Here is a 112,190-nt window from a genome sequence, read left to right on the forward strand (position 1 = left end):
TCGCCGCCGAGCTGCAGAAGCGCTCCAATGGAAGGAGCATCTACGTCCTGGACGAGCCGACCACGGGATTGCACTTCGAGGACATCCGCAAGCTCCTGCTCGTGCTGCAGAGCCTCGTGGAGAAGGGGAACACGGTCATCACGATCGAGCACAACCTCGACGTGATCAAAAGCGCGGACTGGGTCATCGACCTCGGGCCGGAGGGGGGCTCCGGCGGCGGCATGGTCATCGCGGAGGGGACGCCGGAAAAGGTCGCCCGGTCCACGGACAGCCACACGGGGCGCTTCCTGGCCGAGCTCCTGGCCCCCGCCGGACGCTAGCCGGGACCGGCGTCGTATGCCGTGTCCGGCATGGACCACCGGACCGCGGGCCCATCCATGGCAGAATGACCCGGTGATGATTCCCGCCCGCGCCGTGCTCTTCGACCTCGACGGCACGCTCGTCGACCCGGCCGGTGCCATCACCGGCGGCATCCTCCACGCCCTGAGGCGCAACGGGATCGCCGACCCGGGGCGCGAGCGACTCGACGCGATGGTCGGCCCGCCGCTGGCCGAGAGCCTGCTGGCCCTGCCCGGCATGACTGACGCCCTGCTCCCCGAGGTCATCGCGGACTACCGCGCCGAGTACGCCGCCCGGGGCATGGCGGCGAGCCGCGTCTACCCGGGACTGCGCGGACTCCTGTCCCGTCTCCGCGCCGAGGGGACGGCGCTGGCCGTGGCCACGTCCAAGCCCGAGCCGATCGCCCTGCGCCTGCTCGAGGTCCAGGGCCTGCTCGACGCCGTCGACTCCGTCCACGGGACGGACCTCGAGGAGACATCCCACGCCGGGCACGGCAAGGCGCCCCTCGTGGCCGCGGCCCTGCAGACGCTCGGGGCCGATCCCGCGCACGCCGTCATGGTGGGGGACCGGAGCTTCGACGTCGAGGGCGCCCATGCCAACGGCATCCCCTGCATCGGCGTCTCGTGGGGCTTCGCCCTGGACGGCGAGCTCGCGGAGGCCGGAGCCGACGCCGTCGCCGACGACACCGACGGGCTCGCCGGGCTCCTCGCGGACCTGGGGCCGTGGGCCGGGGCGGGCAGCGCGCCCGGGAGCGCCACCGGCACGGACGGCGGTGCCTCCTAGATGGCCGTGTACGACGGCGTCCGCGCGGGCTTCCGCGGGGTCATCAACGCCACCTGCCGCCCGACCGTGACGGGACTCGAGCACATCCCCGCCGAGGGGCCGTTCATCGTGGCGGCCAACCACTTGTCCTTCCTCGACAGCATCATCATCCAGGCGCTCATGCCCCGGCCGGTCGCGTTCTTCGCCAAGGCCGAGTACTTCACGACCCCGGGGCTCAAGGGCCGGGCCATGAAGGCGTTCTTCGAGTCCGTCGGGTCCATCCCTGTCCAGCGCGGCGAACAGGCGGCGTCCGTCGCCGCACTGGACTCGCTCGTGGAGATCCTCTCCGCCGACGGCGGGGTCGGCATCTACCCCGAGGGCACGCGCTCGCGCGACGGGCGGCTCTACCGCGGGCGGACCGGCGTCGGCTGGCTGGCCCTGTCGACGGGGGCCCCCGTCGTCCCCGTGGGCCTGATCGGCACCGAGCGGCTACAGCCGCCGGACAAGAACCGGATCGTCCCGCGCCACTTCACCCTGAGCGTCGGCGAGCCGCTGCGCTTCGAACACACCGGGCCCAAGCACCCCCTGCCCGCGCGCCGCCAGGCCACGGACCGGATCGTGGACGCCATCGCCGCGCTGACCGGCCAGGAGCGCTGCGACGGCTACAACCAGGCTCCCGCGGCGGAGTAGCGTAGGGGCATGGCCGATCCCAGCAGCTACCGGCCGCGCACGGGGGACATCCCCACGGCGCCGGGCGTGTACCGCTTCCGCGACCCCCGCGGCCGCGTGGTCTACGTCGGCAAGGCCAAGAGCCTGCGCCAGCGGCTCGTCTCCTACTTCGCCCATCCCGCGGGACTCACTCCGAAGACCCACGCCATGGTGCACACCGCCTCAAGCGTGGAGTGGACCGTGGTCGGCAGCGAGCTCGAGGCGCTGCAGCTCGAGTACACCTGGATCAAGGAGTTCTCGCCCCGGTTCAACATCATGTTCCGGGACGACAAGTCCTACCCGTACCTCGCGGTGACGCTGGGGGAGAAGTTCCCCCGGGCGCAGGTCATGCGCGGAGACCGCCGCAAGGACGTCAAGTACTTCGGGCCCTTCTATCCCGCCAAGGCGATCCGCGAGACGCTCGATACGCTGCTGCGGGTCTTCCCCGTCCGGACGTGCAGCCCCGGGGTCCTCAAGCGGGCCCAGCAGTCGGGCCGGCCGTGCCTGCTCGGCTACATCGACAAGTGCGCCGCACCGTGCGTGGGCCGCATCAGCCCCGAGGACCACCGGGCCCTGGCGGAGGACCTGTGCCGGTTCATGGGCGGCGAGGGCACGCGTTTCATCCGCGACCTGGAGCGGGACATGGCCGCGGCGGTCGGGGCCCTCGAGTACGAGCGCGCCGCGATGCTGCGGGACGACATCGCCGCGCTCAAGCGCGTCTTCGAGCGCAACGCCGTCGTCTTGTCCGAGGACACCGACGCCGACGTCTTCGCCGTCGCCGAGGACGAGCTCGAGGCGGCGGTCCAGGTCTTCCACGTCCGGAACGGGCGCATCCGGGGCCAGCGCGGCTGGGTCGTGGAGAAGGTGGAGGACACGACGCCGGAGGACTTCGTCGAGCACCTGCTGCAGCAGGTCTACGGAGAGGACCGGGGCGGCGACCGGCTGCCGCGGGAGGTCCTCGTCCCCGTCCTGCCCGAGGACCCGGAGCGGGTCGCGGCCTGGCTGCGCGGCCTGCGCGGCGCGGTCGTCGGCCTGCGGGTGCCGCGCCGCGGCGAGAAGGCCGCGCTCCTGGACACGGTCCGGGAGAACGCCGAGCAGGCGCTGCGCCTGCACAAGTCACGGCGGGCCGGTGACATCAGCACCCGCAGCGCCGCCCTCCAGGAGCTGCAGGAGGCCCTGGGCCTGGCGGTCCCGCTCCTGCGGATCGAGTGCTACGACATCTCGCACGTCCAGGGAACCAACGTCGTGGCCTCGATGGTCGTCGTGGAGGACGGGCTGCCGAAGAAGTCGGACTACCGCAAGTTCGCCATCACGGGCGACGCGGCCCGGGACGACACCGCATCGATGTTCGACGTCATCACCCGCCGCTTCCGCCACTACCTCGAGGACCAGCAGTCGCTCGTCCCGGCCGTCAGCGGGGAGATCGACGCCGCCGCGGAGGGCCGGCGGACGCCGCGCCGCTTCGCGTACCCGCCCTCGCTCGTGGTGGTCGACGGCGGACCGCCCCAGGTCGACGCGGCCGTGCGGGCGCTCGAAGCCCTGGGAATCGACGACATCCCCGTCGTCGGGCTCGCCAAGCGCCTGGAGGAGCTGTGGCTCCCCGACGACGAGTTCCCCGTCGTGCTGCCGCGCGCCTCGGACGGGCTGTACCTGCTCCAGCGGATCCGCGACGAGGCCCACCGCTTCGCGATCACCTTCCACCGCCAGAAGCGCTCCGCCTCGATGACGGCCTCGCTCCTGGACCAGGTCCCCGGCCTCGGACCGGCGAAGCGTCAGGCCCTCCTGAAGCACTTCGGCTCGCTCAAGAAGATGCGCGCCGCGGCGGAGGAGGACTTCCTCGCGGTGCCCGGGATCGGGCCCGCACTCGCCCGGAACCTTGCCACCGCCCTCGCCGTTCCGTCCCAGGACTCCGGTCCGGAGGAGACGGACGCGGGGGACGGCGCGCAGCGGGTCAACACGGCCACGGGGGAGCTGCTCGACTGAACCGCCCACGGCGGGCGGCGCGGCCCCGGGCGTGACAGACTAGGACGCATGAGCAGCGAGTTGGCACCAGTGAAGCCCGCGGAATCGGAACTCCTCATCGTCACCGGCATGTCGGGGGCGGGGCGGACCACGGCGGCGCACGCGCTCGAGGACCACGGGTGGTACGTCGTCGAGAACCTGCCGCCGCAGCTGCTCGGCACCCTGACCGAGCTCGTGGCGCGGATGCCCGGTTCGATCCCGAAGCTCGCCGTCGTCATGGACGTGCGCAGCAAGTCCCTCTTCCCGGAGCTCCGGGACAACCTGGCGCAGTTGCGCGCTGCCGGGATCCAGTACCGCGTGCTCTTCCTCGACGCGAGCGACGACCTCCTCGTCCGCCGCTTCGAGCAGGGCCGCCGTCCCCACCCCCTCCAGGGCGACGGCCGGATCCTCGACGGCATCGCCGCGGAGCGCGAGGTCCTCCGCGAGCTCAAGGACCGCGCCGAGCTCGTCGTCGACACGACGCCGATGAACGTCCACGCCCTCGCGACCGCGATCACCGAGCTGTTCTCGGAGTCCGGACCCGTGGTGCTGCGGCTCAACGTCATGAGCTTCGGCTTCAAGTACGGGCTGCCCTCCGACGCCAACTACGTCGCCGACGTGCGCTTCATCCCCAACCCGCATTGGGTCCCGGAACTGCGGCCCCACACGGGCCAGGAAGCCGTGGTCCGCGACTACGTGCTCGCGGCCCAGGGCGCCTCGGAGTTCATCGAGCGCTACCTCTCCGCGCTCGAGCCGGTGCTCGAGGGGTACCGCCGCGAGAACAAGCACTATGGCACCATCGCGATCGGATGCACGGGGGGCAAGCACCGCTCCGTCGCCGTCAGCGAGGAGATCGCCCGGCGCCTGGGACAGCTGCCCGGCATCACCGTGACCGTCAACCACCGCGACCTGGGCCGGGAGTAGCGATGACGTTCCTCACGGGGCAGCTGCCCCTCGTCCCGCCCCGCAACCAGCAGGGGGCGGAGGCCGCCGTGCGCGTCGCGGCGCTCGGCGGCGGCCACGGCCTCTCGGCCTCCCTCGCCGCGCTGCGCCGCCTCGCGACCGAGCTGACCGCGATCGTCACGGTCGCGGACGACGGCGGATCCTCCGGCCGCCTGCGCGGCGAGTTGGACGTGCTGCCGCCGGGGGACCTGCGGATGGCCCTCGCCGCGCTGTGCGACGACACCGACTGGGGCAGGACCTGGCGCGACGTCATGCAGCACCGCTTCACGTCCCGGGAGGGCTCGGCCGCGTCCCTCGACGGGCACGCGCTCGGCAACCTCCTGATCGTCACGCTGTGGGAACTGCTCGGGGACACGGTGGCCGGCCTGCGCTGGGCCGGCGCCCTGCTGGGGGCCCGCGGACAGGTGCTTCCCATGAGCACCGTGCCGTTGACCATCTCGGGCGAGGTCCTCTCGACGGGCGACGGGGACTCGCTCGTCCGCCGGCGGATCGTCGGCCAGGCCAAGCTGGCCGCCGCCGGGCACTCGAGCATGGTCTCCAACGTCGAGCTCGCCCCCGAGGACGCCCCCGCCTGCCCCGAGGCCCTCGAGGCCATCGAGCTGGCGGACTGGGTCGTGCTCGGGCCGGGATCCTGGTACACCTCGGTCCTGCCGCACCTCCTCCTGCCCCAGATGCGCCAGGCCCTCGAATCGACTCCGGCACGGCGCCTGCTGACCATGAACCTCGCCACACGCACGCAGGAGACCGCGGGCATGTCGGCGGCCGACCACTTGCGGGTCGTCTCCCGCTACGCCCCGGAGCTGCGCATCGACGCAGTGGTCGCCGACCCGTCGTCGATCGAGGACGTCGGGGCCTTCGAGGAGGCGGCCCGGCGGCTCGGGGCGCGGTGCTTCTTCGGTAGAGTGGCCCAGGGGCCGGGCAGCTCCGTCCACGAGCCTCTGCGGCTCGCGACCGCCTACCAGGACGTCTTCACGTCCTTCGGGCCCCACCACAACGGCAGTGAGGAAAACGAGAGATGGCACTGACAGCCTCGGTCAAGGAGGAGCTGTCCCGTCTGGAGGTCAAGAAGTCCTCGGAGCGGAAGGCGGAGGTCTCCGCGACCTTGCGCTTCGCGGGCGGGCTCCACATCATTTCCGGCCGGATCGTGATCGAGGCCGAGGTCGACCTCGCCGCGACAGCGCGGCGGCTGCGGCAGGCGATCGCCGAGGTCTACGGCCATTCCTCGGAGATCATCGTCGTCTCCGGGGGCGCCCTCCGGCGCGGCAACCGCTACGTCGTCCGCGTGGTCCGCGAGGGCGAGTCCCTCGCCCGGCAGACCGGCCTGCTCGACGGCCGCGGCCGCCCGGTCCGCGGGCTGCCCTCGGTCATCGTCAACGGTTCGACGGCGGACGCCGAGGCCGTCTGGCGCGGCGCCTTCCTCGCGCACGGCTCGCTCACCGAGCCGGGCCGCTCCTCCGCCCTCGAGGTCACGTGTCCGGGGCCGGAGGCAGCGCTCGCGCTCGTCGGCGCGGCCCGCCGTCTCGGCATCACGGCCAAGGCGCGCGAGGTGCGCGGCGTCGACCGCGTCGTGATCCGCGATGGCGACAGCATCGCCGTCCTCCTGACCCGCATGGGGGCGCACGACGCCCTCATGGTGTGGGAGGAGCGCAGGATGCGCAAGGAGGTCCGCGCGACCGCCAACCGATTGGCGAACTTCGACGACGCCAACCTCCGCCGCTCCGCGCAGGCCGCCGTCGCCGCCGGCGCCCGGGTCGAGCGCGCCCTGGAGATCCTGGGCGACGACGTCCCCGACCACCTCCAGTACGCCGGAGCGCTCCGCGTGGCGCACAAGCAGGCGAGCCTCGACGAGCTCGGCCGGCTCGCCGATCCGCCGATGACCAAGGACGCGATCGCCGGCCGGATCCGCCGGCTCCTGGCCATGGCGGACAAGCGGGCCGCCGAGCTGGGAATACCCGGCACCGAGGACAGCGTTACGGCTGACATGCTGGACAACTAGGCGCGCGGCGCTGGATGACGGGCGCCCGGGCACGGAAACCGGCAAAGCACTAGTGTTGACCCTGGACCGCCCGGCGCCCCGCGCCGCCGCGTCCAGGAAGAGTTTCCGCCGCCGAGAGGCGCGGGAAGCACGACCAGGAAGGCACTCCGAGCGGAGTGCACGACGAATGGAGGAACACATGTCCAAGTACACCCTCCCGGAGCTGTCGTACGACTACGCAGCGCTGGAGCCGCACATTTCCGCACGGATCATGGAGCTGCACCACAGCAAGCACCACGCCACCTACGTCGCCGGCGCCAACACCGCCCTCGAGCAGCTGGCCGAGGCCCGCGAGAAGGGCGAGTTCGGCAACATCCCGAAGCTGTCCAAGGACCTGGCCTTCCACCTCGGTGGCCACACCAACCACTCGATCTTCTGGGAGAACCTCTCTCCCGAGGGCGGCGACAAGCCGGAAGGCGAGCTGGCCGCGGCGATCGACGACGCGTTCGGCTCCTTCGACGCCTTCCGTGCGCACTTCACCAACGCGGCGCTGAGCCTGCAGGGCTCGGGCTGGGCGCTCCTGTCCTTCGAGGGCCTCGGCGGCAACCTCGTCATCGAGCAGCTCTACGACCAGCAGGGCAACGTCCCGGTCGGCACGACCCCGCTGCTCATGCTCGACATGTGGGAGCACGCCTTCTACCTCGACTACGTCAACGTCAAGGCCGACTACGTCAAGGCGTTCTGGAACATCGTGAACTGGGCGGATGTCGCCCGCCGCTTCGAGGCCGCCCGCGCCGGCGCCTCGGCCCTGATCGTTCCCGGCAAGTAGCCGTCGGCCGTCACAAGACGGCCATCAGGCAGTAACTCATGTCACATCAACGCGTCACATGACGTAGGATGTTGGCAACGGAATCCACGGGCCCCGCGCCCGGCCATCCCCGGACCGGGAGCCCGTGGATTCCGGCCAGCAGCACGCTGGCGGCACAACGGAGTGTCCTCTTTTTTGAACAGGCCACTCCGCGGTGCACCTCCCTTTCCGGGGTCCGCGGTGGGCACCATTCCGGCAAGGAGAATCATCAAGTGACTACCCGTGTAGGCATCAACGGCTTCGGACGTATCGGACGCAACTTCCTGCGGGCCGCCCTCGCCCAGGACACCACCCTGGAGATCGTCGCCGTCAACGACCTCGGCAAGATCAACGACCTCGCCAACCTGCTCAAGTTCGACTCCGTCCTGGGCCGCTTCCCCGAAGAGGTCTCCGTGGACGGCGCCTACCTCGTCGTCGGCGAACGCCGCATCAAGGTCCTGTCCCAGAAGGACCCGGCCAACCTCGGCTGGGGCGAGCTCGGCGTCGACGTCGTGATCGAGTCGACCGGCTTCTTCACGAAGGCCGAGGACGCCGAGAAGCACCTGCAGGCGGGTGCCAAGAAGGTCGTCATCTCCGCCCCGGCGAAGCACGAGGACATCACGATCGTCATGGGCGTGAACCACGAGAAGTACGATCCGGCGACGCACCACATCATCTCCAACGCCTCGTGCACCACCAATTGCCTCGGCCCCGTGGCGAAGGTCCTCAACGACCAGTTCGGGATCGTCGACGGCCTGATGACCACCATCCACGCCTACACGGCGGACCAGAACCTCCAGGACGCCCCGCACAGCGACCCGCGCCGTGCCCGCGCCGCGGCCCTGAACATGGTGCCGACCTCCACCGGCGCCGCCAAGGCGATCGGCCTCGTCCTGCCGGAGCTCAAGGGCAAGCTCGACGGCTACGCCATGCGCGTCCCGGTTCCCACCGGCTCCGCGACCGACCTGACGGTCACCCTGGCCCGCGAGGCCACGGTCGAGGAGATCAACGCCGCCTTCAAGAAGGCCTCCGAGGAGGGCCCGCTCAAGGGACTGCTGAAGTACTCGGAGGACCCGCTCGTCTCCACCGACATCACGACCGATCCGGCCTCGGCGATCTTCGATGCGCCGCTGACCAAGGTCATCGGCAGCACCGTCAAGGTCCTGGCCTGGTACGACAACGAGTGGGGCTACAGCTCCCGCCTCGTCGACCTGGCGCAGTATGTCGGCGGGAAGCTCGGCTAGCACCGGGGATTCGGTTAGCCTGAAGCCATGACTTCCCACACTCTCGACGAGCTCATCGCCGATGGTGTCCGCGGGCGGCACGTTCTGGTCCGGAGCGACCTGAACGTGCCGCTCGACGGTTCCACCGTCACCGACGACGGCCGCGTCCGCGCGTCGCTTCCCGTCCTGTCCACCCTCGTCGACGCGGGTGCCCGCGTCGTCGTCATGGCCCACCTCGGACGCCCGAAGGGCGCCCCGGATCCGGCCTACTCGATCGCACCGGCCGCGGACCGGCTCCGCGAGCTCGCGGACTTCCCGGTCCAGACGGCGGCCGACGTCGTCGGCGAGGACGCCCGTGCCCGTGCCGCCGCCCTGGAGGACGGCTCCGTCCTGGTCCTCGAGAACGTCCGCTTCGATCCCCGCGAGACGAGCAAGGACGACGCAGAGCGCGCCGCCTTCGCGGCCGAGCTCAAGTCGCTGACGGGCGAGGGCGGGGCGTACGTCGACGACGCGTTCGGCGCCGTGCACCGCAAGCACGCGTCCGTCTACGACATCGCCGCCGTGCTGCCCGCCTACCAGGGCGAGCTGGTCCGCACCGAGGTCGAGGTCCTGAAGACCCTCACCGAGGCGCCCAAGCGGCCCTACGTCGTCGTCCTCGGCGGATCCAAGGTCTCCGACAAGCTCGCGGTCATCGACAACCTCCTGGGCCGCGCCGACCACCTGCTCATCGGCGGGGGCATGGCCTTCACCTTCCTCAAGGCCCAGGGCCACGAGGTCGGCAAGAGCCTGCTCGAGGAGGACCAGCTCGACACCGTGCGCGGCTACCTCTCGCGAGCGCAGGAGCTCGGTTGCGACATCATCCTGCCCACCGACATCGTCGTGGCGGACAGGTTCGGCGCGGACGCCGAGCACGAGGTCCTTCCGGCCACCGCCCTCGAGTCCGGACGCTTCGGCGCCGGCGGGCTCGGCCTCGACATCGGGCCGGCCTCCGCCGAGCAGTTCGGCAGCTACATCCGCTCCGCCAACACGGTCTTCTGGAACGGCCCCATGGGCGTGTTCGAGATCGAGGCGTTCGCGGGAGGCACGCGGGGCGTCGCCCAGGCCCTCGCCGACTCCGAGGCGTTCAGCGTCGTTGGCGGCGGCGACTCCGCGGCCGCCGTGCGCACGCTGGGTTTCCACGAGGACGACTTCGGCCACATCTCCACGGGCGGCGGCGCGAGCCTCGAGTACCTCGAAGGCAAGGAACTGCCCGGACTGACCGCTTTGGAAGGCAAGTAGACATGACCTCGAGCACCAACGGCGCCTTCGACCGGCGCCCGCTGATCGCCGGCAACTGGAAGATGAACATGGACCACGTCCAGGGCATCACCCTCCTGCAGAAGCTGGCCTGGACGCTGGACGACGCCAAGCACGACTTCGACCGCGTCGAGGTCTCCGTCTTCCCGCCGTTCACCGACCTGCGCGGCGTACAGACCCTTGTCGCGGGCGACGACCTGCCGGTCGTCTACGGTGGCCAGGACCTCTCGCCGCACGACTCCGGCGCGTACACGGGCGACGTCTCCGGCCAGTTCCTGGCCAAGCTGGGCTGCCGGTACGTCCTCGTCGGCCACAGCGAGCGGCGCACGATCCACGGCGAGTCCGACGAGCTGCTGCGCAGCAAGGTCGGGGCCGCGCTGCGGCACGGCCTCGCGCCCGTGCTGTGCGTCGGCGAGGGCCTCGAGGTCCGCCGCGCCGGAACGCACGTCGAGCACACGCTCGCCCAGGTGCGCGCCGCGCTGGAGGGCTTCGACGCCGCCCAGCTCAAGGACCTCGTCATCGCCTACGAGCCCGTCTGGGCCATCGGCACGGGCGAGGTCGCGGGCCCGGAGGACGCCCAGGAGATGTGCGCCGCCCTGCGCGCGGAACTCGCCGGACTGTTCGGCGAGGAGACGGCCGGGGCCACGCGCCTGCTCTACGGGGGATCGGTCAAGGCCGCCAACGCCGCGGCCATCCTGCGTGGACGCGACGTCGACGGGCTGCTCGTCGGCGGTGCCAGCCTGGACCCGGCGGAATTTGCTAACATTGTCAGGTTCGAGCACCACCTGGTGACCGACTAGCCGGCGGTGCCGGACTTGACCGAAAGGCCGTAGTGGAAGCACTCAAGATCGTCCTGCAGGTGCTGCTTGGCATCACCAGCCTCCTGCTTGCCCTCCTGATCCTCCTGCACAAGGGTCGCGGCGGCGGCATGTCCGACATGTTCGGCGGCGGCGTCACCACGAACCTGGGGTCCTCCGGGGTGGCCGAGCGCAACCTGAACCGGCTCACCGTCGTCATGGGGCTCGTCTGGGGCGCCGTGATCATCGCGCTCGGACTCATCATGCGCTTCTCGCTGGAGTCCTGACAGGACCCGGCCGACCACGAGGAAGGGCCGCGCACCCCGCAGGGGGAGCGCGGCCCTTCTGGCGTGCGGCCCTTGTCCTGCCTGGCGCGCCGGCCGGGACGGGAGTCGCCGGGAACGGGCCGGGGACCCCGGCCGGTGGGGCCGGGGTGCCCGGGCGCGCTCAGCGGTCGCTGGCCGTGACGCTGCGCAGGTTCGTCTTGAAGAGCCCCTCGCGGACGACCTCGCCGAAGACCTCGTCGGGGTCCAGCCGGCGCAGCTCCTCGGCGAGGCACTCGGACAGTGGCCGGCGCGGCAGCGAGATCCGCTGCACCTGCTGGCCCGGCTGGTAGAGCTCGGCCACGTGGTCGTGCGGGCGCGTCAGCACCACGTCGCCGTCGAGGCGCGTGAAGCGCACGCTGCGCAGCCCCGTGGCCTCCGGCGCGGAGGCGATGGTCACCGGGATCCCGAGGGCCAGGGTGAGCCACGCCGCGAGGAGGACCGTGCTGGGGGAGTCGGCCGCGCCCTTGACCGTGATCGAGGTCAGCTCCGCGGGATCGAGCTGGTCCAGGACCGCGGCGAGCTGCGCGCGCCACAGCGTCAGGCGCGTCCACGCGAGGTCGGTGTCCCCGGCCACGTAGCCCTCCGAGATCGTGAAGAGCGCCTGCCGTGGATCGGCCTCGCTCCCGGAGTCGGTGATGCGGCGGTGGGCGATCCGGCCGATGTCCGTGCCCGAGGCCTTGGCGGGCACGCCGTGCGGCCACCAGGCCACGATCGGGGCGTCCGGGAGCAGGAGCCCGGCGACGAGCGACTCGTCGGCGGTGGCGATCTCGCCCTCGCCGTAGAGGACGACGACCTCCGAAGCGCCCGCGTCCCCGCCGACGCGCAGCTGGGCGTTCAGGACGGTCGGGGCCCCGGGATCGCCCTCGACGGCGACGATGATGCGGCAGGGGTGTTCGCGGCTCGCGAGGTTGGCCGCCTCGATGGCCTCCTCCTCGAATCCGGCGCGGGTGACGACGACGAGCGTGAGCACCCGGCTGAGCGCCACGACCCCCTCGGCCTCGCGCAGGTTGACGAGCTTCTTGGCCACCTTGGAGGTGGTGGTGTCCGGCAGGTCGACGATCATGGGCGCCGCCACGTCCTTCCATCACGCGCGAGTAGTTCATCCGCCGACGGCGGGCCCCAGCTTCCCGGGGCGTACGGTTCGGGTTGCTCGTCGAGCGCCGCCCAGTGCTCCTCGAAGGGGTCGAGGATCTTCCAGGAGAGCTCGACCTCCTCGTGGCGGGGGAAGAGCGGCGGCTCGCCGAGCAGGACGTCCAGGATCAGCCGCTCGTAGGCCTCGGGGCTCGACTCGGTGAAGGAGTGGCCGTAGCCGAAGTCCATCGTGACGTCGCGGATCTCCATCTGCGTCCCCGGCACCTTGGAACCGAAGCGGATGGTCGCGCCCTCGTCCGGCTGGACGCGGATGACGACGGCGTTCTGGCCGAAGTCGTCGTCGGAGTGGTCCCGGAAGAGCAGGTTCGGCGCGCGCTTGAAGACCACGGCGATCTCGGTGACCCGGCGTCCCAGGCGTTTGCCCGCGCGCAGGTAGAACGGCACGCCGGCCCAGCGGCGCGTGTTGATGTCGAGCCGGATCGCAGCGTAGGTCTCCGTCCGGGAGGCGGGATTGAAGCCCTCCTCGTCGAGGAAGCCCGTGACCTGCTCCCCGCCCTGCCAGCCGCCCGTGTACTGTCCGCGGGCCGAGTGCGTGGAGAGGTCCTCCGGCAGGCGCACCGCGGCGAGCACCTTCTCCTTCTCGGCGCGCAGGTGGTCGGCGTCGAAGGAAATGGGCTCCTCCATGGCCGTGAGGGCCAGGAGCTGGAGCAGGTGGTTCTGGATCACGTCGCGGGCCGCGCCGACGCCGTCGTAGTACCCGGCCCGGCCGCCGATGCCGATGTCCTCGGCCATGGTGATCTGCACGTGGTCCACGTAGTTGGCGTTCCACAGCGGCTCGAACAACTGGTTCGCGAAGCGCAGCGCCAGGAGGTTCTGCACTGTCTCCTTGCCGAGGTAGTGGTCGATCCGGAACACGGCGTCCGGCGGGAAGACCGATTCGACGATCGCGTTGAGCTCGCGCGCGGAGGCCAGGTCGTGGCCGAACGGCTTCTCGATGACGACGCGCCGCCACGGTGCGCCGTCACCCGCGCCCTCCTGGCCGCGCTCGGCGAGCCCGTGGCGCGAGAGCTGCTCGCACACCTGCTCGAACGAGTTCGGGGGGATGGAGAGGTAGAAGGCGTGGTTGCCGCGCGTGCCCCGGGAGCGCTCGAGCTCGTCGAGGGTCTCGCGCAGCCGGATGAACGCCTCGTCGTCGTCGAAGCCGCCCGTGATGAAGCGGAATCCGCCGGCGAGCTGCTCCCACACCGTCTCGTTGAAGGGCGTGCGCGCGCTCGCGCGCACCCACTCCCTGACCTCGGCGACGAACTCGTCGGCCGACCATCCGCGGCGGCCGAAGCCGACGACGGCGAAGCTCGGCGGGAGCAGGCCGCGGTTGGCGAGGTCGTAGACGGCGGGCATGAGCTTCTTGCGGGCGAGGTCGCCCGTGACGCCGAAGAACACGAGCGCGGAGGGCCCGGCGATCCGGCTGAGCCGGCGGTCGCGCCGGTCACGCAGGGGATTGCGTGCGGAGTCGTTCATGTGCTGCTTTCCATGGGGACGCCCGGGCGCGGAGGCGCCTGGGCGTCGGACGGGCCCGGCTAGCGGGACGAGGGGGCGAGGGCGGCGACGGCCGCGAGCAGCTGCGCCGTCCCGGCCTCGCGGTCGGTGAGGTGCAGCCGCAGAACCGGCCGGCCGAGGTCGGCGAGGACCTGGGCGTCACCGGCGGCCTGCGCCGCGATGAGCTCCCCGAAGGTGAACGGGCGTTCCGGGATGGACAGGTCGACGTCGGAGTCCGCCGTGATCTGCAGGTAGGCGCCCTGGCGCGGACCGCCCTTGTGGTACTGGCCCGTCGAGTGCAGGAAGCGCGGTCCCCAGCCGAACGTCGTCGGGCGCCCCGAGGCGGCGGCGAGGCCGTGGCGCGCGGCGGCGAGGCCGGACAGGCCGATCCGGTCCAGGTAGGCCTGGACCGAGAGGTAGCCGTCGGCGGGCAGCGCCGCCAGGAGCCGCTCCAGCGCGCCGGCCAGCCCGGACACGCCGTCGAGCAGCCCGTCCGTGGCCCGCAGCTCGATGGCGGCGTCGACGAGGGCGGCCGGAGCCGCCTCCGGCGTCGCGTCGAGCAGGCCGCGGGCGGCCGTTTTGGCCGCCTCGACGTCCGGCTGGTCGAAGGGGTTGATCCCCAGCAGCCGGCCGGCGACCACCGTCGCGTACTCCCACAGGAGCAGCTGGCTTCCGAGGGAGCCCGAGAGCCGGACCTCGTCGCCCAGGGGCGCGGCGTCGTCGTCGGAATCCGCCGTCAACCGGACCACGAGCACGTCCGCCGCCTGCTCCACGAGCTCGGGCGCACCCGACTCGACGACGACCGGGAGCACCCCGGTGCCGAGCTTGCCGGTGGACTCGGCGATCAGCTGCTCCGCCCAATCGGCGAAGCCGGGGATCCCGGAGCCCTCGTCGGTGAAGACGATCTTGTCCCGCAGCGGCGTGGTGCCGCCGAGGGCGGCACCGAGCGCCAGGCCGATGTTGTCCTCGTCGTCGTCCGCGAGGAACTCCGCCGCCTCCTCGGCCTCGTCCAGGAGCGCCGCGATGTCCACGCCGGCGAGGCCGGTCGGCACGAGCCCGAAGGCGGTGAGCGCCGAGTAGCGCCCGCCGACGTTCGGATCGGCGTTGAAGACGGCGCGGTAGCCGGCCGCCCGGGAGGTCCCGTCGAGGGGCGAGCCAGGATCGGTGACGACGACGATGCGGCGCGCCGCGTCGAGGCCGGCGTCGGTGAACGCCTGCTCGAACACGCGGCGCTGCGAGTCCGTCTCCACGGTGGAGCCGGACTTCGAGGAGACCACGAGGACGGTCTGCGCGATCCGCTCGGCGAGGGCACGGCCGACCATTTCCGGATCGGTGCTGTCCAGGACCGTCAGCTCGACGCCCGCGGTCGCCGCGATGACCTCCGGCGCGAGCGAGGAGCCGCCCATGCCGGCGAGCACGACGCGGTCCACGCCCTCGGCGCGCAGCTCGTCCCGCAGCGCGGTGATCTGCTCCACGAGCGGCCGCGAGGTCTCGGCGAGCTCGACCCAGCCGAGCCGGATCGAGGCCTCGGCCTCGGCCTCGGGGCCCCACAGGGTCGCGTCCTTGGCCGCGATCCGGGAGGCGACGCGGTCGGCGACGAGCGCCGGGACGTGGCGTTCGATGGCCTCGAGGGCGGCGCCGGAGGCCTGGAAGCCGAGGGTGCTCATGCCTGGGCCTTCGCGGTCGCCGCGTCGAGCGCCGACTGCACGTCCTGGAGCAGCTCGGCCCAGGCGGCCTCGAACTTCTGCACGCCCTCGGCCTCGAGGAGGCCTACGACGTCGTTGTAGTCGATGCCCTGGGCGGCGAGGGCATCGAGCACGGCGTTGGCCTCGGAGTACGTGCCGGTGACCGTGTCTCCCGAGACCTGGCCGTGGTCGGCCGTCGCCTCGAGGGTCTTCTCCGGCATCGTGTTCACGACGCCCGGGGCGACGAGACCGGTGACGTAGAGGGTGTCCGGGTAGGCCGGGTCCTTGACGCCGGTCGAGGCCCAGAGCGGGCGCTGGGGGCGAGCTCCCGCGGCCGCCAGGACGTTCCAGCGCTCGGAGCTGAAGAGCTCCTCGTAGACCTGGTAGGCCAGGCGGGCGTTGGCCAGTCCGGCCTTGCCCTTGAGCTCCAGGGCGGTCGCGGTGCCGAGGGCGTCGAGGCGCTTGTCGATCTCCGCGTCGACGCGGGAGACGAAGAAGGAGGCGACGGAGTGGATGCGGGCCAGGTCGTGACCGTTCTCGCGGGCCTGCTCGAGGCCGGACATGAACGCGTTGATCACGGCGCGGTAGCGCTCAAGCGAGAAGATCAGCGTCACGTTCACGCTGATGCCCTCAGCGAGGGTCGCCGTGATGGCCTCGAGGCCCTCGAGGGTCGCCGGGATCTTGATGTGCAGGTTGTCCCGGCCCACCTTGGCGTGGAGCTTCTTGGCCTCGGCGGCGGTGGCGGCGGTGTCGGCGGCCAGCCGCGGGTCGACCTCGAGCGAGACGCGGCCGTCGACGCCGTGGCTCGCGGTGGCGACGGGGGCGAAGAGGTCGCACGCACGGGCGACGTCGGTCGTGGTGATCTCGAAGACGGCCGTCTCCACGTCGGCACCGGCGGCCGCGAGCTCGGAGACCTGCTCGGCGTACGCGGCGTCGCCACCGGCGAGGGCCGCGGCGAAGATCGACGGGTTGGTGGTCACGCCGACGACGTTCTTGGACTCGATCAGGGTGCGCAGCGAGCCGGACTCGAGGCGCTCGCGCGAGAGGTCGTCGAGCCAGATGGAGACGCCCGCGTCGGACAGCGCCTGGGTGTTCGGGTTGCTCATGGAGTGGATCCTTCCAGAAAGGGGAACGTGGTGTGTGAGACGATGCCGGCCGGCCACCCGGGGCCGGGTGGCCGGCCGGCCCGTGGTCAGCGTGCGGCGGCGAGCGAGTCGCGGGCCGCGGCCGCGACGGCCTCGGCGGTGATGCCGAACTCGGTGTAGAGGCGCTGGTAGTCCGCGGAGGCTCCGAAGTGGTCCAGGGAGACGATCCGGCCGGCGTCGCCGACCAGTTCGCGCCAGCCCTGGGCGACGCCCGCCTCGACGGAGACGCGGGCCTTGACGGAGGCCGGCAGGACCTCCTCCTGGTAGGCGGCGTCCTGCGCGTGGAACCACTCGAGGCACGGGATGGACACAACGCGGGCGGCGACGCCCTCGGCGGCCAGCGCCTCGCGGGCGGCCACGGCGAGCTGGACCTCGGAGCCGGTGCCGAGCAGGAGCACGTCGGGGGTCGTCTCCCGGCCCTCGGCGTCCAGGGCCTCGGCCAGGACGTAGGCGCCGCGGGCGGTTCCGGAGACGTCCTTGAAGCCCGGGGCGGTGCGGTCGAACACGGGCAGGTTCTGCCGCGTCAGGACCAGGCCGGCCGGGTTGGCCGTGTTCTCCAGGACCGTCTTCCAGGCCCATGCGGTCTCGTTGGCGTCGGCCGGGCGGACGACGTCGAGGTTCGGGATCGCGCGCAGCGAGGCGAGCTGCTCGACCGGCTGGTGGGTCGGGCCGTCCTCGCCGAGGCCGATCGAGTCGTGGGTCCAGACGTAGATCGACGGGATGCCCATGAGCGCCGAGAGTCGGATCGCGGGGCGCTGGTAGTCGGAGAAGATCAGGAACGTCCCGGAGAACGCGCGGGTCTTCGAGGACAGCACGATCCCGTTCACGATCGACGCGGCGGCGTGCTCGCGGATGCCGAAGTGCAGGACGCGCCCGTACGGGTTGCCGCTCCAGGAGTCCGTCGAGTGCTCGGCGGGGATGAAGGACGCGGCGGATTCGATCGTCGTGTTGTTCGAGCCGGCGAGGTCGGCGGAGCCGCCCCAGAGCTCGGGCAGCACGGACTCGATGGCGTTGATGACCTTGCCGGAGGCGGACCGCGTCGCAACGTCCTTGCCCGGTTCGAAGACGGGCAGCGTGGACTCCCAGCCCTCCGGGAGGCGGCGGTCCTCGATGCGCTCCAGGAGGGCGGCGCCCTCGGGGTTGGCGGCCGACCAGGAGGCGAAGCCCTCTTCCCACTCGGCGCGCGTCGCACGGCCGCGGTCGACGACCTGGCGTGCGTGGGCCAGGACGTCGTCCTCGATGGCGAAGCTCTGTTCGGGATCGAAGCCCAGGACGGACTTGAGTCCCGCGAGCTCCTCGGCGCCGAGCTTGGAGCCGTGGATGCCGCCGGTGTTCTGCTTCTTCGGCGAGGGATAGCCGATGATCGTGCGCAGGGAGATGATCGACGGGCGGCCGGTCTCGGCCTTGGCGGCCCGCAGGGCCGCGTCGAGGGCGTGGACGTCCTCCACGTACTCGCCGCTTGCGGTCCAGTCCACGCGCTGGGTGTGCCAGCCGTAGGCCTCGTAGCGCTTGAGCACGTCCTCGGTGAAGGCCACGTCGGTGTCGTCCTCGATGGAGATGTGGTTCTCGTCGTAGACCACCACGAGGTTGCCCAGCTGCTGGTGGCCCGCGAGGGACGAGGCCTCCGAGGTGACGCCTTCCTGGAGGTCGCCGTCGGAGGCGATGACCCACACGGTGTGGTCGAACGGGCTCGTACCGGGCGCCGCCTCCGGATCCAGGAGGCCGCGCATGCGCCGCTGGGAGTAGGCGAAGCCGACGGCCGAGGCGAGGCCCTGGCCGAGCGGGCCCGTGGTGATCTCCACGCCGGCCGTGTGGCCGTACTCCGGGTGGCCCGGGGTCTTCGCGCCCCATGTGCGCAGCGCGGCGATGTCCTCCATCTCGAGGCCGTAGCCGGAGAGGAACAGCTGCAGGTACAGGGTCAGGGAGGTGTGCCCGGGGGAGAGGACGAACCGGTCGCGGCCGACCCACTCGGGATCGGACGGGTCGTGGCGCAGGTGGTTCTGGAAGATCAGGTACGCCGCGGGCGCCAGGCTCATCGCCGTTCCCGGATGTCCGCTGCCGACCTTCTCGACCGCATCGGCGGCGAGGACGCGGATGGTGTCCACCGCCCGCGCGTCGAGCTTCGTCCATGACAATTCGAGAACTTCTGACTGTGGCGCCACGATGGGTCCCTCTCTGTGGTCTGGCGTGGGAAAGCGCCGGGCCGACCCAGGGCGCACTGTGGCAGCCCTCGTACCGTGCTGGCGGCTTCTTCGGCTCCGACGCGTCCTCTCCACCCTACCGCCACTGTGACGCAGTCGTCCTGCTTGGGGCGCCATATTTCGCCGCCTGCCGGAGCGGCGCGGCGCGGTCCCGCTCCGGCAGGCGGGGCGGAGGGTGGTCCCGATGCGCCCACCCGGGGCGGACACGCCCATTTCTACGTCCTGTAAAAGGGTATGATGGCTGTGTCTGTCCATTTCCCGCGTAGAACTGAGTGGCATGTCCGTGAACACCCTCCCCACCGATGCCGCGCCCGTGGGGCGCGCATCCCGCCAACCCGGTGAGGCACTCGGTGCCTTTGCCCGGCGGAAGGCGGCGGCGTATCTCGCGCTGACCAAGCCGCGCGTGGTGGAGCTGCTGCTCGTGACGACGCTGCCGACGATGATCTTCGCCCACCGCGGCTTCCCCGATCTGCTCCTGATCGTCGCGACCATGCTGGGCGGCGCCATGGCGGCCGGAGCGTCGGGCGCCTTCAACTGCTACATCGACCGCGACATGGACCGCGTCATGAACCGCACCAAGGGACGCCCCCTCGTTACGGGGGACGTCACCCCGCGTGAGGCCCTCGTGTTCTCCTGGATCCTCGCCGTCGCCTCGATCGCCGTCCTCTGGGCGGGCGCGAACCTGTTGACGGCCGTCCTCGGCCTCGCCGCGATCCTCCTCTACGTGGTCTTCTACACCTTGATCCTCAAGCGCCGCACGGCCCAGAACATCATCTGGGGCGGCATCGCCGGGTGCATGCCCGTGCTCATCGCGTGGGCCGCCGTCACCAACACGGTCGAGTGGCCCGCCGTGATCCTGTTCCTCATCATCTTCCTCTGGACGCCACCGCATTACTGGCCCCTGTCCATGAAGTACTCCGACGACTACAACGCGGCGAACGTGCCGATGCTCGGGGCCATCGCCGGAGCCCGGACCGTCTCCGTGCAGGTCGTGCTCTACGCGTGGGCGACCGTCGTCTGCTCGCTCCTCCTGACCCCGCTGGGCTACGCCGGCATCGTGTACACCGTCCTGTCGGCCGTGGCCGGCGGCTGGTTCATCTACGAGTGCCACGTGCTCTACCGGGAGGCCCGGCGCGACCACGAGCCGGCGGCGATGAACAAGAAGGCCATGAAGGTCTTCCACATCTCCATCACGTACCTGACGATCGTGTTCGTCGCGCTGGCCGTGGATCCCTTCGTCGGCCAGCCCCTCTTCGGCTGAGCCGCCGCGGCGTGACCCGCCGCGCCACGGACAACGCCCCCGACCGCTTCGGTCGGGGGCGTTGTGCGTTCTTCTCGTGGCGCTCGGCCTGCCCGGTCCTGCGCAGCCGGCGATCGCCGCACGGGGCGGCCGCCCGGGTGGAACCGGGGGCCCGTCGTGCGGGCTGCCTACAGCGGGAAGCGTCCCGTGGACCGGTCCCAGACGTTGGCCGCGGCGGCCGTGAGGAGCGCGGACCCGATCATGTGGAGCAGGACGAGCCCGATCGGCAGGCCCGTGAAGTGCTGCCAGTAGCCGATGCCGGCCTGCAGGGCGATCGCGACGAGGAGCAGTACGACGGCGCGGCGGAGGGCGCGCTGGGCGGGCATCCGGGCGAGCAGGACGAGCGCGAGCAGCGTCGCGCCGACCAGGAGGTACACGGGCGCGACGTGGATCCGGGTCACGAGGTCGGCGTTGAAGTCGTGCCGAGGGGCGTTGGCATCGCCGGCGTGGGGCCCCGTTCCGGTGACGATCGTGCCGAGGACGACGGCGGCCGCCGCCGAGGCGGCGATCGTCCAGCCGAGGGCGCGCAGGGTCCCGGGCAGGGGGACGACGGCGATGGCCGGCTCGCCGCGCAGGAGCCGGCCGGTCCGGTTCACGAGGAGCGTCGCTGTCGCCACGAGGGCGGCCGAGGCCAGGAAGTGCAGGCTGACGACCCAGGGGTTCAGTTGCGTCCAGACGGTGATCCCGCCGATGAGTGCCTGGACGGGGATGACGCAGAGCAGCGCGACGGCGAGGCCGAAGACGGTCCGGTGCTCGCGGCGCATGCGCCACACGGCGAGGATCATCGAGACGGCGATGGCGGTGAGCAGGAAGGTCAGGGTCCGGTTGCCGAACTCGATCAGGCCGTGGATCCCCATTTCGGGGGTGGGGGTCATGGATCCCGGCACGCAATTGGGCCACTCGGAGCAGCCCAGGCCGGACTTGGTCAGGCGCACGGCGCCGCCCGTGACGATGATGCCGATCTGCGAGGCCAGCGAGGCGATCGCGAGCGCGTGGACTCCCCGCCCGACCGTGGTCGGCAGCCGGTCGGTCCAGCGGGCGGCGGCGGTTCTCATGCCATGACTCCGTTCTGCGGCACGTCGGCCGCCTGGTGTGGGGGCGTGGCGGGCCCGGTCCCGCCGGTGGCGCGGCTCAGTTCCACTTGAACCACTTGGTGGCCGCGAAGCCGGCGACGACCGTCCAGGCGCCGAGCGCCAGCAGCTGCCCGGCCGGGAACGCGCCGTCGACGAGCGCGGCCCGGAGCCCGTCGCCGAGGGCCGCCGAGGGAAGGAGCTGCACGAGGGGCTCGAGGAGGCCGGGCATCCGGCTTCCGGGGATGAGGACGCCTCCGCCGGCGGCGAGCAGGATCCAGACGAGGTTGGTGATGGCGAGGGTCGCCTCGGCGCGGACAGTTCCGGCGATGAGCAGGCCGAGCGAGGTGAACGTGGCGGCGCCAAGCAGCAGGAGCAGGACGCCGGTGCCGATCCCGCCCACGGCGGGGCGCCAGCCCATCAACGCCGCAGTCCCGCCGACGACGACGATCTGGATGGCCAGGACGGCCGCCACGGCGAGGGCCTTGCCGAAGACGAGGCCGCCGCGGCCGAGCGGTGTCGTGGACAGGAAGCGCAGGACGCCGTAGCGGCGGTCGAAGCCCGTGGCGATGCCCTGGCCCGTGAAGGCGGTGGACATGACGCACAGGGCCAGCACGCCCGGCGCGGCGACGTCGATGCGGCGCTCCGCCAGCCCGTCGAGGACGCTGAGGAACTCGAGGGCCACGAGCGCGAGGAGCGGCAGGACGACGGCGAGGACGAGCTGTTCCCCGTTGCGCATCATCATGGACGTCTCGTAGCCGCCGTGGCGGAGGATGCGGCGCCACGCGGGCGCGGCGTTGCCGCCGTGCGCGGGGGCCTCGAGGGCGGGCTCTCGCGTGCTAGTCATCTGCCGCTCCGTTCTGGGCGATCTCGAGGAAGACGTCCTCGAGGCTGCGGGGCTCCATGCTGATGCCCGAGGGGAGCACGCCGTGCTCCTCCCACCAGCGGGCGAGCGCCGTGAGCGCGGCCGGCCCGGCGATCCCCGTGGCCCGGTAGTGGCCCGGCGACTCCTCGGTGAGGCGGACGCCCGCCGGGAGCCGGGCCGCGTCGAGGGCGAGCCCGGGCGCGGCCGTGAAGGACAGGGCCCGCGTCGCCTTGCCCGCGGCGGTCCGGGCGGTCAGCTCGTCCACCGTTCCCTCGGCGACGTTGCGTCCCGCGGCGATGATGTAGACGTAGTCGGAGAGGCGCTGGGCGTCCTCCATGAGGTGGGTCGTCAGCACGATCGCGAGGCCCTGGCCGCGCAGCTCCTCGATCAGCGCGAACACGGTGCGCCGCGACTGCGGATCCAGGCCAGCGCTCGGCTCGTCGAGGAAGAGCACCTCGGGGCGGCCGGCGAGAGCGGCGGCGAGCGCGACGCGCTGCCGCTGACCCCCGGAGAGCCGCCGGATCGTGGTGTGGGCGAACTCGTCGATCCCGAGGCGGGCGCAGAGGGCCGCGAGGTCCGCGGGCCGCTCGTACATCCCCGCGACGTGGCGCAGCAGCTGGCGCGGCGTGGCCGACTGCGGAAGTCCGCCGTCCTGCAGCATCACGCCGACGCGCGAGCGCAGGGCGCTCGAGGCCGACGCCGGATCGGCCCCGAGCAGGCGTACGCTCCCGGCGTCGGGCTGCAGGAGGCCCTGGGCGCAGGCGAGGGTCGTCGACTTGCCGGCGCCGTTGGCGCCGAGGATCGTGGTGACGGCCCCGGGACGGGCTTGGAGGTTGATGCCGTGCAGGACGCGGACCCTGCGCCCGTCGAGGGCTGCCACGGGGCCGAAGTCCTTGCGGAGGTCCTCGACGACGAGACTGGGAGCGGAAGTGGGCACCCGAGCATTCTACGCCACGTAGAGCGTGCGCCCCTGGCCGTGGGGCCCGGTGACGTGCATCGCGGGGGTGCGTGGAGTAAGGCACGCCTTGCTGGTCGCGGGGATATTATTAGCGCATGATTGTGTTGTGTATTCTTCACAGTCGATGCCCTCGGGCGTGCCCGCAGAGGACCGTCGGTCCCCGGCCGCGCCGGAGACGGAGGAGCGGACCCGGGACCGGGTCCTGTCGGCCGTGCTCCAGGAGGGGCCGGTCAGCGCCGCGGAGCTCGGCGAGCAGCTGGGCTTCACGCCGGCCGCCATGCGCCGCCATCTTGACGCGCTGAGCCGGCAGGGCCTCGTCGAGGTCAAGCTCGTCGCCAACCACCCCGCCGGAGCGGGCCGCCCCGCGCGGCGCTACGTGCTGAGCCACCGCGGCCAGACGAAGCTCGGCAACGATTACCTGGATATCGCGACCGAGGCCCTGGTGGAACTGGCCCGGGCCGCTGGCGACGAGGCCGTCCACGCCTTCGCCGCGAAGCGCTTCGCCGCCATGGAGGAGCGCTACCGTCCCCTCGTGGAGGCTGCCGGGGAGGACCTCGCGGCACGCGCGGTGGCCCTGTCCGACGCCCTGACGGCGGACGGCTTCGTCGGCTCGACGCGCGAGGTCGGCATGAACCAGCCGCGGGCCGCGATGGCCGCGGTGCAGCTCTGCCAGGGGCACTGCCCCATCCAGGACCTCGCCCGGGAGTTCCCGGTGTTCTGTGAGGAAGAGACCCAGGTGTTTTCCCGCCTCCTCGGCGTCGACGTGCGGCGGCTGTCCACGTTGGCCGGTGGCGGGCATGTGTGTACGACCCACGTTCCCGTGGGCCGGCAGAAGACTCCTCAGCCAGCTGAGAAGCGAACTCGAATCAAGATCACTAGGCAGGAGAGGCCGCGATGACGGATCAGATTGCACAGGAGACCGCCGACCCCGGCGTGATCGCCGAGATCCTGGAGAAGAATCCGGAGCTCCACGGGATCGGCAACTACGAGTACGGGTGGTCGGACAAGAACGACGCCGGTGCCAACGCCCGCCGCGGCCTGAACGAAGAGGTCGTGCGGGACATCTCGTCGAAGAAGGACGAGCCCGAGTGGATGCTCGACCTCCGGCTCAAGGGCCTGAAGTACTTCGACCGCAAGCCGATGCCCACGTGGGGCGCGGACCTGAGCGGGATCGACTTCGACAACATCAAGTACTTCGTGCGTTCCACGGAGAAGCAGGCCACGAGCTGGGAGGACCTGCCCGAGGACATCAAGAACACCTACGACAAGCTGGGCATCCCCGAGGCGGAGAAGCAGCGCCTGGTCTCGGGTGTGGCCGCCCAGTACGAGTCCGAGGTGGTCTACCACCAGCTCCGCGAGGACCTCGAGAAGCAGGGCGTGATCTTCCTCGACACCGACACCGGTCTCAAGGAGCACGAGGACATCTTCAAGGAGTACTTCGGCTCGGTCATCCCGGTCGGCGACAACAAGTTCGCCTCGCTGAACACCTCCGTGTGGTCCGGCGGCTCGTTCGTCTACGTGCCCAAGGGCGTCCACGTCGAGATCCCGCTCCAGGCCTACTTCCGCATTAACACGGAGAACATGGGCCAGTTCGAGCGCACCCTCATCATCGCCGACGAGGGTTCCTACGTTCACTACATCGAGGGCTGCACGGCTCCGATCTACCAGTCTGACTCGCTGCACTCCGCGGTCGTGGAGATCATCGTCAAGAAGAACGCCCGCGTGCGCTACACGACCATCCAGAACTGGTCCAACAACGTCTACAACCTCGTCACCAAGCGCGCGGTGTGCGAGGAGGGCGCGACGATGGAGTGGATCGATGGAAACATCGGCTCCAAGGTCACCATGAAGTACCCGGCCGTCTACCTCGTCGGCGAGCACGCCAAGGGCGAGACGCTCTCCATCGCCTTCGCGGGCGAGGGCCAGCACCAGGACACCGGGTCCAAGATGGTCCACATCGCCCCGAACACGTCCTCCGCGATCGTCGCGAAGTCGGTCGCCCGCAACGGCGGACGCTCCGCCTACCGCGGCCTCGTGCAGGTGCGCGAGGGGGCCAAGGGCGTGAAGAACTCGGTCGTCTGCGACGCCCTGCTCGTGGACACCATCAGCCGCTCGGACACCTACCCCTACATCGACGTCCGCGAGGACGACGTGCAGATGGGCCACGAGGCCACCGTCTCGCGCGTCTCCGAGGAGCAGTTGTTCTACCTCATGTCCCGCGGGCTCGCTGAGGACGAGGCCATGGCCATGATCGTGCGCGGCTTCGTGGAGCCGATCGCCCGCGAGCTGCCGATGGAGTACGCCCTCGAGCTGAACCGCCTTATCGAACTGCAGATGGAAGGATCCGTCGGTTAACCATGACTGAAACCGCAACCACCACCGAGAAGGCGCGCATCGGGGCCCCGTCGATCGACGGCATGACCGAGGAAGGCGAGGTCCTGGTCGCCGATAAGGTCGTCGGAGCCCACTCCCACGGCGGCGGCAGCGAGACGCAGATCATGCACTCGCGCGCCGAGCGTCCCACGAGCCACGACGTCGCCGACTTCGCCGTGCCGAACGGCCGCGAAGAGGAATGGCGCTTCAGCCCCGTCAAGGCCCTGCGCGGCCTGTTCGCCGACGACGCGGGCGAGGCCGGCGCCGTCGAGCTCTCCGTCACGGCCCCCGAAGGCGCCGTCAGCGGCGTCCTGCGCGCCGGCGAGGCACCGCGCGGCACCGTCCTGGTGCCGGCCGACCGCGCCGCCGTCGTCGCCTCCGCCAACGCCGCCGAGGCCGTCCACGTCCGGATCCCCGCCGGCTCCGCACCCGAGGGGCCCGTCGTGGTCGACATCGCCGGGCGCGCCGGCGGCAGCCGTGCCAACTCCCACCTCGTGATCGAGGCGGAGGAGGACTCCCGTGCCGTCGTCGTCATCGAGCACACGGGCGCGGCCGACTTCAACGGCAACGTCGAGATCCTCGTGGGCGACCGCGCCGAGCTGGTCGTCGTGACCGTGCAGCGCTGGGACGACGAGGCCGTCCACACCGGGCAGCACGACGCCGTCGTGGGCCACGGGGCGTCCTTCAAGCACATCGCGGTCACGTTCGGCGGGCGGATCGTGCGCCTGAACGCCAACGTGCGCTTCGCCGGCGAGCAGGCGACGGCCGATCTGTTCGGCATGTACTTCGCCGACGCCGGCCAGCACCTCGAGCACCGTTCCTTCGTGGACCACAACACCCCGCGCAACACGTCCAACGTGCTCTACAAGGGCGCGCTGCAGGGCGCGGGGGCCCGGACCGTGTGGGTCGGCGACGTCCTGATCCGCAAGGAGGCCGTCGGCACCGATTCCTACGAGGCCAACCGCAACCTGGTCCTCACCGACGGCGCGCGCGCCGACTCGGTGCCGAACCTGGAGATCGAGACGGGCCTCATCGAGGGCGCGGGCCACGCATCGACGACGGGCCGCTTCGACGACGAGCACCTCTTCTACCTCATGGCCCGCGGCATCGACGAGAAGACCGCCCGCCGGCTCGTGGTGCGCGGCTTCCTCAACGAGATCGTCCAGCAGATCCCCTCCGAGGAGCTGCAGGCCCGCCTCACCGACGACATCGAGGCCGAGCTCGCGGCCTCCGCCAACTGACTTCACGGTTCGAAAGGAACACCATTGTCTACCCTGGAAATCAAGGACCTGCACGTCTCCATCGAGACCGAGCAGGGCGAGAAGGAAATCCTCAAGGGCGTCTCCCTGGTCATCAACACCGGTGAGACCCACGCCATCATGGGACCGAACGGCTCCGGCAAGTCGACCCTGGCCGCCACGATCGCCGGGCACCCGCGGTACACCGTGACGTCCGGCAGCATCACGCTGGACGGCGAGGACGTCCTGGAGATGAGCGTCGACGAGCGCGCCCGCGCCGGCCTCTTCCTGGCGATGCAGTATCCGGTCGAGGTGCCCGGCGTGACCATGACGAACTTCCTGCGCACCGCGAAGACCGCGATCGACGGCGAGGCCCCGAGCCTGCGCCACTGGACCAAGGACGTCAAGGCGGCCATGGCCCACCTGAAGATCGACGCCGACTTCGCCAACCGCAACGTCAACGAGGGATTCTCCGGCGGCGAGAAGAAGCGCGTCGAGATCCTCCAGCTCGAGCTCTTCAAGCCGAAGTTCGCCGTGCTGGACGAGACCGATTCGGGCCTGGACGTCGACGCCCTCAAGGTCGTCTCCGAGGGCGTGAACCGCGCGCAGCAGGAGAACGAGATGGGCACCCTGCTGATCACCCACTACACGCGGATCCTGCGCTACATCAAGCCGGACCACGTGCACGTGTTCGTGGACGGCCGGATCGCCGAGCAGGGCGGGCCCGAGCTCGCCGACCGCCTCGAGGAAGAGGGCTACGACCGCTTCCTCGCCGTCGGGGCCTGATCCGATGACCGCGGACAGCGACCAGGTGCAGGGCTCGGCGCAGACGCCGCTCGAGGACGTCGAGGAGGCGCTCAAGGACGTCATCGACCCCGAGCTGGGCGTGAACGTCGTCGACCTCGGCCTGCTGTACGGGCTCAAGTACGCCGAGGACGGCGCGCTGCTGATCGACATGACGCTCACGACGGCGGCGTGCCCGCTGACGGACGTGCTCGAGGAGCAGGTCGCCAGCGCGCTCGACAACGTCGTGGACGAGCACCGGCTGAACTGGGTCTGGATGCCGCCGTGGGGGCCCGAGCGGATCACCGACGACGGACGCGACCAGATGCGGGCCCTCGGCTTCAACATCTAGGGTCCGGACGTCCCGCGTGGCCCTTGGCAGGGCCCGTTGCGGCGCCGGCCGCGAACACCCCTCCGCCGCACGGCGGAGGGGTGTTCGCGTTCCGCGCGGCGGGGACCTCAGGCGCCCGGGGCGTCGAGGTCCGCGGCGTCGAGGGTGTTGCACTGGTTGATGTCCCCCGTGCGGTAGCCCTGCAGGAACCACGCCTGCCGTTGGGCGCTCGAGCCGTGGGTCCAGCCCTCGGGGTTCACGCGGCCGGTCGCCGCCTCCTGGATGCGGTCGTCTCCGACGGCGGACGCCGCCGAGAGCGCGGAGCGGAGGTCGGCCTCGGTGAAGGGCTCGAGGAACAGCTCACCGTCCTCGTTGGCGGTCTGCGAGGCGTGCGCGGCCCAGAGCCCGGCGAAGCAGTCCGCCTGGAGCTCGACCCGGACGGGCCCCGACTCGGGTCCCGTGCCGCCCTCCTGCGAGTGGCGGAGCGTGCCGATGTGGTTCTGCACGTGGTGGCCGTACTCGTGCGCCACGACGTACTCCTCGGCGAGGGCGCCGCCGTCGGCGCCGAAGCGCGTCGAGAGCTCGGAGAAGAAGCCCGTGTCGAAGTAGGCGACCTGGTCCGCGGGGCAGTAGAACGGTCCGACGGCGCTCGTGGCCCGTCCGCAGCGCGTGTCCACGACGTCGGCGAAGATCTCCACGCCGGGCAGCTCGAGCTCCTCGCCGTAGCGCCGCAGGTAGGGGACCCAGAACGCGTCCAGGCTCTGCGTCGTGGCGACGATCCGGCAATCGGCGCGGGCATCGGCGTCGGAGCCCGTGCGGCATTGGTCCACGAGCCTTTCGCCATCCTGCGCCTGGCCCTGCTGCGGCGGGGCGTCGCCCCCGAGCCCGAGCTGGTCGAGGAACGCCGGATCGACGTTGAACAGGGCCGCGATCAGGAGGACCAGCAGTCCGCCGCCGCCCACGGCCACCTTGGTCCCGGTCCGGCGGCCCCGCGTGTCGCGGACCCGGCTGGAGTCGATCCGCGTGTCGTCGTTGAAGCTCATGGAGCGAGGATACTCCCGGACGCCACGGCCCGGTGACGTGGCCGCGGCCGCGGCGGCCCGGTGCTGTGGCCCCGCTCACGGCGGACGGGTCCCGCGGCGCCTGTAGAATGGACAGTTGCGCTGTCCGCGCCTTCAACCCTGGAAGGGGCCGCTTGTGATTTCCGTTGCCGACCTGGAGCTCCGTGCCGGTGCACGCCTGCTCATGGAGGGCGTCTCCTTCCGGATCGACCAGGGGGACAAGATCGGCCTGGTCGGCCGCAACGGCGCCGGCAAGACCACCATGACCCGGGTCCTGGCGGGGGAGTCCGAGCCGACCGGGGGCACCGTGACGCGCACCGGGTCGATCGGCTACCTGCCGCAGGACCCGCGCACCCCGGACATGGGCCAGCTCGCCCGCGACCGGATCCTCTCCGCCCGCGGGCTCGACGACATCGTCACCCGGCTGAAGAAGTGCCAGGAGGAGATGGGCAGCGAGGACGACGCCGTCCGCGCCAAGGCGATGAACCGCTACGACCGGCTCGACGCCGAGTTCATGTCCCGTGGCGGCTACGCGGCGGAGGCGGAGGCCGCGGCCATCTGCAACAACCTCGCGCTGCCCGAGCGGCTGCTGAACCAGACCCTCGACACGCTTTCCGGCGGCCAGCGCCGCCGTGTGGAGCTCGCCCGCATCCTCTACGCGGATGCCGAGACGCTGCTCCTCGACGAGCCCACCAACCACCTCGACGCCGACTCGATCGCCTGGCTGAGGGAGTTCCTGCGCAACCACCAGGGCGGCCTCATGGTCATCTCCCACGACACCGGGCTGCTCGAGGCCACCGTCAACAAGGTCATCCACCTGGACGCGAACCGGGCGACCATGGACCTCTACAACCTCGGCTGGAAGCGCTACCTCGAGCAGCGCGAGACGGACGAGCGCTCGCGCCGGCGCGAGCGGGCCAACACGGAGAAGAAGGCCAACACCCTGCTGGCGCAGGCCAACAAGATGAAGGCCCGCGCCTCCGGGGCCTCCGCGGCGCAGAGCATGCTCAAGCGCGTCGACCGCCTCATGGGCGGTCTCGAGGACGTCCGCGTGCAGGACCGCGTGGCGGCGCTGCGCTTCCCGGACCCCGCACCGTGCGGAAAGACGCCGATCACGGCCCGCAACCTCAGCAAGTCCTACGGCTCGCTCGAGATCTTCATGGACGTGGACCTCGCGATCGACCGCGGTTCCAAGGTCGTGATCCTGGGCCTGAACGGCGCGGGCAAGACGACCCTGCTGCGGATGCTGGCGGGCGTCGGCGAGCCGGACACGGGCGAGGTCGTCGCGGGCCACGGGCTCAAGATCGGCTACTACGCCCAGGAGCACGAGACCCTGGACCACGAGCGCACGGTCCTCGAGAACATGCGTTCGGCCGCGCCCACCCACCTCGGCGACGCCGAGGTGCGCGGGATCCTCGGCTCGTTCATGTTCAGCGGCGACGACGTCGACAAGCCGGCCGGGGTGCTCTCCGGCGGCGAGAAGACGCGCCTCGCGCTCGCCACGATCGTGGCCTCGAGCGCCAACGTCCTGCTCCTCGACGAGCCCACGAACAACCTCGACCCGGCCAGCCGCGCGGAGATCCTCAACGCGCTCAGCACCTACCCCGGCGCCGTCGTGATGGTCAGCCACGACGAGGGCGCCGTGGCGGCGCTGAATCCCGAGCGTGTCGTGCTGCTGCCCGACGGCGACGAGGACCTCTGGAGCGACGACTACCTCGAGCTCGTCACCCTGGCCTGACCACTCCGGCCGGATCGGGCCCGTTCCGCCCGGTTCCGGTCCGGGCCGTGCCGGGCAGGTCCAGCCCCGGGCCGCAGGGCCGGCGCCGGCCGCGCGCCGCTAGCGTCCCCGGGACTCGAGGGCGTCGAGGTACGCGTCCTCGAGCTCCTCGTCCGTCGGGGCGCCGTCGCGCCGGCGTCGCACCTTGGCCCGCGGGGCCCGGTACGCCGAGTGCATGACCTCGAGCCCCGCCGCCTCGGCCTCCTCGGCGGCCTCCCGGTCCTCGCGGTTGATGCGGGCCTGCTGCCGGGCGGCCCAGCCGAGGGCCACGAAGCCGAGGACGCCGAAGGCGAACCACTGCAGCGAGTAGGACAAGTGGTTGCCCTCGTCGAGCTCCGGCCGGGCGATCGGCTCGGGCGACGCGGCGGGGGCGGGCGACTCCGCGGCCATGAGGCCGTAGGCCCCGGGCTTGACCGGGTAGCCGAGGATCTGTCCGATGCGCGGCAGCTCGATCGAGGCGACCTGGCCCTCGGGCGCCTCACGGCCCAGTGACGGCTCGCCGATCCGCATCCGGACGACGATCTCCACCTCGCCTTCGGGGGGAGCGGGCACGGCATCGGGCCGCCCGGGGTTCTCGTTGCCGATCGGCAGCCAGCCGCGGTCGACGACGACGACATCGCCGTCGACGGTACGGAACGGGACGAGGACCTCGTAACCCGGCGCGCCGTTGCGCGGCCGGTTGCGCACGATCAGCGTGTCCTCGGCGAGGTAGCTGCCGCGCATCTGGACGGGACGCCACTCGCCGTCCTGGGCGAGGGAGTCGAAGTCGTCCGCCAACGTGGCGTAGGGGGCCGGCGCGGCGTCGTAGTTCTCGGCGACGATCCGGTTGCCGGCCCGCGCCTCGTCGAGCCGGTTCATCTGCCACTGGCCGAGCCCGGCGCAGGCGGCGGCGAAGACGCAGACCATCAGGAGCCAGCCGAACCAGCGGGTGCTGGCGAGGAAGCGGTACACGGTTCAGGCCTCCCGGGGCGGGTCGTCGAGGTCGAAGGGCAGGGTCTGCTTCAGGAGGCCCCGCGTGGCGAGGTAGTCCTCGAGCCAGCCGCGGTGCCCCTCGCACGCGAGCCAGACCTTGCGCCGTTCGGGGGAGTGCAGCCGCGGGTTGTTCCAGAGCAGGCTCCAGGCCGCGTCGTCGCGGCAGCCCTTGCGCGAACAGCGCGGCACGGAGGGTCCCTCGGCTCCGGCGAGCTGGTCGAAGAGGCTCATGCGGCCCCGTCCGCCGGGCGCGCGCGGGGCGGGTCCTCGGCGAGCTCCCCTTCGAGGACGACGCCGGGGCCGTCGCCTTCCCCGGCCGCGCCGCCGCCGGGGGTGCCGGGGTCCCCGGATCCCGGACGGGGCGTCCCGTCCGCTCCGTCGTTTTCCGGCGTGGCACCCGGGGCGCCGCCGTGTGCTTGGCCGGGCCCCGGCGTCGTGCTCCCCGGCCCGAGGGCGGTCAGGGGAGCGGAGTCGAGCAGTACGGTGCTGGCCGGCTGACGCGAGCGGTCGGTGCCGCCGTTGGCGATCACGACGGCGAACCAGGGCAGGAAGATCGCGCCCGCGAGGAAGGCCCACTGCAGCCAGCCGTGGGTGAAGAAGGCCGCGATGAAGCAGGCCAGGCGGATGCCCATCGACACCGAGTACTTGACCATGCGCGCGTGCATCTCCTCCGAGTGCGACGCCGTCGCATCGGTGATGTTGTGTACGGGCGCACCCGCATCGGGGCGGCGGTGGCCGTGGTTCGCAGGCTGGGTCATGGATCTTCCGAATCGGGGGCTTCCATTGTCTCACTCCGGCGGCCGTCGGGGCCAAACGCGCGGCGCGCGGGCGGCGGCGGGCGGCGCGCCGGCGATAGGATGACCCGGAACCCGATCCAGCCCCACCCCACGGAGGAACACATGTCCAGCAGCACCCCAGCGCCGCGCAGCGTCCTGGTCACGGGAGGAAACCGCGGCATCGGCCTGGCCATCGCCCGGGCCTTCGAGGCCGCGGGGGACAAGGTCGCCATCACCTACCGCAGCGGCGAGGTCCCGGCCGGGCTCCTCGGCGTGAAGGCGGACGTGACGGATGCCGCGTCCATCGACGCCGCCTTCACCGAGGTCGAGGCCGAGCACGGTCCGGTCGAGGTGCTCGTCGCCAACGCCGGGGTCACGCGCGACACCCTCCTGCTGCGGATGAGCGAGGAGGACTTCACGTCCGTCGTCGACACCAACCTCACCGGCGCGTTCCGCGTCATCAAGCGCGCCTCCAAGGGCATGATCCGGCTGCGCAAGGGGCGCGTCGTGCTCATCTCCTCCGTCGTGGGGCTCTACGGCTCGCCCGGTCAGATCAACTACGCGGCCTCGAAGGCGGGCCTCGTGGGCATCGCCCGCTCTCTGACCCGCGAGCTCGGCTCGCGGGGGATCACCGCGAACGTCGTGGCCCCGGGCTTCATCAACACGGACATGACGGCGGCCCTGCCGGAGCAGACGCAGAAGGACTACCTCTCCTCGATCCCGGCCGGCCGCTTCGCCGAGGCCGAAGAGGTCGCGAACGTCGTGCGCTGGGTCGCGAGCGAGGAGGCGGCCTACATCTCCGGGGCCGTGATCCCGGTCGACGGCGGCCTCGGCATGGGGCACTGATTCCTTAGAGGATTCCTACAAGCGCGTCGCGGCGCGGTGCTGGCAAGATGGTGCAGAGCGCTTCGCCCGCCCCGGCGTCGTTGAAGCATTCCCACAAGACCGCGCCGCGCGCGCCCGATCCACCAGGAGGCCCCATGGCCCAGCTCACCGGAAAATCCGCGATCGTCACCGGTTCGTCCCGAGGCATCGGCGCTGTCGTCGCCGGCCTCCTCGCGGCCGAGGGCGCCGGCGTCGTCATCAACTACCGGCAGAAGGCCCCGCGCGCCAACAAGGTCGTCCAGGGGATCGTCGACGCGGGCGGCCGCGCCGTCGCCGTCGGCGCCGACCTGACGACGCCGGAAGGCGCGCGTGCGCTCGTCGAGACCGCGGTGGCCGAGTTCGGCGGGCTCGACGTCCTCGTGCTGAACGCCTCGGGCGGCATGGAGTCGGGCATGGGCGAGGACTACGCGCTGCGCCTGAACCGCGACGCCCAGGTCGCCCTGCTCGAGACGGCGGCGGAGGCCATGCCGGCCGGTTCCCGCGTCGTGTTCGTCACGAGCCACCAGGCGCACTTCATCGACTCGGTCCCCACGATGGACGCCTACGAGCCGGTGGCCCGCTCCAAGCGCGCCGGGGAGCTCGCCCTGCGGGAGCGCATTCCGGCGCTCGAGGCCAAGGGGATCTCGCTCGTCGTCGTCTCCGGCGACATGATCGAGGGCACCGTCACGGCGACCCTCCTGGACCGCGCCCAGCCCGGAGCCATCGAGGCGCGCCGCGAGGCGGCCGGGCGGCTCTACAGCGTCGAGGAGTTCGGCGCCGAGGTCGCCCGCATGGCGACGGCCGACGTCCCCACGGGCCACACCGAGTACGTCGGCGGCGCCGGGCACTTCCAGCAGGGCTGATCCCGGCCGGTGCGCGGCCCGCGACGGCCGGACGCGAGGCGCCGCACGCGAACGCCGGAGGGCGCCCACCCCGCACGGGGTGGGCGCCCTCCGGCGTTGCCGCCTCCAGCCGGGACGCCGGCTACGGCTTCTTGCCGCAGACCACCTTGTTCCACGGGCGGTAGGTCCACGTGAGCGTCTCCTTCGGCAGCGTCTTGGCCGCCGAGCTGCGCTCGCGCGTCACCGCGACGGTGAAGCCCTTCTGGCCCCCGGACTCGGGGACGCAGTTCTCGGCCTCGTTGTACGTCGTCGTGGGGTCGGTCAGGTTGTAGTGGTCCGAGGTCGTGGTGCGGACCGTCCACGTCTTGGTGCCCCAGAGGCGCGTGTAGACCCGGCTGTCGCCGACCCAGGCCTGGATCATGACCGCGTGGTCGGTGTTGTTGCGCCACTTCATGTCGATCATGCCCTCCCACAGCGTGGCCTCCCGGCCGGCGGGGTAGCGGTCGAACCAGCGGCTGTGCGGCTGGTGTTCGACGTCGTCCATTCCGGCGAGGAAGCCGACGTTGAACATCTGCGTGGAGATCTGGGACAGCCCGCCGCCGACGGCGGTCGACGAGAAGCCGTTCTCGACGACCCCGGATTCGAAGTAGCCGTTCGCTGTGGTGATGGGGCCCAGCGCCCGCTGGAGGGAGAAGGTCTCGCCCGGCATCACGACGACGCCGTTGAGCCTGCGGGCGCCCGCCACGAGGTTCTTGGTCCGCACCGAGTCGTAGGTGGGATAGGGGGTGGAGAACTCGGTGACGATCTCCTTGACCCCGAGCTTCTCGGCGGCGGCCGTGGTCAGCTCGGGCTGGGTCACCTTGAGCTCGACGGTGGCCGTGCGCTCCGCGGTGCCGGCGGCCTCGAGGACCTTCGCCGCGAGTCCGTCCGTGTCGATCCCGCGGCCGGGGACGGAGGGGACGACGGCGGGGCTGCCGCCGTCGAGGACGATCCTCGCGGCCTTGGCCGTCGAGGCCAGGGCGGGGTTGGCCTCGAGCACGGCCCCGGCGAGCGCGTCGTTGTCCAGCTCCAGGGTGATCGTGGTGCCGTCGACGCCGAAGGACGCGGCGTCGGCGAGGACTTCCGGCGCGAGCTCCGCCGTGAGGTCCCCGGCGGCCACGGTCACGGGCCCGGCGACGAGGGGCTCGGCGGCGTCCTGCAGCACGGTGGCGTAGCTCGCGGCCGGGACGAGCGGCTGCGTTTCCCCGGCCGGGAGCGCGAGCGGGGCGGCGGTGTCGAACCACGACCCGGAGACGGCTGCGACGGCGGCGTCGACGTCGACGCTGCTGCCCGGGACCGGTTCCACGACGACGGGCCGGGCCTCCTCGAAGGTGATCGAGCCCTCCTCGGGCTCGCGGTCGAGCTGGGCGGCGGCCGATTCGAGCGCGCTACGGAGGGCGTCCTCGTCGACCGTCAGCACCGGATCGACGGCTCCGCCGCCGGTCAGCCGGTGCCACAGCACCTGGGGGTCGAGGCTGAAGCCGGTCTGCCCGGCGAGCGTGGCGGGGATGTCGAGGCCGAGTCCGGCCCGTGCGGGCTCGAGCGTGGTGGAGCCGCCGCCCGCGGTGAGTTCGAGGGGGCGTTCCGCGGCGGGGCGCAGCTCCTCTTCGAGGCGGGCCGCGGCGTCGTCGGAGGAGAGTCCGCCGATCTGGATCCCGTGCACCTCGGTGCCCGCCGGCACCTGGCCGCCGAGCAGCGCCGCGGCCCCGGCGTAGCCGCCGGCCAGCACGACGACGGCCACCCCCGAGCCGATGAGCCAGCCCGTGCGGCGGCGCCGTTTCGGATCCTGTGCCACGAAGTTCTCCCCGATTCCCGTAGTCCCGCCCCCGCGGGGCACGGCGGCCGTGCGGCCGCCCCATCAAGAGTAGCGCCGCGCGGGCGGTGGAACGCGCACGCGGGACGCCCGGCGCCCGGGTGTTATGCGATCGTCATGACTAAAGCGCGGCGAAGTGCCGTACTGCGTCCAGCCGGGGGAAGTCGATGGCCGCCGGGGCCTCGGCGCGGAGCGCGGGCTTGGCGTTGTAGGCGACGCCGAGGCCGGCGGCCCGGACCATGTCGAGGTCGTTGGCGCCGTCGCCCACCGCGATCGTGTGCTCCAGGGGGATGCCGAGCCGGGTCGCCCAGCGGCGCAGGTGGGCCTCCTTCGCGGCCCGGTCGACGACGTCGCCCTCGACGGTTCCGGTGAGCCGGCCGCCCTCGATCCCGAGGTGGTTCGCGGCGGCGAAGTCGAGCCCGAGCCGGGAGGCGAGCGGCTCGAGGACCTGGATGAACCCGCCAGAGACGACCCCGACGGCGTGGCCGGCCGCGTGGAAGGCCGCGACGAGCTCCTCGGCGCCGGGGGAGAGCGTGACGGCGGCGCGGACCTGCCCGATCACCGACTCGTCCAGCCCCGCCAGGACGGCGACCCGGGCATGCAGGCTCTGGGCGAAGTCCAGCTCGCCGCGCATCGCGGCCTCGGTGACCGCGGCGACCTCCGCCTCCTTGCCGGCGTGTGCGGCGAGCATCTCGATGACCTCTTGCTCGATGAGCGTCGAATCGACGTCCATCACGAGCAGGAGCCGCGGCGCCGCCGCGAGCGCCGCCGGGACGACGGACAGGGACTCGCCCGCCGGCAGGAGCGCCCGGCCCGCGGCGGCTGCCGCGTGGACCGCCGTCGACGGGGTGCGCGGGGCCGGGACGAGCCGCCAGCCGGCCCCCGCCCCGCCGTCGAGCGCCTCGTGGTGCGTGATCGGGGCCCCGGCGTCCTCGAGGGCGCCCAGCAGGGCCGCGTCGGGCGAGCCCGCGCCGGCGTCGGCGTCGTTCCCGGGGCGGAGGTGGATCAGCGTCAAGGCGTTGTGCATGGCCCGATTCTCCCCGGACCGGGGTCCGGGCCGCGAATCATGACGGATTCTTCCCGCGCCGCCACGGCGTATCGTTTGGGCCGATCGGCGGGAACTGGCCTAGTGTCTTGTCCATGACTGAAGTGCTGGGCCTGGCCGACGTTTCCGTGGTGCGCGGACGCAAGAACCTCCTCGACGGCGTGGACTGGCAGGTCCGCGAGGGCGAGCGCTGGGTGGTCCTCGGGCCGAACGGCGCGGGCAAGACGACCCTGCTGCAGATCGCGGGAGCGCGCATGCACCCCACGCGCGGCCTCGCCGGCGTGCTGGGGGAGGTCCTCGGCGCCGTCGACGTGTTCGAGCTGCGTCCCCGCATCGGCCTGTCCTCCGCGGCCCTCGCCGCGCAGATCCCCGAGCAGGAGACGGTCCTGGACGTCGTCGTCACCGCGTCCTACGGCTTCACGGGGCGCTGGCGCGAGGCCTACGAGCAGATGGACGAGCGGCGCGCGTTCCGGCTCCTGCACGAGTGGGGCATGTCCACGATGATCAACCGCCGCTTCGGCTCCCTGAGCGAGGGCGAGCGCAAGCGCGTCCAGATCGCCCGGGCCCTCATGACCGATCCCGAGCTCCTGCTCCTGGATGAGCCCGGCGCCGGGCTCGACCTCGCCGGGCGCGAGGACCTCGTCGCGCGGCTCGGCGAGCTCGCGCGGGACCCGGAGGCGCCGGCGATGGTCCTGGTCACCCACCACCTCGAGGAGGTCCCGCCGGGCTTCACACACGCACTGCTGCTGCGCGACGGCGGAGTCGTCGCGGCCGGCGCCCTGGAGGAGACGCTGACGGAGGAGTACCTCTCCGCGGCGTTCGGCCTCCCGCTGACGGTGACGGAGAACGCGGGCCGGTACACGGCCGTCGCGCGCCGCGACGCCTAGCCCGGCGTGCTGGAGTTCTGGCGCGAAGCGCTCATCCTCTTCTCCGGCCTGTGGGCCGGAACGATCAACACGATCGTCGGTTCCGGTTCGCTCGTGACCTTCCCCGTGCTCGTGGCCCTCGGCTACGCGCCGGTCAGCGCGGTCATCTCCAACGCCATGGGGCTCGTGGCCGGCGGCTTCTCCGGGGCGTGGGGGTACCGCCGCGAGGCCGCGAGCGTCCCGAAGACCCTGCTGAAGCTGCTGCCCGTCTCGCTCCTGGGCGGGCTCGCGGGCGCCTACCTGCTCCTCCACCTGCCGGAGACGGTGTTCGGCTACGTGGCCCCCGTGCTGATCGTCGTGGCGGTCCTGCTCGTCGCGTTCCAGCCGCGCCTGTCGGCGTGGGCCAGGAAGCGGCAGGAGGTCGGGCACGTCCCGCCGGATCAGGCCGACGCCCAGAAGCTCCCCCCGGTCCTGTACGTCCTGGTGTTCCTCATCGGCGTCTACGGCGGCTACTTCACCGCGGCCCAGGGGATCCTGCTCATGGGCGTCCTCGGCGTGCTCTTCCACGGCACGCTCCAGCAGTCCAACGCGATCAAGGTCATCCTGAGCCTCGTCGTGAACCTCGTCGCCGCGTGCTCGTACCTGATCTTCGCGTTCGACCGCATCCACTGGCCCGTCGTCGCGCTCATCGCCGGCGGTTCGCTCATCGGCGGCTTCCTGGGCGCGCGGATCGGGCGGCGGCTCTCGCCCGGCGTCCTGCGCGCCGTCATCATCGCCCTCGGCCTCGTGGCGCTCGCGAACATGCTCATGAGACTCGTGGCGCCGTGACCCTCATCCACCTCGAGGACGCCGCCGATCCGCGCGTCGCTGACTACGTCGCCCTGAGCGACGCGGCCCTGCGCCAGCGCACGGACCCCGAGCGCGGGCTCTACATCGCCGAGAGCTCCAAGGTCCTGCGCCGCGCCCTCGCCGCGGGCCACCGGCCGCGCTCCTTCTTCCTGGCCCCGAAGTGGCTCGACGGGCTCGCGGACGTCCTCGCCGGGCACCCGGACGTGCCAGCGTTCGTGGGCGCCCCGGGCCTGCTCGAGCAGATCACCGGCTTCCACCTGCACCGCGGGGCCCTCGCGGCCATGCACCGGCCCGGGCCCCGGGAACCGGCGGAGCTGCTGGAGGGGGCGAACCGGGTCGCGATCCTGGAGGACATCGTCGACCACACGAACCTCGGCGCGATCTTCCGCTCGGCGGCCGCCCTCGGCATCGACGCGGTCCTCGTGAGCCCGCGCTGCGCGGATCCGCTCTACCGGCGCTCCATCCGGGTCTCCATGGGGGCGGTCTTCCAGGTGCCGTGGGCGCGTCTCGGGAGCTGGGACGAGACGGTCGGGCTGCTGCGCCGGGCCGGGTTCTCCCTGGCCGCGCTCGAGCTGACGGGGGAATCGGAGGCGGTCGACGCCGTCGCCGCCGAGAACCCCGAGCGGCTGGCCCTGCTGCTGGGCACGGAAGGGGCCGGAGTCTCGGCGCAGGCCCTCGACGCGGCCGATCGGACCGTGATGATTCCGATGCGAGCCGGCGTCGATTCGCTCAACGTCGCCGCTGCCTCCGCGGTGGCCTTCTGGGAGCTACGCCACCGCGCATGAGCGCACCTGAGGGTTCGCACGAGTGGTGCGGCCCGCCGGCTTGGGGCAGCGGGCGGCCTGCGTTATAGTGGAAAGTCGGTTCCGTGCCTCACGGAACATGATCCCGAATGGCCGCTGGCAAAATCCAGGGGCTCGAACAAAGGTTTATTCATGAAGGCAAACACCCACCCGCAGTACGCCCAGATCGTGTTCAACGACCTGGCCTCCGGCGAGAAGTTCCTGACCCGCTCCACCGCGACGAGCAACAAGACCATCGAGTGGGAGGACGGCAACACCTACCCGGTCATCGACGTCGAGATCTCCGCCGCGTCGCACCCCTTCTACACGGGCAAGCAGCGCATCATGGACTCCGCCGGCCGCGTGGAGCGCTTCAACGCGCGCTTCAAGAACTTCGGCAAGAAGTAGCCTTCACGACGCGCCGCCGGCGCGCCGACGCAAGGGGCCCCGACGGGGCCCCTTCCGCGTTTAAGGACCGCTCCCGACGGCCGGCGTCCCTAGAATGGATCCCATGCCCCAGGACCACCACAGCACCGTCCCGAGCCCTTCCCCGCACGACGCCGGAGCCCGGCCCGGGCACGACGCAGGCCCGGGTGCCGGCCCGGCCGACGGCGCCGCCGCGGCTGATGTCCTGCACCGCGGAGCGTACAAGGTGCCCGGTGGCAAGCTCGTCGCCGTCGAGCTGCGCACCGGGCCCACCGACGGCGCCGGCCCCGCCATCATCACCGAGGCGAGCGTCAACGGCGACTTCTTCCTCGAACCCGACGAGGCCCTCGAGGACCTCAACGCCGCGCTGTGCGGCCTTCCTGCCGACGCGCCCCACGCCGAGCTGCGCGACGCCGTGGCCCGGGGGCTGCGGCCCGGAGCGGTGATGACGGGCTTCGACGCCGCGGCCGTCGCCACGGCAGCCCGGCGCGCCCTCGGCCACGCCACGACGTGGGAGGACCACGCGTGGGAAGTCATCGCCCCGGAACCGCTGCCCATCGCCGTCAACGTCGCGCTCGACGAGGTCCTCACGCGGGAGGTCGCCGCCGGGACGCGGAACCCGACCCTGCGCCTGTGGGACTGGACCGAGAAGGCCGTGGTCATCGGGAGCTTCCAGTCCCTGCGCAACGAGGTGGACGCCGAGGCCGCGGAGCGCCATGGGGTGACCGTCGTGCGGCGCATCAGCGGGGGCGGCGCCATGTTCATGGAGGCCGGCAACTGCATCACCTACTCGCTCTACCTGCCCGCCTCGCTCGTCGACGGGATGTCCTTCGCCGATTCCTACGCCTTCCTGGACGCGTGGGTCATGGAGGCCCTGGCCGGGCTCGGCGTGCGGGCCTTCTACAAGCCGCTCAACGACATTGCCACCGACGACGGGAAGATCGGCGGCGCAGCGCAGAAGCGACTGGCCGGGGGCGGGCTGCTGCACCACGTGACCATGAGCTACGACATCGACGCGGACAAGATGACCGAGGTCCTGCGGATCGGCCGGGAGAAGCTCTCCGACAAGGGGATCGCGAGCGCCAAGAAGCGCGTCGACCCGCTCAAGCGCCACACCGGGCGGAGCCGCGGGGAGATCATCGAGGCGATGATGCAGACCTTCACCCGGCGCTACGGTGCGTCCCGGGGCGGCCTGGATGCCGCAACGCTCCACCGGGCCCGGGAGCTCGCGGAGGAGAAGTTCCTCGATCCGGGCTGGACCTCGCGCGTTCCCTGACCGGGCCGCCATGCTAGGGCCCGTGCCGCCGCACGCCGCGGCGGCACCCGCGTCTTCGGTGACGGGCTGCCGGGCTAGACGACGACGGACTGCGCGCGCAGGCTGCGCGCCAACTGGTCACGCTGCTCGAGGATGATCCGGCGCAGGGCGCGCGGCGCGTCGTCGTTCGAGCGCAGCCAGGCATCCGCCGCGGCCAGGACGGGGTGGTCCGTCGGGCCCTCCTCGCCGAGGTCCTGGGCGCCGGGAAACAGCCCCTGGACCACGCGCGTCGCCTGCCCGATGCTCATGCGCTCCCAGAGGCCCCGCAACGCGGGCCAGTACTCGGCGTAGAACGGATCGAGCAGCGCGTGCCCGCCGACCATGAACCCGGCCACGACGGCGCTCAGGCGGTCGTTGGACAGCTCCCGGCCCGCCGCGTCCCGGCCGCTCAGCGCGGCGTCCCACGCCGCGCGCTTGACGTTGGCCTCGCGCCGCGAGGCCAACGCAAGCGCGTGCCCGACGGACGCCGCGGCCGAGGGGCGCAGCACGAGCTCCGCCTCGAGGCGCTCGGCGTCGACGAGTCCCCGCGCCGCCGCGGCCTGCAGGAGGGCCCAGCGCAACTCCTCGTCGACGACGAGGCCGTCCACGGGATGCGCCTCGCCGAGGAGCGCCTCGACGAAGTCGTCGAGGCCGCCGTCGCGCGCCAACGAGACGAGGGAGCGCGCGAAGGCGAGCTGCAGGTCGGAACCCGGCGCCGCGCTGTCCAGATGCCCCCGCAGCGCCGCGGCCAGGAGCCGGTGCTCCTCACGGCGGACGGCGGGCGGGCAATAGAGCCTCACGGCCGTCCCGGCCTGGGACAGGAGCGTCGCGAGGACGCCGACGTCGCCCACGGAACCCGCCATGCGCCGCACGGCGTCCAGGAACCGCGGGGCCTCGAGGGCCGCGTCCCGCACCATGTTCCACAGGGAGGCCCAGGCGGTCGCGCGGGCGAGCGGTTCGCGCAGGGTGTCGAGGTGCCCGAGGAGGACCTCGAGGGACCCGTCGTCGAAGCGGACCTTGGCATAGCTCAGGTCGGCGTCGTTCGGCAGCAGCAGCGCGGGGCGCGGGCGGCCGGCCAGCCCGGACAGCTCCACCGAGGCGCCGGCGATCTCCGCCTCGAGGCTTCCCGTGCGTTCGAGGGCCCCGTCGCGGAGCTCGAACGAGCCCACCCGCAGCACGTGGGGCCGCAGGACCTCCGCCCCCGTGGCGGGGTCGAGCCCCTCCTGGACGAGCCGCGCGGAGGTGACGGCCCCGGCGTCGTCCTCGTCCAGCTCGATCCCGAGCACGGGCACTCCCGCCGTCTGCAGCCAGGCACGGGACCAGGTGCCCATGTCCCGGCCCGAGGCCTCGGCGAGGACGTCGAGGAAGTCCTGCAGGGACGTGTTGCCGTAGGCGTGGCGGCGGAAGTAGGCGCGCGTCGCCTCCTCGAACGCGTCGCGCCCGACGAACGCGGCGAGCTGCTTGAGGACCGAGGCGCCCTTCGCGTAGGTGATCCCGTCGAAGTTCTGGCGGGCCGCCTCGAGGTCGCCGATGTCGGCGACGATCGGGTGGGTCGTGGGCAGCTGGTCCTGCACGTACGCCCAGGCCTTGCGCCGGTTGGCGAACGTCGTCCACGCCGTCTCGAAGTCCGTCGCCTCGTCGACGGCGAGCGTGCCCATGTAGTCGGCGAACGATTCCTTGAGCCAGAGGTCGTCCCACCAGCGCATCGTCACGAGGTCGCCGAACCACATGTGCGCCATCTCGTGCATGATCGTGTTCGCGCGGGCCTCGTACTGGGCCTCGGTGGCGCGGGACGTGAAGACGTAGTGTTCCGTGAACGTCACGAGGCCGGGGTTCTCCATGGCGCCGAGGTTGTACTCCGGGACGAACGCCTGGTCGTACTTGCCCCACGGGTACGGGTAGTCGAAGAGCCGGTGGAAGAAGTCGAGCCCGCGCTTGGTCACGTCGAAGACCGCCTCCGCGTCGAAGTGCGGGGCGAGCGAGGCGCGGCAGGACGCGCCGAGCGGGATCGTCAGGGAGGTGCCGTCGGGCATCGTCCCCTCCCAGCTGTCCGTCACGTAGTGGTACGGGCCGGCGAGGATGGTCGTGATGTAGGTCGACATCCGCTCCGTCGGGGCGAAGGTCCACGTCGCCGTCCCGTCGCCGTGGTCCTCGACCGTGTCGGCAGAGCGGTTCGAGGCCACGTGCCAGCCGCGCGGGGCGCGGACGGAGAAGGTGAAGGAGGCCTTGAGGTCCGGCTGCTCGAAGTCGGCGAAGACCCGGCGGGCGTCGGCGGGCTCGTACTGCGTGTAGAGGTAGACCGCCCCGTCCGCCGGGTCCGTGAAGCGGTGCAGCCCCTCGCCGCTGCTGCTGTAGAGCGCGGTGCCGTGGACGGTGGCCGTGTTGTGCTCCCGCAGTCCGGCCAGGGTGATCCGGGACGGGCCCGCGCACCGGGCGGGGTCGAGGGCCTCGCCGTTGAGCTCGACCGCGTCGACGCCGCCGTGGATGAAGTCCAGGAAGGTCGCGGCCCCGGGCTCGGCGCAGTCGAACTCGACCGTGGTGCGCGAGGGATATCCCGTGGCGCCGGGGTCCTCGGCTCCGGAGAGGTCGAGGAAGACCTCGTAGGAGCGCGTCGTCAGGATCCGCGAGCGTTCCGCGGCCTCCCCACGCGAGAGGTTGCGGCCGGTGTCCATGAGGGTGCTGTTCGGTTCCACGGTCCCATTCAATCATGAAATAAGTGTTTTAGATCACGTCGAGGCGATGATCCAGGCCGCCCCCAGGCCCGCCGCGGCGACCGCGGCCCACGCTACCAGCGCCACGCCGAGGGCCCGCCGGGCCTGGCCCAGGAGCTCGCGCGGCCGGATGGCGAAGCCCAGCCCCACGAGGGCCGCGCCCAGCAGGAGCTCCTGCGCCACGTGGGCCCCGTCCAGGACGGGTGCCGGCACCCAGCCGGTGGAGCGGAGCAGGCATGCGGCCGCGAAGCCGGCCACGAACCAGGGCACGAGCGGCGGACACCGGGAGGCCCCGGCGTCGTTCCCGGAACGGGCCAGCCAGCCGCCGGCGATCGCGACCGGGGCGAGCGCCAGGACCCGGACGAGCTTGACCACGACGGCGGCGGCGAGGGCCGCGGACCCCGCGGACTGCGCCGTAGCGACGACCTGCCCGACATCGTGGACCGAGGCTCCGACCCAGTGGCCGAACGCCACCGGGCCGAGGCCCAGCAGGAGGTTGGCCGCCGGCAGGGCGGCGATCGCGAGCGTCCCGCACAACGTCACGAGCGCCACGGGGAGCCCCGCGTCGCGCGAGGTGCCACGCGCCTGGGCGAGCGCGCCGACCGCGCTCGCGCCGCAAATGGAGAACCCCGCCGCCAGGAGGACCGGCTGGTCGCCCGGCAGCCCCGCGGCCCGGGCCGCCGCCCACGTGGCCGCGAAGGCGACGGCCACGACGCCGGCCACCGCGGCCAGGCCAGCCCAGCCGAGCGCCACGACGTCGGACAGCGCGAGCTGCAGGCCCAGCAGGACGATCCCGGCGCGCATGAGGTGCATCGCCGCGACGTCGAGCCCGGCGTCCAGCGACGCGCGGAAACGCACGGCGGCCCGGGGCAGCGGGACGGAGCCGAGGGCCAGGCCGAGGACGACGCACCACGTCAGCGCCGGGATGCCCGGCAGGATTCGGGCGGCGGCGAAGGCGAGGCCGACGGCGGCAGCGGCCGCGGCGAGGCCCGGCGCCAACGCCACGGCGCGGCGGCGCGGAGCCGGCACAGGGTACATGGGGATCCTTTCGGGCGGCTGTAACGCTACCCGCTTTCGACGCCGCGGCACGACACCGGCGCTTCGGGGATGCCAAGTCGGCCCCGGACGTGGTTATCTAGCTCTCATGTCCGATCTATTTGCCGACTATGCCGCAGCGCAGGACCGGTCCACGGCCTTCGACGAGATGTTCGAGCGCGACCACGCCGTCCGTGAGGCCTACCGCCAGGTGTCCGCGGCCCTCGGGGAACTGACCCCGGCGGACGTCGCGGCGCGCGCCGACTCGATGGCGCGCACGTTCCTGGACAAGGGCGTGACCTTCGACTTCGCGGGGGAGGAGCGGCCGTTCCCGCTGGACATCGTGCCCCGCGTCCTCTCCGGCGAGGAATGGCACGTCCTCGAGGTCGGCGTGGCCCAGCGCGTCAAGGCCCTCGAGGCGTTCCTCGACGACGTCTACGACAAGATGCACGTCGTCGCCGACGGCGTCGTCCCGCGCAAGCTCATCACCTCCAGCGCCCACTTCCACCGCCAGGTCCACGGCTTCAAGCCCGCCGGAGGGGTGCGCGTGCACATCTCCGGAATCGACCTCGTCCGCGACGAGGCCGGCACATTCCGCGTCCTCGAGGACAACGTGCGCGTGCCCTCGGGCGTCTCCTACGTCATGGAGAACCGGCGGGCCATGGCCAAGGGCCTGCCCGAGGCCTTCGGCCAGCAGAACATCCGGGGCGTCGACGAGTATCCGCGCCGGCTCCTCGCGGCGCTGCGCAAGACGGCGCCGGGCGGCGTCGAGGACCCCAACGTCGTCGTGCTGACCCCCGGCGTGTTCAACAGCGCCTACTTCGAGCACACGCTCCTCGCCGGCCTCATGGGCGTCGAGCTCGTCGAGGGGCGCGACCTGGTCTGCCGCGGCAACCGCGTCTACATGCGCACGACCGAGGGCGAACAGCGCGTGGACGTGATCTACAAGCGCATCGACGACGAGTTCTTCGACCCGCAGCAGTTCCGGGCCGACTCCGTGCTCGGCTGCCCCGGGATCATCAACGCCGCACGGGCCGGCAACGTCACGATCGCCAACGCGATCGGCAACGGCGTGGCCGATGACAAGCTCATCTACAGCTACGTCCCGGACCTGATCCGCTACTACCTGCACGAGGACCCCGTCATCCCCAACGTGGACACCTACCGGCTCGAGGAGCCCGCGGCCCGCGAGGAGGTCCTGGACCGGCTCGCGGAGCTCGTGGTCAAGCCCGTCGACGGATCCGGCGGCAAGGGCCTCGTGATCGGGCCGGATGCGAGCCGCGCCGAGCTCGACGCCCTGCGCGCCCGCGTCCTGAAGGACCCGCGCGGCTGGATCGCACAGCCGGTCCTGCAGCTCTCGACGGTGCCCACGATGGCCGGCGACCGCTTCAGCCCGCGCCACGTGGACCTGCGCCCCTTCGCCGTCAACGACGGCGACGACGTCTGGGTCCTGCCCGGCGGCCTGACCCGCGTGGCCCTGAAGGAGGGATCGCTCATCGTGAACTCCTCCCAGGGCGGCGGATCCAAGGACACGTGGGTCGTCGACGGCACGGCGGGACCCGCGGCGGCGCCGGATTCCGGCTCCGGGTCCTCCCGCGCGGCCAGGAACGTGTGGCCCATCGAGGTCGGCACGCGGGATGCCGACCCCGACGGCCAGGCCGAGCAGCAGCAGCAGTGAACCCCACGGACACGACCCCCGACCCGCTGAAGGAGGAGACGACATGCTGAGCCGCATCGCCGAATCGCTGTTCTGGATCGGCCGCTACATCGAGCGGGCCGACGGGACCGCCCGCATCCTCGACGTCCACCTGGAACGACTCAACCAGCTCCCCCTCGCCGAGCAGCGCGTGGCCTCGCGGGAGCTCATGGCCGTCATGGGTGCGCGCACCGACGACGAGGACTTCGGCCTCGCCGAGCTGCTGCACCACATGGCCTACGACCGGGCCGACGCCGCCTCGATCGCCGGCGCCCTCGGGGCGGCCCGCGAGAACGCCCGGCGCGCCCGCGAGACCGTCTCCTCCTCCCTCTGGGAGGCGCTGAACACGACGTGGAACGGGTTGAGCCAGCACCGCAAGGACGTCGTCGGGACCTTCCGCTTCTGCCACTGGGTCCTCGAGCGCACGGCCATGGTCCGCGGCTCCGCGGACACGACCATGAGCAAGGACGAGTCGTGGAACTTCCTCGAGCTCGGCCGGGCCCTCGAAAAGGCGGACATGACGGCGAGGATGCTCTCGACGGCGGACACGCAGGCCTCCGGGCTGTCCTGGGTGAACATGCTGCGCTGCGCGGGCGCCTACGAGTCGTTCCTGCGCACGCAGCGCTCGGCCTTCGGCGAGAAGCACGCCGCCGAGTTCCTCCTGCTCGACCGGCTCTTCCCCCGCTCGATCGTCTACTCGCTCTCGGAGGCCGAGGCCTGCCTGCGGCGCCTGGACCCGTCCCTGCGCCGCGTCGGCTTCGACTCCGACGCCCGGCGGATCGTCGGCCAGGCCCGGTCCTTCCTCGAGTTCCATCCCTCGGACGACCTCCTGCAGGAACTGCCCGAGCACATGGAACGCGTCCAGAAGGCCTGCGCGCAGGCCTCCGACGCCGTCACCCGCAAGTACTTCTCGCGCGCGGCCGACACCGCGTGGGTTGGAGAAATCTCATGAGCCGACTGAAGATCCACCACACGACCCGCTACGACTACGAGGGGCGCGTCGGGCTCTCCTACAACGAGGCCCGGATGTCTCCGCTCACCGATGCGCAGCAAGTGGTCCTGGAGAGCACCGTCCAGGTGCTGCCCGGTGCCGGAGCCGTGCAGCAGTACCGGGACTACTGGGGCACGCGGGTCACCGCGTTCGACGTCGGCACGCCCCACGACTACCTGCAGGTCGACGCCGAGGCGACCGTCGAGGTGCACCGCTCCGAGCGTCCGGCGGGCGCCGAGCACCTGGCCGGCTGGGAGGTCCTGGGGGACGAGGCCGCCATGGGGGAGTTCTCCGACTGGCTTCCGCAGTCGGCGCTGAGCGAGCCCGGCCCCGACGTCGTCGCGGCCGTCGCCCACCTGGCCGGCGCCGCGACGCCCCACGAGGCCGCGCTCGGCGTGCTGGCGTGGCTGCAGGAGAACGTCGAGTACGTTCCCGGCGTCACGGGCGTGCACTTCAAGGCCGAGGATGTCTGGGCGGAGCGTCGGGGCGTGTGCCAGGACCTGGCGCACCTTGGGATCGGCGCCCTGCGTTCGCTCGGCATCCCCGCGCGCTACGTCTCCGGCTACATCCACCCGCGGCCGCAAGCGGCGATCGGGGAGACCGTGGCCGGGCAGTCGCACGCCTGGGTCGAGTGGTGGGACGGCGAGTGGAGGTCGTGGGATTCGACCAACCACAAGCCGGCCAGCGACCTGCACGTCTCGGTCGCGCGCGGGCGGGACTACCGCGACGTGAGCCCGCTCAAGGGCATCCAGGCCGGTGGCCGCGGCGTCACGCTCGACGTCAGCGTCAAGGTCACGCGCCTGGCCTGAGCGCCTACCAGGCCGAGGGCCGGTAGTCCTTGATGAAGCAGCCGTAGAGGTCCGTGCCGCGCTCGCCCTCCACGATGGGGTGGTAGACGCGGGCGGCGCCGTCGACGAGGTCGAGCGGCGCGTGCCAGCCCTCGGCCGCGTGCCGCACCTTGTCCGCATGCGGGCGCTCGTCCGTGATCCACCCGGTGTCGACGGCGGTCATGAGGATGCCGTCGGTCTCGAGCATCTCCTCGGCGGACGTCCTGGTGAGCATGTTCAGGGCGGCCTTGGCCATGTTCGTATGGGGGTGGCCCGCGCCCTTGTAGCGGCGCGAGAACTGGCCCTCCATGGCGGAGACGTTCACGATGTACTTCCGCCGTGCGGGCGAGGCCGCCAGGGCGGGGCGGAGGCGGCCGGCCAGGAGGAACGGGGCCGTGACGTTGCAGAGCTGGACCTCGAGGAGTTCGAGGGCGTCGACGGATCCCAGGACCTGCGTCCAGCTGTTCTCCGAGACGAGGTCCGGGACGAGCCCTCCGGCGTCGATCGCGGTGCCCTCGGCGATCCGGGCGAGCGAGGCCGAGCCGGCGGTCATCGCGAGCTCGGCAAGGCGCGCGGGTTCCACCGTCGACGGCGCCAGGAGCGCGCCGGCCTCGAGGTCGAACGCCGCGGCGAGGGCCTGCGGGTGCGCCTCGGGCGGGTGTCCCGCGCCCCAGACCTCGGGGCCGCCGCCGGCCGGGGTGAGCTCCCGCGGCAGCGGCGCCTCCTCGGCCTCGATGAGGTGGCGGTACGAGTTCGACGTGCGGCGCACCGTCTGGGCCGCGTTGTTGATCAGGATGTCGAGGTGCCCCTCGCCGAGGAGCCGGTCGGTGAGCGCGACGACCTGCGAGGGATCGCGCAGGTCGATCCCGACGATCCTCAGGCGGTGCAGCCACTCGGCGCTGTCCGGCAGGGCGGCGAAGCGGCGGGCCGCGTCCCGCGGGAAGCGCGTCGTGATGGTCGTGTGGGCGCCGTCGCGCAACAGGCGCAGGGCGATGTGCATGCCGATCTTGGCGCGTCCGCCCGTGAGCAGGGCGCGGCGGCCGGAGAGGTCCGTGCCGGCGGTGCGCCAGTGGCGGCCGTCGGCCGCGCACCTCGGGCACAGGAGGTGGTGGAAGGCGTCGACGGTCGTGAAGGGCTGCTTGCAGACGTAGCACTTGCGCGGCTGGCGGTACTCGCCCGCCGTCGCCCCGGGAGCCGTCGAGGTCAGCGGCAGGCCCTCCGTCTCGTCGTCGAGGCGGTCGGCCGCGCCCGTGGCCGTGAGCTCCATCAGGCGGCGGTCGGCCTCGAGCTCCTCCTGGCGGGCCAGCGTGCGCCGGTGCCGCTTGACCTCCTTGAACATCTTGCCCGTGGCGCGGCGCACGGCGACGAAGCGCTCGTCGTCGTCGGGCAGCGTGTGCACGGCCGCGAGGACGCGCAGGCAGGCCGCGAGGTCCTCGGGGGAGAAGGGCTGGTCGTCGGATTCCGCGGCGGAACGGGGCGTGCTTGCATCACTCATGTCGGGGACACCCTATCGCCCGGGGGCCGCGATCGCGGCATCGTGGAGGCCCGGGCGGGGGGCCGGGGCGTTTCCGGGCCCGGCCCCCTCCGCCCCGGCGGCCCGCTCAGTCCCGCGCGGCGACGCGCCCCGGCTGCGGCACGACGAGCTGTCCCTTGCTCAGCACCGTCAGCCCGGACGGGGTCACGGTGAAGCCGCGGGCGCGGTCGGCCTCGGGGTCCACGCCGATCTCGACCCCGTCGGGGACGACGACGTTCTTGTCGATGATCGCGTGGTGGATCCTCGCGCCGGCCCCGACCTTCACGTTGTCCAGCAGGACGGAGCGCGAGACGTGGGCCCCCTGGGAGACCTCGACGTCGGTTCCCAGGACGGAATTCTCGACGAGCGCGCCGGAGACGAGGACGCCCGCCGCGAGGATCGAGTCGTGGGCCTGGCCGGGCGTTCCGTCGGCCCCGCGCACCATCTTGGCGGGAGGGGAGACGGTCGGCCGGGTGAAGATCGGCCACTGCCGGTTGTAGAGGTTGAATTCCGGGATCGGGGCGATGAGGTCCATGTGGGCCTCGAAGTAGGAATCCAGCGTGCCCACGTCGCGCCAGTAGCGGCTGCCGTCGCTGGCCTCCCCGGGGACGGGGTTGAGCGTGAAGTCGTACACGGCGCAATCACGCCGTTCGACGAAGGAGGGGATGATGTCCCCGCCCATGTCGTGGGCCGTGTCGTCGCGGAGGGCGTCCTGCTCGAGGGCCTCGACGAGGGCGTCGGCGTTGAAGATGTAGTTGCCCATCGAGGCCAGGAAGCTCTCCGGGTCGTCGGCGAGCCCGGCCGTGGTCTCGGGCTTCTCCACGAAGCCGGAGATGAGCTGCGGCGCGTCGGGGTCGACCTCGATGACGCCGAACTGGTTCGCGAGCGAAAGCGGCTGGCGGACGGCGGCGACGGAGGCCGAGACGCCGGCGGCGATATGGGCCTCGAGCATCTCGGAGAAGTCCATCCGGTACACGTGGTCCGCCCCGACCACGACGACGTAGTCCGGGTTGGCGTCCGTGATCAGGTTCTTGGACTGCAGGATCGCATTGGCCGAGCCGAGGAACCACTCCTTGCCGAGGCGCTGCTGGGCCGGCACGCTGGCGACGTAGTTGTTCAGCTGTCCGGAAAGCCGCCAGGTCTCGGAGATGTGGCGGTCCAGACTGTGGGACTTGTACTGCGTGAGGACGACGACCTGGTAGTAGCCGGAGTTGACGACGTTGGACAGGGCGAAGTCGATCAGGCGATAGCCGCCGCCGAACGGGACGGCCGGTTTGGCGCGGTCCGCCGTCAGCGGCATGAGCCGCTTTCCCTCGCCGCCGGCAAGCACGATGGCGAGGACCTTCTTCGTGGGCATGGGCACTCCCTCGTTTCCTAGGGCCGGCGTGGCCTGCCGACCTCGACGATCACCACAATGTCACACTATGTGACCGGGCTCGCACCGACTACGTTGTGAGTGTGCGAGTAGACATTGTTACCAAGGAATTCCCGCCCACGATCTACGGCGGGGCCGGCGTCCACGTCGCGGAGCTCGGGCGCGTGCTGGCCCCGCGGCTCGAGCTGCGCATCCGTGCCTTCGGCGATCCGCGGCCCGAGGACTACCACGGCGCGCTCGTCTCCAGCTACGGCGTCCCGCCCGGCCTCGGCTCGGCGAACGCCGCGCTCCAGACGCTGGGCACCGATCTGGAGATCGTGCAGGACCTGGCCGGCGCCGAGCTCGTGCATTCCCACACCTGGTATGCCAACATGGCCGGCCATTGGGGATCGCTCCTGCACGGCATCCCGCACGTCGTTTCGGCGCACTCGCTCGAGCCGCTGCGCCCGTGGAAGGCGGAGCAGCTCGGTGGAGGGTACGCGCTGAGCTCGTGGGCGGAGTCGACCGCCTACCATGCCGCCGCCGCGGTCATCGCCGTCTCGGCGGGCATGCGGGCCGACATCCTACGCGCCTATCCGGGAATCGACCCGGACCGCGTCCACGTGGTCCACAACGGGATCGACGTCGACGCGTGGTCCGACGCCCCCGGTACGGACACGCTCGAGGGTCTCGGCATCGATCCGGACCGCCCCACGGTCGCCTTCGTCGGCCGCATCACGCGGCAGAAGGGCGTTCCGTACCTCTTGCGGGCCGCGGCCCAGTTGCCGCCCGAGGTCCAGCTGGTGCTGTGCGCGGGCGCCGCGGACACGCCGGAGCTGGCCGCGGAGGTCGCCGGGCTCGTGGAGGGGCTGAAGTCCTCGCGCGACGGCGTCGTCGTCATCGAGCGCATGCTCCCGCGGCGCGAGCTCAGCCAGGTGCTCGCCCAGGCCACCGTCTTCGCGTGCCCGTCGATCTACGAGCCGCTGGGCATCGTGAACCTCGAGGCGATGGCCTGTGGAACGGCCGTCGTCGCGAGCGCCACGGGCGGGATCCCGGAGGTCGTCGCGGACGGCGAGACCGGGTACCTCGTGCCCCTCGAACAAGTCCAGGACGGCACCGGCACGCCCCTGGATCCGGAGGGCTTCGTCCGGGACTTCGCCGCGGCCCTCGTCCGGGCCCTCGGGGATCCGGAGCGGGCCCGGGCCATGGGAGCCGCGGGCCGCCGCCGCGCCGCCGGGCACTTCTCCTGGGACGCCATCGCGGACAAGACCATCGAGGTCTACCGCTCGGCCCTCGCCTGACGGGACGCCGGGAGGACGACGCCGGACGCGCACCGGGGCGGTCGCGACCGGTTCCGCCCCGCCGCGGTGCGGTGACGGACGTCGCGGGGCCGTAGGACGGACGACGCCGGGCCGGCGCCCCACGTGGGGCGCCGGCCCGGCGTCAGTGGTGCCGAGGCGCGTGCGTCAGCGGGAGGCCGTGGAGACGCTCCGCGGGGCGTCCTTCTCGGCGGCCTTGCGCCGTGCGGCGAGGACCTTCTCGTCGACGGGGGCGTCGGCCGAGGCGCGGCGCAGGCGCTGGTACTCCATGGCCTCCTCCTGGCGTTCCGCCTCGATCCCCGTGGCGATCTCGGCCCGGAGGTGCTCCGGCGCGTAGCCGAACGCGTCGACGAGGTCCTGTGCGTGCGGACGCAGGCGGTTGAGGAGCCGGTTGAGGTACGGGCCGAGGGTCCGGGCGCGCTGGCCGGACAGACGGCCGTGCATGAGGTACCAGGCGAGGTCCTTCTCGATCAGGCCGAGCCCGAACAGGTCGCGGACCCAGGTGAGCACGGCGCGGGTGCCGGGGTCCTCCACGCGGGCGAGGCCCCGGGTGAAGGCCTCCCACTGGAGCAGCTCGGCGTGGGCCCGGGCGGCCTCGATGAGCTCGTTCTGGTGTTCGTTGAAGAGGGCGGCGGCGCGGTCCTGGGGCAGCTTCGCGGCACCTCGCAGGACGTCGGCGACCTCGGCGACCATCGAGCGCACGCGGTCCGTGAGCAGCTCCCGCTGGGTCTGCGGGTCCTTGAGGAAGTTGGCCGAGCGCTTCTCCGAGCCGGTGTCGGCCCAGGTCTGCGCGAGCTGCCGCAGACCCGTGCGGTGCAGGGCGGCGTTGCCCGCCTGGCGGACGACGTAGCGGGCGAGGACCCCCGCGTCGAGGTTGCGGAACTCCTCCGCGTAGTCGGAGAGCAGCCGCTTGGCCACGAGCTGGAGCAGGACGTTGTTGTCGCCCTCGAACGTCACGTAGATGTCGAGGTCGGCACGCAGGGCGGTGAAGCGGTTCTTGGCGATGAAGCCGGCCCCGCCGCAGGCCTCGCGGCATTCCTGGAGGATGTCCAGGGCGTTCCACGTCGAGAGGGGCTTGAGGGCGGCAGCGAGGGTCTCGAGGTCCTGCCGGTCCTCGTCCGTGTCGTGCGCTCCGGAGAAGACGTCGTCGAACTTCTCGAGCAGTTCCTCGTGGGCGAAGCCCATGGCGTAGGTCGTCGCGACGCGCGTGAGGAGGCGGCGCTGGTGGCGCTGGTAGTCGAGCAGCACCTCCTCGGTGGTGTCGGAGGAGGCGTTGAACTGGCGGCGCTGGTTGCCGTAGCCCACGGCGATCTGCAGGGCCGTCTTGCTCGCCGCGGCCGCCGCGCCGTCGAGGGACACGCGGCCCTGGACGAGGGTGCCGAGCATCGTGAAGAAGCGGCGCCCCGGGCTGGCGATGGGGGAGCTGTAGCTGCCGTCGGCGGCGACATCGCCGTAGCGGTTGAGCAGGTTGGTGCGCGGGACGCGGACGTTGGTGAAGTGCAGCCGGCCGTTGTCGATGCCGTTGAGTCCGCCCTTGAGGCCGTCGTCCTCGCCGCCCACACCGGGCAGGAAGTCGGCTCCGTCGCGGATGGGGACGTAGAAGGCGTGCACGCCGTGGTTGACGCCGCGCGTGACGAGCTGGGCGAAGACGACGGCGGCCTGGCCGTGGATGCCGGCGTTCCCGAGGTACTCCTTCCAGGCGGCGCGGAACGGCGTGTGGAGGACGAACTCCTCCGTCTCCGGTTCGTAGGTGGCCGTGGTCGCGATGCTGGCCACGTCCGATCCGTGCCCGATCTCGGTCATGGCGAAGGCGCCGGGGATCTCCAGGGAGAGGATGCCCGGGAGCCACTTCTCATGGTGCTCCTCGGTGCCCAGGTGCAGGACGGCCCCGGCGAAGAGGCCCCACTGGACGCCGGCCTTGATCTGGAGTGACGGATCGGCCGTGACGAGCTCCTCGAAGGCCGCGATGCTTCCACCGTGGTCGTCGCCGCCCCCGACGCCGCGGGGGAACGCGCGGGAGATCGCGTTCTCCTGGACGAGGAGCCGGAGCTGGTCGAAGACGCGGTCGCGGTGCTCGTCCATGGACTGGCCGTCGATGCGCTGGAACTCCGGGCGGGCCGCGAGGGCGCGAGAGGTCCGGCGGACGTCGGCCCACTTGCCGAGGAGCTGGGCGCCCAGCGCGTCGACGTCGACGCGGGGATCGGGAACGGGGGAGGTGGGGGTTTCCTGGGTCACTGCGTGGCCTTTCGTTCGGGTCGGTGTGCCGAGCTGGAGCGTTCGGCGGAGTCGGTGTCGGCGGGGCCCGCGGCGCCCTCGGCCGCGATGCCGTGGACGAGCCAGCGCAGCAGCGCCGCCGTGAGCTCGTCGCGCGTGGGCCGTGAGCGGTCTGCCGGCATCCGCAGCCAGGCCTCTCCGGTGGTGCGGACCATGCCGAGCGCGGCGCGCGGCCAGAACTCGAGGTCCGTGTCGGGGGCGCCGTGCCCGGGGTGGCCCGCGAGATAGCCGCGCATGTGCCCGGCCATCATCGAGGTGAGCTCGGCGAGGAAGTGGTCGAGGGGATCCGCGGTGCCGCCCGGGGACTCGCGGTCGGTGGAGGTGACGAAGAAGTACACGTTGGGGGACGTCTCCGCCATCGACAGGTAGGCGCCGACCATCGAGCCGAGCCCCTCGGCCTGCGAGGAGGCGTCCTGCATGGCGGACATGATGCGTTCGCGCATCGTCCCCACGACGATCTCGCCCATGGCGCGGCGCAGGCCGTCCTTGTCGCCGAAGTAGCGGTAGAAGACCGACTTGCTGGTGCCGGCCGCCGTGGCGAGGTCCTCCATCGAGGCCGCCGGGCCGAGCCGGTGGACGGCCTTGCGGGCGGCCTTGACGAGCGCGAGCTTGCGGGACTGGCGGTGGGCGTCCCAGCGGGCGGAGCGGCCGTCGCCGGGGGCGGCCGGGTGCCCGGCAAGGGGCGTGGCGGGGATGTTCACGATACCCAGCGTATCAGGTACGCTAGGTATCGGTAACCCTCGTCACACCGGCCGCGAGAAAGCACCTCCGGCCGCGGCGGGACCCCGCAGCGACTCCCAAGGAGACACCATGGCCGAAAAGCCCACGTCCGCAGCGCGAGCGGAAGCCGTGCGCCCCGCCGTCGTCATCGGCGGCAACCGGATCCCGTTCGCCCGCTCCAACGGCGCCTACTCCCAGGCGTCCAACCAGGACATGCTCACCGCTGCGCTCGACGGCCTCGTGGCACGGTTCGGCCTGCAGGGCCACCGCCTCGGTGCCGTCGCCGGCGGCGCCGTCCTCAAGCACTCACGGGACTTCAACCTGGTCCGCGAATCCGTCCTCGGCACCGCGCTCGCCCCCGAGACGCCCGCCTACGACGTCCAGATGGCCTGCGCCACGGGTCTGGAGGCCATCGGCTCGCTCGCGAACAAGATCAAGCTCGGGCAGATCGAGTCGGCCATCGGCGGGGGAGTGGACACGACCTCCGACGCGCCGATCGCCGTGAGCGAGGGCCTGCGGGCCGTGCTGCTCGAGCTCTCCCGCGCCAGGACCCTGCCGCAGCGCCTCGCCGCGGCCGCGAAGCTGCGTCCCCGCGACCTCGCCCCCGATGCGCCCGGAACCGGGGAACCGCGCACGGGCCTGTCGATGGGAGACCACCAGGCCCTGACGACGGCGGCGTGGGGGATCACGCGCGAGGCCCAGGACGAGCTGGCGCTCGCGAGCCACCGTAACCTCGCCGCCGCCTACGACCGCCACTTCTTCGACGACCTGGTCACCGAGTTCCGCGGTGTCACCCGGGACACCAACTTGCGCCCCGACACGACGCTCGAGAAGCTCGCCTCGCTCAAGCCCGCGTTCGGACGCGAGCTGGGCGAGCGCGCCACCATGACGGCGGGCAACTCGACGCCGCTGACCGACGGGGCCTCGGCCGTCCTCCTCGGCTCCGAGGACTTCGCGCGCGAGAACGACCTGCCGATGCTGGCGGACTTCGTCGACTTCGAAGCCGCGTCCGTCGACTTCGCGCACGGCAAGGAGGGCCTGCTCATGGCCCCCGCCTATGCCGTGCCGCGGCTGCTCGAGCGCAACGGCCTGACGCTGCAGGACTTCGACTTCTACGAGATCCACGAGGCCTTCGCCGGCACGGTGCTCAGCACGCTGGCGGCCTGGGAGGACCCGGACTTCTGCCGCAACAAGCTCGGCCTCGACGCCCCGCTCGGTTCGATCGACCGCTCCCGGCTCAACGTCAACGGCTCCTCGCTCGCCGCGGGGCACCCGTTCGCCGCAACGGGCGGACGGATCGTCGCCACCCTGGCCAAGATGCTCCACGAGAAGGGCTCGGGCCGCGGCCTGATCTCCGTCTGCGCGGCCGGCGGGCAGGGCGTCGTCGCGATCCTGGAGGCGCGCTGATCATGGCCGACGCGTACCTCAAGCTCGTCAACACCGGACTGACCCAGCAGCTCTCGAAGGCCCTGGGACTGCCCCGGCCGTCCATCCTGCGCCGCTACGACCCGGCCGCGCCGCTCGTCCCGGGGCCCGTCCTGCTGCTCGGCGGCGGGGCCTCCGCCGCCGCGCTGTCCGGGGTCCTGCTCGGCTGGGGGCTCGACGTCAGGCGCCACGCCGGAGGCCCCGGCACGGCCGGCGCCGTCGTCCTCGCCCTCGACGACGTGCGCGCGCCCCGCGACCTCGCCGAGGTGGCGCTGGAGACGGGGGAGGCCCTGCGCCAGCTGGCCCCCGGAGGCCGCGTCGTCTCCGTCTCGCGCCCGTCCGGGCCCGAGCTGGATCCGGCCGAGGCCGCGGCCCGGCAGGGCGTGGACGGCTTCGTGCGCTCGATCGGGCGCGAGCTGCGCGGCGGGGCGACCGCCAACGGGATCCTGCTCGGGGAGGGCATCGACGCCGGCGCCCCCTCGGCCGTCGCGGCGCTGCGCTTCCTGCTCTCCGGACGCAGCGCGTACGTCGACGGCCAGTTCCTCGCCATCGAGACCGGACGGGGCGCGCTGCCACAGGACTGGGACCGCCCGCTCGCCGGCAAGACCGCCGTCGTCACGGGCGCCGCGCGCGGCATCGGCGCGGCGATCGCCCGGACCCTGCACCGCGACGGCGCCCGCGTCGTCGTCGTGGACGTCCCCGCCGCGGGGGGAGCGCTCGCGGCCGTCGCGAACGAGGTCGGCGGCACGGCGCTGCAACTGGACATCACCCGGCCCGACGCCGGCGCGCTGATCCTCGAGCACGCCCGCGCCCGCCACGGTGGGCTCGACATCGTCGTGCACAACGCCGGCATCACGCGGGACAAGCTCCTGGCCAACATGGACGCTGCCCGCTGGAACTCCGTCATCGCCGTCAACATCGAATCGCAGCTCGCCATGAACGAGGCGTTCCTCGCCGCCGGAATCGACGGACTGCGGATCGTCTCGCTCGCCTCCACGAGCGGCATCGCCGGCAACCGCGGCCAGAGCAACTACGCCGCGTCGAAGGGCGGGGTCATCGGCATGGTGTCGGCGACGGCCCGCAGCATGGGCGCCGGCGGCATCAACGCTGTGGCGCCCGGCTTCATCGAGACCGACATGACGGCGAAGATCCCCGTCGCGACCCGCACCGTGGCGCGCATGCTCATGCCCTCGCTCATGCAGGGCGGGCTGCCGCTCGACGTCGCCGAGGCCATCGCCTTCCTCGCCTCCGACGCCGCCGGCGGGATCAACGGGCAGACGCTGCGGGTCTGCGGGCAGTCCCTGGTGGGCCGATGAGCCGCCGGATCGTCCAGCTGGACGCGGCGCCCTCGCTCCCGTCGCTCTACGCCGCCGCGGCCGGCGGGCACCTCGCCCGCCTGGCCGGGCGCGGGCGGGAGACGCCGGGAGCCTTGCCGGAAACCGAGCACCGCGTGGCCGGCGTGCGCGCCGACCCCGCCCGCGTCGTGGCCTACCAGCGGCTCATGGGCGACACGGTCCGGGACACGCTCCCCTCCGTATTCGTCCACGGGCTCGCGTTCCCCGTCGCCATGGGGCTCATGGCCGAGCGCTCGTTCCCGTTGCCGCTCCTGGGCATGGTGCACCTGGCCAACCGGGTGGATCACGCCCGGCCCCTGGCCGTGTCCGGGCCGCTCGAGGTCCGCGCGTGGGCGGAGGAGCTGGCGCCGCACCACGCCGGTACGCGGGTCGACCTGGTCAGCGAGGTGCACAACGGCGACGGCCCGGCGTGGCGCGGCACCTCCACCTACCTGGCCAAGGGGGTGTGGGCCGGCGAACGTCCGGAGCGGCCCGCGCGGGACGACGCCGGGGTCGCGGCGCCCGCGCGGACCGGCGCCTGGCGCCTCGGTCCGGGAACGGGACGGGACTACGCCGCGGTGCTCGGCGACTACAACCCGATCCACCTCTCGGCGGCGAGCGCGAGGGCCCTCGGCCTGAAGCGGCAGATCGCCCACGGCATGTATCTCGCAGGGAGGGCGTTGGCCTCGACGGCCCCCGTCGAGGGCGGCTACCGCTGGGAGATCACCTTCGAGGCACCCGTCTTCCTGCCCGGGACCGTGCAGTTCGCGGCCCGGCCGGACGGCGGCCGGACCGGGTTCAGTGGCTGGGACGGCCGCACGGGGCGCCGGCATTTCCGCGGATCCGTGGAACCGACGGTCGCCGGCGCCTAGCCGGGGACCGGGACGGCGAGGGCGTTGCGGTAGCTGTGCAGCGCGGCCGCGGCGGTGCGCTCCCAGCTGAAGCCCGCCGCGTGCCGCGCCGCCTCCGCGCCCCACGCGTCCAGCCGCCCGGGCGCGTCGACCAGCGCCTCGAGGGCCGACGCCCAGAGGACCGGATCCAGCCCGGGCACCAGTACCCCCGTTGCACCATCGCGGACCGTATGGGCCAGCCCTCCGACGTCGTTCGCGATGACGGGGGTCCCGCACGCCTGCGCCTCCATGGCCACGAGCCCGAACGACTCGCTGTAGGACGGCACGGCCACGAGGTCGGCTCCCGCGAACCACCGGGCCAGGTGCGCCGGGGGCACGGGATCCAGGATCCGGACCGCCAGGTGCGGCGCCTCGTCGGCGATGACCTGCCGGAGGTCGAGCTCCTTGGCTCCGCTGTGCGCCCCGATCAGGGCCAGTTCGACGCCGAGCTCCGGGCGCCGGCGGTGCAGTTCGGCGATCGCGTGGACCAGGATGTGCGGGCCCTTCAGCTTCTGGACCCGGCCCGCGAAGAGCAGCCGCAGTGGCCGGTCAACGCCGGCCACGCCGCGGGACGGACCGGGCAGGCCCTCCCAGAGCGGCTCGGCGCCGGGATGGAAGATCCCGAGGTCGACCCCGGGAGGGACCACGTCGATCCGCCCCGCGTCGGCGGCGAGGTCGCCCACGAGCTCCGCGACCTCGGCCGGGGTGTTGGCCGTGAGCCGGGCGGCCTCCGCGGCGAGGCGCGCCTCGGCGGCGAGGCGGACGTCCGGCTCCTCGGCCCCGGCCTGGTGACGCTTCTTGACCGCTCCCATCGTGTGCATCGTGTGCACGAGCGGCACGTTCCAGTCGGCGGCCAGCCGCAGCCCCGCCACGCCCGACATCCAGTAGTGGCTGTGGATCAATTCGTAGCGGCCCGCACAGCAGTCGTTGATCGCCGCGACGAGCTGGGGCAGGTGCTCCGGCAGGCGTTCCTTGGACAACGGCCCGCGCGGACCGGCGGCGACGTGGCGGACGCGCACCCCGTCGCCCAGGTCGGTCGTGGACGGTCCGTCGACGGCCCGCGTGAAGACGTCGACCTCGATTCCGGTGCGCGCCAGAGCCGAGGCCAGCTGGCGCACGTAGACGTTCATCCCGCCCGCGTCGCCCGCCCCCGGCTGGGCCAGGGGAGAGGTGTGCAGGGAGAGCATGGCCATCCGCCGGGGGGCATCGAGGGCCCCGGAGGCGTTGGTGCGTGCGGGCATCGTCCATCCTTAGGCGCCGCCCACCATGGGCCGATCGCGTCAGCAGCAGGCTATCCCCGCCGCCGGGGCGCCCGCCACCCGGTGTCCGGCCGGCCAGGACTCCGGGCCGTGCCGCCGGGGCGGTCGGCGCCCGGCGTGGCCTAGGCTGGAGGCATGCGTGTGGCCCTGATGTGCGACTACTCCCTGGAGTACCTCGGAGGAGCCCAGACGGCCTTCCTGCAGCAGGCGCGGGTCCTCGCCGATGCGGGCCACGAGGTGACCGTGATCGCCCCGAGGCCGCGCGGCCCGGTCCCGGCGCTCGAGGACCACCCGCGGATCGACATGGAACCGGTCGACTTCTCGCTGACCCTGCCCGCCGTGGGGCTGCCCCTGATCCGCACCTCGGCGGGGCTGCAGCGCCGGCTCGCTTCCGTCCTGCGCCGCCGCGGGGTCGAGGTCCTGCATTGCCACTCGGAGTTCGGCCTGGTCCGCGCCGGCTTCCGCGCGGCGCGACGTTCCGGGATCCCCGTGGTGTTGACCGTGCATACCTTCTTCTGGCAGGCCCTCATGCCGCTCCAGCCCGTTGCCGCGGCGTTGCTGCGCGGGTTCTACCGCTGGCTGACCAACGGGGGGATCACGCGGGCCAGCCTGGGCGAACGGCCCGTGGACGCGGCGCTGCGCAACATGACGCTGACGACGGCGCGGCTCGCCGACGCGGTCGTCTCCCCGTCCGCGCACCAGGCCCGCCACTTGCGCGCGGCCGGGCTCGTGGACGTCGTCGTGGTGCCCAACACCTTCCGGATCGACGCGGAACCCGTGCCGCTGCCGGGCCGCGGCCCGACGGATCCGCTGCGCCTGGCCTGGATCGGCCGCTGCGTGGCCGAGAAGCGTCTGCTTCCGTTCCTCGAGGCGGTCTCCCGGGCCTCCCGGCGCCTCGGTCCGGGCCGGCTCCAGGTCTCGGTCATCGGCGACGGGCTGCAGCTGGCCGAGGCGAAGGCCGCGGCGCGGGGCCTCGAGGGCGTCGAGTTCCTCGGGCGGGTGGACAACGCGACGGTGCGGGGGCTCGTCTCGCGGGCGCACCTCACGTGCCTGAGCTCGTTCGGCTTCGACAACCAGCCGATGACCGTCGTCGAATCCGTCCTCTTGGGCCGGGGCGTGTTCTACGTCGATCCCGAGCTGCGGGAGGGGCTGGCCACGTGCGGATACATGGCGCCCGCACCGGACATCGACTCGATGGCGGACGCCCTCGTGGAGCTCGCCGAGGATCCCGCCATCGCCGAGAAGCTCTCACGCGCCGCGGGCGGCGCGGCGGAGTTGTTCCTGCCCGCGTCGTTCGAGGCGTCCTCGCGCCGGCTCTACGAGCGCCTTCTCGCCCACGGGGGCCCGGCGGACTGACCAGTCACCGCCTGACGCGCCACCTGGAGGCCCTGGCCGGCCGTCAGGTCTGCGAGTCGGCCGCGAGGCAGCTTTCATTCTCCTTGGCCGCGTCCTCGGCTCCGGAGGCGGAGCGCTCCGCCACGTGGACATCGTCGGTCCCCTCTGGACAGACACCGTCTCCTCCGGCAGCGCGGCCGTGCGACGGGCGCTGAGCCTCCGGTGTGGCCGTGCCCGGACGCGGGGCCGATTCGGTCCCGGCCCTTGCCGCCGTGGATCCGACGGCGGTGGCCGCCGGTTCCTGCGTGACCGCCCGGGAGGGCGTGGCCATCTGCTTCGCTGCGGCCTGGGACGTGGTCGTGCTCTGGGCCGTGGCGGCGGGCCGCGGAGCGTCCTGCGGCGTCCGTGCGGACGACGGCCCGGGCGCTGCGGTCGTCGGAGCTGCGGAGGCCGGTGTCGGGTTGACCGGCGGGGGATCCGCGACGGCCGGGTCCTCGTCCGCGTCCCGGTCGCCCGGTCCGCCGTCCGTGGACGCCGCGTCGCCGTCCGCCGGATCGCCCTCGGAGTGCCCGGTGCCGGATTCCGCGGGGTCCGTGCCTGCGCCCGGTCCATCACCGGATCCATCGCCCGGTCCGTCCGACGGGTCGGGGGCCGAGGGACCGTCACCGGCCGGGTCCCCGGGACCGGGAGACGGCGGCGTGGCCTCCTCGCCGTCGGGTCCTCCCGGCGTGTCATCCTCCGGATCGCCGTGTCCCGGCGTGGGCTCCGGCGCTTCGGGTGCGGCCGTGGGCGTCGGAACCGGCGTGGGGTCCGGACCGGACGGTCCGGTCTCCGTGGGCAGTGGTTCAGGTGCCGGTGCGGGCGTCGTCGGCACGGGCGTCGGGACCGGTGTCCCCGGGGTCGGCGAGGGGACCGGCGTCGGCGCCGCGGGGCCGGTGGGTGTAGGAGGGGCCGAGGGGGCCGGCTCCGGTTGCGGTGCCGCTGTGGGCGAGGGCTTCACGGCGGTGCCCGGTGGAGCCGACGGAGGGCCGGACGCGGTCGACGACGGTTCAGCCGGCGCGGCGGGGCGCGACGGGGCGGGCGCGGGTGACGCGACCGTCGACGGGCGCGGCGCGCCCGCCTGGAGGTAGTTCGCGCCCGGCGTCGTGGACGGGGTCTTCGCGTCCCGGACGCGGACGAGCTCACGCGGGGTCATCGGCGCGGGCTGGCCCGGGATCCGCGGCAGGTAGAGGGCGGGATTGGTCCAGTGCCCGTTGACGTAGACCTCGAAGTGCAGGTGGCAGCCGGTGGAGTTCCCGGTGGTCCCGGAGAGCGCCAGCAGGGCGCCCTGTTCCACGGTGTCGCCGACCTGGGCGATGAGCAGCGAATTGTGGCTGTAGGCCGTCTCGATCCCGTGGCCGTGGTCGATCCGGATGCGCTGGCCCGAGTGCCCGGCCCACGCCGATTGGACGACTCTGCCGGCCTCCGCGGCCCTTACGGGGGTGCCGCAGGCGATCGCGTAGTCCTGTCCGATGTGGATGTGGTGTCCGGGGCCCGTCGGATTCTTCCTCCAGCCGAAGGGGCTCGTGATGCGCAGCACGGAGACGGGGTGGGCGAGCTTGAGCCCGCCGGGCAGGCCCGAATCGGCCCCCGTGAGGTCCAGCCGGTGCGTCGAACGGAGGATGCTCTGCCCGTCGGTCGCCGTTCCGTCGGGCTGCACCTCGAGCCCTGACGGCCGCTCCCAGGGTGCCGTGACCGGCGTCGTACCCGCCTCGGGCGCGGGCCAGAAGGCGTCCTGGCTGAAGGAGGCGTCCTGGTCCTGCAGACCGGGCACGCTGACCGGCTGGGCCAGCTGTTCTCTGGCCCAGGGCAGATCGGAACCGGTCCGGACGTCGCTGGTCCGGAGCGGCAGGGCCACTCCGGCCCCCGGCGCGGTACCGGCAACCAAGGCGGCGGCCGCTGCCGCGGCGATCCAACGCCACGAAGCGGACGCCCGGCGGGTTCCCCAAGAACTCCGCCTTCGTCCGTGCGTCTTCATCTGTTCCCCTCAACCACCGGAGGGCCACCCCAATTCAACGGCCTTCCGGACAGACAGCTACGTAGGCAACACCGTACTCCCGATCGGCGCGGGCGACTAGGGTTCCGCGGGGTGCCGATGCGCTCCCGCGGAGGACAAGGACGCAGGCTTGTGGCGAAGGGTTCAAGGTCAGGGGCTTGTGACCGCGGACGGAAGCTTCGCAGGCGCCGGCGGGGCGGCGCGCCAGGGCATGAAAAAAGCCCCGGAAATCCGGGGCTCATTTCGTGCGCGGAGGGGGACTTGAACCCCCACCCACTATACGTGGACTAGCACCTCAAGCTAGCGCGTCTGCCTATTCCGCCACCCGCGCAGGTGAAGATCTCCGCCGATCCGGTGACTCTCTCAAGTCCCGCACCGGCGAAAGCAGCGAGTAAGACTCTAGCACGCAGTTCGCGCAGTTCCCAATTCGGCCCCCGCCACCTCCGACTGGCTAGGCTGGGAGGCACCAGCGGCAGGCGGAAGGGACAGCCATGACTCAGCACGTAGACCCCACGGACGCGGCCCGGATCGCGGAGGACGAGGTCCTGCGCATCTGCAGGGACCTCATCCGGTTCGACACCTCGAACTTCGGGGGCAACGACTGCCGGGGGGAGCGCGGGGCGGCCGAATACGTCGCGGGACTCCTGGACGAGGGCGGGCTCTCGCCCGAGATCTACGAGTCCTCTCCCGGGCGGGCGAGCGTCGTGGCACGCATGGAAGGCAGCGACCCGTCCCTGCCGGCGCTCGTTGTCCACGGCCACCTCGACGTCGTCCCCGCGCTCAAGGAGGACTGGAGCGTCGACCCGTTCGCCGCGGAGGTCAAGGACGGACTGGTCTGGGGCCGGGGCGCCGTCGACATGAAGGACATGGACGCCATGATCCTCGCGGTGCAGCGCCGCATGCAGCGCGAGGGAACCCGGCCGCGGCGGGACATCGTCTTCGCGTTCTTCGCCGACGAGGAAGCCGGCGGCGAATACGGCGCCCACTGGATGGTGGACCACCACCCCGGGGTCTTCGAAGGCGCCACCGAGGCGATCAGCGAGGTCGGCGGCTTCTCGTCGACGATCGGCGGACAGCGGGCCTACTTCCTGCAGACCGCGGAGAAGGGCATCGCCTGGCTCCGCCTGGCGGCGGCCGGCCGCGCCGGCCACGGATCCCAGATCAACACCGACAACGCGGTGACGCGCCTCGCCGAGGCCGTCGCCGCCGTCGGACGCCACGAGTGGCCCAGCGAATACACCAAGACGACCCGCGCGTTCCTCGAGGCCGTGTCCGACATCACAGGCGTCGAATTCGACGAGGCAAACCCCGAGGCCCTCCTCGACCAGCTCGGCACCGTCGCGCGCTTCGTGGGAGCGACGCTGCGGAACACCTCCAACCCGACCGTCCTCAAGGCCGGCTACAAGCACAACGTCATCCCGGGCTCCGCCGAGGCGCTCATCGACTGCCGGACGCTGCCCGGTCGCGACGAGTACGTCATGGAGACGCTGCGCGGCCTCGTCGGCGAGGGGATCGACATCAGCACGGTCACCTCGGACATCGCCCTCGAAGTGCCCTTCTCCGGCTCCCTCGTCGACTCCATGGTGGACTCGCTCGGGGCGGAGGACCCGGGCGCGGTCGTGCTGCCCTACATGCTCTCGGGCGGCACCGACAACAAGTCACTCGCGCGCCTGGGCATCACCGGCTACGGATTCGCGCCCCTGCGCCTGCCCGACGACCTCGACTTCACCGGCATGTTCCACGGCGTCGACGAGCGGGTCCCCGTGGACGCGCTGCACTTCGGCACGCGCGTGCTGCACCGCCTCCTGAGCACCTACTGATCCGGCGCGCTGCCGGAGAAGACACGAGAGAAACGGAGCCCGCAGTGGCCGATGTCAGCCAGGTCCTCGACGCGTCGCTGCTGGAGCGCATCCGCGGACGCGCCGCCGGGTACGACGCCGGGAACCGCTTCTGCGCGGAGGACCTCCGGGAGCTCCAGGAGGCCGGATACCTCAAGGCCATGCTCCCGGAGCGGCTCGGCGGGCGGGACTGGGGGCTGGAGACGACGGCGGCGGCGCAGCGGCTCCTGGCCGCCCATGCCCCGGCGACCGCCCTGGCCGTGAACATGCACCTGGTCTGGACCGGGATCGCGCGGCTCCTCGCGGCGCGGGGAGACCACCGGCTCGACGCCGTCGGCGAATGGGCCGCCGCCGGGGAGGTCCTGGCCTTCGGCATCTCGGAGGCCGGCAACGACTCCGTCCTCTTCGATTCCACGACCGTCGCCGAGGAGGTCCGGGACGAGGGCGGCGACGCCGTCTACTTCACGGGCACCAAGATCTTCACCTCCCTCTCCCCGGCCTGGACCAGGCTCGGGGTCTTCGGCCGCCTCGAACGCGAGGGCGCCGAGCCCGAGCTCCTCCACGGCTTCGTGGAGCGCGACGACCCCGGCGTGTCCATCGTCCCGACGTGGGACGCCCTGGGCATGCGGGCCACCCAATCGCACACGACGCGCCTGGACCGGGCCCGCGTCCCCGTCGAGGGCATCCACAGCCGGCTGCCCGCGGCGCCCAACGACGATCCGCTCGTGTTCGGCATCTTCGCGTCGTTCCTGACGCTGGTTTCCGCCGTCTACGCGGGGATCGCCGACCGCGGCATGCAGCTCGCCGCCGAACTGCCCGCGGCGCGCACCTCGAACGCCGCCGGTGGCCGCGGGCTGGACCAGGACCCCGACGTGCGCTGGCAGGTCGCCGATGCCGGTCTGGCCGTGCTCGCCCTCGATCCGCAACTCCGGCTGACGGCCCGCGAGCTGGACGACGGCGTCGACCACGGAGCGCAGTGGTTCCCCCGGCTCGTCGCCCTGCGGACCCACGCCACGGAGACCGCCCGCCGGACGGTCGACCTCGCGCTTCGGGTGGCCGGCGGCCGCGGGTACTTCAGGGGAGGCGAGCTCGAGCGCCTCTACCGCGACGTCCTGGCCGGTCTGTACCACCCGTCCGATGCCGGATCGGCCCACCGCACCGTCGCCGCCTGGCTGCTCGGGCCCGTCGAGCCGGCCGGGTAGGCGGGGAGCCGCGGGCGCTCAGGCCGGGGGCAGCGTCCGCTCGACGCGCATGACCTTCCGGCGCAGCCAGAAGCGCCGCATCCCACCGAAGTAGCTGCTGCTGCGCTTGAGCTCCCACTTGCCGTACTCGGCGTAGTCCACGAGCGACTGGCGGGCGTCGGAGAGGGACTGGCCCGGCTGCACGGTCACGACGAGGTACTCGAACGGTTCCCGGGGGTCGCGTACGAGCTGGGCGGTCGGCGTCGGAAGTTTCCTCATGTCCTGTCCATTGTGCAGGGTTTGCGGGTAACGTCTAGTCCATGAGCACGGATCCGCGCGTAGCGCTGCAGGCCCTCGTCGCCGCCCTGGAGGAGCACCTCTCGGCCGTGTCTTCGCGGCGCGGGGAAGCGGACCCCGCCGTCGAGGCGGCCTTCTTCTCCATCGCCGACGCCTTCGAGGGCTACGAGGACGCGCTCTACGACGCGTACGGCGAGGTCACGCCGCTCGACCTCTACGAGGACGACGAGGAGTCGGCCGACGGCGACGCCGGGGAGCTGGACGACCTCCGGGCATGACATGGCTCACGGCTGCTGGAATCGGTGCCGTGGCGGCGGGTGAAGTAGTGTCTCACCTGTGAATTGGTTCGAAGCTCTCTTCCTTGGCCTGGTGCAGGGCCTCACCGAATTCCTCCCCATTTCCTCCAGCGCCCACTTGCGCATCGTCGGGGAACTCCTGCCCAACGCCTCCGACCCTGGGGCGACCTTCACGGCCATCACGCAGCTGGGCACCGAGGCGGCCGTGATCGTGTTCTTCTGGCGCGACATCGTCCGGATCATCAAGGCCTGGGCGGCTTCGCTCGTCGGACGGGTCCCACGCAACGATCCCGACGCCCGCATGGGGTGGCTGATCATCCTCGGCAGCATCCCGATCGCCGTCCTCGGCCTGCTCTTCGAGGAGCAGATCGACTCCACGTTCCGCAGCCTGTGGATCGTCGCGACGACGCTGATCGTGTTCGGCTTGATCCTGGCCGTCGCCGATACCTTCGGCCGCCAGCAGCGCTCTCTCGACCAGCTCACCTACAAGCACGGCATCCTCTACGGCCTGGCCCAGGCTATGGCCCTGATCCCCGGGGTCTCCCGCTCCGGCGGAACGATCACCGGCGGCCTCCTGCTCGGCTACACCCGCGAGGCGGCCACGAGGTACTCCTTCCTCCTGGCGATCCCCGCGGTCATGGCCTCGGGCTTCTACAAGCTCTACAAGGCCCTCACGGACGAGGCGGCCAATGGCCCCTACGGAATCCCCGAGACGCTCGCGGCGACCGGCGTGGCGTTCATCGTCGGATACATCATCGTCGGCTGGCTGCTCAAGTACATCTCCACGCACAACTACCGCCTGTTCGTCTGGTACCGCGTCCTCCTGGGCCTGGGGCTCTACGTCCTCCTCGGCCTCCAGGTCATCCAGCCGTAGGGAAGCGGCAGCGGCCGCCCCACCAAACCGTTGAAAGGAGCCCCCATGCACGCATGGAAGGCACCCCACCTGCCGGCGCTGGCGCCGTCGGGGCACACCCTCCGGATCCACGACTCGCGGACCGGCGCCCTCGAGACGCCGCGCCAGGGTGCCGAGGCCGGGCTCTACGTCTGCGGCATCACGCCCTACGACGCCACGCACCTGGGACACGCCGCGACCTACGTCGCGTTCGACCTGCTGCACCGCTTCTGGCGCTCAGAGGGGATCGACGTCCACTACGTCCAGAACGTGACCGACGTCGACGACCCGCTCCTCGAGCGCGCGACCGCGACCGGGGTCGACTGGCGGGAACTCGCCGCCGAGCAGACCGAGCTGTTCAGGACCGACATGGAGGCCCTCTCCGTCCTGCCGCCCCGGCACTACGTCGGCGCCGTCGAGTCGGTCGAGTGGATCGTCCCGGTCGTCGAGCGGATGCTCGCCGCGGGACTGGCCTACCGCGTCCCCGGCAGCGGGGGCGAGCCCGACGGCGACGTGTACTTCGACGCGCAGGCCGCGGCGAACGGGGCCTGGTCCCCGGGATCCGTGAGCGGCTACACGCGCGGCCTGCGCGAGGAGTACTTCGCCGCGCGCGGCGGCGACCCGGGACGGGACGGCAAGCGCGACGCGCTCGACCCGCTGCTCTGGCGCGTCGAGCGCGACGGCGAGCCCGCGTGGGACGGCGCCGGCCTCGGACGCGGCCGGCCCGGCTGGCACATCGAGTGCTCCGTCATCGCCCGCCGCTTCCTGCCCGCGCCCTTCACCGTCCAGGGCGGCGGATCCGACCTGGTCTTCCCCCACCACGAGTACTCGGCCGGCCACGCGAGCGCCACCGACGGGCGCCCCCTCGCCGAGCACTACGTCCACACGGGCATGGTGGGACTCGACGGCGAGAAGATGAGCAAGTCCAAGGGGAACCTGGTCCTCGTCTCCGTGCTCAGGTCCCGCGGCGCCGACCCGCGCCACGTCCGCGCCGCGATCCTCTCGCAGCACTACCGCAGCGACTGGTCGTGGACCGACGCCATGCTCGAACGGGCCGGGGAACGCGTCCGGAACTGGTCCGCCGCGGCCCGGGCCGCGGGCACCCGGGAGGCGTCCGACGTCGTACACCGCCTGCGTGCGCACCTCGCCGACGACCTCGACGCGCCTGCGTCCCTCGACGTCCTCGACGCGTTCGCCGCCGCCCCCGCCGGGGACGGCTCCGGTGCGGCCGCGCTGCGCGACGCCGTCGACGCCCTGCTGGGGATCCGCCTGGACTGAGGCGGGCTCAGTCGACGGACGGACCCTCGCGGCCGTCGCTGCCCCGGCGCTTGAGGTAGCGCTCGAACTCGCGCGCGATCGACTCGCCGCTCGCCTCGGGCAGCTCGGCGGCGTCCTGGGCCTGCTCGAGCTGCTGCACGTAGGCCGCGATTTCCGGATCGTCTGAGGCGAGCTCGTCCACGCCGCGCTCCCAGGCCTCCGCGTCCTCCGCGAGGGACTCGACCTCGACGTGGATCCGCAGGACGTCCTCGAGCTTGCGCAGCAGGGCCAGGGTGGCCTTGGGCGAGGGGGACTGCCCGACGTAGTGGGGCACCGCGGCCCAGATCGACACCGTTGGCAGGCCCGCCGAGTCGGCCGTCTCGGCGAGGACCCCCAGGATGCCCGTCGGACCCTCGTAGCTCGCCGCCTCGGCCCCGAGCGCCTCACGGAGCCCGGCGTCCTCCGAGGTCATCGTCGCGGGGATGGGCCGCGAATGGGGGACGTCCGCCAGGAGCGCGCCGACGAGGACCACGGCCCTCACGTTCTGCTCCTCCGCGAGGGTCAGCAGCTCCGCCGTGAACGCCTGCCACCGGTAGGTCGGCTCCACCCCGCGCACGATGAGCGCGTCGAGGTCCGCGCCCGGGATCGGCGCGCGGTAGAAACGCGTCGAGGGCCAGTGGATGACCCGCTTGCCGGCGGCGTTGCGGCGGACGGACGGGCGGGAGAACTGGTAGTCGTAGTAGTCGTCCTCCCCGAGCTGGGCGATCTTCTTGGCGCCCCATGCCCGGCACAGGGCCCGCACGGCGTCACTGGCCGCCTCGCCGGCGTCGTTCCAGCCCTCGAAGGCGACGACCATGATCGCGCCCCGTCCGGCGTCGTCCGACCCGGGGGCCGAGGACGCCAGCTCGGTCAGCGATGTGCGCTCCTTGAAATTCTCTGCCACGGTCTCACCCTAACGCCACGCCGGACGGGCGGGGCATCCCGCCCCGGTAGAATTGCCGCATGCCCTCCAACGCCCCCGCCGGGATCCCGAACGCCTTCGACCACGACGCAGGACTCCAAGCCGTCCTGTGGGACATGGACGGCACCATCGTCGACACCGAGCCCTACTGGATCGCGGCCGAACAGCGCCTCGTCGCGGCGCACGGAGGAAGCTGGAGCCACGAGGACGGACTCCGGCTCGTCGGCCAGGCCCTGCCCACGAGCGCCGGCATGCTGCAGGAAGCGGGCGTCGGGCTGGGGATCCGGGAGATCATCGACGAGCTGACCGGCGCCGTCGCGCAGTCCGTGACCGAGCGCGTCCCGTGGCGCCCCGGTGCCCGCGAGCTCCTCGCCGACCTACGGCGCCACGGCGTGCCGTGCGCCCTCGTGACCATGTCCGAGGGGCCGCTGGCCCGGATCGTCGCCGCGGCCCTGCCCGAGGACACCTTCTCCGTCGTCGTCACGGGAGACATGGTCGAGCGCGGCAAGCCGGATCCCGAGCCCTACCTGCGTGCCATGGAGCTCCTCGAAGCCGTGGCCGGCCGGCCCGTCGCGGCCCGCATGGCCGCCCTCGAGGACTCGGCCCCGGGCGTCGCCTCCGCGCACGCGAGCGGCGCCGCGACCGTCGCCGTGCCCCACATCACCGCGCTGCCCGACGGCGGATGGACCGTGTGGGAGACCCTGGCCGGCCGGACGGCCGCCGACCTGGACGCGCTGGTCCGCTCGCGCGCCGCGGGCGCCGCTCCGGGAACGGCTGCGGGGTCCGCCACGTGACGCAGGCCGGCGCGGAACGCCGCGAGGGCATCCCGCTCGGACGCGTCTTCGGCGTGCCCGTCTCCCTCGCCTGGTCCTGGTTCCTCATCGCGGCGTTCATCGTCGTCGTCTTCTCACCCGACGTCGCCCGCGCGCTGCCCGGGATCGGCCCCGGGGCCTACGCCGTGGCGCTCGCCTACGCCGTCCTGCTGCTGCTCTCGATCCTCGTCCACGAGCTCGCCCACGCCCTGAGCGCCCGGGCCTTCGGCTGGCCGGGGGCGCGGATCGTCCTGACGCTGTGGGGCGGGCACACCCAGTTCGGCAGCTTCCACGCGACGCCCGGGAAGTCGCTCGTCGTGGCCCTCGCCGGGCCCGCCGCGAACTTCGTGCTCGCGGGCCTCGGCTATGCCGTCCAGCAGGCCGCGGCCCCGACCGGCGTGGCCGGCCTGCTGCTGTACATCCTGGTCTGGGCCAATTTCCTCGTGGCCGTCTTCAACGTGCTGCCGGGGCTTCCCCTCGACGGCGGGCGACTCGTCGAGTCCGCCGTCTGGCGGGCGACGGGCTCCCAGGAGCGCGGGACCGTGGCCGCCGGGTGGGCCGGCCGGCTGATTGTCGCGGGCCTCGTCGCCTACTTCGTCGTCCTGCCGATCGTCGAGGGGCGTGCGCTCGACCTGCAGTTCACGATCATCTGCATGCTCGTCGGCGGCTTCCTCTGGACCGGCGCGAACCAGGCGATCCGCGATGCCAGGATGCGCGAGCGCCTGCCGCGCGTGAGCGCCGTGGCCCTCATGGAGCCCGCGAGCGCGATCCAGGCCGGGGCGAGCGTCGCGGACGTCGACGAGCGCGTCGCCGCCCGGCCAGGGCACGTCGTCCTCGTCGACGCCGACGGGCGTCCGGAGGCCGTCGTCGACGCCGCCTCGCTCGCGTCGGTGCCGCCTCACCTGCGCAGCACGACGCCGGCCGGCACCGCCGCACGGGCCCTCGCCCCCGGGGCCCTCGTCCGCCGCGACGCCGCGGGCCGGGAGCTCATCTCCCACCTCGCCTCCCTCGACGGCAGCGAGTACGTCGTCCTCGACGACGCCGGAGACATCGTCGGCCTGCTCGTGCAGTCCGCCGTCGTCCGGGCCGTCACCGGACGCTGACCACCCCCGGGCACGCGCCGCCGGATGCCCGCCACGAACCCCACGGAACAGGACCCCCGATGAACGAAGCACCGCAGAATCCCCAGCCCGCGCCCGAGCCCGGGCAGCCCCACGGCACCGCCCGCCGGCGCGGACCGTTCCGGCCCGGCGACCGCGTCCAGCTCACGGACGAGAAGCGGCGGATCAACACCGTCACGCTGACCCCCGGCGGCGCGTTCCACACGCACCGCGGCGTCCTCGAGCACGACGACCTCATCGGCCGTCCCGAGGGCGTTGTGGTCGAGAACACGACGGGCCACCGCTACCAGGCCCTGCGCCCACTCCTGAAGGACTTCGTCCTCTCGATGCCGCGCGGCGCCGCCGTCGTTTACCCCAAGGACGCCGCGCAGATCGTGACGATGGGCGACATCTTCCCCGGGGCCCGCGTCGTCGAGGCCGGCGTCGGCTCGGGCGCGCTGTCCATCTCCCTGCTGCGCGCCGTCGGCGACGCCGGGCGCCTGCACAGCTTCGAGCGGCGCGAGGAGTTCGCCGACGTGGCCCGCGGCAACGTCGAGACGATCTTCGGCGGCCCGCACCCGGCCTGGGACATCACGATCGGAGACTTCCAGGACAAGGTCCTCGAGACCGAGGCCCCCGGCAGCGTCGACCGGGTCGTGCTGGACATGCTCGCGCCCTGGGAGTGCGTCGACGCCGTCGCCACGGTGCTCGCCCCGGGCGGCGTCTGGGTGAACTACGTCGCGACGGTGACCCAGTTGTCCCGGACGGCCGAGGCCATCCGGGCCGACGGCCGCTTCACGGAGCCGGAGGCCTGGGAATCCATGGTGCGCGGCTGGCACCTCGACGGGCTCGCGGTGCGTCCGGACCACCGGATGGTGGCGCACACGGGATTCCTGATGACCGCCCGCCGGCTCGCCGACGGAGCCGCGGGAATCCCCGGGCAGAAGCGGGTGAAGAACACCGAGTTCGCGGCCGAGGACGTCGAGGCCTGGACCAAGGGGCACGACGACGAGGCGTGGTCGGGTGCCGGGCTCGGCGAACGCGGCGTGTCCGACAAGCGGCTGCGCCGCGCGGCCCGCGACGCCGCGTCGATGGTCCAGCGCGGATCCCTGGCCGGCCGTGGTGCCGACGGGGACGCCGATGCCGCGCCGGACGGGGACGGCGCCGACGCCTAGGCCCGCTGCGGGGCGCCGGACCATGACGCCGGCGCGGGAAGGATCCTAGGGGCCGCCGTGGTGCATGGATACGATGGTCCCAAGCCCCACGGCGGGATCCCCAGCGCGAAGGAAGCACCGCACATGCCCACGGACAGCAGCCACCACGATCCCTCCCAGCCGGCCGCGCCGCGCGAGGAGCGGCTCGCGGGCGAGCTCTCGCTGGCCGAACGGCAGCTGAACGTCCTGCGCGAGAAGGCCCGCACCCTGGACCGGCAGCTCGCCGCCGCAGGGCAGAACAACAGCCGCCTCGTGGCGATGCTCGAGCGCACGCGCGAGGAGATCGTCACGCTCAAGTCCGCCCTGGACAAGGACGGGGAGGCGCCCTTCAGCCACGGCACCATCGTGGCCCTCCACGAGAAGGGCCCGGCGCCCGCGGGGACGGCGATCGCCTCGACGCGGGGGCAGGGCGTCGACATCGTCCAGGGCGGGCGCAAGCTGCGCGTCGCCGTGAGTCCGCTCCTGGACTTCACGAAGCTGCAGTTGGGGCAGGAGGTCCTGCTCAACGAGTCCTTGACGGTCGTGGCCGGACTCGGCTTCGAGGCCACGGGTGAGCTCGTGTCCGTCAAGGAGGTCCTCGACGACGGGCGCGTCCTGGCCGTGGGCCGCGCCGACGACCAGCGCGTCGTGCGGCTTGCCGGTCCCGTCTCCGCCGAGAAGGTCCGCGTCGGGGACAGCCTCGCCGTGGACCCGCGCACGGGGCTCGCCATGGAACGCGTCCACCTCTCCGACATGCAGTCGCTCATCCTCGAAGAGGTCCCCGACATCGCCTACGCCGACATCGGGGGCCTGGGCCCGCAGATCGAGCAGATCCGCGACGCCGTCGAACTGCCGTTCCTGCACGCTGACCTCTACCGGGAACATGGGCTCAAGGCCCCCAAGGGCATCCTGCTGTACGGACCCCCGGGCTGCGGCAAGACCCTCATCGCCAAGGCCGTCGCCCACTCCCTCGCCGAGCGCGCGGCCGAGCTGCGGGGGGAGACCTCGGCGCAGAGCCACTTCCTGAACATCAAGGGCCCCGAGCTGCTGGACAAGTACGTGGGCGAGACGGAACGCCACATCCGGCTGATCTTCGCCCGGGCCCGGGAGAAGGCCGCGGGAGGCAACCCCGTCGTCGTCTTCTTCGACGAGATGGACTCCCTCTTCCGCACCCGCGGGACCGGCGTCTCCTCCGACGTCGAGACCACGATCGTGCCCCAGCTGCTGAGCGAGATCGACGGCGTCGAGAAGCTCGACAACGTGATCGTCATCGGCGCCTCCAACCGCGAGGACATGATCGACCCGGCGATCCTGCGGCCGGGCCGCCTCGACGTGAAGATCAAGGTCAAGCGCCCCGACGCCGAGGGCGCGGCGGAGATCTTCGCCAAATACCTCACGACGCGGCTGCCCCTGCACCCGGACGACCTCGCCGAGCACGGAGGAGACCCCGGCGCCACGGTGCGCGAGATGATCCGGCAGACCGTCGAGTCGATGTACTCGACGGGCAAGGAGAACGAATTCCTGGAGGTCACGTACGCGAACGGCGAGACGGAGGTCCTCTACTTCAAGGACTTCAACTCGGGCGCCGTGATCCGCAACGTCGTCGACCGGGCGAAGAAGTCGGCCATCAAGGAGTTCCTGACGACGGGGGAGCGCGGCCTGAGGATCGAGCACCTGCTGCGCGGGGTCGTCGACGAGTTCCACGAGCACGAGGACATGCCGAACACCACGAATCCCGACGACTGGGCGCGGATCTCGGGCAAGAAGGGCGAGCGGATCACCTATATCCGCACCATCGTCCAGGACAAGGGAGGCGACGGGGCCGGGCGGACCCTCGATTCCGACGAGGCCGGTCCCTACGGCAGCACGGGGCAGTACTTGTGACGGTCCACCGCGTCGTCGGCCTCGAGACCGAGTACGGCGTCCTCGCACCGTCCGTCCCCGGCGCGAACGCGACGATCCTCTCCGCCCAGGTCGTCAACGCCTACGCGGCCGGCGTCCGCGAGGCCCGGGGCCGCCTCGCCGGCACGCGCTGGGACTACAGCGACGAGTCGCCCCTGGCCGACGCGCGCGGCTGGCAGCAGCCGCGCCGGACCGCGCACCCCTCGCAGCTCACGGATGCCCCCCGCGAGCTCACCGCCCAGGAGGTGGCCCTGGCCGGGGACGGGGCCCGGGTCGGGCAGACGCTCTACACGGAGGCGGCCGACGACGACGGCGCCGACGCCCACGTCCTCATGAACATGGTCCTCGGCAACGGCGCGCGGCTCTACGTGGACCACGCCCACCCCGAGTACTCCTCGCCCGAGACCACGAACCCGCGGGACGCCGTGCTCTGGGACCAGGCCGGCGATCTCGTGGCGCTCGACGCCGTCCGGCGCATCGCCGCGGCCCCGGGCTTCGCCGAGGTCCTGCTCTACAAGAACAACACCGACAACAAGGGCGCCGGCTACGGGGCCCACGAGAACTACCTCATGCCCCGCTCGGTGCCGTTCGACGACATCGCCGCGGGCCTGCTGCCGTTCCTCGCCTCCCGCCCCGTCGTCTGCGGATCCGGCCGCGTGGGGCGGGGGCTGACCGGGCGGATCCCGGGGTTCCAGATCAGCCAGCGCGCCGACTTCTTCGAGGCCGAGGTCGGCCTCGAGACGACGATCCGCCGCCCGATCGTCAACACGCGCGACGAGCCACACGCCGTCTGGGAGAAGTACCGCAGGCTCCACGTGATCGCCGGCGACGCGAACCTGGGCCAGGTCCCGACCCTCCTGCGCGTCGGCAGCACGTCCCTGGTCCTGTCCCTCATCGAGGCCGGCGCCGCCCCGCGGCTGGACCTGCGGGACCCGGTCGGCGCCGTCCAGTCGTTCAGCCACGACCCCTCGCTGCGCACCACCGCGGAACTGAAGGACGGACGCCGCCTGACGGCCTTGGACCTCCAGGAGGCGTACCTCGAGGCGGCCCGCCGCCACTGCGCCTCCACCGGCGCCGGGGATCCCGCGACGGCCGAGGTCCTCGAACGCTGGACCGCGGTCCTCGACGGGCTGCGCTCCGATCCGGCCCGCGTCGCGCCGCAGGTCGACTGGGTCGCGAAGCTGCGCCTCATGGACCAGTACCGGGAGCGGCACGGCGCGGCCTGGGACGACCCCCGGATCGCGCTCATGGACCTGCAGTGGGCCGATGTCCGCCCGGAGAAGGGGCTGCACCACCGCCTCGCCGAACGCGGCCACATCGAACGGCTCTTCACCCCCGAAGAGGTCCGGGCCGCCGTCGTCGGCCCTCCCGAGGACACGCGCGCCTACTTCCGCGGCCGGGCGCTGACCACGTACCCCGACGACGTCGTCGGCGCCAGCTGGGATGCCGTCACGTTCAGCGTGCCCGGACGCCCCGGCGTCGAGCGCGTGGCCACGCTCGAGCCGCTCCGGGGCACCCGGGCGCTCGTCGGTCCGCTCTTCGAGGCCGGCCTGGAGATCGGCGAGTTCGTCGACCGCCTGCGCGGCCGCTCCTGACGCGGGCCCCGGCCGAGGCCCCCGGCCCGGCCCGGCCGTCCACGTGGCAAGATGGAGGAAGGCGGCGCCGACGCCGCACACGCTAGGAGGAACCATGGCCCAGGAGCACATCAAGCCGCAGCCCACCCGGTCCACGCAGGAGCAGGAGGAGCCGCCCGTCCCCGCGGCCGCCCCCCAGGCCCAGGCGCAGACACAGGGCACGGACGACCTCCTTGACGAGATCGACTCGGTCCTCGAGCAGAACGCGGAGGAGTTTGTCCGCGGATTCGTCCAAAAGGGCGGCCAGTAGCAGTGGAGGTACCGGCCGGTCCGTCGTTCTTCGAGCACCTCGCCCGCGAGCGCCCCGAGCTCCTGCCGGGCCAGCGCACCGGGACGGTGCCCGAGGCGGCCGTGCCGCACGCAACGACGATCGTGGCCCTCGCCCACGACGGCGGCGTCGTTATGGCCGGCGACCGGCGCGCGACGATCGGCAACGTCATCGCCAGCCGCCACATGGAGAAGGTCTACGCCGCGGACCACTTCTCGGTCCTTGGGATCGCCGGGTCCGCCGGCATCGCCATGGACATCGCGCGGTTGTTCCAGGTGGAGCTCGAGCACTACGAGAAGATCGAGGGGACCCTGCTGAGCCTGGACGGCAAGGCCAACCGCCTCGCCGCCATGATCCGCGCCAACCTCGCCCACGCGCTGCAGGGGATGTCCGTCGTTCCGCTCTTCGCCGGCTACGACCCGCGGCGGAACCGGGGCCGGATCTTCTCCTTCGACATCACCGGCGGGCGCTACGAGGAGCTCGAGCACCACGCGATCGGTTCCGGATCCGTGTTCGCGCGGGGGGCCCTGAAGAAGCTCTGGCGTCCCGGCCTCGACGCCGACGAGGCCGTGGACACCGCGGTGCAGGCCCTCTTCGACGCGGCCGACGACGATTCCTCGACCGGCGGGCCCGATCTGATCCGCCGCCTCTGGCCGGTCGTCTACACGGTCGACGCGCGAGGCGCGGCGCGCGTGCCCGGGGAACGCCTCGCCGCCGCCGCGGAGGCCGTCTCCGCACGCCGGGCCGCGGACGGACGGGAGGCCTGATGCCGGCGCAGTTCTACGTCTCGCCCGAGCAGCTCATGAAGGACCGGGCCGACTTCGCCCGGAAGGGCATCGCCCGGGGACGCTCCGTCGTCGTCGCGAGCTGCAGCGACGGGATCGCGCTCGTCGCCGAGAACCCCTCGTCCTCGTTGCGCAAGATCGGCGAGATCTACGACCGGATCGCGTTCGCCGCCGTCGGCCGGTACAACGAGTTCGAGTCCCTGCGCCAGGTCGGCGTGCGCTACGCCGATACGCGCGGCTATTCCTACGACCGGGAGGACGTCACGGCGCGCGGCCTCGCCAGTGCCTATGCGCAGAGCCTGGGTGCCGCCTTCATGGAGGACGCGAAGCCGTTCGAGGTCGAGCTCGCCGTGGCGGAGATCGGCGCCGAGCCGTCGGCGGACCACTTGTTCAGGATCCGCTTCGACGGATCCATCTCCGACGAGTCGGGGTTCGTGGTCATGGGCGGCGATGCCGAGGTCGTCGGGGAGGCGATGGGCGCCGCGTGGGCCGGGCCGGGCCCGGACGACGGCGGATACGCCGGGGCAGTCCGGGCCGCCGCCGCGTCCCTGCCCGGGGTCGCGGCCGGGACGCCGGGTCCGCGCATGCTCGAGGTCGCCGTCCTCGACCGCGACCCCCTCGCCCTGCGGGGCAAGCGGCGGGCCTTCCGCCGGCTGGACACCGGGGAACTGGGGCGGCTGCTGGCCGCCGGACCGCCGCGGCGGGGAGACGGAGGCCATGATGGACCGTAGGATCTTCGGCATCGAGACGGAGTACGGGATCGCCTACTCCGCCCCGGGCGGGCGGCCGCTGACGCCCGAGGAGGTCGCGCGCTACCTCTTCCGCAAGGTCGTGGCCTGGGGGCGCAGCTCCAACGTCTTCCTCACGAACGGCTCCCGCCTCTACCTCGACGTCGGCTCCCACCCCGAGTACGCGACCGCGGAGTGTGACGACCTGGCCCAGCTCATCGCACACGACCGCGCGGGCGAGGCGATCCTCCAGGACCTCGCCGTGAGCGCCGAGGAGAAGATGCGCCAGGACGGCTTCGACGGATCCGTCTACCTGTTCAAGAACAACACCGACTCGGCGGGGAACTCGTACGGCTGCCACGAGAACTACCTCATCCCGCGGCGGCTCGAGTTCGCCCGTCTCGCCGAGGTCCTCATCCCGTTCCTCGTGACCCGGCAGCTCTTCGCCGGCGCCGGCAAGGTCCTCTCCGTCGACGGCTCGCACCGCTTCGCGTTCTCACAGCGCGCGGACCACGTCTGGGAGGGCGTCTCCTCGGCGACGACGCGCTCGCGGCCCATCATCAATACGCGCGACGAGCCGCACGCCGACGCGCAGCACTACCGCCGGCTGCACGTCATCGTGGGGGATTCGAACATGTCCGAGACCACGCAGCTCGTGAAGGTCGGCGCGACGGACCTGATGCTGCGGATGATCGAGGCGGGGACGCCGATGGAGGACTTCCGCCTCGAGAACCCCATCCGCAGCATCCGCGAGGTCTCGCACGACCTGACGGGGACCACCCCCGTGAGGCTCGCCGACGGCCGGACCCTGTCCGCCCTGGACCTGCAGCGGACCTTCCACGCCAAGGTCACGGCCTTCCTCGAAGCCCACGGCGCCCACACGCCCCACGTGCCCCGGGTGATGGAGCTCTGGGGGCGGGCGCTCGACGCCGTCGAGCGGCAGGACCCCACGCTCGTCGACACGGAGATCGACTGGGCCGTGAAGCACCGGCTCATTTCCGGCTACCGCTCCCGGCACGGGCTGGAGCTTGATTCGCCGCGCGTCGCCCAACTCGACCTGACCTACCACGACATCGCGCCGGGGCGCGGGCTGTTCAACCTGCTGCGGGAGCGCGGGCGGGCCGCGACCGTCGTCGACGCCGCCGCCGTGGAGGCGGCCCGCTCCACGCCGCCGCAGACGACCCGCGCCAAGCTCCGCGGCGACTTCGTGCGCGCCGCGAAGGACGCGGGCCGGGACTTCACGGTGGACTGGGTCCACTTGAAGATCAACGACTTCGCGGGCCAGACGGTGCTGTGCAAGGACCCGTTCGCGGCCGTGGACGAACGCGTCGACGAACTGATGTCCCGGCTCTGAGCGCGCCCCGCGGTCGGGTCGGACGGCATGCCGCCAAGCGAATACACAGCTTGAGCCCTTAGGCTGGATGCGGTCCGTGGCACGGGTCCTTCCCGAGGCCACGGAGAAACGAACCCCGACGAAAGTAGTCTTCGTGCGCAAGCTCCTAGCAGTGGTGCTGGCCGCGTCCCTCGTGGCGCTGGCCGGCTGTGGATCTCCCCAGGAGAAGTCCGTCGGCAACGCCGACCCCCTCTCGAGCATCGAGATCACGCCGGGCGAGGAGGAGAACTCGGGCCCCACGGTCACCTTCGACACGCCGCTCACGGCCACGGAGGCCGCCGCGCTCGTCGTCAAGGAAGGCGACGGTGACGAGATCAAGGAGAACCAGAACGTCTCCTACAAGCTCGCCGGGTACAAGACCGAGGACGGATCCCAGCTGGGCCAGCTCTTCGACCAGGAGCCGCAGGTCCTCAGCCTCACGGAGGAGATGAAGGCGGCCGATCCCGAGATCTACGGGATCCTGCTGGGAGCCAAGGTCGGTTCCTGGATCGCCTACGTGCGTCCGGCCGCCCCGGCCGCGGGCGGCGACGACGCGAGCTCTGCTCCCGCTGAGGAGCAGCCGACCGCCGAGGAACTGCTGATCCTGCAGGTCGTCTCTGCCGAGGACATCCCGGAGCCGTCGAAGACCTACACCCCCGACGAGGTCAAGGAGCTCGAGGAGGAGGGCGCGCTGCCGTCGGTCGAGTTCGACGACGACGACAAGCCGACCATCACCATTCCCGAGGGCAAGGAGGCCCCGGAGGGCCTCGCCGTGCAGGTGCTCAAGGAGGGCGACGGCGAGGAGCTGACCGCCGAGTCGACCGTGACGGCCCACTACGAGGGCGTGCGCTGGGAAGACGGAGAGGTCTTCGACTCGAGCTACGAGCGCGGCGAGCCGACCGACTTCCCGCTCAACGGCGTCATCAAGGGCTGGACCGAGGGACTGACGGGCATCAAGGCCGGCTCGACGGTCGTCCTGAGCATTCCCGCCGACAAGGCCTACGGTGACCCGGCCCCCGCCGGCGCGCCGGCCGGCCCGCTCGTGTTCGTCGTCGAGGTCCAGGCCGCCAAGTAGGCTGGTCCCCGGACAAGACACCACTAGAGGAAAGGACCGCCATGTCGTTTGGACAGCGCGAGTACGATCGCACCAAGCCGGAGATCGACTTCCCCGGCGACACCCCGCCCGAGGACCTCGTGATCCAGGACATCGCCGTCGGCGACGGCGCCGAGGTCGTGCCGGGGACCACCGTCTCGGCCCACTACGTCGGCGTCGCCTGGTCGACGGGCGAGGAGTTCGACGCCTCGTGGAACCGCGGCCAGCCGCTCGACTTCACCGTCGGCATCGGCCAGGTCATCCAGGGCTGGGACCGCGGCCTGCTCGGGATGAAGGTCGGCGGCCGCCGCCGGCTCGAGATCCCGTCCCACCTGGCCTACGGCGAACGCGGTGCGGGCGCGGCGATCGGCCCGAACGAGGCGCTGATCTTCGTCGTCGACCTCGTCGGCGCGCGCTGACCCCGGCCGGCACCGACTCCAGCGGCGCCCCGCACCACACGGTGCGGGGCGCCGCTGCCGTCCTTGGTAACGTTGCACGCGTGGCACAGGAACGCAGGACAGGACCCACCCGCACGGAGAAGCTCGTCAGCCTGACGTATGCGCTGCTCTCGCGCCGGTCGGGCTACACCAAGGACGAGTTGCGGGTGCGGGTCGACGACTACCAGGGGCTGGACCAGGAAGCCTTCGACCGCAAGTTCGAGCGCGACAAGACATCCCTGCGGCAGCTCGGCGTCCCCCTGGACGTCGTCTCCGGCGAACCGCTCTTCGAAGAGGACCAGCAAGAGGCGCGCTACCGCATCCTGCCCGAGAACTACCGACTGCCCGAGGTCTCCTTCACCGCCGAGGAGGCCCTCGCCCTCGGACTCGCCGCCAAGGTCTGGAAGGACCCCACCATCGAGGCCGCCGCGGCCCGCGCCGTCGTCCGGCTCGGCGGGGACCGGATCGGCGAGGCGGAAGCGGCGGCGGCCTTCGAGACCTTCGAGGCCCGTCTCCACGCGGGAGACGAGGCCCTCGAGGACCTCCTGCACGCCACGTGGGAGCGCGTGAGGGTCGGGTTCACCTACCGCGCCGTCGACGGGGCCGAGAGCCGCCGGCGGGTCGAACCGTGGGGCCTCGGCAACCGCTTCGGCCACTGGTACCTCGTCGGACTCGACCTCGACCGCTCCGAGAAGCGGATCTTCCGCCTCTCCCGCATCACCTCGGCCGTGGCCCGCGTCGCCGGATCGCACTTCGAGCGGCCCACCGACTTCGACGTCTCCGCCGAGCTCGGGCTCATGGACCCGTCCCTGGCCGCGACGCCAGCGGTCGTCGAGCTCGCTCCGGGCCGGGGGCTCGCCCTGCGCGCGGGTGCCTCCCTGGTCGAGCCCGCCGCCGACGGCTTCGACGCGGTGTCCTTCACGTTCCACGACGCCGAGGCCACGTCCGCGGAGATCGCGGAACTGGGGGCCGCTGCGCGCGTCCGGGAACCGCGCGCGCTGCGCGACGCCGTCGTCCGCCGCCTCGCGGACGCCCGGGCCGCCCAGGCCCGGCCCGTTCCGCCCTACAAGCTCGCGGTCCACCGCAACACCGGACGCCCGCCGGCGACCGTCGCCGCCGCGCGGGCCCTGGACATCATCGCGTTCGTCAGCCTCCACGGCTCTCCGACCCTGGCCGAGACGGCGGAACACTTCGGGCTGACGGAGAAGCGCCTCGTCCAGGAGCTGACCATGATCCGCATGTGCGGAGTGCCCAACGGCCTGCCCGACGAGCTCATCGACGTCGACTACGACGACGGGGTCATCACGATGGGCAACGTCGAGGGGCTCGCCGACCCCCTGCGCCTGAACCTCGTCGAGGCGCTCTCGCTCGTCGTGGGCCTGCGGACCCTGCTCGACCTGCCCGGCGCCGAGGCCTCGGGCCCCGCGGCAGGCGCGCTCGAGAAGCTGTTGGCCGCCTCGGGGGAGTACGCGCCGATCGGCCGGATCGTCGCGGCACGGCTCGGCGCCACCGAGGCCGACGGGCCGGGCCGGCGGCTCGCCGACGCGGCCGCCGCACGCCGGGTCCTGCGGATCGGCTACCACAACCCCTCGCGTGACGAGGTCGGGTACCGCGAGGTCGAGCCCGTGCGCCTGCTCGAGGACGGCGGCCGGAGCTATCTGCAGGCCTGGTGCCGCAAGGCCGGGGGAGCCCGGAACTTCCGGGTCGACCGGATCCTCGCGATCGAGGAGACCGGCGAGGTGTTCGCTCCGGGCGGGCAGCACACGATGCAGGAGCGCCTCTACGTCCCCGGGGCCGACGACGTCGTCGTCGTGCTGGGCTTCGACGCACGCCTCGCCCGGCTGCGCGAGGACTACGCGCCCACGCGCACGGCCCAGTCGGGCGACCGCGTCCTGGCCGAGGTGAGGATCGCCGACGCCGGGATGCTGCCGGGGCTTGTGGCCCGCCACGGCGGCGGGCTCACGATCGCCGACCCGCCCGGACTCGCCGCGACCGCCCTGGAGTGGCTCGACGGGGCGCTGGCCGGGTATTCCGTCGACGAGGAGGCGCGCGCCTGATGCCGTGGTGGTTCTGGATCCTGTTGTGGCTGTTCCTGCTCGCGGCCTCGGCCCTGTTCCTGGTGCTGTGCGGCATCAGGCTCTTCCGGGGGTTCATGGGCCTCGTCGACGAGGCCGGGGAGGCCGCGGCGAGGCTGCATCCGCCGGCCGGCGAACCGCTCGTCGACGAGCCGCCGGGGGCGTCGAGGAAGGCCGCCGGGACCGCCGCGCTCTTCCGTGATCCCGCCGTGGAGCGCGATGAGTACGACGCCGGACGCGCGGCCCGCGTCGAGGCGCGCCGGAGCGCCCGGGTCGCGCGGAAGAAGCGGCGCGGGCAACCGCAGCGGATCAGTGATCTGGACCTCTCGTGACGTAGACTTGAGGAGACGAAAGGAAATCCCCATGGGTGGTCTTCAAGGATGGCATCTGGTCATCATCATCGTGCTGGCGCTGTTGCTGTTCGGCGCGCCCAAGCTTCCCGGCCTGGCCCGTTCCATCGGCCAGTCGCTGCGCATCTTCAAGTCCGAGGTCCGGCAGATGAAGGACGACGACCCGAAGGCGGAAGGCGAGGGCCCGGTCGAGGGCAGGATCGTCGATCCCGAGCAGCGCGACCGCAACCTCTAAGCACGCGTGGCATCAAAGACGGGGCGGTCCAATCCCGAAGGGAAGATGGCCCTCAAGGAACACCTGATCGAGCTGCGCAACCGGCTCTTCGTCTCGCTGATCGCCTTGTTCCTGGCGACGGTCGGAGGATTCTTCCTCTACTACCCGGTCATGGGACTGCTCATGGACCCGCTCATCGAGGCGGGCGGGCAGGCGAACTTCGATACCGCGATGTCGACCTTCGACATCATGATCAAGGTCTCGCTGTTCCTCGGGCTGGTCATGGCCGCCCCGGTCTGGCTCTATGAGCTCTGGGCGTTCGTCGTCCCCGGACTGAAGAAGAAGGAGAAGCGCACGGCGCTCGCGTTCATCGGCGCCTCGCTGCCCCTCTTCCTCGGCGGCATCTACCTGGGCTACTGGGTGCTTCCGCACGCGTTGAGGTTCTTCATCGGGCTGACGCCGTTCGAGGCCGTCAACCTCATCACCGCACCGGTGTACCTCAGCTTCGTGCTGCGGCTCATGCTCGCGTTCGGCTTGTCGATGATCGTGCCGGTGCTCATGGTGGGCCTGAACCTCGTGGGCGTGCTCCCGGGGCGGCTCATCGTGAAGAACTGGCGCATCACCGTCTTCCTCATCTGCCTCGTGGCGGCCATGGCCGCCCCCGGCGGCGATGCGATGACGATGTTCGTGCTCGCCGGACCCCTTCTGGTCCTGTTCGCCGCCGCGACCGTCATCTGCCTCGTCAACGACAAGCGGCGGGCCAAGCGCGCTGCCGCCCTCGAGGCGGAGAACGCCGCCGGGGCAGGCCGAGCCTCGGATCTGGGCACCTCGGCCTGAGACCCGCCGCGCCCGGTTGCGAGACGCGGCGACGGGTATGGCATCGTTGGCCCGGGGGGACCGGCCATGCCAGCGTTGGACCGCCCCCGGCAAAGACACCACACCGAAGGGCGGACACCATGGGCTCCCCGGCGGAGAACTACGCCGCGGCGCGTGAGCGCGCGGCCGAGGCCAAGACCGAGCTGTACGCCTTCCGTCAGGGCCTCGGCTTCGAGCTGGATCCCTTCCAGGTCGACGCGTGCCGCGCCGTCGAGGCCGGCAAGGGCGTGCTCGTCGCCGCCCCGACCGGAGCCGGGAAGACGGTCGTGGGGGAGTTCGCCGTCCATTTGGCGCTACACCGTGGGCTCAAGGCCTTCTACACGACGCCGATCAAGGCGCTGAGCAACCAGAAGTTCGCGGAGCTCGCCGCCCGCTACGGCCCCGACCGCGTCGGCCTGCTCACGGGGGACACGACGGTCAACGGCGAGGCCGAGATCGTCGTGATGACCACCGAGGTGCTGCGCAACATGCTCTACGCGGACTCGGACACCCTCACTGGCCTCGGCTACGTCGTGATGGACGAGGTCCACTACCTCGCCGACAAGTTCCGCGGTGCCGTGTGGGAGGAAGTCATCCTCCACCTGCCCGACGACGTCCAGCTCGTCTCGCTCAGCGCCACCGTCTCCAACGCCGAGGAGTTCGGCGGATGGCTCGACACGGTCCGCGGGGACACGGAGATCGTCGTCTCCGAGCACCGGCCGATCCCGCTGTGGCAGCACGTCATGGCCGGCGGGCGGTTGATCGACCTCTTCGCCGGGGAGGTCTCCTTCGACGAGGCCGCGGCGGCGCGCGGGGAGGGACCGGCCGAGACCGTCACCGTCAACCCGGAACTGACCAAGCTGGCCCAGCGCGACCTCCGGCACTCCGGCCGGCCGCGCCCCGGGCGGGCGCAGGGCCGCAACCGTGGACACGGCCCGCGCTACTCCGACGCCTCCGCGCCCCGGCACACGGTGTCCCGCCCCGAGATGATCCTGTCCCTGGACCGGGCCGGCCTGCTCCCGGCGATCGTGTTCATCTTCTCCCGCAAGGGCTGCGACGCCGCCGTCGCGCAGTGCGTGCGCTCCGGCCTGGCGCTGACGACGGAGGCCGAGGCGCGCCGGATCGAGCAGGCGATCGACCTCGCCGCCTTCGAGCTGCCGCCGGACGACCTCGACGTGCTCGGCTTCTGGTCCTGGCGCGAGGGCCTGCTGCGCGGCTTCGCGGCCCATCACGCCGGCCTGCTGCCGGTCTTCAAGGAAGTCGTCGAGAAGCTCTTCGCCCAGGGCCTGGTCAAGGCCGTGTTCGCGACGGAGACCCTCGCCCTCGGCGTGAACATGCCCGCCCGATCGGTGGTGCTGGAGAAGCTGGAGAAGTTCAACGGCGAACAGCACGTCTCGGTGACCGCGGGCGAATACACGCAGCTGACGGGCCGGGCCGGCCGCCGCGGCATCGACGTGGAGGGCCATGCGGTGGTCCTGTGGCAGCCCGGGACCGATCCGGCGGCGGTCGCCGGTCTCGCGTCACGGCGCACCTATCCGCTGAACTCGAGCTTCCGCCCCACGTACAACATGAGCCTGAACCTCTCGGCACAGTTCGGCAGGCCCCGGGCACGGGAGATCCTCGAGACCTCCTTCGCCCAGTTCCAGGCCGACCGCTCCGTCGTCGGACTGGCCCGCCAGGTGCGCAGCCGCGAGGAGTCGCTCGAGGGCTACGCACGCGCCATGCAATGCCACCTCGGCGACTTCGCGGACTACGCGCGGCTGCGCCAGGAGCTCTCCGAGGCGGAGAAGGCGGCCTCCCGCACGGCCCACCGGGCGCGGCGCTCGGCCGCGGAGGACTCGCTCGCGCAGCTGACCCCCGGGGACATCGTCGACGTCTCCGGGCCCCGCAGGCTGGGCCGCAGCGTCGTCATCGCCGTCTCGGACTCCCTCCGTGATCCGCGCCCGACCATCCTGACGGAGGACCGGCAGATCCGCCGCCTCGGGCCGCAGGACCTCGAGGGGCCCGTCGAGGTCGTCTCGCGGATCCGCATCCCCAAGGCCTTTACGGGCCGCTCGCCCAAGGAACGCCGGGACCTCGCCTCCTCGATGCGCAACGCCCTGCACGAGCAGCGGCCGCCCCGGCGCGGCGCGAGCGGCTTCGACTACCGCGGCGACTCCGAGCAGGAGGCGCGCATCACCGAACTCCGGCGCCGGCTGAAGCGGCACGCCTGCCACGGCTGCAGTGAGCGCGAGGACCACGCGCGCTGGGCCGAGCGGTGGTGGAAGCTGCGCCAGGAGACGGACCGGCTTGCCGGCCAGATCAGCGGCCGCACCAATACGATCGCCAAGACGTTCGACCGCGTGTGCTCGGTGCTGGGCGACTACGGCTACCTCCTTCCCGACGCCGCGACGGGGGCGCTGAAGGCCACGGACTCCGGGCAGCGCCTGCGCCGGATCTACGGGGAGCGGGACCTGCTGACCTCGCTCGTGCTCGAGTCCGGGGCCCTGGACCGCCTCGGCAAGGCCGAGCTGGCCGCGGCCGTGACGATGCTGGTCTACCAGGCCAAGCGCGAGGACAAGGGCGTGCAGCCCAAGCTGCCCTCACCGGCCCTCGAGACCGTCTGGGACACGGCGGTGAGGCAGTGGTCCGAGCTGACGGACCGCGAGGCCGCCCACCGGCTCCCCGAGACCGCCGAGCCCGAGGCGGGACTGGTCTGGCCCATGTACCACTGGGCCCGCGGCCGGGACCTGAAGGACTGCCTGCGCGGCTCGGAGCTCGCGGCGGGCGACTTCGTGCGCTGGGCGAAGCAGGTCATCGACTCGCTCGACCAGCTCGCGAAGGTCCCGGGACTCGATCCCGGCTTCCCGCGGCGCTGCCGGGAGGCCGTGGACGCCGTCCGGCGCGGAGTCGTCGCCTATTCCTCGATCGCCGACTAGGAACCACCTGGCCGTTCCGCGGCCCCACCCCGAAAGGAACACCGCATGCCCCAGCGCGTCATGTACCGCAACGGCGCCGTCTACAGCGCGTCCGACCCCTTCGCGACCGCCCTGCTGGTCGCGGACGGGACGGTGGCGTGGATCGGGCAGGAGGCCGCCGCGGCGGCCCTGCTCGACGAGGGCGTCGAGGTCGTGGACCTCGAGGGGGCCCTCGTCGCCCCCGCCTTCTTCGACAGCCACGTCCACTTGACGGAAACGGGCGCCGCGCTGTCGATGCTGGACCTCGGCGGGGTAGGCTCGTTGGCCGGCCTGCTCGAGGCGGTGCGCGGCGCCGCCGCCTCCGGGGGCGCGGTGTTCGGCGCGGGATGGGACGAGAGCCTCTGGCCGGAGGGGCGCGTCCCGACGCCCGCCGAGCTCGAGGAGGCGGGCGGGGGAGCGGACGTGTACCTCACCCGTGCCGACGTGCATTCGGGCCTCGTCAACGCCTCCCTCGCGGGGCGGCTGGCGCTGGCGGGGGTGGACGGGTACGACGGCGGAGCGGTCGTCGTGCGCGAAGCGCATGCCCGGGTGCGGGCCGAGGTGCTCGACTTCTCCGACGCGTCCCGGCGCCGCTTCCAGCGGGCCGCCCTGCGCCACCTGGCCTCCCGTGGGGTCGCCGGGGCGGCCGAGATGGGGGCTCCGCACATCGGCACGCGCCGCGACACCGAGGTCCTGCTCGGGCTGCTCGAGAAGGAGGGGCAGGACCACCCCGCGATCCACGTCTACTGGGGCGAGGCCGTCGCCGACGCCGCGCAGGCGCGTTCCCTGATGGAGGACTTCGGCGGCCGGCTCACGGGTCTCGGAGGAGACCTGAACATCGACGGATCGCTCGGCTCCCGCACGGCCCGGCTGCGGGCGGACTACGACGACGCCCCCGGCAGCCGCGGCGACCTCTTCCTGGACGCCGGCCGGATCGCCGACCACATCGCGGCCTGCACCGAGGCCGGCATCCAGGCGGCCTTCCATGTCATCGGCGACGCGGGGGCGGACGCCGCGATCGAGGGCTTCCGCCTGGCCGCGGAGCGCGTCGGACGAGCCGCGGTGCAATCGGCGCGGCACCGGCTCGAGCACGTCGAGATGATCGACGACGCCGTCCTGGCCGCCCTCCTCGAGTACGGCATCACGGTCTCGCTGCAGCCTGCGTTCGACGCGCTCTGGGGCGGGCCCGGCGGCCAGTACGAGCAGCGCCTCGGCGTGGAGCGCTCGACGGCCATGAACGAGGTCGGACGCTTCCTCGCGGCCGGCGTCCCCGTCTGCCTCGGGTCCGATGCGCCGGTCACGGCGGTGGACCCCTGGGGCGCCGTGAAGGCGTGCCTCGAGCACCACACGCCGTCGGCGCGCGTTTCGGCGCGCGCGGCCTTCGTGGCCCACACGCGCGCCGGCCACCGTGCCGCCGGGGTGGCCGATCCCCTGGCCGGGCAGCTCGTCCCCGGGGCCGAGGCGACGTTCGCCGTCTGGGAGGCCTCGGAGCTGGCAGTGCAGGCCCCGGATGCGCGCGTCGCCTCCTGGAGCACGGACGCCCGCGCCGGGACGCCGATGCTCCCGGTTCTCGACGAGGGCGCGCCGCGTTGCCTGCGCACCGTACGCGCTGGACGCGTGATCTTCGACGCGTTCGAGACCCGCTGAGCGGTCCCGGAAGGCATCGCAGCCTCGGCGGCCGCGCCGCGCCGCACTGACTAGGGCCTTCCGGCATCGCGCCTAGTCAATTCGTGGTTGACACGAGGTAACAAGCGGCTAGGCTTGACTCTCAACGGTGGCGGAGCAGCTCTAGAGGTCCACCGTGCCGGAATCTCGGCAGAACACCACAGGACAAGGCCCCGGGAGCAGTAGAAAACAGGAGGCCCGCGCCACGGCGTGGGACGACTGGTCCGAAGTTCCCGGGGTCTTTCCGTGTCCGTATACTGGTTCACTGGCCCGCCCGCCTGCTGCCGGCGACGGGGGAGTGACGTCCGCGTCCCGGGCCCGCAGTCGAGGATCCGCACCGCGGATTCCACCACCGAATCAGAAGGGGCCGCCGCGTGCGCGTCGTCACGATCATCCCGACCTACAACGAGCTCGAGTCGCTCCCCGTGACCCTGGGCCGCCTGCGGGCCGCCGTACCCGACTCGGACGTCCTGATCGCCGACGACAACAGCCCGGACGGCACCGGGCGGCTCGCCGACGAGTTCGCGGCCGCCGATCCGCAGGTCCATGTCATGCACCGCCAGGGCAAGGAAGGCCTCGGCGCGGCCTACATCGCCGGCTTCCGCTGGGCGCTCGAGCGGGACTACGACGTGATCGTGGAGCTCGACGCCGACGGCTCCCACCGTCCGGAGGACCTGCCCCGCCTGCTCGCGAAGGTCCCCGAGGCGGACCTCGTGATCGGCTCGCGCTGGGTCAAGGGCGGCTCGGTCGCGAACTGGCCCCTGCACCGCAAGCTCATCTCCCGGGCGGGTTCTCTCTACTCGCGCGTGATGCTCGGCCTGTCGGTCCGCGACATCACGGCCGGATTCCGCGCGTTCCGCCGGGAGACCCTCGAGGCGATCGACTTCGACGCCGTGGAGTCGGTGGGCTACGGCTTCCAGGTGGACATGACCTTCCGGGTGGCCCGGCTGGGGCGGCGGATCGTCGAGGTGCCGATCACGTTCGTGGAACGCGAGCTCGGCGTGTCCAAGATGAGCGGGAACATCGTCGTCGAGGCCATGCTCAACGTCACCCGCTGGGGCCTCGGCGCCCGCTGGAAGAAGCTCACCGGACGCGCCTGACGTTCCGGCGGAAAGACATCTGGACACAACGACTGCGGGCGCCGTTCCCCTGGAGGGAACGGCGCCCGCCGTCGTTGGAGCCGGAGTGCGTGGGGCCTAGACCTTTTCGCCGCGGTCGGCGTGCAGCTTGTCGAGCCGGTCCTTCAGGATCTGCTCGAGCTCGTCGACGCTGCGGCGCTCCAGGAGCATGTCCCAGTGGGTCCGGACGGGCTTCTCGTTGGAATCGTCCGGCTTCTCGCCGTTGACGAGGACCGCCTCCTTGCCCGTCTTGGACACCCAGGTGGGCGGGATCTCGGCCTCGGAGGAGAAGGTCACGAAGACCTGCTCGCCGTCCTCGCACCGGTACTCGACGCGCTGGCGCGGTGCCGGCTCGACGCCGGCCTCTGTCTCCATGCTCTGCGCACCGAGGCGCATGCCGCGCAGGCTGCGATCGCTCATGACTACTCCCAACTGCGTCCGGCTGGCGGACGCTCGACGACTATGGTGTTCAACGCCCCGGGCACGCCGGTGATTCCCGTAGGGCGGAAGTCTCCAGCCATTCAGTATACGCGCCACGGGCGGCCGCCCGACGGGATCTCCGTCGACCGGCCGCCCGCGGCGGCACATCGGGCACCCGTGCTCCGGATGCGTCGTGGGCTAGTGGCCCGGATCGACCGGCGGGGCCGGCGGGGCGGGAGGCGCCGGAGGCGTCGCGGGGGTGGAACCGGATCCCGCGGCCTGGCCGGTGCGGGGTGGGGCCGGGGTCGACGGCGCGTCGTCGTCGGGGCGCAGGTTGCCCAGCGCGCCGCCGATGCCCTTGAGGGCCTCGCCGACCTCGCTCGGGATGATCCAGAGCGTGTTGGAGGAGCCCTCGGCGAGCTTCGGCAGGGTCTGCAGGTACTGGTAGGCCAGGAGCTTCTGGTCCGGATTGCCGGCGTGGATCGAGTTGAAGACCTTCTCGATGGCCTGGGCCTCGCCGTCGGCGCGGAGGATGGCCGCCTTGGCGTCGCCCTCGGCCGCGAGGATCGCGGCCTGCCGCTGGCCCTCGGCCGTGAGGATCTGGGACTGCTTGGTGCCCTCGGCCGTGAGGATTGCGGCGCGGCGGTCCCGCTCGGCGCGCATCTGCTTCTCCATGGAGTCCTGGATGGACAGGGGCGGATCGATCGCCTTGAGCTCGACGCGGGAGACGCGGATGCCCCACTTGCCGGTCGCCTCGTCGAGCACGCCACGGAGCTGTCCGTTGATCTGGTCGCGGCTCGTCAGGGCCTCTTCCAGGTTCAGCCCGCCGACGACGTTACGCAGCGTCGTGGTGGTCAGCTGTTCGACGGCCTGGATGTAGTTGGCGATCTCGTAGGTCGCTGCGCGCGGCTCGGTGATCTGGAAGTAGACCACCGTGTCGATGGAGACCACGAGGTTGTCCTCGGTGATCACCGGCTGCGGCGGGAAGCTGACGACCTGCTCGCGGAGGTCGAGCAGCGGCAGGAGCCGGTCGACGAACGGGATCAGGATGGTCAGGCCAGGTCCCAGGGTCCGCTGGTACTTGCCCAGTCGCTCGACGATGCCGGCGCGGGCCTGCGGAACGATGCGGACGGAGCGCAGCAGGACGATGATGACGAAGACGGCCAGTACGATCAGTACGATGCCGACGCCGGTGAAGTTCTCCAGCATGGGTGTCCCCCTTCTTGCGTGTTGTGCCCGTGAAGGCTCGGTGTGCCGGACGAACCGGCGGTGGACCTAGGCGCCCTGGCCCTCGGCCGTGCGGGCGGTGATGTAGGCGGTGGCGCCGTTGATGCGCACGACCGTGCCGTAGTTGCCGGGCTCGAGCGGGGCGTCGTCCTCGGTGCGGGCGCTCCAGGTCTCGCCGCCGATCTTCGCGCGTCCGGCCATGCGGGACGTGGGCTCGAGGACGAGGGCGTCCTGACCCAGCAGGCGGTCGACGTTGGTGCGGAGAGTGGCCGGAGCCTTGCGCAGATGCCTCATGGCGATGGGCCGGACGAGCAGGATCATGAGCAGCGAGACGACGCAGAACACCACGGCCTGCAGCCAGAACGGACCGCCGGCCAGCGCCACGACGACGCCACCGAGCGCGCCGGCGCTGAGCATGAGGAAATAGAGATCGAGGGCCATCATCTCGATGATCGCCAGGATCAGGAACAGCGCGAGCCAGAAGACCCACCCGTTGGCGACGATCCAATCAATCATGTGTGTCCACCGCATTGCTTCCGGGAGGGCACGGACCGCCCTCGTTGCCTCCATCTTGCCTGATGGGACCGCGAACCGTAGTCACCCCTGAGGACGATGTTGGGATCCGGCGTCCTTCGCGAAGGCCTGGAGGCGGAACGCGGCGGTCACCGACTCCGGCACGCCGTGGGCGGCGCGCTCGGCGAAGACGGCGGCGTCGGCGTGGTGGCCGGCGGGACCCATGAGCGCGAGCCGGGCGGCGTCGGCCTCGTCGAGGCGGAGGGTGAAGCGCACTTCCCGCACCCCGGTCTGCGTCCATCCCGGGCCGAGTCCCCCGGCCACGGACGCCTCCTTGTCCGGGGCGATCCCCAGCAGCCCGAGCGGTTCGGCCGCTTCGCGGAGGTGCCCGGGGAGCGGGGTGACGACGAGCAGCGTGCCGTCGTCGGCGAGGACGCGGTGGAACTCGGCACCGTTGCGCGGGGCGAAGACGTTCAGTAGCAGGTCCGCGCCGCCGTCCGGCAGCGGCAGCCTGCGCCAGACGTCCCAGACGAGCGCCCGGACCCCCTCGAGCCGGGCGGCGCGGCGCATGGCGTAGCGGGAGATGTCCAGGGCGACGCCCGACGCCGGGCGCCCGGCCTGCGCCGCGGGGTCGTCCCCGTCCCGGACCAGCTCCGCGGGGGAGGGGCCGGACCCTGGCCGGGCTCCGGCGTCGTGCCCGGCCGGAGCCGCGAGGGAGGGGCCGGACCCTGCCCGGGCTTCGGCGGCGTCTCCGTCCTGCGTGCCCGACCGCAGGGCCGACAGGACGGCCCCGAGGTAGTAGCCCGTCCCGGCGCCGGCGTCCAGGACGCGCACGGCGCGCTCCGGGTCGAGGCGCCCGGCGGCCCGGAGCGCCTCCCCGGCCAGCGCCCGCGCGAGCGGCGCGTAGTGGCCCGCCGCGAGGAAGCCGGCCCGTGCCGCGACCATGTCCGCCGTGTCCTCCGTGAAGCCCGTGCCGCGGCCCGTCAGCAGGTTGACGTAGCCCTGCTTCGCGGCGTCGAAGCGGTGGCCTCCGCCGCACGCGAGCGAGCGACCCGCCGCGCCCGTGGACGCGAGCGGCCGGGCGCAGAGGGGGCACAGCAGCTCGATGCCGGAGCGGTGGTCCGGGGTCATGGATCATTTCCTTCAATGGACGTTTCAGATAGGCTCGCGCTGTGAAACCGACGCAGCTTGAACTGATGACCACTGTATCCGCGCCGAGCATCAGCCCCGACGGCACGCGCGCCGTGCTGGCGGCCTCGCGGCCCAGCTTCGCCGCGGACGCCGAGACCGGACAGTTGTGGGCCGTCGACCTCGTCGGCGACGAGGCGCCGCGCCGGCTCACCCGCGGAACGCGCGACGCGGCGCCGCAGTACTCGCCGGATGGAACGCGGATCGTGTTCCTACGCCCCGACGCGAAGGGCCGCCCGCAGCTCGCGGTCGTCGACGCGCGCGGTGGCGAGCCCCGCATCCTCACCGACCGCCACCTCGGCGTCTCCGGCTTCGCCTGCTCCCCGGACGGGCGCCACGTGGCCTTCGCGAGCCGCACGCCCGACGCCGGCCGCTACGGAAGCACCGACGGCGTGGGGGCCGGCGCCGAGGATCCGCGGCGGATCACGGGCTTCAAGTACCGCGGCAACGGGATCGGCTTCACCCGGGACAAGGTCCAGTCCCTGTACCTCATGGAGCTTCCCCCGCTGAACGAGGAGCCGTACATCGAGCCCGTCGGCCGGGCCAAGGAGGCCCCGGCCGACGCCGGAGCCGACGCCGGGGCGTCCGCCGGGGTGGACGGCACCGGAGAAGGCGCCGCCGAGGCGGCGGACGCCGCCTCCCACCAGGGATCCCGGCCGGCCCGCCGCGGCCTGCCCGCCTATACGGCGCTGACGGACGGGGAACGCGACGCCTCCGGGCCGTGCTTCTCGCCCGACGGCCGCCACGTCTACTTCAACGCCGCCCTGCATCCCGGCGCCGACGCGGACCTGCGCTCCATGGTCCACCGCGTCGCGGTCGCGGACCCCGGGGCCGGAACCGAGCCCGTCGCCGGCGAGCCCGACGGGAGCTTCGCCTATTCGACGCCGGCGTTCTCCCGCGACGGCCGCCACCTGTACCTGCTCGGCGAGGAGCTCGGCCCCGACGGCCGCGACTTCGTGGCCCGGCAGGCCGGCGTGTTCGTGCTCCCTGCCGACGCGGCCGGACCCGGCACGGAGCCCCGCCTGCTCACGGACCTCGAGACGGCCGACTACGGCGACGTCCAGTCCGGCCTGGTCCCGCACGGGGACGCGGACGTCCTGGCGTTCGCGCGCGTGCGCGGCAGCGGTGAGCTGCACCGCCTCTCCGCCGACGGGACGGTGGAGGTCCTCGTGGCAGGGGAGGTCCTCGTGACCGGCGCCGCGGAGGCGGCCGGCACCGTCGTCGTCTCCCATGCCACCCCGCGCAGCCCGGGCGAGCTCGGCGTGCTGCGCGGCGGCAAGCTCGAGCCCGTGACCGACTTCGCCGCCGCGCTGCGGGAGCGGACGCGCATCGCGCCGCCGCGCGAACTCGTCGTCGAGGGCCCGGACGGCTACCCCGTGCACGGCTGGCTCCACCTGCCCGAGGGCGACGGGCCCCACCCCGTCCTCCTGAACATCCACGGCGGCCCGTTCGCGTCCTACGGCTGGTCCTACTTCGACGAGGCGCAGGTCTATGCCGAGGCCGGCTACGCCGTCCTGCAGTGCAACCCGCGGGGCAGCGCCGGCTACGGCCGTCCCCACGGCCTGGCGATCAAGGAGGCCATGGGGACGGTCGACCTGCAGGACGTCCTGGCGTTCCTCGACGGCGCGATCGCGGCCGAGCCGCGCCTCGACGGCGCCCGGACCGGCGTGCTCGGCGGCTCCTACGGCGGATACCTCACGGCGTGGACGATCGCCCACGAGCACCGCTTCGCCGCCGCGGTCGTCGAGCGAGGCTTCCTGGATCCGCTGAGCTTCATCGGATCGAGCGACATCGGCTGGTTCTTCAGCGAGGCCTACACCGGCTCCGATCCCGCGCACACGCTGACCCAGAGCCCGCTCGCCGTCGCGTCCCAGGTCCGCACGCCCACCCTCGTGCTGCACTCGGAGGAGGACTACCGGTGCCCGCTCGAGCAGGCCCAGCGGTACTACGTCGAGCTGCTGCGCCACGGCGTCGAGACGGAATTCCTGCTCTTCCCGGGGGAGGACCACGAGCTCTCGCGCAGCGGGACCCCGTGGCACCGGCGCCAGCGCTTCGAGGCGATCCTGGAGTGGTTCGGGAGGTACCTGCCCGTCTCCTAGGAGGCCCCGGCGTCGTCCTCGGCGACCCGCAGCGCGAAGCCGAGCCCGCGCGCCGCGGCGTCCGGGCGCGGTTCCTGCCAGCGGGCCGCGTAGGCCTCCGAGGTGCACAGGCTGCGGCTCACGGCCCGGTCGATGTAGACCGTGCCGTCCAGGTGGTCGGCCTCGTGCTGGAAGATCCGCGCGGGCCAGCCGCGCAGGGACCGGACGACGCCGGTGCCGTCCGGACCCGTGTACCTCGCCTCGATCTCCTCGGGGCGTTCGACGACCGCCGTGAAGCCGGCGAAGGACAGGCAGCCCTCGAAGTGGGACGAAGTGCGGGCGCCCACGGCCGAGTAGCCGGGGTTGACGGCCGCGAAGTACTCGAGCGGAGTCCTCCCGCGCGCCTCGGCCGTCGCCGGGTCGACCGGGAAGAGGTCCTCCATCACGGCCAACCGCAGGGGCAGCCCCAGCTGGGGAGCCGCGAGCCCCACGCCGGGGGCGGCGTGCATCACCTTCCGCATGGTCGCCAGCAGGCGCCCGAGCAGTTCGTCGCCGAGCTGGCCCGAGTAGTCCAGGGCCCGGGCGCGCAGGACCGGGTGGCCCAGCTGGACGATCCCGGGCAGGGAACCCGTCTCCGCCTCGGCACGGGTCAGCCTCTCGGCGAGGTCCACGAGGCGGTCCGGCGTGAAGTCGTCCTCGGCGGGGGAGTGCGGCATGGTCTCCTGGGTTCCTGTGTGCTGATGGGGGAGCAGTGGGGCTGCTAGCGGCCGGCGGCGGCCGCTCGGGCCGGGGCGGCGAGGGCGGACAGGCGGCTGAACAGGCGTGCGGCGTCGGCCGGCGGGATCAGGGATCCGGCCTCCTCGAAGGACCCGCCGCCGATCAGGTCCAGGCGGACGTCGCGCTCGTACAGCACGTCCACGACGTTGCCGAAGCGGCGTAGCGCGTACGGCGTCAGCCGGTCCAGGGGCGGGACGGAGTCGACGACCCAGTGCCGGGAGTCCTCCGCGAGGCGCAGGTAATCCATGGGGGCCGTCGGGGCCCCGCAGAGGGCGTCGAAGCGGAACCACAGCTGCCCGTCCGCCGCCCGGAGCGCCTCGATGTCCTGGGTCGTCGGCCGCAGGATCCGGCGTTCGGCGGGCGACGGCGGGACCAGCCCCGCCGTTCCGGGCCCGTCCCCGACGGGGTCCGGCCAATGGGTTCCCGACGAGAATCCCGCGGCGCGCGTGGACGGCCGCACCGCACGGTAGTCGGTCGGCCCGGCGATCTCGACGACCTGCATCTGGGCGCGGATCAGCGCGATGGCCGGCTCGGCGAGATGGTGGAAGTACTCATCGGGGAGCAGCTGCTCCGGCGCGTAGTTGGAGGTCGCCACGAGCAGGATCCGTTCCTCGACGATGCGCTTGAGCAGCCGGGTCAAGAGCATGGCGTCGCCGGGGTCGTTGCAGTGGAACTCGTCGAAGCAGAGCAGCCGGGTCCCCGCGAGCATGGTCCCGAGGGCCTCGTCGATCGCGCTGCCCCGCCGCTCGGCGGCCCCGCGGCCGGCTCCGCGCTCCGCCGCGCGGGACGCCTCGCCCGCGGCGTGGACGCGGCCGTGGAGCTCCCGGAAGAAGGCGTGGAAGTGGACCCGGCGCTTGCCCTGGACGGGGACGGCGTCGAAGAAGGCGTCGGCGAGCCACGTCTTGCCCCGCCCGGGCGGCCCCCAGAGGTAGACGTGGCCGGGCGGGCCCGAGGGCCGGTCGAGGCTGCCGGCGGCGCGGGCGAGCAGTCCGGCCGCGGAGAGCTGGGCGGGATCGAGGACGAGCCCGTGGTCCCGGGCCGCTCGACCGATGCCGCGCCGGGTCCGGGCGGCCGCAGTCAGCCGGCGCCACGGCAGCGGGAACCGTGTCCCTGCCGCGGACCCCCGTGGGGCCACTAGCCGCGTCCGGCCATGGTGGCGATGTCGACCTCGTTGCCTTCCGGATCCGCGAGCGTCCACCACTCCGGCGCGTGCTCGTCGTTGACGATCCGCCCGCCCGCGTCCACGGCCGCCGCGATGCGGGCCTCGGCCACGTCGTGGGCCACGCACACGTCGACGTGGATGCGGTTGCGCTGCGGGCGCTCGCGGACCATCTGCTGGAACCAGAGCGAGGGCTCGCGGCCGTCGGGATCGGCCAGCTCGTCGTCCGCGACGCGCCGGTAGCCGAGCACGGCCTCCCAGAACGGCAGGACCGCGGGGATGTCGAGCGCGTCGAGGGCGAGCTGGACCGTCTGGACCTCGGCCGGGTCCGCCTCGATGGCGAGGTCGCGGGCCGCCGCCGAGATCGCCCGGGCCAGCTCCACGTCCCGCCCGCTCAGCCCACCGACGTCGTGCGAGAGCAGATTGACCGTGAGTGACCCGTAGCGGAGGTCGAGGTCGGGGTGATGGTTGGCGGCCTCGGCGAGCCGGCCGATCTCGTCCACGAGGGCGAGGCCGCGCGCGAACGAGCCGGTGGCGAACCGGGCGCCGGCGCCGCCGAAGACGACGCGCCACTCGGAGACGCCGTCGGAATCGTGGAACTGCCGGGCCGTGATGCGTGCGCTCATGGGGCCAACGTTACGCCTCCGGGCCGCCCGCGGGCCACGGCGGGTCCCCCAGGGTGGAGGCGGTCGACGCCGGACAGGACGCCCGGCCGCGCGCTGGACAGCCCGGGGGACCGGTGGAACGATCAGGAGAGCCATGAACACCGCGTCTGTTTCCCCCGCCTTGGGCGACCTCGTCCTGCTGCGCCGCGTCCGCGACAGGATCGACCGCGAGTACGCCCGCCCGCTCGATGTCGAGGCCCTGGCTCGCGGCGTCCACATGTCCGCCGGGCACCTGAGCCGGCAGTTCCGCCGGGCCTACGGCGAGCCGCCCTACCGCTACCTCATGACGCGGCGCATCGAGCGGGCCATGACGCTGTTGCGCCGCGGCGACGTGGGCGTCACCGAGGCGTGCTTCGAGGTGGGATTCTCCTCGCTGGGCACCTTCAGCACCCGCTTTTCCGAGCTCGTCGGCATGCCGCCGAGCGAGTACCGTGCCGCGGCGGCCGGCCCGGGGGAGGGGATCCCCGGCTGCGTGGCCAAGGTCGTGGCGAGACCGGTCAGGAATCAAGAAGGGCGCCCCGCGGCATCACCCCTAGGATGACGGACATGGACATCAACATTCACTCGAGTTTCCTCCCGCACGAGGACCCGGAGGCGTCGCTCGCCTTCTACCGCGACCTGCTCGGTTTCGAGGTCCGCCTCGACGTCGGCTACGAGGACATGCGCTGGATCACGATCGGGCCGGCCGGGCAGCCGGACACGTCGATCGTGCTCACCCCGCCCGCCGTGGATCCGGGGATCTCCGACGAGGAGCGCCGGGTCGTCGCCGAGATGATGGCCAAGGGGACGTTCGCCGCCGTCGTCCTCTCCACGCCGGACCTCGACGCGCTCTTCGAGAAGGTGGAGGCGAGCGGCGCCGACATCATGCAGGAGCCCCTCGAGCAGCCCTACGGCGTCCGCGACTGCGCCTTCCGCGACCCGGCCGGGAACACCGTCCGCGTCCAGGAGCGCCAATGAGCGCGGCCCCCGAGACGGCCCGGGAGGACACGGCGCTCGCCGCGGACCAGCACGACCTCATCCGGGTCCAGGGGGCCTCGGAGAACAACCTCAAGAACGTCAGCGTCGACCTGCCGAAGCGCCGGCTCACCGTCTTCACCGGGGTCTCGGGCTCGGGCAAGAGCTCGCTCGTGTTCGGCACGATCGCGGCCGAATCGCAGCGGCTCATCAACGAGACCTACAGCGCGTTCGTCCAGGGGTTCATGCCGACGCTGGCCCGCCCCGAGGTGGATCACCTCGAGGGGCTCACGACGGCGATCATCGTGGACCAGGAGCGCATGGGGGCCAACCCGCGCTCCACGGTGGGCACGGTGACGGACGCCAACGCGATGCTGCGCATCCTCTTCAGCCGGCTCGGCGAACCGCACATCGGCGGGCCCGGGGCGTTCTCCTTCAACGTGCCCTCCGTCAAGGCCAGCGGGGCGATCACGGTCGAGCGCGGCAACAAGACCAAGGCCGAGAAGGCGACGTTCAACCGGCTCGGCGGCATGTGCCCGCGTTGCGAGGGCACGGGGTCCGTCAAGGACTTCGACCTCACGGCCCTCTACGACGGCTCCAAGTCGCTGTCCGGCGGCGCCCTCACCGTCCCCGGGTACTCCATGGACGGCTGGTACGGACGGATCTTCGGTGGCTCCGGGTACTTCGACATGGACAAGCCCGTGGAGAAGTTCACGAAGAAGGAGCTGCACGACCTCCTGTACCGCGAGCCGACGAAGATCAAGGTCGAGGGCATCAACCTCACCTACGAGGGCCTGATCCCGAAGATCCAGAAATCGATGCTCTCCAAGGACCCGGAGGCCATGCAGCCGCACATCCGGGCCTTCGTCGAGCGCGCGGTCACGTTCGGCACGTGCCCGGAGTGCGACGGCACGAGGCTGGCCGCGGAGGCCAGGTCATCGATGGTCAACGGCAAGAACATCGCCGACGCGTGCGCGCTGCAGATCACCGACCTGGCCGAATGGGTGCGGGGGATCGACGAGCCCTCCGTCGCGCCCCTGCTCAAGGGCCTGCAGCACCTGCTCGACGCGTTCACCGAGATCGGCCTCGGCTACCTGTCTCTGGACCGCCCGTCCGGCACGTTGTCCGGGGGAGAGGCCCAGCGGACCAAGATGATCCGCCACCTCGGTTCCTCGCTGACCGACGTCACCTACGTCTTCGACGAGCCGACGATCGGCCTGCACCCGCACGACATCGAGCGGATGAACACGCTCCTGCTGCAGTTGCGGGACAAGGGGAACACCGTGCTGGTCGTCGAGCACAAGCCGGAGGCGATCGCGATCGCGGACCACGTCGTCGACCTCGGCCCGGGCGCCGGGACGGGCGGCGGCACGGTGTGCTTCGAGGGCACCGTCGAGGGGCTCCGGTCCAGCGGTACGACGACGGGGCGCCACCTCGACGACCGCGCGTCGCTCAAGGGGGCCCTCAGGCAGGCGACGGGAGCGCTTGAGGTGCGTGGGGCGTCGACGCACAACCTCCGTGGGGTCGATGTCGACGTGCCGCTCGGCGTGCTCTGCGTCGTCACCGGTGTCGCGGGCTCCGGCAAGAGCTCGCTCATCCACGGCTCCGTCGCCGGCCGCGAGGGCGTCGTGGTGATCGACCAGGGTGCCATCCGCGGCTCGCGGCGCAGCAACCCGGCCACGTACACCGGGCTGCTCGAGCCCGTCCGGAAGGCGTTCGCGAAGGCCAACGGGGTCAAGCCGGCGCTCTTCAGCTCCAATTCGGAGGGCGCCTGCCCGACGTGCAACGGCGCGGGCGTGATCTTCACCGAGCTCGGGGTCATGGCGACGGTCGAGTCCACGTGCGAGGACTGCGAGGGCCGGCGTTTCCAGGCGTCCGTCCTCGAGTACACGCTGGCCGGGAAGAACATCGCCGAGGTCCTGGCGTTGCCGGTGGCCGAGGCGGAGGCGTTCTTCGGCGAGGGGGAGGCCCGCACCCCGGCGGCCCACAAGATCCTGGGCCGGCTCGCCGACGTCGGTCTCGGGTACCTGACCCTGGGGCAGCCGCTCACGACGCTCTCCGGCGGCGAGCGCCAGCGTCTCAAGCTCGCCACGCAGATGGGCGAGAAGGGCGACGTCTACGTCCTGGACGAGCCGACCACGGGACTGCACCTGGCCGACGTCGAACAGCTTCTCGGGCTGCTGGACCGGCTCGTGGACTCGGGCAAGTCGGTCATCGTGATCGAGCACCACCAGGCCGTCATGGCTCATGCCGACTGGATCATCGATCTGGGTCCCGGTGCCGGGCACGACGGCGGATCGGTGGTCTTCGAGGGCACGCCGGCGGATCTCGTCGCCGACGGGACCACGCTCACGGGCAGGTACCTGGCCGCCTACGTCGGCGCTTGAGAAGGACGGCGCGGCACGGAAGACGCGTCCTTGCCGCGCCACCGTCCCGCCTTCGGCACCGCCCTCTCCGGCACGGTCCGTTAAACGCCGATAACGTACATTATGTCAAGTCATCGCAGGGCCGGCGCTCAGAGTGAAGCGTCCTCCGTCCTACGGCGCATCGCCGCGCCGATCGGTCACTCCTTGGGCGCGGCGGACGCGTCGACGCAGACGACTCCCCGATTGCCGTCCTGATCCACGATCACCGTGAGCCAAGGCGCCTTGGAGTCGTCGACCACCGTTCCGCCAGCGGCGACCGCCGCGTCGATCCGTGTCTCGACCACCTCGGGCGCCACGTAGACCTCCACGTGGAAACGCTGGTCGGCCGGGTCCCGATCGCCGGCTTCTCCGAACCACAGATTCGGAACTCGCCCCGTGGCATCGCGCACCTCGTCACTGGGCGAGCCGTGGCCCTGGGACGAGGCGTGCCCGGTCAACAAGGCCGCCCAAACGGGAGCGATCGTGGCGGAGTGCGCGGTGTCGAGGCCGAGCTCGACGACGCTGACCGAGGCCGGGTCGGCGGCAAGTGCGTGGTCGGCGGCGATCCGGGCAATCGTCCGTGCCAGGCCGACGTCCTTCGCGGTGACCCACTCGACGACGTGTTCGATGCCGGCGTCGTCGCGGTAGACCGCGTCCTCGCTGATCAGCTTGAGATCCACGTACCCCGGCCCGAGTGACACGCGCGGGTGGTGCCCGGCAGCGTCCCCCGCCTCACCGACCGCCGTGATGAACCGGGCGCCCGCGCCGAAGCCGTGGACCAGATAGCGCGCGTGGAGTCCCTGGGCCAGCTTGCGCCAATCGGCGAGCCCGGCCGCCGCGATCTGAGCACCCGTCAGCATGTCCATGGACGCGGAGCCTATCCCAGACGCGGCCAAAGCGCTCCCCCGGCCTGCTCCCCTGTCCAGGACTCGCAGACCGCTGCCATTCCCGGAACCGGAAGCGAGTCAAGTTTCCTTGACTTCTCAGTCCAGACGGATCTAAGCTGTCAAGTGTACTTGACTTAAACTTAAGGAGGGGCCGCCCATGGAACGGCAACGACAACCCGCAGCCGACTACCGGCGCTCGAACCGGGCCGCCCTCCGGCTGGCCGCCTGGACCCTGGCCTGGCTCGCGAGCTTCGCGGTGGCGCGTTTCGGCCCCGCGTCGTGGTGGGACCCGCAGGAACACGCGGCCGCGAGCTGGACCGCCGTCGCGGCCAACGCGCTCATCGGCGCAGGATGGATCCTCGCCTTCACGCGCTTCCTAGGGCACTCGACGAGCTGCAGCGCAAGATCATGCTCGACGCGCTCGCGGTGACCCTCGGCATCGGCTGGGTCCTCGGCTTCGCCTACTTCGTCGCCGACGCCGCCGGCCTCGTGCCGTACGACGTCAACGTAGCGGTCTTCCCCGCGCTCCTCGGCGTCGTCTACCTGCTGGCCTTCGTCGTGGGGAACGTGAGGTACCGGTGAGGAACCGCGTCGCCGAGCTGCGGAGCGCGCGCTCCTGGACGCAGGCCGACCTCGCGCAGCGCGTCGGCGTGTCCCGCCAGTCGGTCAACGCGATCGAGAAGGGCAAGTTCGATCCGAGCCTGCCGGTGGCCTTCCGCCTGGCCAGGCTGTTCGGGCTCGCGATCGAGGAGGTCTTCACCGACGACGAGGCCGACGGCCGCTAGCCCCCGGTGCTCAGGCCGCTCCCCCGTGGACGAGCAGGCAGCCGATGCCCGTGCAGGCGCAGGCCCACATGACGCTGGCGAACGTGCCGAGGATGAAGCGCTCCGCCGCTCCGTCCTTGCCGAGCTCCGAATAGCGACCGAGCCCCTTGACCGCCAGGACGACGGCGAGGCCCTCCGGCCACCCGGCCCAGAGCGTCGCGGCGATCGCCGTGCGCTCGAGGATCCCGATCCAGAGTCCGCCGCGCAGCACGAGCTCGCCCTGTCCCTCCGCCTGTGCCGCCTGGGTGGTCGTGACGGCTTCGCGCCGGTACGACATGCGGATGATGGCCACGGTCACCGGACCCCCGCCGGCCGCGGCGGCCACGACGGCGATCGGCGCCGCCAGCGCGGTCGGAACCACCTCGGCCGCGGCAAGCGCCGCGGCGGCGGCCCCGGCGAGCAGCAGGACCTGCCCCAAGGCCGTGGCGAGCAGGAAGCGGCCTCCGGGGCCCCGGGCCGTCCGCCGGTTCTGGGGCAGTCCGCTCAGGCCGGCGAGCAGCAGAAGGGCGAGCGCGAGGACGGCCATGGCCTCATTCTCCCCCGTCCGGGGCATCCAACGCGTGCAGCGCCTCGGCGGCGTGGCGCTCGAGCCGGCGGCATTGCTGCCACAGCCCGGAGGCGAGCCGGCTGGAGACCGCCTGCTGCGAGACGCCGAGCAGGCCGGCGGCCTCCTTCTGCGACCGCCCGCCGGCCACGAGCAGCCCGGCCTCCTGCGAGGCCGGGCTGCGCCGGGCGTCGACGCCGGCGATGAGCTGCAGCTCGGCCTCGACGCGCTCGATCCGTGGATCCCGGGCGTTCAGCGCGAGCGATCCCGGCGAGGACTTGGCGCGTTCGACGGCGTCGCGGGCGAGTTCGAAGGCCTCGCCGGCCCCGGCCCGCGTCTGCCGCGGAAGGGGCAGGCGCACGGAGCCGACGCCGACGCCGATGCTCCACTCCCCCGTCGCCGCGACATCGAGGACGAGCGCCGCCACGCCGCGTCCGTCGTCGAACACGCCCTGCAGTTCGTCCCCCGCGGTGCGCTCGAAGGGGCGCACGGGGGAATACTCGCGGTTGAGCCGCTCCACGAGCCCGTCGACGAGGTCGGGCTTGCGGCGCGAGGCGCGCTGGTCGATCGTCACGACGTACATGCCTACAAGGCTAGAACATTGTTGACTGATAAACAAGGCGTAAACCTTGTTGCCGTCGGGGCCGACGATGCTCCCGGACCTAGACTGGATCCCATGCGTTCCGACCGCCTGTGGATCCCCCTGCTCGCCCTCGACGCCGCCCTCGTCCTCGTCTTCGCCGTCCTCGGGCGGGCCCAGCACGAGCACGGGCTGAGCCCGGCGGGTATCGCGTCGACCGCGGCGCCATTCCTTGCCGCCCTCGTGCTCGCCTCGGCGGCGACCAGGATCCGGTCCACGCACTCCAGGCTGTTCCCCGCGGGAGTCCTCGTCTGGGTGGGCACGGTCGGCCTCGGACTGCTGCTGCGCGTCGCCTTCGGCGCGACCGCCGCGGTCCCCTTCATCATCGTCGCGTCCGCGTCGCTCGCGGTCCTCCTGCTGGGGCGGCGCCTGCTCAGCGCGGCGCTGCTCCGGCGTCGTAATGTGCCAGCGGGGCGGGCGTGAATTAGGCTCGACGGGACAGCGAAGCAGCGGCGCCGACGCCGCTCCGCACCGACCCGGAAGGACAGGGACCATGATCACGGCATTCGTCATGATTCAGACGCAGGCGGACAGGATCCCCGAATCGGCCCAGGAGATCTCCGAGATCGAGGGCATCAGCGAGGTCTACTCCGTGGCCGGGGACTGGGACCTGATCGCCGTCGCGCGCGTGAAGCGGCACGAGGACCTCGCCGACGTCATCGCCGACCGGCTGTCGAAGATCCCCGGCGTGCAGGAGACCTCGACCCACATCGCGTTCCGCTCCTACTCCCAGCACGACCTCGACGCCGCGTTCTCGCTCGGCCTCGATTCCTGACCCCGCCGCCCTTCCGGGCGGATCGGCAGGGCCCGCACCCCCGGAGGGTGCGGGCCCTTTCCGCGTCCGGGACGCCGGTGCGGGTCCGGGAACGACGCCGGGGCCCGGCCGGGGAGCGTCCGTTCCGGCAAGGCGCGGCCGCTCAGGCGCGCTGGGTGGCGCCCGCCCAGCGGTCCAGGACGGAGGCGGCGGCGCCGGAGTCGATGGATTCCTCCGCGCGGGCCGCGGCCCGGGACAGGCGTGCGGCGAGCGGTTCTCCGGCGTCGGCGTCGAGGGCCACCAGTCCGCCCGCGGCATTGAGGACGACGGCGTCGCGCACCGGGCCGCGCCGGCCGCCGAGGACGTCGCGGACCACCTGGGCGTTGTGCGCCGCGTCCCCGCCCCGCAGGTCCTCGAGCGTCGCGCGGTCTAGCCCCAGATCCGTGGCGTCGAGCACCTGTTCGGACACGTGGCCGCCGCGGACCTCCCAGATCCGGTTCGGGGCCGTCGTCGTCAGCTCGTCGAGGCCGTCGTCGCCGCGGAAGACCAGCGCGCGGACGCCGCGCGCCGCCAGGACGCCGGCCATCAGCGGCGCCATCCGGGCGTCGGCGCAGCCGATCGCCGAGGCGGTGGGACGGGACGGATTGGTCAGGGGGCCCATGAAGTTGAAGGCCGTCGCCACCCCGAGCTCGCGGCGCGGCACCGCCGCGTAGCGCATCGAGGGGTGGAAGACCTGGGCGAAGCAGAAGACGATCCCCGCCTGCTCGAGGATCCCGGGCATCGCCTCGACCGGGACGTCCAGACGCACGCCGAGGGCCTCCAGGACGTCGGCCGATCCGGAGGAGCTGGAGGCGGCGCGGTTGCCGTGCTTGACGATGCGGGCCCCCGCGCCGGCGGCGACGAGTGCGGCCATCGACGAGATGTTCACGGTGTTGTGGCGGTCGCCGCCCGTTCCGACGATGTCGAGCTTGTCCCCGGGCAGCGCAAGGGGCCGTGCGTTGGCCAACATGGCCTCGACCAGGCCCGCGAGTTCGGCGACGGTCTCCCCCTTCGAACGGAGGGCGACGAGGAACCCGGCGATCTGCGCGTCGCTCGCGTTCCCCTCCATGATCTCGCCCATGGCCCAGGCCGCGTCGGCGGTCTCGAGGTCCCTCCCGGCGATCACCGTGGAGAGCAGCGAGGGCCAGTTGGGGAACTTCCGGGCGGCTGGAATCGTTGACACGCAACAAGGTTATCTACGAATCGTAGAAACTCGGGAATTGTTTCTCCCGCGGGATTCCGCGGAACTTGGGCCTGACCGGCCCGAAAACGGGCGACTCGGGGCCCGATGCATTGGTGCCCCCGGCACTTTTGTAGACATAATGGCTCTGTGACAACTGCGACTCATGCCCTCAATGCCCCGGCACACCCCGTGCCGAACCGCCCCAACATGGTGTCGGTGGGAACCGTCGTCTGGCTTGCCAGCGAGCTGATGTTCTTCGCCGCGCTCTTCGCCATGTACTTCACGCTCCGTGCCGCGGCACCGGAGATGTGGGCGACGGAAACCGCGAAGCTCAACGTTCCGTTCGCGCTGATCAACACGATCATCCTCGTCTCGAGCTCCTTCACGTGCCAGTTCGGCGTGTTCGCGGCCGAGAACCTCCAGCCGCGCCGCACCGGCGGCCTGTTCCAGCTGCGCCGCTGGGGCATGGTCGAGTGGTTCATCCTGACCTTCCTGCTCGGGGCGATCTTCGTCGCCGTGCAGGCCTACGAGTACACCGAGCTGGTGCACCACGGGGTCGCGCTGAACTCCAACGCCTACGGGTCCGCGTTCTACCTGACCACCGGCTTCCACGGACTGCACGTGGCCGGCGGGCTGATCGCCTTCCTGCTGATCATCGGGCGTGCCTACGTCGCCAAGCGCTTCGGACACTTCGAGGCGACCTCGGCGATCGTGACCTCCTACTACTGGCACTTCGTCGACGTCGTCTGGATCGCGCTGTTCGCGATCATCTACTTCCTGAAGTAGCGAAGCAGCCCGGCCCCCGTGGCCGCCACCAGCACCACACCCTTTCCAAGAACTTAGTGAGGAACCATCAAGTGAAGGCTCTTTCGCAGAGGCGCCGGCATCCCCTGGCAGCCGTGGCGCTGCTCCTGATGGGTCTGCTCGTCACAGGCGGACTCTACGCAGCGGCAGGCAGCGTCACCGAGGCCAAGGCGGCCACGACCTACAGCGCCAGCGACATCGAAGAGGGCAACAAGCTCTTCGTGGCCAACTGCGCCACGTGTCACGGCCTGAACGCCGAGGGCACCAACGCCGGGCCGTCGCTCATCGGCGTCGGGGCCGCCTCGGTGGACTTCCAGGTCGGCACGGGCCGCATGCCCATGCAGATGCAGGGCCCGCAGGCCCAGATCAAGCCCGTCCAGTTCGACGACGAACAGACGCAGCAGCTGGCCGCCTTCGTGGCCTCCCTCGGCGCCGGCCCCGCAGTGCCGGGCGACGACCTGCTGGACACCACGCAGGGCGACTCCGCCCGCGGCGGCGAGATCTTCCGCGTCAATTGCGCCATGTGCCACAACGCGGCCGCGGCTGGCGGCGCCCTGACGCGCGGCAAGTTCGCGCCGGGACTGGCCGGCGTCTCCGAGAAGCACATCTACGAGGCCATGGCGACTGGCCCGCAGAACATGCCGGTCTTCAACGACTCCAACCTCACCCCCGAGGACAAGCGCGACGTTATCACCTTCCTCAAGGAAATCGAGGCCCAGGGCTCCCCGGGCGGCGCGAAGCTCGGATCGCTCGGACCGGTTTCGGAGGGCCTCTTCATCTGGACCGCCGGCCTCGGCATCATCATCGCCTTCACGATCTGGCTGACGTCCCGCCCGTCCTAAGCGCCCCGCGGGCCGTGGGCCCGCGGTCATCACCACGTACCTAGCACATTTGAGAAAAAGGATGAGAGACAACATGGGCGACCATAGTCACGGCAGTCCGAACGACCCGGGCACCGTTGCTAAGGCTGGCACGGACACCCTGGAGACGTTCCAGGATCCCGGCCTCCCCCCGCATCGGAAGCGCCTGGCCGATGCGGACCCGCGTGCCGCGCGGCGCGCAGAACGGCAGGTTGCCCTGCTGTTCATCATCTCCATCATCGGCACGCTGTCCTTCTTCATCGCCTACTTCGGCGTCGGACAGACGGAATCGATCAGCGAGCTGCGCACGCAGAACCTGCTGCTCGGCCTCGGGACCACCTTCGCGATGCTCGGCATCGGCGTCGGAATCGTCCACTGGGCGCGGACGCTCATGCCGGATCACGAGATCGCCGAGTCCCGCCACGAGGTGCGCACCGAGGAGGACCGCGCGGATGCCGAGCGCATCATCGGCGAGATCCTCGACGAGTCCGGCATCAAGCGCCGACCGCTGATCCGCAACACACTCATCGGCGCCATCGCCCTCGCGCCGATCCCGGCGGTGTTCATGTTCCGCGACCTGGACCGCACCAAGTCCACGGCCGGCGAGATCGTCGAGCGCCTGCGCCACACGATGTGGGACACCAACGTCCGCCTGACCCGCGACCCTTCCGGCACGCCGATCAAGGCCTCCGACGTCCAGATCGGCTCCGTCTTCCACGTGATCCCCGAGGGGCTCAACGACACCGAGGACCCGCTCAACGAGAAGGCCAAGGCCGTTGTGCTCCTCATGCGCCTGGACCCGGCGGACCTGAACATCTCCCCCGAGCGCGTCGACTGGCACTACAACGGCATCGTCGCCTACTCGAAGATCTGCACCCACGTCGGCTGCCCGGTGGCGCTCTACGAGCAGCACACCCACCACCTGCTCTGCCCCTGCCACCAGTCGACGTTCGACCTCACGCAGGAGTGCAAGGTCATCTTCGGCCCGGCCGGACACGCGCTGCCGCAGCTGCCGATCACCGTCGATTCCGAGGGCTTCCTCGTCGCGCAGAGCGACTTCCATGAACCCGTTGGACCGAGCTACTGGGAGCGTGGCTAACCCATGAGCAGCACAACCGAGTACCGCCCCAAGACCTCCACGGGGCGCATCGCGAACTTCGTCGACCAGCGCGTCGGCGGCTCCTCGATCGTCAAGGAGTTCGGCCGGAAGATCTTCCCGGACCACTGGTCCTTCATGTTCGGCGAGGTGGCGCTGTACACCTTCGTCATCCTCCTGATCTCGGGGACCTTCCTGACGTTCTTCTTCGATCCGTCCATGGCCCACGTGGTCTACAACGGCTCGTACAACCCGCTCAAGGGCGTCGGCATGTCCGTCGCCTACCACACGAGCCTCGACATCACGTTCGACGTCCGTGGCGGCCTCTTCATGCGCCAGGTGCACCACTGGTCCGCCCTGCTCTTCGTCGCGGCCGTCTCGGTGCACATGCTCCGCGTCTTCTTCACGGGCGCGTTCCGCAAGCCGCGCGAACTGAACTGGGTCGTCGGCTGCGTCCTGCTGATCCTCGCCATGGCCGCCGGCTTCACCGGCTACTCGCTCCCCGACGACCTGCTCTCCGGCAACGGTCTGCGGATCATCGACGGCGTCATCAAGGCCCTGCCGATCGTCGGCACGTACATCTCGGCGTTCCTCTTCGGCGGCGAGTTCCCCGGCACGGTGGTCATCAGCCGGCTCTACATGCTGCACATCATGCTGGTCCCGGCATTGATCCTGTTGATGATCGCGATCCACCTGTTCATGGTCGTCGTGCACAAGCACACCCAGTACCCCGGCCCGGGCCGCACCAACGACAACGTCGTGGGCTTCCCCGTGGGCCCGGTGTACGCGGCCAAGGCCGGCGGCTTCTTCTTCATCGTCTTCGGCGTCGTGGCGCTGATCTCGGCGCTGTTCACGATCAACCCGATCTGGAACTACGGCCCGTACGACCCCTCCCCCGTTTCCGCCGGCACGCAGCCGGACTGGTACATCGGCTGGGTCGACGGCGCGCTGCGCCTCATGCCGGGCATGCTCGGCGACTTCAGCTTCGACTGGAACATCCCGTTCCCGTGGGGCACCAACACGCTCGTGATGGGCGTGCTCCTCCCGATGCTCCCGGCGGCCATCCTCATCGGCACGATGATTGTCTGGCCCTGGATCGAGCGCTGGGTGACCAAGGACGACCGCGAATTCCACCTGCTGGACCGCCCGCGTAACGCCCCCACCCGTACGGGCATCGGCGTCGCCGGCGTGATCTGGTACTGCGTCATGTGGGCGGCAGCGAGCTCCGACCTCATTGCGACCCACTTCCACGTGGCGCTCAACGACGTCACCTACTGGCTCCGCGTGCTGTTCTTCCTCGGACCGATCGTCGGCTTCATCGGTACCCGGCGCATCGCCCTGGCGCTGCAGCGCAAGGACCGCGAGATCGTGCTCCATGGCCGCGAGGCCGGCATCATCGAGATGTCCCCGGAGGGCGGCTTCAGCGAGCGGCACGAACAGGTCGACGAGTACAAGCTCTACAAGCTCGTCTCCTTCCAGTCCCCCGAAGTGCTTCCCGCGCAGGCCGATCGTGCCGGACACGTGACTCGCATGGAGAAGACCCGCGGCGCCATCTCGCGCTTCTTCTTCGAGGACCGCGTCGCCCCGGTGACGCCGAAGGAGCTGGCCGAGGCCCACGAGCACCACGCCCACGGCGAGGTCGAGGAAGGCCAGAAGCCCTCCATCGGGCACTAGCCCGCCCGGCGCCCCTGGCGTCCGGCAGGCAACGACACCACGAAGGGACCCCCGGCTACGGCCGGGGGTCCCTTGTCGTCTGGTGCGCGCGAGGCGGTGCGTCGGGTGTTCACGGAGGCCAGGGGAACGGCCTGGCGCCTCCTGGAGGGCGCTAGTCGCGCGTGGAGTCGTAGTAGCGCGGTGGGCGCGTTCCAGGGCGCTGGAGGGGCACCCAGAGCTTGTAGCGGTCGGCCCGGTACAGCGAGACGGAGTAGTCCAGCAGCTCGCGGCGGACGTAGGCGTGGCGCTGGATCTTCAGCAAC

General features: G+C 72.0%; 106 protein-coding genes and 1 tRNA gene (2 of these 107 cut by a window edge). 70 read left to right on the plus strand and 37 right to left on the minus strand.

Translation table 11 applies throughout. The features are described 5' to 3' along the window. From uvrA to secG, 12 genes are all read left to right on the plus strand, one after another. Positions 1-320: the 3' end of an excinuclease ABC subunit UvrA gene (gene uvrA, locus AC0QR5_RS02655; RefSeq protein WP_329860114.1), read on the plus strand. Its footprint begins 2,554 nt before the window's first position; the window shows 320 of its 2,874 coding nt (coding positions 2,555-2,874); its start codon lies off the left edge, out of view; its stop codon occupies positions 318-320. Positions 321-396: 76 nt separating this feature from the next. Further along, positions 397-1,122: an HAD hydrolase-like protein gene (locus AC0QR5_RS02660; protein ID WP_329860115.1), complete on the plus strand. Its 726-nt coding sequence runs from the start codon at positions 397-399 to the stop codon at positions 1,120-1,122. Continuing rightward, on the plus strand, positions 1,123-1,791 hold the full coding sequence (locus tag AC0QR5_RS02665) for a lysophospholipid acyltransferase family protein (protein ID WP_329860090.1): 669 nt from the start codon (positions 1,123-1,125) through the stop codon (positions 1,789-1,791). A 9-nt stretch (positions 1,792-1,800) separates the two neighbouring features. Further along, positions 1,801-3,792, plus strand: coding sequence for an excinuclease ABC subunit UvrC (gene uvrC, locus AC0QR5_RS02670; RefSeq protein WP_329860091.1), 1,992 nt, complete (start codon positions 1,801-1,803; stop codon positions 3,790-3,792). Between the two features lie 48 nt (positions 3,793-3,840). Then, positions 3,841-4,734: an RNase adapter RapZ gene (gene rapZ, locus AC0QR5_RS02675; RefSeq protein ID WP_329860093.1), complete on the plus strand. Its 894-nt coding sequence runs from the start codon at positions 3,841-3,843 to the stop codon at positions 4,732-4,734. 2 nt (positions 4,735-4,736) lie between these two features. After that, the gene (locus AC0QR5_RS02680; RefSeq protein ID WP_329860094.1) at positions 4,737-5,798 is read left to right on the plus strand and encodes a gluconeogenesis factor YvcK family protein; all 1,062 of its coding nucleotides are present in this window, start codon (positions 4,737-4,739) and stop codon (positions 5,796-5,798) included. Next, entirely contained in the window at positions 5,789-6,769 is a 981-nt protein-coding gene (whiA, locus tag AC0QR5_RS02685) for a DNA-binding protein WhiA (protein WP_329860095.1), read from the plus strand. Before AC0QR5_RS02680 ends, whiA begins: the two co-directional genes overlap by 10 nt. A gap of 178 nt (positions 6,770-6,947) precedes the next feature. Continuing rightward, positions 6,948-7,577, plus strand: a complete 630-nt coding sequence (locus AC0QR5_RS02690) for a superoxide dismutase (RefSeq protein WP_329860096.1) — start codon at positions 6,948-6,950, stop codon at positions 7,575-7,577. Positions 7,578-7,828: 251 nt separating this feature from the next. Further along, complete coding sequence (gap, locus tag AC0QR5_RS02695; RefSeq protein WP_329860097.1) at positions 7,829-8,839, plus strand: type I glyceraldehyde-3-phosphate dehydrogenase; 1,011 nt, start codon at positions 7,829-7,831, stop codon at positions 8,837-8,839. Positions 8,840-8,866: 27 nt separating this feature from the next. Further along, positions 8,867-10,096 carry a phosphoglycerate kinase gene (locus AC0QR5_RS02700; RefSeq protein ID WP_329860099.1) on the plus strand — a complete coding sequence of 410 codons (1,230 nt, stop codon included), beginning with the start codon at positions 8,867-8,869 and terminating at the stop codon, positions 10,094-10,096. A gap of 2 nt (positions 10,097-10,098) precedes the next feature. Beyond that, complete coding sequence (gene tpiA, locus AC0QR5_RS02705; RefSeq protein ID WP_329860101.1) at positions 10,099-10,914, plus strand: triose-phosphate isomerase; 816 nt, start codon at positions 10,099-10,101, stop codon at positions 10,912-10,914. A 32-nt stretch (positions 10,915-10,946) separates the two neighbouring features. Further along, on the plus strand, positions 10,947-11,198 hold the full coding sequence (gene secG / locus AC0QR5_RS02710) for a preprotein translocase subunit SecG (RefSeq protein ID WP_329860102.1): 252 nt from the start codon (positions 10,947-10,949) through the stop codon (positions 11,196-11,198). Positions 11,199-11,358: 160 nt separating this feature from the next. Here secG and AC0QR5_RS02715 read toward each other — a convergent pair whose 3' ends face one another. From AC0QR5_RS02715 to tkt, 5 genes are all read right to left on the minus strand, one after another. Next, positions 11,359-12,300: a glucose-6-phosphate dehydrogenase assembly protein OpcA gene (locus tag AC0QR5_RS02715; RefSeq protein WP_329860103.1), complete on the minus strand. Its 942-nt coding sequence runs from the start codon at positions 12,298-12,300 to the stop codon at positions 11,359-11,361. Then, complete coding sequence (gene zwf, locus AC0QR5_RS02720) at positions 12,297-13,847, minus strand: glucose-6-phosphate dehydrogenase (RefSeq protein ID WP_329860105.1); 1,551 nt, start codon at positions 13,845-13,847, stop codon at positions 12,297-12,299. The genes AC0QR5_RS02715 and zwf overlap by 4 nt, the downstream gene beginning before the upstream one ends. A 59-nt stretch (positions 13,848-13,906) precedes the next feature. Continuing rightward, a complete protein-coding gene (locus AC0QR5_RS02725) occupies positions 13,907-15,532 on the minus strand; it encodes a glucose-6-phosphate isomerase (RefSeq protein WP_329860106.1) in 1,626 nt (541 codons plus the stop codon). Next, positions 15,529-16,656: a transaldolase gene (tal, locus tag AC0QR5_RS02730; RefSeq protein ID WP_329860108.1), complete on the minus strand. Its 1,128-nt coding sequence runs from the start codon at positions 16,654-16,656 to the stop codon at positions 15,529-15,531. The genes AC0QR5_RS02725 and tal overlap by 4 nt, the downstream gene beginning before the upstream one ends. An 86-nt stretch (positions 16,657-16,742) precedes the next feature. Further along, positions 16,743-18,857, minus strand: coding sequence for a transketolase (gene tkt / locus AC0QR5_RS02735; RefSeq protein WP_329860117.1), 2,115 nt, complete (start codon positions 18,855-18,857; stop codon positions 16,743-16,745). 316 nt (positions 18,858-19,173) lie between these two features. Between tkt and AC0QR5_RS02740 the strand changes: the two genes are divergently transcribed. Beyond that, on the plus strand, positions 19,174-20,157 hold the full coding sequence (locus tag AC0QR5_RS02740) for a heme o synthase (RefSeq protein ID WP_329860118.1): 984 nt from the start codon (positions 19,174-19,176) through the stop codon (positions 20,155-20,157). A gap of 167 nt (positions 20,158-20,324) precedes the next feature. On the opposite strand, the gene AC0QR5_RS02745 is transcribed toward AC0QR5_RS02740, so the two are convergent. The 3 genes from AC0QR5_RS02745 to AC0QR5_RS02755 all read right to left on the minus strand — a co-directional run bounded on the left by AC0QR5_RS02745 (position 20,325) and on the right by AC0QR5_RS02755 (position 23,068). After that, the gene (locus AC0QR5_RS02745) at positions 20,325-21,251 is read right to left on the minus strand and encodes a COX15/CtaA family protein (RefSeq protein WP_329860120.1); all 927 of its coding nucleotides are present in this window, start codon (positions 21,249-21,251) and stop codon (positions 20,325-20,327) included. Between the two features lie 76 nt (positions 21,252-21,327). After that, a complete protein-coding gene (locus AC0QR5_RS02750; protein ID WP_329860122.1) occupies positions 21,328-22,113 on the minus strand; it encodes an ABC transporter permease in 786 nt (261 codons plus the stop codon). Beyond that, complete coding sequence (locus tag AC0QR5_RS02755; RefSeq protein ID WP_329860123.1) at positions 22,106-23,068, minus strand: ABC transporter ATP-binding protein; 963 nt, start codon at positions 23,066-23,068, stop codon at positions 22,106-22,108. The genes AC0QR5_RS02750 and AC0QR5_RS02755 overlap by 8 nt, the downstream gene beginning before the upstream one ends. Positions 23,069-23,213: 145 nt before the next feature. Here AC0QR5_RS02755 and AC0QR5_RS02760 point away from each other — a divergent pair, with 145 nt between their 5' ends. From AC0QR5_RS02760 to AC0QR5_RS02780, 5 genes are read left to right on the plus strand one after another with little or no spacing between them, the layout of a single operon-like run. Next, a complete protein-coding gene (locus tag AC0QR5_RS02760; protein WP_329860137.1) occupies positions 23,214-23,987 on the plus strand; it encodes a helix-turn-helix transcriptional regulator in 774 nt (257 codons plus the stop codon). Further along, a complete protein-coding gene (gene sufB / locus AC0QR5_RS02765; protein WP_329860125.1) occupies positions 23,984-25,444 on the plus strand; it encodes a Fe-S cluster assembly protein SufB in 1,461 nt (486 codons plus the stop codon). Before AC0QR5_RS02760 ends, sufB begins: the two co-directional genes overlap by 4 nt. A 2-nt stretch (positions 25,445-25,446) precedes the next feature. After that, the gene (sufD, locus tag AC0QR5_RS02770; RefSeq protein ID WP_329860127.1) at positions 25,447-26,703 is read left to right on the plus strand and encodes a Fe-S cluster assembly protein SufD; all 1,257 of its coding nucleotides are present in this window, start codon (positions 25,447-25,449) and stop codon (positions 26,701-26,703) included. A 24-nt stretch (positions 26,704-26,727) separates the two neighbouring features. After that, positions 26,728-27,486, plus strand: coding sequence for a Fe-S cluster assembly ATPase SufC (gene sufC / locus AC0QR5_RS02775; RefSeq protein WP_329860129.1), 759 nt, complete (start codon positions 26,728-26,730; stop codon positions 27,484-27,486). Between the two features lie 4 nt (positions 27,487-27,490). After that, positions 27,491-27,835 (plus strand): metal-sulfur cluster assembly factor, encoded by a 345-nt coding sequence (locus AC0QR5_RS02780; protein WP_329860130.1) that lies wholly within the window; start codon positions 27,491-27,493, stop codon positions 27,833-27,835. A gap of 107 nt (positions 27,836-27,942) precedes the next feature. Here the strand turns inward: AC0QR5_RS02780 and ypfJ are convergent, their stop codons facing one another. Further along, a complete protein-coding gene (gene ypfJ / locus AC0QR5_RS02785; RefSeq protein ID WP_329860131.1) occupies positions 27,943-28,857 on the minus strand; it encodes a KPN_02809 family neutral zinc metallopeptidase in 915 nt (304 codons plus the stop codon). Between the two features lie 154 nt (positions 28,858-29,011). Here ypfJ and AC0QR5_RS02790 point away from each other — a divergent pair, with 154 nt between their 5' ends. After that, positions 29,012-30,613, plus strand: coding sequence for an ABC-F family ATP-binding cassette domain-containing protein (locus tag AC0QR5_RS02790; protein ID WP_430632723.1), 1,602 nt, complete (start codon positions 29,012-29,014; stop codon positions 30,611-30,613). A gap of 99 nt (positions 30,614-30,712) precedes the next feature. On the opposite strand, the gene AC0QR5_RS02795 is transcribed toward AC0QR5_RS02790, so the two are convergent. Genes AC0QR5_RS02795 through AC0QR5_RS02805 form a run of 3 tightly spaced genes read right to left on the minus strand, consistent with a single transcriptional unit; the run spans position 30,713 to position 32,382 of the window. Further along, positions 30,713-31,603, minus strand: a complete 891-nt coding sequence (locus AC0QR5_RS02795) for an SURF1 family cytochrome oxidase biogenesis protein (RefSeq protein ID WP_329860132.1) — start codon at positions 31,601-31,603, stop codon at positions 30,713-30,715. A gap of 3 nt (positions 31,604-31,606) precedes the next feature. Further along, on the minus strand, positions 31,607-31,855 hold the full coding sequence (locus AC0QR5_RS02800) for a hypothetical protein (RefSeq protein ID WP_329860133.1): 249 nt from the start codon (positions 31,853-31,855) through the stop codon (positions 31,607-31,609). Next, entirely contained in the window at positions 31,852-32,382 is a 531-nt protein-coding gene (locus tag AC0QR5_RS02805; protein WP_329860134.1) for a DUF3099 domain-containing protein, read from the minus strand. Before AC0QR5_RS02805 ends, AC0QR5_RS02800 begins: the two co-directional genes overlap by 4 nt. A gap of 141 nt (positions 32,383-32,523) precedes the next feature. Between AC0QR5_RS02805 and fabG the strand changes: the two genes are divergently transcribed. Both fabG and AC0QR5_RS02815 read left to right on the plus strand, forming a co-directional pair. Beyond that, positions 32,524-33,246 carry a beta-ketoacyl-ACP reductase gene (fabG, locus tag AC0QR5_RS02810; RefSeq protein ID WP_329860135.1) on the plus strand — a complete coding sequence of 241 codons (723 nt, stop codon included), beginning with the start codon at positions 32,524-32,526 and terminating at the stop codon, positions 33,244-33,246. A gap of 134 nt (positions 33,247-33,380) precedes the next feature. Then, positions 33,381-34,127 carry an SDR family oxidoreductase gene (locus tag AC0QR5_RS02815; protein ID WP_329860136.1) on the plus strand — a complete coding sequence of 249 codons (747 nt, stop codon included), beginning with the start codon at positions 33,381-33,383 and terminating at the stop codon, positions 34,125-34,127. 121 nt (positions 34,128-34,248) lie between these two features. Here AC0QR5_RS02815 and AC0QR5_RS02820 read toward each other — a convergent pair whose 3' ends face one another. Next, positions 34,249-35,940 (minus strand): VanW family protein, encoded by a 1,692-nt coding sequence (locus AC0QR5_RS02820; RefSeq protein ID WP_329860138.1) that lies wholly within the window; start codon positions 35,938-35,940, stop codon positions 34,249-34,251. Positions 35,941-36,079: 139 nt separating this feature from the next. Then, positions 36,080-36,985: a phosphoserine phosphatase SerB gene (gene serB, locus AC0QR5_RS02825; protein WP_329860139.1), complete on the minus strand. Its 906-nt coding sequence runs from the start codon at positions 36,983-36,985 to the stop codon at positions 36,080-36,082. Positions 36,986-37,098: 113 nt separating this feature from the next. On the opposite strand from serB, the gene AC0QR5_RS02830 reads away from it, so the two are divergent. From AC0QR5_RS02830 to AC0QR5_RS02850, 5 genes are all read left to right on the plus strand, one after another. Further along, a complete protein-coding gene (locus tag AC0QR5_RS02830; protein WP_329860141.1) occupies positions 37,099-37,890 on the plus strand; it encodes an ABC transporter ATP-binding protein in 792 nt (263 codons plus the stop codon). 9 nt (positions 37,891-37,899) lie between these two features. Next, positions 37,900-38,697, plus strand: coding sequence for a sulfite exporter TauE/SafE family protein (locus tag AC0QR5_RS02835; protein ID WP_329860155.1), 798 nt, complete (start codon positions 37,900-37,902; stop codon positions 38,695-38,697). Further along, a complete protein-coding gene (locus AC0QR5_RS02840; RefSeq protein ID WP_329860142.1) occupies positions 38,694-39,503 on the plus strand; it encodes a TrmH family RNA methyltransferase in 810 nt (269 codons plus the stop codon). Before AC0QR5_RS02835 ends, AC0QR5_RS02840 begins: the two co-directional genes overlap by 4 nt. Positions 39,504-39,653: 150 nt before the next feature. Next, positions 39,654-39,908: a type B 50S ribosomal protein L31 gene (locus tag AC0QR5_RS02845; RefSeq protein ID WP_329860144.1), complete on the plus strand. Its 255-nt coding sequence runs from the start codon at positions 39,654-39,656 to the stop codon at positions 39,906-39,908. Between the two features lie 103 nt (positions 39,909-40,011). Then, positions 40,012-41,202: a lipoate--protein ligase family protein gene (locus tag AC0QR5_RS02850; protein WP_329860145.1), complete on the plus strand. Its 1,191-nt coding sequence runs from the start codon at positions 40,012-40,014 to the stop codon at positions 41,200-41,202. 74 nt (positions 41,203-41,276) lie between these two features. On the opposite strand, the gene pepN is transcribed toward AC0QR5_RS02850, so the two are convergent. Both pepN and AC0QR5_RS02860 read right to left on the minus strand, forming a co-directional pair. After that, on the minus strand, positions 41,277-43,913 hold the full coding sequence (pepN, locus tag AC0QR5_RS02855; protein WP_329860146.1) for an aminopeptidase N: 2,637 nt from the start codon (positions 43,911-43,913) through the stop codon (positions 41,277-41,279). A 33-nt stretch (positions 43,914-43,946) separates the two neighbouring features. Next, positions 43,947-44,969 (minus strand): YeiH family protein, encoded by a 1,023-nt coding sequence (locus AC0QR5_RS02860; RefSeq protein WP_329860147.1) that lies wholly within the window; start codon positions 44,967-44,969, stop codon positions 43,947-43,949. 106 nt (positions 44,970-45,075) lie between these two features. Here AC0QR5_RS02860 and AC0QR5_RS02865 point away from each other — a divergent pair, with 106 nt between their 5' ends. From AC0QR5_RS02865 to AC0QR5_RS02875, 3 genes are read left to right on the plus strand one after another with little or no spacing between them, the layout of a single operon-like run. Continuing rightward, positions 45,076-46,644 carry a circularly permuted type 2 ATP-grasp protein gene (locus AC0QR5_RS02865; RefSeq protein WP_329860148.1) on the plus strand — a complete coding sequence of 523 codons (1,569 nt, stop codon included), beginning with the start codon at positions 45,076-45,078 and terminating at the stop codon, positions 46,642-46,644. A gap of 43 nt (positions 46,645-46,687) precedes the next feature. After that, a complete protein-coding gene (locus tag AC0QR5_RS02870) occupies positions 46,688-47,614 on the plus strand; it encodes an alpha-E domain-containing protein (protein ID WP_329860149.1) in 927 nt (308 codons plus the stop codon). Continuing rightward, positions 47,611-48,462: a transglutaminase family protein gene (locus AC0QR5_RS02875; protein ID WP_329860150.1), complete on the plus strand. Its 852-nt coding sequence runs from the start codon at positions 47,611-47,613 to the stop codon at positions 48,460-48,462. Before AC0QR5_RS02870 ends, AC0QR5_RS02875 begins: the two co-directional genes overlap by 4 nt. Before the next feature lie 4 nt (positions 48,463-48,466). Here the strand turns inward: AC0QR5_RS02875 and AC0QR5_RS02880 are convergent, their stop codons facing one another. Next, on the minus strand, positions 48,467-49,975 hold the full coding sequence (locus AC0QR5_RS02880) for an SDR family NAD(P)-dependent oxidoreductase (RefSeq protein ID WP_329860151.1): 1,509 nt from the start codon (positions 49,973-49,975) through the stop codon (positions 48,467-48,469). A gap of 106 nt (positions 49,976-50,081) precedes the next feature. Next, positions 50,082-51,356: a glucose-1-phosphate adenylyltransferase gene (gene glgC / locus AC0QR5_RS02885; RefSeq protein WP_329860152.1), complete on the minus strand. Its 1,275-nt coding sequence runs from the start codon at positions 51,354-51,356 to the stop codon at positions 50,082-50,084. A gap of 95 nt (positions 51,357-51,451) precedes the next feature. On the opposite strand from glgC, the gene glgA reads away from it, so the two are divergent. Next, positions 51,452-52,648 carry a glycogen synthase gene (glgA, locus tag AC0QR5_RS02890; RefSeq protein ID WP_329860153.1) on the plus strand — a complete coding sequence of 399 codons (1,197 nt, stop codon included), beginning with the start codon at positions 51,452-51,454 and terminating at the stop codon, positions 52,646-52,648. Positions 52,649-52,813: 165 nt separating this feature from the next. On the opposite strand, the gene AC0QR5_RS02895 is transcribed toward glgA, so the two are convergent. Next, complete coding sequence (locus AC0QR5_RS02895; RefSeq protein ID WP_430632727.1) at positions 52,814-54,901, minus strand: acyl-CoA dehydrogenase family protein; 2,088 nt, start codon at positions 54,899-54,901, stop codon at positions 52,814-52,816. Next, complete coding sequence (locus AC0QR5_RS02900; RefSeq protein ID WP_329861514.1) at positions 54,898-55,641, minus strand: TetR/AcrR family transcriptional regulator; 744 nt, start codon at positions 55,639-55,641, stop codon at positions 54,898-54,900. Before AC0QR5_RS02900 ends, AC0QR5_RS02895 begins: the two co-directional genes overlap by 4 nt. A gap of 109 nt (positions 55,642-55,750) precedes the next feature. On the opposite strand from AC0QR5_RS02900, the gene AC0QR5_RS02905 reads away from it, so the two are divergent. From AC0QR5_RS02905 to AC0QR5_RS02915, 3 genes are read left to right on the plus strand one after another with little or no spacing between them, the layout of a single operon-like run. Continuing rightward, positions 55,751-57,067, plus strand: a complete 1,317-nt coding sequence (locus tag AC0QR5_RS02905; RefSeq protein WP_329861513.1) for an acetyl-CoA C-acetyltransferase — start codon at positions 55,751-55,753, stop codon at positions 57,065-57,067. Positions 57,068-57,069: 2 nt separating this feature from the next. Further along, complete coding sequence (locus AC0QR5_RS02910; RefSeq protein ID WP_329861512.1) at positions 57,070-58,401, plus strand: 3-oxoacyl-ACP reductase; 1,332 nt, start codon at positions 57,070-57,072, stop codon at positions 58,399-58,401. Continuing rightward, positions 58,398-59,291: a MaoC family dehydratase gene (locus AC0QR5_RS02915; RefSeq protein WP_329861510.1), complete on the plus strand. Its 894-nt coding sequence runs from the start codon at positions 58,398-58,400 to the stop codon at positions 59,289-59,291. The genes AC0QR5_RS02910 and AC0QR5_RS02915 overlap by 4 nt, the downstream gene beginning before the upstream one ends. Here AC0QR5_RS02915 and AC0QR5_RS02920 read toward each other — a convergent pair. Next, positions 59,288-60,550 carry a glycosyltransferase gene (locus AC0QR5_RS02920; RefSeq protein ID WP_329861508.1) on the minus strand — a complete coding sequence of 421 codons (1,263 nt, stop codon included), beginning with the start codon at positions 60,548-60,550 and terminating at the stop codon, positions 59,288-59,290. The two genes, AC0QR5_RS02915 and AC0QR5_RS02920, sit on opposite strands and share 4 nt — an antisense overlap. A 153-nt stretch (positions 60,551-60,703) precedes the next feature. Between AC0QR5_RS02920 and AC0QR5_RS02925 the strand changes: the two genes are divergently transcribed. After that, positions 60,704-61,924 carry a glycosyltransferase family 4 protein gene (locus tag AC0QR5_RS02925; RefSeq protein ID WP_329861507.1) on the plus strand — a complete coding sequence of 407 codons (1,221 nt, stop codon included), beginning with the start codon at positions 60,704-60,706 and terminating at the stop codon, positions 61,922-61,924. A 43-nt stretch (positions 61,925-61,967) separates the two neighbouring features. On the opposite strand, the gene AC0QR5_RS02930 is transcribed toward AC0QR5_RS02925, so the two are convergent. Both AC0QR5_RS02930 and AC0QR5_RS02935 read right to left on the minus strand, forming a co-directional pair. Next, entirely contained in the window at positions 61,968-63,800 is a 1,833-nt protein-coding gene (locus AC0QR5_RS02930) for a peptidoglycan DD-metalloendopeptidase family protein (RefSeq protein WP_329861505.1), read from the minus strand. Between the two features lie 384 nt (positions 63,801-64,184). Then, positions 64,185-64,269 (minus strand) — tRNA-Leu (locus AC0QR5_RS02935). Between the two features lie 160 nt (positions 64,270-64,429). Here AC0QR5_RS02935 and AC0QR5_RS02940 point away from each other — a divergent pair. Continuing rightward, positions 64,430-65,758 carry a M20/M25/M40 family metallo-hydrolase gene (locus AC0QR5_RS02940; RefSeq protein ID WP_329861503.1) on the plus strand — a complete coding sequence of 443 codons (1,329 nt, stop codon included), beginning with the start codon at positions 64,430-64,432 and terminating at the stop codon, positions 65,756-65,758. A gap of 44 nt (positions 65,759-65,802) precedes the next feature. Continuing rightward, on the plus strand, positions 65,803-66,978 hold the full coding sequence (locus AC0QR5_RS02945; RefSeq protein ID WP_329861502.1) for an acyl-CoA dehydrogenase family protein: 1,176 nt from the start codon (positions 65,803-65,805) through the stop codon (positions 66,976-66,978). Between the two features lie 18 nt (positions 66,979-66,996). On the opposite strand, the gene AC0QR5_RS02950 is transcribed toward AC0QR5_RS02945, so the two are convergent. Continuing rightward, the gene (locus tag AC0QR5_RS02950; protein ID WP_329861501.1) at positions 66,997-67,236 is read right to left on the minus strand and encodes a DUF5703 family protein; all 240 of its coding nucleotides are present in this window, start codon (positions 67,234-67,236) and stop codon (positions 66,997-66,999) included. 41 nt (positions 67,237-67,277) lie between these two features. Between AC0QR5_RS02950 and AC0QR5_RS02955 the strand changes: the two genes are divergently transcribed. From AC0QR5_RS02955 to mshC, 3 genes are read left to right on the plus strand one after another with little or no spacing between them, the layout of a single operon-like run. Next, the gene (locus AC0QR5_RS02955) at positions 67,278-67,532 is read left to right on the plus strand and encodes a hypothetical protein (RefSeq protein ID WP_329861499.1); all 255 of its coding nucleotides are present in this window, start codon (positions 67,278-67,280) and stop codon (positions 67,530-67,532) included. 58 nt (positions 67,533-67,590) lie between these two features. Then, positions 67,591-68,424 (plus strand): undecaprenyl-diphosphate phosphatase, encoded by an 834-nt coding sequence (locus tag AC0QR5_RS02960; protein ID WP_329861497.1) that lies wholly within the window; start codon positions 67,591-67,593, stop codon positions 68,422-68,424. 45 nt (positions 68,425-68,469) lie between these two features. Beyond that, entirely contained in the window at positions 68,470-69,720 is a 1,251-nt protein-coding gene (mshC, locus tag AC0QR5_RS02965) for a cysteine--1-D-myo-inosityl 2-amino-2-deoxy-alpha-D-glucopyranoside ligase (protein WP_430632729.1), read from the plus strand. 7 nt (positions 69,721-69,727) lie between these two features. Here the strand turns inward: mshC and AC0QR5_RS02970 are convergent, their stop codons facing one another. Then, on the minus strand, positions 69,728-70,612 hold the full coding sequence (locus tag AC0QR5_RS02970) for a PAC2 family protein (RefSeq protein WP_329861518.1): 885 nt from the start codon (positions 70,610-70,612) through the stop codon (positions 69,728-69,730). Between the two features lie 89 nt (positions 70,613-70,701). Here AC0QR5_RS02970 and AC0QR5_RS02975 point away from each other — a divergent pair, with 89 nt between their 5' ends. From AC0QR5_RS02975 to AC0QR5_RS03060, 18 genes are all read left to right on the plus strand, one after another. Further along, positions 70,702-71,454 carry an HAD family hydrolase gene (locus tag AC0QR5_RS02975; protein ID WP_329861494.1) on the plus strand — a complete coding sequence of 251 codons (753 nt, stop codon included), beginning with the start codon at positions 70,702-70,704 and terminating at the stop codon, positions 71,452-71,454. Further along, a complete protein-coding gene (locus AC0QR5_RS02980; RefSeq protein ID WP_329861493.1) occupies positions 71,451-72,575 on the plus strand; it encodes a site-2 protease family protein in 1,125 nt (374 codons plus the stop codon). The genes AC0QR5_RS02975 and AC0QR5_RS02980 overlap by 4 nt, the downstream gene beginning before the upstream one ends. A 59-nt stretch (positions 72,576-72,634) precedes the next feature. Further along, the gene (locus tag AC0QR5_RS02985) at positions 72,635-73,747 is read left to right on the plus strand and encodes a tRNA (adenine-N1)-methyltransferase (RefSeq protein WP_329861492.1); all 1,113 of its coding nucleotides are present in this window, start codon (positions 72,635-72,637) and stop codon (positions 73,745-73,747) included. Between the two features lie 123 nt (positions 73,748-73,870). Beyond that, positions 73,871-75,649: a proteasome ATPase gene (gene arc, locus AC0QR5_RS02990; protein WP_329861490.1), complete on the plus strand. Its 1,779-nt coding sequence runs from the start codon at positions 73,871-73,873 to the stop codon at positions 75,647-75,649. Beyond that, complete coding sequence (dop, locus tag AC0QR5_RS02995; protein ID WP_329861489.1) at positions 75,646-77,262, plus strand: depupylase/deamidase Dop; 1,617 nt, start codon at positions 75,646-75,648, stop codon at positions 77,260-77,262. The genes arc and dop overlap by 4 nt, the downstream gene beginning before the upstream one ends. 94 nt (positions 77,263-77,356) lie before the next feature. Beyond that, a complete protein-coding gene (locus tag AC0QR5_RS03000) occupies positions 77,357-77,551 on the plus strand; it encodes a ubiquitin-like protein Pup (protein WP_329861488.1) in 195 nt (64 codons plus the stop codon). Beyond that, positions 77,527-78,336, plus strand: coding sequence for a proteasome subunit beta (gene prcB, locus AC0QR5_RS03005; RefSeq protein WP_329861516.1), 810 nt, complete (start codon positions 77,527-77,529; stop codon positions 78,334-78,336). The genes AC0QR5_RS03000 and prcB overlap by 25 nt, the downstream gene beginning before the upstream one ends. Continuing rightward, positions 78,336-79,085: a proteasome subunit alpha gene (prcA, locus tag AC0QR5_RS03010; RefSeq protein ID WP_329861487.1), complete on the plus strand. Its 750-nt coding sequence runs from the start codon at positions 78,336-78,338 to the stop codon at positions 79,083-79,085. Before prcB ends, prcA begins: the two co-directional genes overlap by 1 nt. Continuing rightward, a complete protein-coding gene (gene pafA, locus AC0QR5_RS03015; protein WP_329861485.1) occupies positions 79,075-80,436 on the plus strand; it encodes a Pup--protein ligase in 1,362 nt (453 codons plus the stop codon). The genes prcA and pafA overlap by 11 nt, the downstream gene beginning before the upstream one ends. 133 nt (positions 80,437-80,569) lie before the next feature. After that, positions 80,570-81,529 carry an FKBP-type peptidyl-prolyl cis-trans isomerase gene (locus AC0QR5_RS03020; RefSeq protein WP_329861483.1) on the plus strand — a complete coding sequence of 320 codons (960 nt, stop codon included), beginning with the start codon at positions 80,570-80,572 and terminating at the stop codon, positions 81,527-81,529. Between the two features lie 41 nt (positions 81,530-81,570). Further along, positions 81,571-81,966 (plus strand): FKBP-type peptidyl-prolyl cis-trans isomerase, encoded by a 396-nt coding sequence (locus AC0QR5_RS03025; protein ID WP_329861482.1) that lies wholly within the window; start codon positions 81,571-81,573, stop codon positions 81,964-81,966. Positions 81,967-82,046: 80 nt separating this feature from the next. Then, on the plus strand, positions 82,047-84,041 hold the full coding sequence (locus AC0QR5_RS03030; protein WP_329861479.1) for a helix-turn-helix transcriptional regulator: 1,995 nt from the start codon (positions 82,047-82,049) through the stop codon (positions 84,039-84,041). Next, positions 84,041-84,391, plus strand: a complete 351-nt coding sequence (locus AC0QR5_RS03035; RefSeq protein WP_329861477.1) for a hypothetical protein — start codon at positions 84,041-84,043, stop codon at positions 84,389-84,391. The genes AC0QR5_RS03030 and AC0QR5_RS03035 overlap by 1 nt, the downstream gene beginning before the upstream one ends. A 31-nt stretch (positions 84,392-84,422) precedes the next feature. Further along, positions 84,423-84,644, plus strand: a complete 222-nt coding sequence (gene tatA / locus AC0QR5_RS03040; RefSeq protein ID WP_329861475.1) for a Sec-independent protein translocase subunit TatA — start codon at positions 84,423-84,425, stop codon at positions 84,642-84,644. 45 nt (positions 84,645-84,689) lie between these two features. Further along, positions 84,690-85,460, plus strand: coding sequence for a twin-arginine translocase subunit TatC (tatC, locus tag AC0QR5_RS03045; RefSeq protein ID WP_329861474.1), 771 nt, complete (start codon positions 84,690-84,692; stop codon positions 85,458-85,460). A gap of 119 nt (positions 85,461-85,579) precedes the next feature. Then, on the plus strand, positions 85,580-88,396 hold the full coding sequence (locus AC0QR5_RS03050; RefSeq protein ID WP_329861473.1) for a DEAD/DEAH box helicase: 2,817 nt from the start codon (positions 85,580-85,582) through the stop codon (positions 88,394-88,396). Between the two features lie 45 nt (positions 88,397-88,441). Then, positions 88,442-90,061: an amidohydrolase gene (locus AC0QR5_RS03055; protein WP_329861471.1), complete on the plus strand. Its 1,620-nt coding sequence runs from the start codon at positions 88,442-88,444 to the stop codon at positions 90,059-90,061. A gap of 392 nt (positions 90,062-90,453) precedes the next feature. Further along, positions 90,454-91,179, plus strand: a complete 726-nt coding sequence (locus AC0QR5_RS03060; protein ID WP_329861470.1) for a polyprenol monophosphomannose synthase — start codon at positions 90,454-90,456, stop codon at positions 91,177-91,179. A 96-nt stretch (positions 91,180-91,275) separates the two neighbouring features. On the opposite strand, the gene AC0QR5_RS03065 is transcribed toward AC0QR5_RS03060, so the two are convergent. The 4 genes from AC0QR5_RS03065 to AC0QR5_RS03080 all read right to left on the minus strand — a co-directional run bounded on the left by AC0QR5_RS03065 (position 91,276) and on the right by AC0QR5_RS03080 (position 94,488). Beyond that, positions 91,276-91,617 (minus strand): RNA polymerase-binding protein RbpA, encoded by a 342-nt coding sequence (locus AC0QR5_RS03065; protein WP_329861469.1) that lies wholly within the window; start codon positions 91,615-91,617, stop codon positions 91,276-91,278. Positions 91,618-91,815: 198 nt separating this feature from the next. Beyond that, positions 91,816-92,826 carry an SPFH domain-containing protein gene (locus AC0QR5_RS03070; protein WP_329861467.1) on the minus strand — a complete coding sequence of 337 codons (1,011 nt, stop codon included), beginning with the start codon at positions 92,824-92,826 and terminating at the stop codon, positions 91,816-91,818. Between the two features lie 66 nt (positions 92,827-92,892). After that, positions 92,893-93,360 carry an NfeD family protein gene (locus AC0QR5_RS03075; RefSeq protein WP_329861466.1) on the minus strand — a complete coding sequence of 156 codons (468 nt, stop codon included), beginning with the start codon at positions 93,358-93,360 and terminating at the stop codon, positions 92,893-92,895. A gap of 81 nt (positions 93,361-93,441) precedes the next feature. Continuing rightward, positions 93,442-94,488: a putative RNA methyltransferase gene (locus tag AC0QR5_RS03080; RefSeq protein WP_329861464.1), complete on the minus strand. Its 1,047-nt coding sequence runs from the start codon at positions 94,486-94,488 to the stop codon at positions 93,442-93,444. 65 nt (positions 94,489-94,553) lie between these two features. Between AC0QR5_RS03080 and AC0QR5_RS03085 the strand changes: the two genes are divergently transcribed. Beyond that, complete coding sequence (locus tag AC0QR5_RS03085) at positions 94,554-96,644, plus strand: S9 family peptidase (protein WP_329861462.1); 2,091 nt, start codon at positions 94,554-94,556, stop codon at positions 96,642-96,644. On the opposite strand, the gene AC0QR5_RS03090 is transcribed toward AC0QR5_RS03085, so the two are convergent. From AC0QR5_RS03090 to AC0QR5_RS03100, 3 genes are read right to left on the minus strand one after another with little or no spacing between them, the layout of a single operon-like run. After that, positions 96,641-97,339, minus strand: coding sequence for a peptide deformylase (locus AC0QR5_RS03090; RefSeq protein WP_329861461.1), 699 nt, complete (start codon positions 97,337-97,339; stop codon positions 96,641-96,643). The two genes, AC0QR5_RS03085 and AC0QR5_RS03090, sit on opposite strands and share 4 nt — an antisense overlap. A 44-nt stretch (positions 97,340-97,383) precedes the next feature. Then, a complete protein-coding gene (gene zapE / locus AC0QR5_RS03095) occupies positions 97,384-98,535 on the minus strand; it encodes a cell division protein ZapE (protein ID WP_329861459.1) in 1,152 nt (383 codons plus the stop codon). Next, positions 98,535-99,185, minus strand: a complete 651-nt coding sequence (locus tag AC0QR5_RS03100) for a VOC family protein (RefSeq protein WP_329861457.1) — start codon at positions 99,183-99,185, stop codon at positions 98,535-98,537. Before AC0QR5_RS03100 ends, zapE begins: the two co-directional genes overlap by 1 nt. A gap of 133 nt (positions 99,186-99,318) precedes the next feature. Between AC0QR5_RS03100 and AC0QR5_RS03105 the strand changes: the two genes are divergently transcribed. From AC0QR5_RS03105 to AC0QR5_RS03115, 3 genes are read left to right on the plus strand one after another with little or no spacing between them, the layout of a single operon-like run. Beyond that, positions 99,319-99,765 carry a helix-turn-helix transcriptional regulator gene (locus AC0QR5_RS03105; RefSeq protein ID WP_329861455.1) on the plus strand — a complete coding sequence of 149 codons (447 nt, stop codon included), beginning with the start codon at positions 99,319-99,321 and terminating at the stop codon, positions 99,763-99,765. Further along, complete coding sequence (locus AC0QR5_RS03110) at positions 99,762-100,181, plus strand: VOC family protein (RefSeq protein WP_329861453.1); 420 nt, start codon at positions 99,762-99,764, stop codon at positions 100,179-100,181. Before AC0QR5_RS03105 ends, AC0QR5_RS03110 begins: the two co-directional genes overlap by 4 nt. Beyond that, positions 100,178-102,565: an excinuclease ABC subunit UvrA gene (locus tag AC0QR5_RS03115; RefSeq protein ID WP_329861451.1), complete on the plus strand. Its 2,388-nt coding sequence runs from the start codon at positions 100,178-100,180 to the stop codon at positions 102,563-102,565. The genes AC0QR5_RS03110 and AC0QR5_RS03115 overlap by 4 nt, the downstream gene beginning before the upstream one ends. A gap of 176 nt (positions 102,566-102,741) precedes the next feature. Here the strand turns inward: AC0QR5_RS03115 and AC0QR5_RS03120 are convergent, their stop codons facing one another. Continuing rightward, entirely contained in the window at positions 102,742-103,449 is a 708-nt protein-coding gene (locus tag AC0QR5_RS03120; RefSeq protein ID WP_329861449.1) for a VOC family protein, read from the minus strand. Between the two features lie 178 nt (positions 103,450-103,627). Between AC0QR5_RS03120 and AC0QR5_RS03125 the strand changes: the two genes are divergently transcribed. The 3 genes from AC0QR5_RS03125 to AC0QR5_RS03135 are packed head-to-tail and all read left to right on the plus strand — an operon-like array spanning position 103,628 to position 104,255. Beyond that, positions 103,628-103,900 (plus strand): hypothetical protein, encoded by a 273-nt coding sequence (locus AC0QR5_RS03125; protein WP_329861448.1) that lies wholly within the window; start codon positions 103,628-103,630, stop codon positions 103,898-103,900. Further along, on the plus strand, positions 103,879-104,052 hold the full coding sequence (locus AC0QR5_RS03130; protein ID WP_329861447.1) for a hypothetical protein: 174 nt from the start codon (positions 103,879-103,881) through the stop codon (positions 104,050-104,052). The genes AC0QR5_RS03125 and AC0QR5_RS03130 overlap by 22 nt, the downstream gene beginning before the upstream one ends. Then, positions 104,049-104,255 carry a helix-turn-helix transcriptional regulator gene (locus AC0QR5_RS03135; RefSeq protein WP_329861446.1) on the plus strand — a complete coding sequence of 69 codons (207 nt, stop codon included), beginning with the start codon at positions 104,049-104,051 and terminating at the stop codon, positions 104,253-104,255. The genes AC0QR5_RS03130 and AC0QR5_RS03135 overlap by 4 nt, the downstream gene beginning before the upstream one ends. 10 nt (positions 104,256-104,265) lie before the next feature. Here the strand turns inward: AC0QR5_RS03135 and AC0QR5_RS03140 are convergent, their stop codons facing one another. Together AC0QR5_RS03140 and AC0QR5_RS03145 are read right to left on the minus strand one after the other, a co-directional pair. Beyond that, the gene (locus tag AC0QR5_RS03140; RefSeq protein ID WP_329861444.1) at positions 104,266-104,820 is read right to left on the minus strand and encodes a hypothetical protein; all 555 of its coding nucleotides are present in this window, start codon (positions 104,818-104,820) and stop codon (positions 104,266-104,268) included. Positions 104,821-104,824: 4 nt separating this feature from the next. After that, complete coding sequence (locus AC0QR5_RS03145) at positions 104,825-105,421, minus strand: hypothetical protein (protein WP_329861443.1); 597 nt, start codon at positions 105,419-105,421, stop codon at positions 104,825-104,827. A gap of 93 nt (positions 105,422-105,514) precedes the next feature. On the opposite strand from AC0QR5_RS03145, the gene AC0QR5_RS03150 reads away from it, so the two are divergent. Both AC0QR5_RS03150 and AC0QR5_RS03155 read left to right on the plus strand, forming a co-directional pair. Then, positions 105,515-105,901 (plus strand): DUF3054 domain-containing protein, encoded by a 387-nt coding sequence (locus tag AC0QR5_RS03150; RefSeq protein WP_329861441.1) that lies wholly within the window; start codon positions 105,515-105,517, stop codon positions 105,899-105,901. A 70-nt stretch (positions 105,902-105,971) separates the two neighbouring features. After that, complete coding sequence (locus tag AC0QR5_RS03155) at positions 105,972-106,253, plus strand: Lrp/AsnC family transcriptional regulator (RefSeq protein ID WP_329861440.1); 282 nt, start codon at positions 105,972-105,974, stop codon at positions 106,251-106,253. 142 nt (positions 106,254-106,395) lie between these two features. Here AC0QR5_RS03155 and trpD read toward each other — a convergent pair whose 3' ends face one another. After that, positions 106,396-107,454 (minus strand): anthranilate phosphoribosyltransferase, encoded by a 1,059-nt coding sequence (gene trpD / locus AC0QR5_RS03160; protein ID WP_329861438.1) that lies wholly within the window; start codon positions 107,452-107,454, stop codon positions 106,396-106,398. Positions 107,455-107,601: 147 nt separating this feature from the next. Between trpD and ctaE the strand changes: the two genes are divergently transcribed. From ctaE to qcrB, 4 genes are all read left to right on the plus strand, one after another. Continuing rightward, positions 107,602-108,240: an aa3-type cytochrome oxidase subunit III gene (ctaE, locus tag AC0QR5_RS03165; RefSeq protein ID WP_329861436.1), complete on the plus strand. Its 639-nt coding sequence runs from the start codon at positions 107,602-107,604 to the stop codon at positions 108,238-108,240. Between the two features lie 71 nt (positions 108,241-108,311). Further along, positions 108,312-109,100, plus strand: a complete 789-nt coding sequence (qcrC, locus tag AC0QR5_RS03170) for a cytochrome bc1 complex diheme cytochrome c subunit (RefSeq protein WP_329861434.1) — start codon at positions 108,312-108,314, stop codon at positions 109,098-109,100. Positions 109,101-109,173: 73 nt separating this feature from the next. Then, entirely contained in the window at positions 109,174-110,217 is a 1,044-nt protein-coding gene (gene qcrA / locus AC0QR5_RS03175) for a cytochrome bc1 complex Rieske iron-sulfur subunit (RefSeq protein WP_329861433.1), read from the plus strand. Positions 110,218-110,220: 3 nt separating this feature from the next. After that, entirely contained in the window at positions 110,221-111,888 is a 1,668-nt protein-coding gene (gene qcrB / locus AC0QR5_RS03180; protein WP_329861432.1) for a cytochrome bc1 complex cytochrome b subunit, read from the plus strand. Between the two features lie 151 nt (positions 111,889-112,039). On the opposite strand, the gene AC0QR5_RS03185 is transcribed toward qcrB, so the two are convergent. Continuing rightward, on the minus strand, positions 112,040-112,190 hold the final stretch of the coding sequence (locus AC0QR5_RS03185; RefSeq protein ID WP_430970676.1) for a GntR family transcriptional regulator. 638 nt of this gene lie beyond the right edge of the window; only the last 151 of its 789 coding nucleotides appear in the window; its start codon lies off the right edge, out of view; it ends in the stop codon at positions 112,040-112,042.

This window comes from Arthrobacter sp. J156 (genome assembly GCF_056172865.1).

What these genes read in the sequence shown, in the direction of transcription:
- AC0QR5_RS02660 (WP_329860115.1), top strand. Translation starts at nt 397, where the DNA reads ATGATTCCCGCCCGCGCCGTGCTCTTCGACCTCGACGGCACGCTCGTC.
- AC0QR5_RS02665 (WP_329860090.1), top strand. Translation starts at nt 1,123, where the DNA reads ATGGCCGTGTACGACGGCGTCCGCGCGGGCTTCCGCGGGGTCATCAAC.
- uvrC (WP_329860091.1), top strand. Translation starts at nt 1,801, where the DNA reads ATGGCCGATCCCAGCAGCTACCGGCCGCGCACGGGGGACATCCCCACG.
- rapZ (WP_329860093.1), top strand. Translation starts at nt 3,841, where the DNA reads ATGAGCAGCGAGTTGGCACCAGTGAAGCCCGCGGAATCGGAACTCCTC.
- AC0QR5_RS02680 (WP_329860094.1), top strand. Translation starts at nt 4,737, where the DNA reads ATGACGTTCCTCACGGGGCAGCTGCCCCTCGTCCCGCCCCGCAACCAG.
- whiA (WP_329860095.1), top strand. Translation starts at nt 5,789, where the DNA reads ATGGCACTGACAGCCTCGGTCAAGGAGGAGCTGTCCCGTCTGGAGGTC.
- AC0QR5_RS02690 (WP_329860096.1), top strand. Translation starts at nt 6,948, where the DNA reads ATGTCCAAGTACACCCTCCCGGAGCTGTCGTACGACTACGCAGCGCTG.
- AC0QR5_RS02700 (WP_329860099.1), top strand. Translation starts at nt 8,867, where the DNA reads ATGACTTCCCACACTCTCGACGAGCTCATCGCCGATGGTGTCCGCGGG.
- tpiA (WP_329860101.1), top strand. Translation starts at nt 10,099, where the DNA reads ATGACCTCGAGCACCAACGGCGCCTTCGACCGGCGCCCGCTGATCGCC.
- AC0QR5_RS02715 (WP_329860103.1), bottom strand. Translation starts at nt 12,300, where the DNA reads ATGATCGTCGACCTGCCGGACACCACCACCTCCAAGGTGGCCAAGAAG.
- zwf (WP_329860105.1), bottom strand. Translation starts at nt 13,847, where the DNA reads ATGAACGACTCCGCACGCAATCCCCTGCGTGACCGGCGCGACCGCCGG.
- AC0QR5_RS02725 (WP_329860106.1), bottom strand. Translation starts at nt 15,532, where the DNA reads ATGAGCACCCTCGGCTTCCAGGCCTCCGGCGCCGCCCTCGAGGCCATC.
- tal (WP_329860108.1), bottom strand. Translation starts at nt 16,656, where the DNA reads ATGAGCAACCCGAACACCCAGGCGCTGTCCGACGCGGGCGTCTCCATC.
- AC0QR5_RS02740 (WP_329860118.1), top strand. Translation starts at nt 19,174, where the DNA reads ATGTCCGTGAACACCCTCCCCACCGATGCCGCGCCCGTGGGGCGCGCA.
- AC0QR5_RS02745 (WP_329860120.1), bottom strand. Translation starts at nt 21,251, where the DNA reads ATGAGAACCGCCGCCGCCCGCTGGACCGACCGGCTGCCGACCACGGTC.
- AC0QR5_RS02750 (WP_329860122.1), bottom strand. Translation starts at nt 22,113, where the DNA reads ATGACTAGCACGCGAGAGCCCGCCCTCGAGGCCCCCGCGCACGGCGGC.
- AC0QR5_RS02760 (WP_329860137.1), top strand. Translation starts at nt 23,214, where the DNA reads ATGCCCTCGGGCGTGCCCGCAGAGGACCGTCGGTCCCCGGCCGCGCCG.
- sufB (WP_329860125.1), top strand. Translation starts at nt 23,984, where the DNA reads ATGACGGATCAGATTGCACAGGAGACCGCCGACCCCGGCGTGATCGCC.
- sufD (WP_329860127.1), top strand. Translation starts at nt 25,447, where the DNA reads ATGACTGAAACCGCAACCACCACCGAGAAGGCGCGCATCGGGGCCCCG.
- AC0QR5_RS02780 (WP_329860130.1), top strand. Translation starts at nt 27,491, where the DNA reads ATGACCGCGGACAGCGACCAGGTGCAGGGCTCGGCGCAGACGCCGCTC.
- ypfJ (WP_329860131.1), bottom strand. Translation starts at nt 28,857, where the DNA reads ATGAGCTTCAACGACGACACGCGGATCGACTCCAGCCGGGTCCGCGAC.
- AC0QR5_RS02800 (WP_329860133.1), bottom strand. Translation starts at nt 31,855, where the DNA reads ATGAGCCTCTTCGACCAGCTCGCCGGAGCCGAGGGACCCTCCGTGCCG.
- AC0QR5_RS02805 (WP_329860134.1), bottom strand. Translation starts at nt 32,382, where the DNA reads ATGACCCAGCCTGCGAACCACGGCCACCGCCGCCCCGATGCGGGTGCG.
- fabG (WP_329860135.1), top strand. Translation starts at nt 32,524, where the DNA reads ATGTCCAGCAGCACCCCAGCGCCGCGCAGCGTCCTGGTCACGGGAGGA.
- AC0QR5_RS02815 (WP_329860136.1), top strand. Translation starts at nt 33,381, where the DNA reads ATGGCCCAGCTCACCGGAAAATCCGCGATCGTCACCGGTTCGTCCCGA.
- serB (WP_329860139.1), bottom strand. Translation starts at nt 36,985, where the DNA reads ATGCACAACGCCTTGACGCTGATCCACCTCCGCCCCGGGAACGACGCC.
- AC0QR5_RS02830 (WP_329860141.1), top strand. Translation starts at nt 37,099, where the DNA reads ATGACTGAAGTGCTGGGCCTGGCCGACGTTTCCGTGGTGCGCGGACGC.
- AC0QR5_RS02845 (WP_329860144.1), top strand. Translation starts at nt 39,654, where the DNA reads ATGAAGGCAAACACCCACCCGCAGTACGCCCAGATCGTGTTCAACGAC.
- AC0QR5_RS02850 (WP_329860145.1), top strand. Translation starts at nt 40,012, where the DNA reads ATGCCCCAGGACCACCACAGCACCGTCCCGAGCCCTTCCCCGCACGAC.
- AC0QR5_RS02860 (WP_329860147.1), bottom strand. Translation starts at nt 44,969, where the DNA reads ATGTACCCTGTGCCGGCTCCGCGCCGCCGCGCCGTGGCGTTGGCGCCG.
- AC0QR5_RS02865 (WP_329860148.1), top strand. Translation starts at nt 45,076, where the DNA reads ATGTCCGATCTATTTGCCGACTATGCCGCAGCGCAGGACCGGTCCACG.
- AC0QR5_RS02870 (WP_329860149.1), top strand. Translation starts at nt 46,688, where the DNA reads ATGCTGAGCCGCATCGCCGAATCGCTGTTCTGGATCGGCCGCTACATC.
- AC0QR5_RS02875 (WP_329860150.1), top strand. Translation starts at nt 47,611, where the DNA reads ATGAGCCGACTGAAGATCCACCACACGACCCGCTACGACTACGAGGGG.
- AC0QR5_RS02880 (WP_329860151.1), bottom strand. Translation starts at nt 49,975, where the DNA reads ATGAGTGATGCAAGCACGCCCCGTTCCGCCGCGGAATCCGACGACCAG.
- AC0QR5_RS02905 (WP_329861513.1), top strand. Translation starts at nt 55,751, where the DNA reads ATGGCCGAAAAGCCCACGTCCGCAGCGCGAGCGGAAGCCGTGCGCCCC.
- AC0QR5_RS02910 (WP_329861512.1), top strand. Translation starts at nt 57,070, where the DNA reads ATGGCCGACGCGTACCTCAAGCTCGTCAACACCGGACTGACCCAGCAG.
- AC0QR5_RS02915 (WP_329861510.1), top strand. Translation starts at nt 58,398, where the DNA reads ATGAGCCGCCGGATCGTCCAGCTGGACGCGGCGCCCTCGCTCCCGTCG.
- AC0QR5_RS02920 (WP_329861508.1), bottom strand. Translation starts at nt 60,550, where the DNA reads ATGCCCGCACGCACCAACGCCTCCGGGGCCCTCGATGCCCCCCGGCGG.
- AC0QR5_RS02925 (WP_329861507.1), top strand. Translation starts at nt 60,704, where the DNA reads ATGCGTGTGGCCCTGATGTGCGACTACTCCCTGGAGTACCTCGGAGGA.
- AC0QR5_RS02940 (WP_329861503.1), top strand. Translation starts at nt 64,430, where the DNA reads ATGACTCAGCACGTAGACCCCACGGACGCGGCCCGGATCGCGGAGGAC.
- AC0QR5_RS02950 (WP_329861501.1), bottom strand. Translation starts at nt 67,236, where the DNA reads ATGAGGAAACTTCCGACGCCGACCGCCCAGCTCGTACGCGACCCCCGG.
- AC0QR5_RS02955 (WP_329861499.1), top strand. Translation starts at nt 67,278, where the DNA reads ATGAGCACGGATCCGCGCGTAGCGCTGCAGGCCCTCGTCGCCGCCCTG.
- mshC (WP_430632729.1), top strand. Translation starts at nt 68,470, where the DNA reads ATGCACGCATGGAAGGCACCCCACCTGCCGGCGCTGGCGCCGTCGGGG.
- AC0QR5_RS02975 (WP_329861494.1), top strand. Translation starts at nt 70,702, where the DNA reads ATGCCCTCCAACGCCCCCGCCGGGATCCCGAACGCCTTCGACCACGAC.
- AC0QR5_RS02985 (WP_329861492.1), top strand. Translation starts at nt 72,635, where the DNA reads ATGAACGAAGCACCGCAGAATCCCCAGCCCGCGCCCGAGCCCGGGCAG.
- arc (WP_329861490.1), top strand. Translation starts at nt 73,871, where the DNA reads ATGCCCACGGACAGCAGCCACCACGATCCCTCCCAGCCGGCCGCGCCG.
- AC0QR5_RS03000 (WP_329861488.1), top strand. Translation starts at nt 77,357, where the DNA reads ATGGCCCAGGAGCACATCAAGCCGCAGCCCACCCGGTCCACGCAGGAG.
- prcA (WP_329861487.1), top strand. Translation starts at nt 78,336, where the DNA reads ATGCCGGCGCAGTTCTACGTCTCGCCCGAGCAGCTCATGAAGGACCGG.
- pafA (WP_329861485.1), top strand. Translation starts at nt 79,075, where the DNA reads ATGGACCGTAGGATCTTCGGCATCGAGACGGAGTACGGGATCGCCTAC.
- AC0QR5_RS03025 (WP_329861482.1), top strand. Translation starts at nt 81,571, where the DNA reads ATGTCGTTTGGACAGCGCGAGTACGATCGCACCAAGCCGGAGATCGAC.
- AC0QR5_RS03035 (WP_329861477.1), top strand. Translation starts at nt 84,041, where the DNA reads ATGCCGTGGTGGTTCTGGATCCTGTTGTGGCTGTTCCTGCTCGCGGCC.
- tatA (WP_329861475.1), top strand. Translation starts at nt 84,423, where the DNA reads ATGGGTGGTCTTCAAGGATGGCATCTGGTCATCATCATCGTGCTGGCG.
- tatC (WP_329861474.1), top strand. Translation starts at nt 84,690, where the DNA reads ATGGCCCTCAAGGAACACCTGATCGAGCTGCGCAACCGGCTCTTCGTC.
- AC0QR5_RS03050 (WP_329861473.1), top strand. Translation starts at nt 85,580, where the DNA reads ATGGGCTCCCCGGCGGAGAACTACGCCGCGGCGCGTGAGCGCGCGGCC.
- AC0QR5_RS03055 (WP_329861471.1), top strand. Translation starts at nt 88,442, where the DNA reads ATGCCCCAGCGCGTCATGTACCGCAACGGCGCCGTCTACAGCGCGTCC.
- AC0QR5_RS03065 (WP_329861469.1), bottom strand. Translation starts at nt 91,617, where the DNA reads ATGAGCGATCGCAGCCTGCGCGGCATGCGCCTCGGTGCGCAGAGCATG.
- AC0QR5_RS03070 (WP_329861467.1), bottom strand. Translation starts at nt 92,826, where the DNA reads ATGCTGGAGAACTTCACCGGCGTCGGCATCGTACTGATCGTACTGGCC.
- AC0QR5_RS03075 (WP_329861466.1), bottom strand. Translation starts at nt 93,360, where the DNA reads ATGATTGATTGGATCGTCGCCAACGGGTGGGTCTTCTGGCTCGCGCTG.
- AC0QR5_RS03080 (WP_329861464.1), bottom strand. Translation starts at nt 94,488, where the DNA reads ATGACCCCGGACCACCGCTCCGGCATCGAGCTGCTGTGCCCCCTCTGC.
- AC0QR5_RS03085 (WP_329861462.1), top strand. Translation starts at nt 94,554, where the DNA reads ATGACCACTGTATCCGCGCCGAGCATCAGCCCCGACGGCACGCGCGCC.
- AC0QR5_RS03090 (WP_329861461.1), bottom strand. Translation starts at nt 97,339, where the DNA reads ATGCCGCACTCCCCCGCCGAGGACGACTTCACGCCGGACCGCCTCGTG.
- AC0QR5_RS03100 (WP_329861457.1), bottom strand. Translation starts at nt 99,185, where the DNA reads ATGAGCGCACGCATCACGGCCCGGCAGTTCCACGATTCCGACGGCGTC.
- AC0QR5_RS03105 (WP_329861455.1), top strand. Translation starts at nt 99,319, where the DNA reads ATGAACACCGCGTCTGTTTCCCCCGCCTTGGGCGACCTCGTCCTGCTG.
- AC0QR5_RS03110 (WP_329861453.1), top strand. Translation starts at nt 99,762, where the DNA reads ATGACGGACATGGACATCAACATTCACTCGAGTTTCCTCCCGCACGAG.
- AC0QR5_RS03115 (WP_329861451.1), top strand. Translation starts at nt 100,178, where the DNA reads ATGAGCGCGGCCCCCGAGACGGCCCGGGAGGACACGGCGCTCGCCGCG.
- AC0QR5_RS03120 (WP_329861449.1), bottom strand. Translation starts at nt 103,449, where the DNA reads ATGGACATGCTGACGGGTGCTCAGATCGCGGCGGCCGGGCTCGCCGAT.
- AC0QR5_RS03125 (WP_329861448.1), top strand. Translation starts at nt 103,628, where the DNA reads ATGGAACGGCAACGACAACCCGCAGCCGACTACCGGCGCTCGAACCGG.
- AC0QR5_RS03130 (WP_329861447.1), top strand. Translation starts at nt 103,879, where the DNA reads ATGCTCGACGCGCTCGCGGTGACCCTCGGCATCGGCTGGGTCCTCGGC.
- AC0QR5_RS03140 (WP_329861444.1), bottom strand. Translation starts at nt 104,820, where the DNA reads ATGGCCGTCCTCGCGCTCGCCCTTCTGCTGCTCGCCGGCCTGAGCGGA.
- AC0QR5_RS03145 (WP_329861443.1), bottom strand. Translation starts at nt 105,421, where the DNA reads ATGTACGTCGTGACGATCGACCAGCGCGCCTCGCGCCGCAAGCCCGAC.
- AC0QR5_RS03150 (WP_329861441.1), top strand. Translation starts at nt 105,515, where the DNA reads ATGCGTTCCGACCGCCTGTGGATCCCCCTGCTCGCCCTCGACGCCGCC.
- AC0QR5_RS03155 (WP_329861440.1), top strand. Translation starts at nt 105,972, where the DNA reads ATGATCACGGCATTCGTCATGATTCAGACGCAGGCGGACAGGATCCCC.
- qcrA (WP_329861433.1), top strand. Translation starts at nt 109,174, where the DNA reads ATGGGCGACCATAGTCACGGCAGTCCGAACGACCCGGGCACCGTTGCT.
- qcrB (WP_329861432.1), top strand. Translation starts at nt 110,221, where the DNA reads ATGAGCAGCACAACCGAGTACCGCCCCAAGACCTCCACGGGGCGCATC.